This is a genomic window from Sphingobium sp. LMA1-1-1.1 (genome assembly GCF_040676365.1).
In the GTDB taxonomy this organism is placed as follows: Bacteria; Pseudomonadota; Alphaproteobacteria; order Sphingomonadales; family Sphingomonadaceae; genus Sphingobium.
Genome location: NZ_JBEGHS010000012.1, coordinates 115,061 through 230,403, shown reverse-complemented (window position 1 = coordinate 230,403; position 115,343 = coordinate 115,061). Strand labels below are relative to the sequence as shown.

Sequence of the window (115,343 nt, the reverse complement as noted above, 5' to 3'; positions counted from 1 at the left end):
CGGTATCAGATTCTGCCGTGGCAGATTCGCAAGGTTCGAAGCAAAACGAGGTTCAGCAGAACTCACCGGGTGCTCGTGATATTGCAGATGCTCACGACATTATTGTCACCGCGCGACGTCGCAGCGAGACATCGCTGCAGACACCAGTCGTGCTCAGCGCTTATTCGGGCGAGCAACTGGCGCGCTTCAACGTGACAAACCTTGTTGATGTCGCCAAGCTTACTCCTCAGCTTTCCATAGGTGCTGCCAATGGGTCCTATGGCGGCATTCTGGCACTTCGTGGTGTTTCCAGTCCGACATCCAATCCTGGTGCTGAGGGTGCCGTTACAATCAATATCGATGGCGTGCCGGTCAGTTACGGGTCGGTGTTGCGCATTTCGGCATTTGACATTGGTCAGGTGGAGATCCTCAAAGGTCCGCAAGCCTTGTTTTTCGGCAAAAATTCCAGTGGCGGCATCATATCCATCCGCAGCGCTGAGCCTACCGATGTATTCAAGGCGCAAATCAGCGGAGCTTATGAATTCAACGCCAGACAGGTGGATCTCGAAGGATATGTCTCCGGCCCCGTCACCGATACTCTCAACATGCGCCTTGCCGGGCGCTTCTCGCGGCAGCGGGGCTATTTCCGCAACACCGATCCTGACCCTTCGTCCAGATATGCACCTGGGACCGACGAGGAAGCGACCCGTCTAAGCCTGAACTGGCAGCCGGACGATCAATTGACGGTCAAGCTTCGCGGCACCTATCATCATGTGCACGAAAATGGTGGCTATGGAACAAACCAGAAGGTTGGGTGTCCCGCCGGGGTTCCTGCCGGCACAGCTTCACTGCCGGGCATCGGCGATTGCGAGGCCGACAACAGGATTTCATTAGCTCGCATTCCTTCTGCCCTTGCGCGAGCCGCAACCGGCAATCCCCGCTGGGATTCGGATAGTGCCTATTACAAGGCGACTCAATTTCTGCTTTCGGGCGACATCGAATATAAAATTAATGATTCCGTCACAATGAATTCGGTAACCGGATTCTACAGTATCCGGCAAAGCGCATTGGATTCAACATCGTCGGGCAGGCCGTTTTTCCTGGGTGATCAGGGACGATTTAAAAAGCATACATTCAGCGAGGAGCTTCGGCTTACCTACAATAGCCCCGATTCGCCGATCAATTTGATGCTCGGTGGGTTCTATCAGGATGACAGCCTCAATTTCGAGCAGCAGGTTGTAAGGAATGCCGGCACCCGCGCCGCTCCCGTCATCGTTCCACTTACGCCGGTCTGGTATTTCCCGATTGAGGGCAAAACATATTCCGTCTTCGGTCAGATGGGCTGGGATATCATCGATGCGATCAGCTTGTCGGCGGGCGTGAGATATTCTCAGGACAAGAAGAGTCAGGACATCACGCCTCCCAATGGCTTGCCGAACAAGTTCTCAAGGCCTTCCCGCACGTTCAGCAACTGGTCGCCAGAGCTGACGCTGGCCTACAAGCCGAGTCCGTTTTTCAACCTCTTTGGATCGTACAAGGAAGGGTTCAAGGCTGGATCCTACAACATCAGCGCGACAGCGTTCAATGCGCCGCTTGCCAATCCCGCAGTGACCTCGATCGACAACAGTTACGCGCCCGAAAAAGCGAAGGGTTTCGAGGTTGGGTTGAAAACCTTGCTGCTCGATCGGCAGCTTCGCGTGAATCTGGCGGCATATTCCTACCTTTATAAGGATCTTCAGCTTAGCCGTCTTGATCCGATCGCCGTGACAATCTCCATACTTAATGCGTCATCTGCGCGTATTAAGGGTCTGGAGGGCGACTTCACCTTTTCGCCCAATGCTCTACCCGGGCTTTCATTGACGGGGTCCGCCGCCTATAATTCGGCCCGTTACGCATCTAGCTTTTTCGGGCCATGCTATACCGGGCAGACCATCGCAGCGGGTTGCGTGGGCGCAGGCAACACGCAGCAGTTCCTGGGACGACCTCTGCCGCGTGCGCCGAAGTTCAGCGGCAGCGTGGGAATGAGCTACGAAACGCCGATCGCGGATGATTGGAATGCAACGTTCAACGCCAACGGCGTCTATACATCCAGTCAATATGTTTCCCAGGAACTGAGCCCGATTGGCATAACGCCGAAGCGTTTTCTCCTGGACTCGAGCCTGACCTTTGCTTCGAAATCGAAGAGCATGGAATTTGCGATCATTGGCCGCAATTTGACCAACAAGCAGTTCCTCAACGTCGGATTCCAGTCCCCGGGTACTGGCGGCGGCACCGGTACCACAGTGGGCACTTTGGCGGATTACGAAGGGTCGGTTTCCCGGGGGCGGGAAATCTGGCTTCGGATAACGCTGAGACCCTCAGAGTTTTGATGGCCATCTCATAAGGCTGTTTGACCCCGCATCGGCGATGCGGGGTCTTTTCATTGCGACTGGAAAGCGTTCGCGAACTGACGTTACGGGATTGGCAGTCGCACATGCCTGCTGCGGTTTTTCGCGTTGGACAAGGCGAAAACAATTGTTTGAAGCATCGAACCTGCGTTTGACTTAATGGCGCGCGCTCAAGGTCGCGTCAGGGCATATGGAAAGCCGGATGGATTCTGCGATCCGGTGCTGACCTGTCTGGGGAGATTTCCCAGACAGGTTTCTAACGCGCCATGTCCATCATGACGGGGCGGAGTTGACCTGATGATGGCCAGGGATATTCCTCACCACCAGCAAGCCGTCAGCGGAAAATTTCAATCTATCGCGCTTCGGTCAATATCGACCAATGACGACATGCGAAGGCAATGCGAAGGTTCAGGGATTGCTAGGATCCCACGCCCAATAGCGGGCAACGGCGCCGCCATCGACGCGCAGGTCGATGCCCGTGATCATCGAAGCGTCGTCTGATGCCAGAAAGACGGCTGCGGCACCGTAATCACTCGCGTTCGGCAATCGCTGCAGGGGGATGCGCTTAGCGTATTTCTGGCTCATGGGGCCGACGTGATCCATCGAACCGACATCGACGTTCCAACGCTTGGCTCGGGCAGGCTTTTCTTCAAAACTTGTTGCAGTCGGCGTCAGGCTGACGACCCGGATATTCTGGGCAGCGAATTCCATCGCTGCACTTTGCGTGAAATTCAGCATTCCGGCCTTGGCGGTGGCGTAGGCAATGTTGCCGGGAGCACCTTGGTGACCGGTGGTCGAGATCACGTTGATGACAACGCCGCCTCGGCCGCCCTCCAGCATCTTGGCTGCGGCATATTTCGTGAAGAGAAATGATCCGTCCAAAATGACAGAGATCACCCTGCGCCAGCCGGGCAATTCCATCTCAGCGACGGTTCGTTCGTGGAAATAGGCCGCATTGTTGACGAGGATATCGACGCGACCGTAGGTTTCCATTGCCTTGTCAACGGCTGCCTTGACGGCTGCATCGTCCGTGACGTCGCAAACGATCCCGATGGCCGATCCACCGGCTGCCCTGATCGCGTTGGCGCAACCGTCGGCATTCTGCTGCTGGGCGTCGACCGCGACGATAGACGCGCCGGCCGCCGCCAGCGCTTCTGCGATACCTCCGCCGATATTCGGGCTGGTTCCGGTAATGATGGCCACTCTTCCATCGAGCTTCATAAATCTCTCCTCGTCAAAAATTGAGAAAGCAAGTTAGAACGCTTGTGCTAGATTATAAATGCCTTATTGTCGATCTACGAAGATGGGAGGTGGCAATCGGCGAGACGTAGTCGCGCGGTGCTGCCCGACCATGAATTTGAGAGGATAAGGATGCGCAGATGGATCTGAGGCTGGCGGGCAAGAGGGCGCTGATTACCGGAGCCTCGAAGGGAATTGGCCTTGCTGCTGCCTTCTCCCTCGGTAGGGAAGGGTGCGAAGTTGTGATCGCGGCACGGGATGGTGACGTGCTTGATCGGGCCGTTCAGGAACTGAGGTTTGCTGGTATCACTGCCGACGGCATTGCTTGCGATCTCAGTCGTGAGGGCGATCAGGATGCATTGGTTGCACAGTGCGGTGCAGTGGACATCCTGGTTAACAATGCCGGCGCGATTCCTCCGGGATCCTTGCAAGAGATCGATATGCAGCGTTGGAGATCGGCCTGGGATCTGAAGGTCTTTGGCTACTTCGCGCTGACCCAGAAGTTTTACAAGCAACTTGCCGAGCGTCAGGGCGTCATCATCAACGTCATCGGTGCAGGAGGTGAACGTTTTCCTCCTGAATATATTGCCGGATCGGCAGGAAATGCGGCGCTCATGGGGTTTGTCAAAGCCATGGGTCGCGCATCTTTCCACGACGGTGTTCGGGTCGTTGGCATCAATCCCGGATTTGTTCAGACCGATCGCGTCAAGATGATGATGCAGGCAAGAGCGGAGCGAGAACTCGGCAGCGCCAATCGATGGGAGGAACTCTTTTCCCACCTGCCGTTCGGTCGGGCTGCGAAGGCGGAGGAAATCGGTGACGCTGTGGCCTTTTTGGCTTCACCTCTATCCGGTTACACTTCCGGAACGATACTGACGATTGACGGGGGCTATGTCTGATCAAGACTGCGCCCATGGAGGGCAGCGCTGAATAGATGACGGACCCCGTCATCAAGCCGCCATGGGATATATGCAGGTTGTGAATTAAATCTAGGATTTGGAGAGTGACTTGGCACGGACTGTATTTACCGCCGAGCACGAAATGTTTCGGGATGCAGTTCGCGCGTTTCTCGAACAACATGTTGTGCCGCATCATCTTGAATGGGAGAAGCAAGGCCTGGTACCGCGCGACGTGTGGCGCGAAGCCGGCAGGTGGGGATTGCTATGCCCCATGGCTCCCGAAGAATATGGCGGTGCTGGAGGTGACTTCGGGTTTGCCGCCGTGATAATAGAGGAACTTGCCCGGGAGAACGCGACTGGGCTCGGCTTCTCGATGCACAGCGATGTGGTTACTCCCTATATTACGAAGTTCGGCACAGAAGAACTGAAGCAGGAGTGGATGCCGCGGCTGATCGCGGGAGAGGCTATTGGAGCCCTGGGCATGACGGAGCCCGGAACCGGGAGCGACGTAAAGGCCATAAGGACGACGGCCAGTCGCGAGGGCGACGAATATGTCATCAACGGCTCAAAGACCTTCATTACCAATGGTATAAATTGTGGTCTGATCATTCTTGCTTGCAAGACTGATCCCTCCGCGGGTCGCAAGGGCGTATCGCTGATCGTGGTTCCGGAAGGTACGCCGGGCTTCACGAAGGGCAGGAAACTCGACAAGATCGGTCTCCTTGCGCAGGATACTGCCGAACTGTTCTTTGAAGATGTTCGCGTCCCGGCACATTATCTGCTCGGCCAGGAAAATCTGGGCTTCTCCTACATGATGTCCGAATTGCCGCAGGAAAGGATGATCGTGCCGATCCGCGCGGCTGCCTCGATCGAGGCCATGTTGGAGCGGACGGTCGAATATACGAAGGACCGAAGCGCATTTGGAGCTCCACTGTTTTCGTTTCAGAATACCAAATTCAAGCTGGCCGATGCGCGTGCCCAGCTGGAGATGCTGCGGGCTTTCGTGGATGACTGCCTTGCGGAGTTTTTGCGTGGCGAACTCAGCGCGGATCGCGCAGCCATGGCCAAGTTGATGGGCGCCGAGATGCAAAACCGGATCCTCGATGATCTGGTCCAGCTGCATGGCGGCTATGGCTTTATGAACGAGTTCGTCGTCAGTCGCGCCTGGCGTGACGCCCGTGTCATGCGCATTTACGCCGGAACGTCAGAAATCATGCGCGAGATCATAGCACGCACGCTTTGACATGCGGGCCTGTTCAAGGTGAAGCTATATGACGGGAATAGTGATAGTTGATGCCATTCGGACCCCGATCGGCCGTTTTCGGGGATCGTTCTCCGGCGTGCGCGCCGATCATCTGGGGGCGAATGTCCTGCGTGCGATCGTTGATCGAAATGGCCTTTCGACGGACCATGTCGACGATGTTGTGTTCGGCTGCGTTACCCAGATTGGGGAACAATGCGGGAATATTGCGCGGACGGCACTGCTCAGCGCCGGATGGCCAGAGCATATCCCAGGCATGACAGTCGATCGCAAATGTGGAGCGTCCGAGGCCGCGATTCACACTGCAGTAGGCGAAATCGCCAGCGGCCTGGCTGACATCGTCGTTGCCGGCGGCGCGGAGAATATGACGCGGGTTCCCATGGGCAGCAACCGTGCCCTGCATGGAGACGTGTTTGGCTGGAGATTGATAGAACGTTTTAATCTGACTTCGCAGGGTGAGGCCGCCGAGAAGATTGCCGACCGTTACGGATTCACGCGCGATCAGATCGATGATTTCGCCATTGAAAGCCACCGGCGCGCGGCCGTCGCAGCTGATCGTGGCGACTTCGATGGCGAAATCAATCCGGTTAATCTTGCCGAATATGTCGAACGGGACTTGGAAGCCACTGACACAGTCTTGGTCGACGAAACCATTCGCCGGGACACGAGTCGGGAAAAGCTGGCAACATTGAAAACCAGCTTCCGTGACGATGGACGGGTGACGGCTGGAAATTCTTCCCAGATTTGCGATGGCGCAGCGGCCGTCCTGCTGGCCTCGCAAGCCGCTGCCGATCGATGGGGATTGAGGGTCCGTGCCCGGATTCGGGCCATCACGGTGGTCGGTTCGGACCCCGAACTCATGTTGACCGGACCTGTCGCCGCGACGAGCAGGATTTTGGAACGCAGCGGGTTGAGCCTTTCAGATATCGATCTTTTCGAAGTCAATGAGGCGTTTGCGACCGTGCCGATGGCCTGGATGAAGGAACATGGCGTCGGTCACGATCGCCTGAACGTGAACGGAGGCGCAATCGCTCTTGGCCATCCTTTGGGAGCTTCGGGGGCACGGATTATGACAAGCTTGCTCAACGCGCTTGAACGTCGCGGCGGCAGGTTTGGCCTTCAGAGCATCTGTTGCGCCGGCGGGTTGGCGACGGCGACGATTATCGAGCGCTGTGAGGCTTAGCCAGGCCGGCAGTGCGACAAAACCGGAAGAGGGCCGGCCGGTTCCGGGCGCATCTGGCGTCGGATTGCTGGTCCGTTCGAGCGAGTAGGACAGCGCAATGAACGATCATAAAGCAGATGAAGCCGGCAGCTATAGCGATATTCTTTACAATGTTGCGGACAGTGTTGCCACGATCGTCATAAATCGACCGAAAAAGCTGAACGCATTCAACGGGCATACGATCGACGAGCTGCGCGATGCGGTCGCACGGGCCGGCGACGATCGCGCGGTCGGGGTCATCGTGTTGACGGGGGCAGGGGACAAGGCGTTCAGCGCTGGTGGGGACATCGAGTGGGAAGTTGAAGGTGGTTTGAAGGGACATGACTGGAGGCTGGGCGAAGATATCATTTCCTGCCTGAAGCCGGTCATCGCGCGGGTGAAGGGATATGCAGTCGGGGGTGGCCATCATCTCCACTATTTCTGCGATTTCACGATCGCTTCGGAAGACTCCATATTCGGGCAGAACGGCCCCCGCGTGGCGTCGCCCGCGGGAGGATATGTCGTCTCGCATCTCGCCAGCATCATAGGCCATAAGCGTGCAAGAGAGATGTGGATGCTGTGCCGGCGCTATACGGCCGCGCAAATGCTCGAATGGGGACTGGTCAACGCGGTTGTTCCAGCGGCACAACTCGACGCCGAAGTCAGGAAGTGGTGCGATGAATTGCTCGCTCTCAGCCCTACGGCGCTCAAGACGGTCAAGTCATCCTTCAAGGATCACATGCTGCCATATATGGGCAAAAATGTTTCTGACGTGGTGACAGAGGTGGCGCCCAACTTTTTTGAAACCGGAGAACAGGAAGAGGGGGGACGTGCCTTCATTGAAAAGCGCAGGCCAGACTTCTCTCCTTATCGCTAGGAGCCAGACAGATGACTATGGAACTTCCTCTCACGTCCCCGGAAAAGGCCAGGCAATATCGTGCCGCAGGGTTGTGGCAGGACGTCACTCTAAGCGAGCGGTTTCTTGCGCAGGCTGATCGGTTTGCGGACAAGCTGGCGATTATCGTAGATGGCCGGCGTGCGACTTACCGACAGCTTCAGCGAGACGTACTGAGCGTGGCCAATGGCTTGCTGGCCGAGGGCCTCGAACCCGGCGATGTAATCGCCGGTCAACTGCCCAATAGTTACGAGATTCCCGTTCTGCATCTCGCGTGCAATATGGTGGGTATGTTGTACATGCCGCTGCATGACAGCTGGCGTGCACTGGAAGTCGGGCACTTGCTGGCGCAGGCCAAGGTGAAGGTGGTTATCTCGCGGCATCTATATCGCGACTTCGATTATGTCCGGATGATCAGGGACCTGAGGCCCGATCTTCCTGACCTGAAGACGCATTTTGTTATCGGCGAAAGCGCGGGAGATGGGATCAAACCCTTCGAAATGCTTGTTGCGGCTGAACCGTTAGGCACAAAGCAGATTGCATCGCTCCGGTCTGATCCCGATTATCCCGCGGCGCTGATGCTGTCAGGGGGGACAACGGCAATCTCGAAGATCAGCCGCTATTCGAGCAACGATCTTCAGGCCATGCTGAATGCCGCCAGAGATGGCGCTCGTTTTGTGGAAACCGACGTGGCGGCCGCCCTTGCGCCCGCCGGAACCGGAGCGACCGGATATGTCTATCCTGTGCTCATGCCCCTGCTGAACGGCGGCACGTCAGTAATGCTGCCACATTGGAGCAATCCTGAAGATGCGGCGGATCTGATGGTCAAGGAAAACTGCACCTACGCGACCGCGATTCCAGCTCAGCTCATCAAGCTATTGCCCACATTCCGGTCCAGGCCAAGGGACGATTTTCATAGTCTGCGAGTGATCACAAACGCGGGTGCTCCGCTTCCCTATGACGCGGCGCGAGAGGTCGAGGAACTGACAGGCGCTGTGATCCAGAGCATTTATGGTGCGACAGATGCCGGGACGCCCACGCTGACGACTGCCGATGATCCGCGGGAAAAAAGGCTCGGCACTGTCGGCCGCATCGTCCCGGGTTGCGAATGCGAAATTCGCGATTCGGACGGTAACGCACTGCCAGCGGGCACCGTCGGTGAAGTGACCTGGCGTGGTGCTGACAAGTCATGGGGATATTTAGGGGCCGATGACCAGACCAGATCTGTATTTACGCAGGACCATTTCTACAAAAGCGGCGATCTTGGTCAATTTGACGAAGACGGTTACCTGAAGATTGTCGGGCGGATCAAGGACATGATCCTCCGGGGCGGTCGTAATGTTTCGCCCCTTGTGATCGAAGAGGCGTTGATCAAGCATGTTGACGTCCAGGACGTAGCGGTCGCGGCAATGCCGGATCCTGTGCTGGGCGAGCGGGCCTGTGCATTTGTCATAGCAAGGCCGGGAGCGGGACTGGAACTGGCGGGATTGCTGGAATTCCTGCGTGGCGAGGGCCTCGCGACATGGCAATTGCCTGAGCGGCTCGAAATCATGCAGGAGTTTCCGAGATCGGCGGGGGGCAAGACGCTGAAGCGAGAATTGACGGCGCTTGTGACTGAAAAGCTGAAAGCTGAACTGGAGCAGGGGGTATGAGGCAGTCTGCGTCGCCACAAAGGCGACACACTTGGTTCGCGGACGAAAAGGAGCCAGAGCAACGCTGAGGGGAGGCGGCGAGCGGAAGGAGACTTCACGGTCATGGACGGTGCGATGAACGAAAGGGAACAAGGCGATTTTGAAGCACTCGAACGGATTGCGCGGGGCCGCCGGTCGGTGCGCGGCTTCCTATCCGACCCGGTGCCGATGTCGATCCAACGGCGCGCTCTAGAGCTTGCACTTTCAGCGCCGTCAAACTGCAACGTGCAACCATGGTTGGTGCATGTCGTGAGCGGCAAGCCTCTGGCGCGTATCCGCCACGCGTTTGTGGAAGCGGTGTCGGCTGGAATCGCCGCTGAGCCGGATTTTCCGGGGCTGTTGACCTACCCCGGTATTTATCGTGACAGGCAGGTGGATAGCGCCCGCCAACTTTACGCTGCGATGGATATTGCCCGCGACGACCGGCCAGGACGCAATCATGCCGCGTTGCGTAATTTCGAATTTTTCGATGCGCCACACGCTGCCTTTCTCTTCGTGCCCGACTGGGCGCTGTCGCGTGAGATCGCTGACTGTGGGCTCTACGCCCAGACGCTGATGCTGGGGCTGACGGCGCTCGGCATTGCGTCCTGTCCTCAGGGAGCCTTGGGCTATTATCCTGATATCGTGCGATCGGAACTGGGAATTGGACCGGACCAGCGACTGCTCTATGGCATATCCTTCGGATTTGAAGACATGTCCGTCGCCGCCAACGCCGCACGGACAGGGCGCAGTCCCCTCGAGGAAACTACCAGCTTTCATGGCTGATCCAGTGGGATCATGACGATCCAGCTTTCGTAGCGGAGTGACGCCAAGCGGTCGCATTTCGATGGCCATGCCGAAGTCTGTAGAGCCTCGAAAATATTTATTGCAACTACATTTCCAAGGCTATGCTGGCGCGGCCAGCGCTGGATCACCCAATTCTGCACGGCTGATGCCCAGTGCTCTCATTTCGCGCTCCGCCACGAACAGGCGCCCCGTATATTCTTCCGGGTCAGCGCATGCGATGAAATAGATGATCATCCGTGACGGGATGACCGTATCGATTGGACGCGGCTCGCCTTCTTTCGGAGCAAACCCCCTGGACGCCAATCGTGCCGAAACCACTTCGGATGCTACCCAGCCGGGATGCAGACCGATGACAAACACATTTTGTGCCCGCAATTCGGGCGCAATGACATTGGAAAGTCGATCCAGCGCGCGTTTGCTGGCAAAGTAGCTGGGCGTGGTCCCACTGAATCCGAATGACCCGGCCGCCGGTACTTCTTCTTCTACCCGACGATGCGCTTCGGCGGAACCGGTGGTGATGTTGATGATTCGCCCGCCACCGCGAGCGGCCATGATCGGGGTTGCAAGTTGCATCAGGATGAACGGTGCGTGGAGATTGATGTCGAAATCCCGCGACCATTCTTCGAAGCTGATATCGAGAAATGGCTTCGACCAAACCGAGCCCACCGTGGATGCAGCGTTATTGACCAGGATATCAACCCCGCCAAATCGGGCTACAGTTTCATCGACGATTTGCTTCAGATCAGCCCGCTGAGCAAGATCGGCCTGCACAATCAGCGCGTCCCCGCCGGCTTTCTCGATCAATCGCGCCGTCGCGCCAAGGCTGCCCGGCAGGTCAGGATCGCGATCAACCGTGCGCGCAACCAGCGCCACCTTGACGCCGCGCCGTGCCAGATCAAGCGAGACCTGCCGGCCGACGCCCCGGCTCGCACCGGTCACGATTGCGATTTTTCCGGTCAGATCAAGTTCTTGCTGACGTTCCATGTTCCATCCTCTTGTCCTGGCGTTTAATCAGGGCCTGTCGACATGGCGTGACCGGCGCGATGATATTTTCCATTTGATTTGAACCGCCTCCTGGTCGAGCAACCGCCGTTCGGCAGGGACCGGAGCGGGAATACCGGCGAGCCCGAGGTCGAAGCCGCGGATCAGAGTGTTCGCGCGGAAGGGCAGTGAGAAGCCATTGGCTTTATCGTCATTGCCCATCGCCTTTTCTGTAGCATTTTATAGTGCAAATGTTCTAAATTTGACTGGATTATGAGTCCAAAAATATTTGGCGAGTCTCGAATGGCCTGAAAAATGGGGCAACAGCGATGCTACGCGCGCGGGTCAATGACCATTGCACGAGCGGGACGGAGGGCCGGTGGGCTGTCAACGCCGCGGCGGAGAAAAAACTGCCTGCCTGTTTCATTCGCTGTCGGGGGCTGGTTCGCCGGCAAATGCCGTATACCAGTCTGCCGTTGCACGATCGTGCTGCAGGGAGGCTCCGAAAAGTTGCGCATGAATCTGCCCTTCCAGCAAATGCCGGAGAGGCACTTCCATGCGCTTGCCGTTCGACGTATAGGGGATGGCAGGCGCATCAAAAATATCATCGGGCACGTGCCGCGGGCTCAACCTAGCACTGATCCGTGCCGCGATAGTGGCGAGCAAGTCTTCGTCCAGCGCCCGTCCATCCGTCAGGGTCACGAACAGCATCAGTCGGTCGCGATATCGTCCCGCCTGCGGGAAAACGGTAATCGCATCCGTGATGGCCGGATCATCTTCCAAAGCGCGGTAGAACTCGCTGGTCCCCATACGAACCCCATGCCGGTTTATCGTGGCATCGGATCGACCAAGGATTCTGCATCCTCCGTCGGAGTGGATGATTATCATGTCGCCCTGCTGCCAGCGGCCACCAAAATGCGACAGGTAACTGGCGGCCAGCCGGGTGCCGTCCGGATCTTTCCAGAGGCATCGAGGAGCGTTGGGGAAGGGGGTGCTGATCACAAGCTCGCCAGCCCTGCCGCGAAGCGATCTGCCCTCCGGATCCACGGAGTCCACGTCCATGCCCAGCATCCTTGCCGTTGATTCACCGGCATGGATTGGCAGCAGGCGTACGCCGCCGGCGTAGCCGCCGCAAACTTCGGTAGAGCCGGCCTGCGAGAGGATCCGGCAGTGCGGGGGCAAGACATCCGCAAGCCATTCGTAGAGCGGGGCTTCGGCTACTGCACCCGAGAGAATGAGCGCTTCGAGCCTTTGAAGGTCATGCTGCGCGGCAGGGTTATATCCCCGATCCTTCATTCGTCCGGCAAAGCCTGGGCTCACGCCCATTATGGTCGCGCCGGCGCGTTCGGCGATGGACCAGAGGCTGCCCAGGTCCGGATGGAACGGACTCCCGTCGTAAAGCACCACGTGCGTCCCAAGGGCAAGGCTGGTGAGCACCGTATTCCAGACGATCCAACTCGGCGTGGCATAAAATAGCAGGACGGAGCCTTCCCTTGCCTCGAGATGGAAGGTCAAGTCCTTCATCGCGCCAAGAAGTGCACCGACATGCGTGTGAACGATCGCCTTTGGCGCACCGGACGTGCCGGATGTATAGACAACCCACAAGGGGTGGTCGCTGGGTACCGGCTCAAAGGTGAAGTCGTCATATGTCGGTTCCGGCGTCGCGGCAAGAGATGACCAACTCCGCAGCAGGGGGCCGTGATCGATCAGATTCTGGGCATCATCCTGCAAAAGGACCAGATGCTCCAGCGTTGGCAGACCCTTGACGAGTTCACGCACGCTTTCGCTGCGATCGTGCAGCCTACCGGCATAATCATAGCGGGAGGTCGCGATGAGCAGCTTGGGCTCGATCTGCGCGAAGCGGTCCGTTGCGGCGCCGGCGCCGAATTCGGGGCTGCACGACGACCAGACCGCACCGACCGCCGCTGCGGCGATAAAACCGATCGCGGCTTCCACGACGTTGGGCAGATAGGCGGCAACGCGGTCACCGGGCCCGATCCCCATCGCGCGGAAGCCCGTCGCGACCCGTCGAACCGCTGTGCCCAGCTCTGACCATGTCCAGCGCGCGTGACTGCCATCTTCATGAAAGGCTGAGATCGCCACATGGTCAGCGAGACGCTTTTCGTGCCGCATCACCATGCGCGCGAAATTAAGCCTTGCCCCAGTAAACCATTGCGTATTCTGAAAGCCCGCGCCTTCCATCACGCTGTTGTAGGGGGCATCAGCTTCAACAGCGAAATAGTGCCAGATTGCCTCCCAGAATTCGGCCTGGTCTGTAGTCGACCAGCGCCAGAGCTCGTCATATCCCTCGAACGAGAGGTTGCGGCTTTGCTTGAGCCAGGTCATGAACATGGTGAGCGTCGACTGCTGGCGATCGGCCGCCGTCGGCGTCCAAATGACCCGCCCGCGACCAGCGCCGGCCAACGCAGCCTCTGCGGCGACCGACCCGAGTTCGCTATCAGTATCTGTCGTGACCACGCATACTCTCCCAAGCGAGGGGGCTCATTCATCCCCTTCGATCGATCACTCGCCAACTTGGTCCGCCGCCACATCAGGCTGGCTTGTGCAGCCTGCCGCCTCTTCGGTCGGCTTCAACGTCGCGCGCGGGTGGTCAATTGGACGCCAGCGTATGAAACGCCTTCTTCATATCCGCGGCGCGCGTGTCAATTCGATCCTCAAGATCCCGATTGGGAAACAGCCAGAAGCGTTCCGTTCCGATGGCATCGGCCACCAGGGTTGCGACCTCAGCGGGATCGATGCCGTTGCGCAGGACTTCCTCCATAGTCTCCATCCGGTCGCCTGTTGAAAGCTGAGCAGGCGCCCGAGCGGCGTTCGCCTCCAGCAGGGATGTCCTGACCGGCCCGGGCATCAGAACCGAAACTCCTATGCCGCTGCCGCTCAGTTCGTCGCGAAGGGCCTCGCACAATGCGACCACGCCGGCCTTCATCGCGGTATAAACGCCCGTCCGTGCCTTGACATTGAGCGTCGCCAGCGACGCGGTCGCCACCACATGGCCATTACGGCCCGACGCGACGATTCTGTGCAGGCCTTGCGTCAGGCCATGGAAGTTGCCGTCAAGATTAACTGAGCGCGACCATTCCCAGGCGGCCTGCGACGTTTGGCTTACGGGATCGGTGCTGCCCGCAACACCGGCATTGCTGAACAGAACGGCCAGGGGTCCGTGACGATCTTCCGCCTCATCCAGCGCGGTATTCCAGCTTTCCGCATCGCGGACGTCGAGCAGCACCGCAGATGCGCCTTCGATCTGGGCAGCCACCCTTTCTGCTCCGACAAGATCGATATCGGCGACGGCGACCTTCAGCCCCCGTCGCCCGAATTCCATGGCGGTGGCCCGGCCGATGCCACTTGCTGCCCCGGATATGAAGGCCATTCGGCCGCGGAAGTCCATATCACTCATGGCGGTCCCCTCCATATCCTTCCTTGCGCCGCCGGGCGTGCTTCATGCGCATGTTCGGCGTGGGCAGGGAAAATATGGTCGACTTGCTAAAACGTCTGTCGAATCCATAAGCCCCAGTGGTATGAACTGAGGGAACTTCCGACCCTGAACAGGTCGTGCCTTGCCAAACACTCTCCACTCACCGTTCTCCATAAATGAAAACTAGTGCCCTGCCGGATTCAAGCCCCCAGCCACATTCGGCCGGGAATTGCCCTTGAAAAGGTTCAAACGACTGGAGCTGTCACAGGATATCAGCTTCCTTTGAATAGCTCGACATATTCGGCAGTCAACCAGAGACTTGGTAGAAAACTGTGTGTCCAAGCCCTTAAATGTGCGGCACGAAGACTTTCAATGTTGAAGCAGCATGCTCTTGCATAAATTGCGGGACCATCACCGCCAAAGCTGCGTCACCAGCTGACTACTCTCGATCACTGCGAACTGTCAACATGACGGTGTCGGCCCGATTCTTGCTGTGACACTCTTGTCGTCACGCTGCATGAATTTTTATGATGAGTTCATCAGAAGGATGAATGAGACAGACTTTGGCTTTTCGTCTAGCCAGTGCGGACAATCGGTTTGATGGAAGGGAGCGCTGCCAAAGCCGCGGCGCTTGCACGCGCACCGGCTTAGGTGGGGCCAGGAACAATAATGGCAGATATTGCGAGAATTCAGCGAGTCCAGCGTTCCGAACTGGCGGTTCCGGCGACATCACCCCATTTTTTTCAAAAGGCAGCACAGGGACCCGCTGACTCCATCTTCCTTGATCTGGAGGACGCCGTCGCGCCGAACCGGCGGGAGGAAGGGCGCGCTAACGCGGTCGAGGCGCTGAACGCGGTCGATTGGGGCGCCAAGATGGTTTCCGTGCGGGTCAATGGCCTGGATACGCCCTGGGCGATCGCGGACATTATGGCGGTTGCGCGCTGCCCGCGGCTGGACATGATCCTGCTGCCCAAGGTGCAGACGAGCGAAGATGTCCGCTTCGTCGACCGGCTGCTCGGCTGCATGGAACTCGAAACGCCGCGGGAAAGGGGGGTAGGGATCGAAATTCTCATAGAAACGACGCGCGGGCTGGCAGAGGTGGAAGCGATCGCCGCATCGTCGCCGCGGCTGGAAGGCATCATCTTCGGCGTGGGAGATTATTCGATCGAACTTGAGAATTTCGACACGGTGTTCGGAGCGCCCAACCCGGAATATGCGGTCGGTGGCGCGGAAAACGACCAGTGGCACTTCGCGCTGGCGCGGATCGCCAATGCCTGTCGCGCCCATGGCCTGCGTCCGATCGATGGGCCCTTCGCAAATTATGGCGATCCCGATGCCTATCGCGCCAGCGCGATCCGAGCGCGGGCACTGGGGTTCGAGGGTAAATGGGCGATCCACCCCTCGCAGGTGGCGATAGCGAACGAGATTTTCTCTCCGACGCCCGCCCAGATCGCCTGGGCGCGTCGCATCGCCGATCGCATGGCGGCGGCGGCGTCGGATGGCCAGGGAGCGATTGGCATCGAAGGCGTTCTTATCGATCGCGCGCATGTCAAGCTGGCCGAAAAAATCCTTGCCCGGGCGACCCTGTTCCAGGGGGCCGTCGCTTGAGCGCCGGAGCGCTCAGTGACATTCGCGTGCTGGACGTTGCGACGTTCATCGCGGCGCCATTCTGCGGCACGCTGATGGCAGACTTCGGTGCAGAGGTGATCAAGATCGAGCAGCCAGGGGAAGGCGATTCCCTTCGTCGCTTCGGGACAGCCACCTCCTGCGGTGACACGCTCGTCTGGCTGAGCGAGGCGCGAAACCGCCAGTCCGTGACGCTTGACCTGCGGAAGAAGGAAGGGGCGGACATCTTCCGCCAACTCGTCGAGAAATCCGATGTGGTGCTGGAGAATTTCCGGCCGGGAACGATGGAGAAATGGGGGCTGGGCTACGAAGATCTGGCGGCCATCAATCCGAAGCTGGTGATGCTGCGCGTGAGCGCCTATGGCCAGACCGGGCCGATGCGTGACAAGCCCGGCTTCGCGCGTATCGCACACGCATTCAGCGGCCTGGCTTATCTTTCAGGAGAGCCTGGCCGCCCGCCCGTGGTTCCCGGCTCCACCTCGCTGGCGGATTACATGACCGGGCTGTTCGGGGCCTTCGGCGTGATGGTTGCCCTGCGCGTGGCGGAGCAGACCGGACGCGGCCAGGTCGTCGACATCGGCCTCTATGAGAGCATATTCCGCGTCTTGGATGAATTGGCGCCCGCGTTCGCATCGTCCGGCTACAAGCGCGAAAGGATGGGCCCCGATACGGTCAATATCGTGCCCCACAGCCACTATGAAACGGCGGATGGCGCGTGGGTTGCGCTGGCCTGCTCGAACGATCGGATGTGGGAGCGGCTGACCAGGGCAATGGACCGGCCCGAGCTGGCACAGGATCCGCGCTATGCCACGCTCGTCCAACGGAATCGCCATCGCGCAGAGGTCAACGCGATCGTGGCCGACTGGGTGAAGCGCCTGCCGACCACCGAAATCCTGGCGCGCTGCGAGGCGGCACAGGCGCCGGCGAGCAAGCTGCTCGACATCGCCGACATATTCGCCGATCCGCAATATGCCGCTCGCGAGAATCTGCTCAGGATTCAGGATCCGAGGGTCGGCGAGCTCGTTATCCCTGCGCCATTGCCCCGGTTGTCCGTGACGCCGCCCCGTTTCAGCCATGCCGGTCCTGCACTTGGCCAATCGACGGAGGCTGTGCTGGGTGAGCTGCTGGGTTTGAATCGGGACCGTATCGATCAACTGATGCAAGAACGCGTGGTGTGACGAGGGCGTGGGCGAGGACGACACTTCGCGATCGCGAAGTCTGACGATAGCGTACAGCCGGCATGGCGTCGGCTTTGGTATATGGCAATGATAAGGAGGATGCATCGTGGACAATGAGGCATCAAACGCGACTTCAAACCTCGTGGTGTCGAAGCTTGTGGTTGCGAAGCTGCATGGCGAGGAGGATTTCAAGTCTGACGGGTTGCGACCTTTTGCGAAATATCGCGATCTGGGATTTGCCGAGGTGACCGACGGCATGTTGCATGCTCATGTGATCAAACTCGTTCCTCCATGCACGGACGAGGTACGCAAACGTCACCGGCACATCACCCAAGTGCAGATGTTCTACATGCTCGAAGGCTGGATGAAACTGGAGTTCGAGGGCCATGGCGAGGTTTTGATGGAGCCGGGCGACTGTTGCCTGATGCCGTCGGGCATAGCGCATACCGTGCTTGATTACTCGCCCGACGCCCGCAACCTTGAGATCACCATTCCCAAGGAATACGACACGATCGATGCATGAGGCGATGACGGCGATGTCCAGGAAGGACCGCTGCCCAGGGCCGGTGTTGTATCAGACTTTTTCAGGAGGAGATTAGGCGTTGAGGATCTGCCGTTTTGACGACAACCGGCTCGGCCTTGTGCAGGGCGACAGCGTTTTGGATGTGACCGAGGCGCTGCAAATCCTTCCGGAATGCCGTTACCCGCTGCCGATGGCCGATCTGCTCTACAGCAATCTTGATGCTGTTCTTGCCCGCGTGACCGAACTTGCGCCCTCCGCGCAGCGCCGCGGGCTTAAGGAGATCAAGCTGCTGAGCCCTGTCGCTAATCCGTCCAAGATCATCGGTGCGCCGGTCAACTATAATGATCATCTCGCCGAGTCGCGCGCCGATCCCAACCTGTCGCAGGGCAACGTCATCAAGCCCATCGGTGATTGGGGTCTGTTCTTCAAAGCGAACAGCTCGCTGGTCGGTGCCGGAGACGGCGTGAAGTTACGCTTCCCGGATCGCCGCACCGACCATGAGGCGGAGCTGGTCGTCATCATCGGTAAGACCGGAACCAACATTCCAGCTGAAGAAGCGATGTCTTATGTCGCGGGATATTGCGTGGGCCTCGACATGACAGTGCGGGGCGTCCAGCAGAAGACATTCCGTGCCTCTGTCGACAGCTATGCGGTTCTGGGGCCGTGGTTTGTCACCGCCGATGAGATCGCTGAGCCGGGCAAGCTGGACTTCTGGCTCAAGATCAATGGCGAGACCCGGCAGGCTTCGAATACCAGCTATCTTATCTACGACGTCCCCAAGCTCATCGAGTTTGCCTCCAGCTATTACACGCTGTTGCCGGGGGACGTGATCTTCACAGGTACGCCGGCCGGCGTGGGGCCGGTGGCACCTGGAGATATCATCGACGTGCATATCGACCAGATAGGAGCTATGCGGGTCGCAGTTTCGGCTGCCTGATTGTGAGGCGGACTGGATCAGACGAAGCAACAAATGGGGAAGTGCGAGGTCCTTCCGAAGCTTGAGGCATTCGGCAGGCGCGCGCTCAGGCTGGTGGGACTGGGCGGGCCGACTGTGCGCTCAACATGCTTTTCGTGAAGTCCGCGAAAGCGCGCGCCGCTTCGCGCAAAACAGTGCCGCGGGCAGTAATGATGCAGATCGTGCGGCTCAGCCGCGGGTCCACGATGGGGAGGATCTGGAGATTTTCTCGGTTCCCGCGTGGAATGGCGCAGGCTGGCATGATGGCTACCCCAATACCTTCGACGGCCATCGCATATTGCGTCTGCACCTGGCTGACCTCGTAGCGTGTCCGCAGCTTGAGACCGCGCGCTGCCAATTCCGCATCCAATACTCCGCGCAGCGCCGTGGCACTGTCGAGCACGATGGCCGGAAGTTCTGCAAGTTCGGCCAGCGTGATGCTGGTCGCCGAACGGTTCTGGAAGGGCGGGGGGATGAACGCCATGATCTCTTCCTGCAGGAATGGCTCGAAGACGAAGTCGACTGCGCCTTCGACATTCAGGCCGATCCCCATTTCGATCTCCTTGCTGCGCAGTTTTTCGAGCAGGTCCTGCATCGAGCTTTCGCGGACGCTCATGGTGATGCCAGGGAATTCCTGCTCGAAGCTGTAGATAAGGTGCGGGAGCAATGAGGAGGATAGCGTCGGGATGCAGCCAAAAGAGACGAATCCCTTCCGCATCTTGAGTTCTTCTTTCAACGAGCGGAGCCCGAAGTTGAGGTCGGCGAGCGAACGACGCGCAAAGCGCAACAAACGCTCGCCCTCCATTGTCAACTCGACGCGCCGCGTGCTTCGATTGAACAGTCGAGCACCGATCTGCTCCTCCAGTTGACGGATCTGCATGCTGATCGCGGATTGTGTCCGCCCCATCTCTTCTGCCGCACGCCGAAAGCTCTCATGTTCGGCCACGCTGATGAAGGTCTGAAGAAAGTTGAGATTGATATGCATATGGGGTCTCGCGGCTGGCGGCCGAGCGGTTTCATCGTCCGCACTTATGCATTGATCTGATAGATAAGCGCTTTCAAGGTGTGTCTTCAAGGATTTCTTGAGAAAGTCGCAATGGTGGCGGAGCGCCGCGTGCGCGTCGCTCCAGCGAGACAAATTGCATCGGATCAGGATGATGCGTGCCGTTTCTGCCAATCCGACGAGAATTCAGCACAGCAGGCGATTGCCTCCCTGCCCAGTTAAGTACTTTGGGGCACTGTCATGTCCCGCGGACGGGACCATCCGCCGTCGCTCCCAAATACTTTCGCTCAGTCGGGTCGCGAGTCGAGGAAGGCCCGCGCCTTTGCCACGAAACCATCCGGGGAGGAGAGGGGAGGGAAATGGCCGGCTGCTTCGACGACGTCGAACGATGCGTTCGGAAGCGCGTGTGTCGCGGCCTCGACCACGGCGGGATCCCACATGAAATCCTGATCCCCCGCCAGACACAGGCAGGGGCATGCGATGCTGGCGAGGCGCGGACCGCCCTGCCAATCGAGCAGCGCTTCGGTCAGCGCTGCATAGGCATCGGGGTCATTTGCCAGGAAGTCGCCTTCATATTCCGATCGGGCAACCGCGAACGGCAGCGCTATTCCTTCGGGAAATGACAGTTCGGCGCTCGTGCGGGAGGCAACACGCATGCCACCCGCGCGAATGTCGCTTGCGCGCTGTCCGGCATAGAGGCGGGTCTTTTCAGGGATGTCGGGCGATACCGAGCAGAGCAACAGCGAGCGCACCAGCGCCGGCGCCTGAAGGGCGACCTCAAGCGCGACGATCGATCCCATCGCGCATCCCATGATATCGATGCTGTCGATCTCCTGCCGAGTGAGGAAGCGCTGCACGTCATCGGCTATGTTGGCCATGCTGTAGGGTTGGCACGGCTTTTCCGAACGTCCGGTTCCGCGGATGTCGAGGAGGAGGAGACGATGGTCCTGGGCCAGGGCGCCGACAACGTGCCGCCAGGTTCGTGTGCTGCCGCCCAGTTCCGCCAGGCACAATATGGGGCGGCCGACGCCATGCTCTTCATAATGCAGGCAGATATCGCCGAGATCTAAGTGAGGCATCCAGTCTCCATCAAGTCGTTCGATGGCCAAGGGCCGCCGAGAATGAACCGGCTGTACAGTTCGCGCGGCGTGCGGACGGTAAATGCCAACAGCCGTGACATGTCAGTTGCCGGACTTCAACATGTCCAGCGCGACGTCGACGATCATGTCCTCCTGCCCGCCGACCATCTTGCAGCGGCCGACCTCGGCCAGGATGGAACGGGTATCGAGGCCATAGTCGAGCGCGGCCTTTTCCGCATGACGAAGGAAGCTGGAATAGACGCCGGCATAGCCAAGGGTCAGCGTTTCGCGATCGACCCGCACAGGGCGGTCCTGCAGCGGCCTGACAAGATCTTCCGCTGCGTCCATCAGCGCATAAAGGTCGCACCCATGATTCCATCCGTAGCGATCGGCAGCGGCGATGAAAACCTCCAGCGGCGCGTTGCCGGCCCCAGCGCCCATGCCGGCGAGGCTCGCATCGACACGTATTGCGCCATTCTGCACGGCGACGATCGAGTTGGCGACGCCCAGCGAGAGATTGTGGTGCGCGTGGACGCCGCGCTGGGTCTCCGGCTTCAGGACATGATCATAGGCCTGCAGGCGAGCGGCATATTCGTCCATGTTCATCGCGCCGCCACTGTCGGTGACGTAGACGCAATGCGCGCCATAGGTTTCCATGAGCTTGGCCTGCGTCGCCAGCGCATCCGGCGTGGTCATGTGGCTCATCATCAGGAAGCCGGAGACGTCCATACCCAAAGCGCGGGCCGCCTCGATATGCTGCTTGGAAACGTCGGCTTCGGTGCAGTGCGTGGCGATGCGGACCGAGCGCACGCCCATCTCATAGGCATGTTTGAGGTCATGCACCGTTCCGATACCCGGCAGCAGCAGCGTGGTGAGCACTGAATGTTCCAGAACCTCGGCTACCGCGCCGATCCAGTCCCAATCGGTGAAGGCGCCGAAGCCATAGTTGAAGGAAGAGCCTTGCAGCCCATCGCCATGCGCCACCTCAATGGCGTCGACTTTTGCTGCATCCAGTGCCTTGGCGATGGCGCGAACATGATCAAGACCATATTGATGGCGGATCGCATGCATCCCGTCACGCAGCGTCACATCCTGGATGTACAATTTGGTCTGATGGGGATCAAAGGTCATAGCGCCATCCTTTTGGCCATCTTCTCGGCGGTCTTCAGAGCTGCGGACGTCATGATGTCGAGATTGCCGGCATAGGCGGGCAGGTAGTGCGCCGCGCCTTCGACCTCCAGGAAGACCGAGACCTTGAGCCCGGTGAAGTCCGAGGTTCCCGTAGAGGCCATTTCGGGAATGTGCAGCGGACGATTGGAACCGATATGCTCGAACTGTACCGACTGCTTCAACCGATAACCTGGAACATAGCTTTGCACTTCGGCTACCATGTCGTCGATGGAGCGACGGATCGCATCCTGGTCCGCCTCATCGCACAGGCAATAGACGGTATCACGCATGATGAGTGGCGGTTCGGCCGGGTTCAGAATGATGATCGCCTTGCCGCGGGTAGCTCCGCCTACGGCGACGATGGCCTGGCTGGTCGTTTCGGTGAATTCATCGATATTGGCACGGGTTCCGGGGCCCGCGCTTTTTGAACTGATGGAAGCGACGATCTCGCCATAATGCACCTTGGCCACTCGATTGACCGCGGCCACGATGGGAATTGTTGCCTGGCCACCACAAGTGACCATATTGACGTTCGCCGCGTCCAGGTTGGCATCGCCGTTTACCGGCGGGATCGTGTAGGGACCGATAGCGGCCGGTGTCAGATCGATCATCCGCTTGCCCGCAGCCAGTACCGCCTGGCTGTGGCGCTGGTGCGCACCGGCGCTGGTGGCGTCGAACACGATCTGGATGTCCTTGAACTGGGGCATGGCGAGCAGCCCGTCGAGGCCCTCATATGTGGTCGGAACACCCAGCCGGTGCGCCCGCGCGAGCCCGTCCGACGCCGGATCGATGCCGACCATCGCCCCCATCTCCAGCGTATCCGACAGGCGCATTACCTTGATCATCAGATCGGTACCGATATTGCCCGATCCGATGATGGCAACCTTCACCCTGGCCATGAATCAAGCCTCTCCATATCTAAAACTGCATGTCCCGATGCCGCCCACCACGGCACGCACCTGATCGCCCGGATGGATGGCTACCATGGGTCCGAGTGCGCCCGCCAACAGCACGTCGCCAGCCTTCAGCGGCTCGCCGCGCTCTGCCAGCGTCCGCGCAAGCCATGCCGCTGCATTCAAAGGATGTCCAAGCGCCGCCGCGCCCGCGCCCAGGGATGCGATCGTCCCATTAATCTCCATCACCATCCCGGCAGACCACAGATCAAGGCCGGGCAAGGAGTGCCCTTCTTCCGCCAGAACGAAAAAGGCGGAGGAGCCGTTGTCCGCCACGGTATCGGCGAAGGTGATTTTCCAGTCGGCGATCCGGCTGTCCACGATCTCGATGGCGGCATGTACCGTCGCCACTGCCGCCGCCGTCTCTTCAGCCGTCGTCTGTGTGGAAGGCAGATCCGTGCCCAGCACGAACGCGATCTCCGCTTCCGCCTTCGGCTGAAGGCAGGCACCGGGGTCGAGCCTGCCGCCGTCGGCGATCCGCATATCATCGAACAGCACGCCAAAGTCGGGTTGATCGACGCCTAGCTGTGTCTGAACGGCCTTGGCCGTCAACCCAGCCTTGCGCCCCACGATCCGGCGTCCCTGCGATTCCCAGTAGCGCGTGTTGATCGTCTGTACGGCATAGGCACCCGCCATATCGAGCGGGTCCAGGCCGTCGCGCAGCGGTGGCACAGCACCGGAACGATAAGCCTCGCGCAGGCGGCTGGCGAGTTCGTCGTGAGTAGTCGCAGTCATAGCATCTCCCGCAACTGATCGATGGTTTCGGCCCGAAACGCCACTTCCGTATGGATCGCACCAGACGCGACAGCGCCTGCCATCGGGGTCGGTCCTTCAGCCACCCTGATGAACGGGAATCCCGATTTCCAGACCATCCAGCTCAGGCTGAACGATGATCTGGCAACTCAGGCGCGAATTGGGCTGACGTTCTGCCGCGAAATCGAGCAGTGCGTCCTCCTCCTCGGATGGGGCTGGCACGAGCCCGACCCAAGCTTCGCCCAGATATACGTGGCAGGTGGCGCAGGAGAGCTGACCGCCGCAATCGGCGTCAATCCCTGCAATTCCTGCCGTTACCGCCCCTTCCATGACAGAGATGCCATCGTCGATCGCGACGTCCGTTTCCTGCCCCGCCGGATCGACAAATCGTACCAGAACCATTTTATCTTCCTTTGCGCCCGCTTCCTCTCAGGCCGCGTGCTTATGCTCGCTTTCCAATATCCGCATGATCTGCTCACGCTGTTCGCGAGGCGTGCCAAGCAACTCGGCGTTGGCGCGCGCCCGCTTGTAGTAGAGGTGGTTCCGCATTTCCCAGGTGAAGCCGATGGCCCCGAACACTTGAATATTGCAGGCGGTGGCAGCGCGATACTGCTCGCTGGCATAGCTTTGTGCAATGGCTGCGGCCTTGCTGGCGTCGGCGGTACCCTCGCTTAACGCCCATGCGGCATATTGCACCCCGGCAGTGGCGCATTCGTTACCGCCGGCGACTTCGGCCAGGTCATGCTTGATCGACTGGTAAGAGCCGATGGGGCGGCCGAAGGCGATACGCTCCTTCGCGTAGGCCACGGCGTCGTCAAGCACCTGTTCGGCACCTGCGGCGCTTTCCGCAGCGAGAATGAGGTAGAGCCGGTCGCGGATCCACGACCAGCTGTCGCCATCGGCCTGAGGCAGCCGCTCGGCCGGCACGTCCTTGAATGAAATGCGGCTCACATGGCGGGTGATATCGCGCCAGTCGAGGCGCTCCATCGCCAGGCCCTGGGCCTTGGCATCCACGATGAAGAAGCCGGGCGTGCCTTCGACGTCCGCCATGACCACGATCTTGTCTGCATCGGCTGCCTCGACGACGAACGACTTTTCCCCGCTGATCGTCCAGCCGTCCCCCGCCTTCGAAGCGTTGGCGCCATGTGACAGACCGTTTACGTCGCCATTCGGGTCCGCGACTGCCAGCGCGAGTGAAAGCTCGCCTGCGGCCACCTGCGGCAGCAGTGCCTGCTTCTGTTCTTCGCTGCCGCAGCGTTCGACGGCCCAGGCGCCCGCCAGCGTCCCGAAAAGAGCCGACGGCGCGAGGGTGCGGCCCGTTTCACCGACAATCATGACAAGGTCGATATAGGTCAGGCCCAATCCGCCATAAGCTTCCGGGATGACGATGCCGGTCCAGCCAAGCTTCCGGATTTCATCCCAGAGGCCATCGCGCGCGACAGGCTGCTCATTTGCCTCCGGTTTGAGATAAGGGTCGAGCCTGACTTCCTTCGAGAGGAAGGCGCGCGCATTATCCCTGAGAGCGATATGCTCTTCGCTGAGGGTGAAATTCATTGGATAAGTTCCCCGGTCGAGGGCCGATGTCCTGGCGTTTGCAGGGGCGTGGACATCGGCGCGATGGATGTTTCAGGCCGCCAGTTGCGGGCGCCCGATTTCACTGAACGGCAACTTTGCCGACGGATCGATGTCGCGCGGTAGGCCAAGGATACGCTCCGCGACCGTGTTCTTGAGGATTTCCGTCGTGCCGATACCGATCGTGCCAGCCGGTCCGAACCAGTAGCAATAGTCCCAGCTGTTGAACAAGCCATAGTCCTGCTTGGGCAGGGGCAGTTCATCCTCGTCGCGCAGCATCCCGGCTATACCCTCTGTCCGTTTGGCCAGATCCGAGAGGCGCTGGCCGTGAGGCGAGGCAATCATCTTGCCAAGGTTGGCCTCAAGGCCGGGCGGATTGCCGTTGATCCGGTTACTGAGGTTGCGATCGGCCAGCAGACGGAGCAGTTCGCCCTCGACATAGAGTTTCGCGGCTTCGTCACGAACGAGCGGATCATTGATCTTGCGCGTCTCGATCAGGCCGGAAACAAGCTCCCGCGCGGTTGGGCCAAAACCCCATACCGCGCCCGGTTTCACCATGCCCATCCGCTCGGTCTGCAACTGTTCGAGAACAATCCGCCAACCCTGGCCTTCCTCGCCGAGCCGGTTGCTGACGGGCACGCGGACATCGGTTAGAAACACCTCGTTGAATTCAGGTGCATGACCGGACATGTCGAGTATCGGGCGTACCTCAACGCCCGGGTCCTTCATGTCGATGAGGAAGACAGTCAGGCCGCGATGCTTCGGTACCGTGGGGTCGGTCCTTGCGATAACAACGCCTACCTGCGAAATATGAGCGTTCGAATTCCAGATTTTCTGGCCGTTGATGATGTAATGATCACCCTCCAGCCGCGCTGAAGTGCGCAGGCCGCCCAGGTCCGACCCACTGGACGGTTCTGAAAACAGCATGCACCAGGTGTCGCGACAGGCAAGCGCTGGCGGTAGGAACTTCTGCTGCATCTCTTCAGTGCCGTACACCAACAGCGACTGGCCACATTGGTTCACGCCGATCGGATTGAGGGTATGAGGATGCGTGATTCCGGCGCGCTTGATCTCCTGTTCGATGATCAGCTGCGTTTCAGGATCCGCCGAGAGGCCCCATGGCGCCGGCCAGTGCGGAACGGTGTAGCCCTTCTGCGCCAGTTCCTCATAGGTTACGTTAGGGTGCGCTTCGAGCCACTTGCGCACCTCCAAGCGGCGGGGATCATCGTCGGCGGGAAGATTGAAGTCCATACTCACTCTCCATAGCAATGGCCGGCGCGATGCCCGGTGCCTTGTAATTCCATAATCATGGCAGTTTGCCATTCGTTCGCCCTGAACCCGCTGGTTCGAGACTGAATGACAGAATATAAAGCATACGTTCTATCTGTTCGAAGCTCGCCCTGGCTGTCAAGCTGAAACTTCGCCGGCTTTGGGTCTCGTGGGTGTGGACCATGGCCGGGTGGCAAGGTGAGATCGGTTGATCGGATCGGTCGTTCGGGCGGTTTGGGAATGCGCTACACTCTGCTATATTCCCATGTCGAGCGTGATGCGAAGCGGGCTGACGCTTCTCTCCGGACGGCTCCAGGAATTCGGCTCCGTTCGTTCCCATGGCTGAGCTTGGAGAAAAGCAAGATCGTCTACAACATCAACATAGGTCATATGCTTTAACAAAGCCACTGCAACGAGGATGGTGAACGGTTCAGTCCAGCAGGCTGCCAAGGGATCGATTGCCTGGGAAATCTTGATGCGGGGGTGTTTGCCAGCGAACGGAAATCCGATCGCCATTCTTGAGGCCGCGGAGAGGCTGGAACCCCTAGGTATCCTAGGGCTGTGCTCGGCGTCATCGGAAAAACGCGGCACGATTTTCGCCGGCATCGCACAGGCGCGTGACCTTATGTGCAGGATTAAGATCCCGGCCCCGCTCGGCGACCACTGACGGCAGGCCTCAAGCCTAAAGCGGAGCCGTGCACTCGCCGTGGCTCCGGCGGGCGCACGGCCTGCAATCTGTACGGTTTAGGGCCTCGATACGAGGAAGGCCTTGGTCGAGTTGAAAATCCACGTTTCAACGAAGCCGATCTCGTCGGGTCGGCCGCGACCCAGTTCGTTCAAGGCGCCGACGAGGCAGAACCAGTTGAGGACTTCCTGCTGCCCGCTATCTTCGATTGCGGAGGCTGGATAGTCGCGCCAGGAGGCATAGTCACCGCTCGCCATCGGCTCGAAAAGGGAACGATCAGCTTCGATGTCCGGCCACAGATAGTGATTCTTCTTGGTCAGAAAGGCGTGCGACCAGCTCGACGATGCGATGATGGCAACCCGATATTTGGATTGCGACAGAATGCGCGCCGTCGCGGCTCCCATGTCGAACAGCCTGGCCGGGATGGGGGCCGGCGGATCGAGATCCGCTTCTGTAAGTTCCTTCGTGAAAGAGGGCAGGCCGCCCTTCTGGCAGATGACGTGTCGGCCATAGCAGTTGATGGAGACCGGCAGGATCGGGTAATTGAAGCCCTTGCGGTCATAGTCCAGATAGAAGATCGCATTCGTGAATGCGTGGCCGAGCGGATGATGCAGCGGCTTGTATGAATAGGCACTGTCGAACCCGGCTGAAATCAGTTCGCTGACCAGATGCTTGCCTGCCTCCGTCACGCCGGGCAACACGAATTCCTTGTCGACGGGCTCTCCCCAGATATTGTTCGGAAAGTTGTGAAAACGGAATTCGGGGTGCGCATTCACGCAATAGGGCGGGACGACATCTTCGCGGAAATTCTCATATTGATCGTCGCCCCACAAAAGGACGAAGTCGGGATGGAAGTCATCCAGAGCCTGTCGCGCTTTGCGGGTCCAGTCGACCATTTTCTCGCGATGGAGGGCTGCTGCCGCCTCGCCTTCGTCGTCGCCCCATTCCTCTTGCATGGCCGCTGGCCATCCGGCCGCGCTCTTGAGCGGCTCAGGCAGCTTTGGATTGGTCATCATTTGCTTGAGCAGTCCTGACATGTTCTTGTCGGGCCACAGCAGCATCGGATAGTGGCTGATGCCCAGCGCTAGAATTTCGGCCATGCGTCTTGTTCCTTCCATAGGTCTGTTCGGTTCAACTGGATAAGCGGATCACGCCTGAATCATGGGGTGCAGCCTTCCCGTCCTGGCCAAGGCCGATCTCTGCCGGCAAAGCTTCATCGCGCAGGATGATATGTTACATTTAGTCAAACGTTTTACATTATCTAATGAAGAGCGATTTGCTTGCCAACACGATTCTGTATCGGGCTTGTGGCGGTGCCCATCGAAGGAGCGGGCATAGGGATCCGTCCTCCGGTTCGCGGCCTTAAGTGCAGCGGCAACCGCTGCAATGCAGGTGTGGAGATGCTGTCTCAGGCCGCCGGCAGGGCCGCCATTGCGAGGGTACGCCGGGCGCCTTCCAGGTGCAACCGTTCGACCATTTGGCCGTCAACCTGTATCGCGCCCTTGGCCAGGTTTTCAGGGGCGTCGAATGCGGCGATAATATGTTGCGCCCGCGCAATCGCGGCATCATCGGGCGTGAACGCCCGGTGACAGACGGCGATCTGGCGAGGGTGCACCAGGGTCTTGCCGTCGAACCCGAACAGAACCGCCTGTCGCGCTTGAGCTTCAAGACCCGCTTCATCGTCGAGATGATTATATACGCCATCGAGGATCGACAGGCCATGCGCGCGTGCCGCCGCGACGGCGAGGCCAAGCGCGCCTGTGAATGCTGTGCGCATAGTGTCGAGCGTGGCGCCGGTTTCTCTCGCGAGGTCGTTGGTGCCCATGACGAAGGCGCGCAGGCGCGTGGATTCGGCGGTCGCCGCTATGCTTTCGAGTCTGAACAGCGCTAGTGGTGTCTCGATCATCGCCCATAGGTCGACATCGTGACCCTCGAGCAGTGTTGCATATCGAACAATGTCCTCGGCCGTGCTGACCTTGGGTATCAGGATAGCGTCAGCGCCGGCTGGTCCGATCGCGCGCAGATCCGCTGCGCCCCATTCGGTCTGAAGGCCGTTCACGCGCACGATGAGCTCACGCGGCCCGAAGCCGCCTTCTGCAAGTGCGGCGACAGCCTGTTCGCGGGCAAGATGTTTGACATCTGCGGCGACGGCATCCTCAAGATCCAGGATGACCACGTCGCAATCGAGCGTGCGCGCCTTTGCGATGGCCTTGGCATTGGACGCGGGCAGATAGAGGGCGCTTCGACGAGCCATTATGGTCATGCAGACCTCCGTTACTGGGCTGTTTGATTGCGTCGCGCTATTGCAGCGGGTCGGATTCCTACGGCGCGATTGCGGCCAGGCTCTTGATCAGGGCGGCGCGGGTATGCCGTGAGAAGCGCAGCGCTGAAGAGGGCAGCGCATGACCCTTTCGCGTAAGAATGCCCAGCGCACGGGTGAGTGGCGGAGAGCCGATCGGCAGGGCTTCAATGTCCCTGTCCAATCGATCCGGCAGTGCGAGCCGGGGGATTACCGCCGCCCCGACCTCGGCCCGCACCATGGCGACGGCCGTATGGATGTGGCGCACCTCCGTCCGCGATTGAAGCTGGAGTTGGTGCGACTGCATGGCCTGTTCCAGCTCCGATTGCAGCAGCACCGATCCTGACAATGTTATGAGCGGCAGTGTCGCCAGATGCATGAGGCTCATAGCCTCGCCAGTGGGCGCGCTCAGCTTGCGCGAGATGACAATGCACAGGGGCTCGGCGACGGCTGGGGCGAAGCTGATTCCTGAAGGCGTGGGCGATGGGCACGGCGCAATGCCGATATCCACGCGCTGCTCGGATAGGGCTGTAACGACCTCCGGCGAGGTAAGCTCCTCGACATCGATCCGTAGGGTGGGATCATATTGCCGGAACGAGGCGATGATCGCCGGCAGGCGGCTGCCGGATATCGAAGGCACGCAGCCGATCACCAAGCGTCCCTGCCGCATCGTGGAGATGCTGCGGACCGTCGACAAGCCGTCGGCAATCTCCGCGAAGCCGCTCTCCACGCGTTTCAACAAGGCTGCCCCAGCCTCCGTCAGGGCGACCTTTCGCGTTGTCCGTTCCAGAAGGCTGACCCCGAGCTGCCGTTCGAGTTCGCGCACCTGCATGCTGAGCGTCGCCTGGGATCGGCCGACTTCCGCCGTTGCGCGAACGAACGAACAATGCCGCCCCACGGCAAAAAAGGCACGCAAGAGATTAAGGTTCAAACGGGTCAGTTCCTGATCCATGCTTTGATCTTAGAGCCTCAACGGTTCGCTGGGAAGGCGATCAGCCGCCGGATATCGATGGCTTCCTGATTCCCAGATTGTCGCGAAGCGTGATGCCTTGATGATCCTTGCGGAACAGGCCACGGCGTTGCAACTCGGGTACGACGAGGCGGACGAAATCCTCATAGTTGCCGGGAGCATAGCCCGCCGCAAGCACGAAGCCATCACAGGCGGAACCGAACCACTCTTCCATCTGGTCGGCAACCTGCTTTGGCGATCCAACGAAGGTGGGAAACTCTGCGAGCGTGCCGCGCTGCGTAAAGCGCACGAAGTCGGCCGGCGTGGGATTGGTGCGCCCGCTCAAACGGACGACACGGTCGCGGAACGCCTGTATGCCGGATATTGCGTCCATCTCCTCGCTCGTGAACGGTTCATCATAGCCCTTCGTCGAGAAATCGAAATTGAGCACCTCGGACAACAGCACCAATCCGTCGATCGGCTTGGTGAGGCCGTCGATCAGCGCCTTCTTATCCTCCGCCTGCGCCTGCGTCTCGCCGACGATGGCGTAGACGGCGGGCGTGATCCTGACCGAATCCCTGCCGCGCCCGATCTGGTCCAGCAGGTCCTTGAATTCGCCATAGGACCGGCGTCCCACCTCCAGGTTCGGATAGATGACGAAAACGAGCTCGCCCCACTTCGCCGCGAAGGCGCGGCCGCGCCCACTCTGTCCCGCCTGGATCAGGACCGGCTCGCCCTGCGGCGAACGGGGGACCGTGAAGGGCCCGCGAGACTTGAACCATTCCCCGGCATGTTCCAGGCGGCGGACCTTGCCCGGATCAGCGAACAGGCCGCGCTCCTTGTCGATTACCAACGCATCGTCATCCCAACTGCGCCAGTGTCCCTGCACTACTTCCAGAAATTCCTCGGCGCGATCGTAGCGCAGATCGTGAGAGAGCGCTGCATCACGGCCGAAATTGGCTGCTTCTGAATCATTGAGGGACGTCACGACGTTCCAGGCCGCCCTTCCGCCCGTCAGCTGATCGAGCGTGGCAAAGGTCCGCGCCACATGGATGGGCTCGTAATATGTCGTGGAATAGGTAACTCCGATCCCAAGATGGCGCGTTACATGACCCAGCGCGCTGGCGCACAGCATCGGATCGAGCTTCACCGCACGGATACCCTGCTCCACGGTCATGCGATAGTCGTCGCCGAAGACGTCCGGGATCGCGAGCCGATCATCAAAGAAGGCGAGGTGGAATTTCCCTTCCTCCAAGGTGCGGCCGATGCGCTGATAATATTCCGGCTGCAGGAAGTCGGCGGCCGCCGCCGGATGCCTCCACGACGCGGGAAGATTCGAGCAGTTTTGCGCTTGAAGGAATGCGACAAGCGCCATCTGACGATCTTGGGTCATGAACACCTCTTCCCCTTGAAAATCTGCCGCATGCCCCAAGGCCTGTGCCTTCGCCCATGCTCATTGCCATGCACCGCTTGTCTCTGAACCGAGGGCGCCGCGACGCTTCTCAGATCGATCGCCGTCTGACGGCGGCCATCTGACTTTCTGCCGAAAGGCATGGCTACGAAACTACGAAAGACGGTTTGATTATTAGAGATATTCGATAAATCTACATCGGTGCGCGTTGTCACGAGAAGTAGGCTGCGGCGGCGCCATGGCGATCAGATAAAACAATTGATTATCAAGAAAATTGAATATTAGTTTTCCCGTGACCGATGATGGAACATCGTCTTATATGCAATATATGAGGTCGACGCGAGATCATGACATCTAAGATTAGATCGATCGTTCTAGGAGAATAGCTTCGTGTCATGGACTGAAGCCAGCCTGAAGCTGGAGAGCGATATGCCGGCCGCAGGCAGTGAGGAAACCCCCATGAAAGGAGCAGGGATCACTGTCGCCCTGCTGACGCTGCTTTATGCGGTTTCTTACGTCGATCGCAGCATCCTGGCGCTTTTGGCCTTGCCTGTATCCCAGTCGCTCGCCCTGGATGATCGGCAGTTGGCGCTCCTGCTGGGCGTTGGCTTTGCACTGTTCTACGCCGTGGGTGGCCTTGTTCTCGCGCATTTCGTTGATACGCGCAACCGACGCATCGTGGTGACCGCCGGAGTGGTCGTCTGGAGCCTCTCGACGATCCTGTCGGGCTTTGCGAACGGCTTTTGGATGATGTTGATCCTGCGCAGCGGCGTTGCCCTTGGCGAAGCGGTGCTGACACCCGCGGCGATCTCCCTCATCGCAGATCTCTATCCCCGGCACAGAAGGGGCATGCCCGTGGCGATCTTTGCCTCCGTCGCCGGTGTCATGGCGATCGGTTCATATGCCGTGGGCGCGGCGGCGATGGACCTGGCGGCCCGGGTGAGCGGCCATACCGGTCTTGACGCCTGGCGGATGACCTTCATCTTCGTGGGCCTGCCTGGGTTGCTGCTTGCGGCGATATTCGTACTGAGCGCCACAGTGCCGGCGCGGCGTGAGGCTCGGAACCCGTCGGTCGCCGATGCCGACATACGCGTTGTGTTCACCTATCTGCGCACGCGTTTCGGCTTCTTCGGACCGCTGCTGTCGCTCACTGGCCTGAACAGCCTGTACAGTCTCGCGATCATCGCCTGGCTTCCCGCACTGCTGGCGCGTGAGCAGGGGTTAAGCCCATCCAGCGCCGGCTATCTGATCGGCCTTGTCGGCGTGCCAGCCGGCCTCGTCGGCAATTTCTTCTGGCAATGGATTGCCACCCGAAAGCAGTTGGCGGACCCGACGGGCGGCATCGTACGTACCTTCAGGCTTCCTGCCTTGGTCGCGGCGCCCGCCTTTGCCGCGGGGCTGATGATGGATTCGCTTGTACCGCTGCTTTGTGGCTTCGGGGTCGGGATGTTCTTCAGTACCGCTTTCTCGGTGGTTTCGCCGCTGAGCATCCAGCTTTTCGGTCCCCCGCAGATGCGTGGCCGTGTGAGCAGCATATACCTGCTGATCGTGGCTGTGCTCGGCTATGGGCTGGCGCCGCTCGCTGCGGTGGAACTCGGCGCGGCCGTGGCAGGGGAGGGGCATGGGCTGCGGGAGGGATTGGTGATCCTGTCGCTCCTGGTCTGGCCAGTCCTGATCTGGATGTCCTTCCGCGTCGCCGGCAAGACCCACCTCGTCCAGATCCAATGATCCGCGGCGCCAGCCGTTGCGCCGCACCGACTCTCGAAATCGGGTTCAATATGGCTAGTTCAAGGGAGACAGGAATGGCCAAGGTCGTTCGTATCCATGAGTTCGGCGATCCCGCCGTGCTGCATATCGAAGACATGGAGGTCGCGGCGCCGGGAGAGGGCGAGGTGCGAATCGCGGTGGAGGCGATCGGCATCAATCGCCTGGAAGCGACGATCAGGAGCGGGCAATCACCAATGAAGCCGCCGCTCCCCGCGATCCTTGGCACCGAAGCCGTCGGCCGCATCGCCGCTGCCGGCAAGGGTGTGACGGGCTGGCCAGTGGGAACGCGAGTAGCGACGCTTTCGGCCGCTTCAGGAACCTATGGTACCTATGCGAGCGAAATTCTCTACTCAGCCGCCGGTCTTGTCAGGCTGCCCGATGTGCTGGATTCCGTCGACTGGGCGGCGAGCTGGGTTGCCTTCCTCACTGCGTGGGGCGGCCTTCGAGACAGCGGCGGGCTGAAGGCGGGGCAGACCGCCATAATCACTGCGGCATCGTCGGCGATCGGAGTTGCGGCAATGCAGATCGCGCGCAACCTGGGTGCCAATGTGATCGCAACGACGCGTACGCCGGCGAAGATCGACCAGCTAGCCAATTTTGGACCGCATCATATATTGATCACTGAGGACAACGACGTCGTCGGCGAGATCCGTCGGATCACGGGTGGTCGTGGCGCCGACCTGATCTTCGATCCGATCGCAGGCGCTTTCGCCGAACTGTTGATGGACAGCCTGGCGGAGGAGGGGACGCTGATATTGTACGGCGGCTTGTCGCGGGAGCCCACCACCTTTCCCCGGCCCCTCGCAATGCGTCGCTGCCTGACGATGCGCGGCTTCAACATGTTTTCACTGCTGAGCGATGAGGACCGCGGGCCTGCGGCGATCGAAGCCCTGCGGGCCGGGATCGTCAGCGGCGCCTATCGCATGCCGGTCGCTCATCGCTTCCCACTGGAGAACATTGCTGACGCGCACCGCGCAGTGGAAAGGGACGCGCATGTCGGCAAGGTGGTTGTTACGGTGCAAGACCCGGACGAATGGCCGAGTGGATAAGCGCAAGCACGATGCTGCGCCGCTCAGCTTCGCGTTCTTCATATGTGAATGCCGGGCAGCGCATGAGCAGCGGTCCACCGCCGCCACCGACCGAGGGAAAGATCATTAAGGTGAATGGGAATATTTCGTGCAACGAGGCAGTCGCAAAGGTCGCTGATCCTGAACGCGGACTACGGCCTGGCTCGGTGCGCCGCACCAGCTCACTGCAAAGTCTGTGGAGTCTGGGTAACGAGCAGATCGTGACAATTGTCGGCCGTGCGCGTGATGTCAAACAATCGCCGGGTCAGCAAGCCGCCATTGTTGCCGAAGATCACCTTGAGGCAAAGCTCGGCCTTGACGGCCGACTGGTTTCGCTCGACGGCAGTCGCTGCCAGCTTCAATTGGGTGGCTTCGCCGGCCTGAAGCCCGGCGGAGAGATGCGAAAGGCGATGTCCAACGTCCTGTCTGACGAGGCAATGAACGCGACCTGCCTCCACCGGCTCCTTGACGATCTTGCCGGGGCCGCGTTCATGGCTTTCGCCGCCTGGCATGGGTGGGAAGGTGGCCTGAATTCCTATGTCGAACGAACCGGCATGCCCTCTCCGGCCGACCGCGATGTAACGGACGTCTGCATCAGCTACGTTCCTGGATCACCTTCGATCAGGGCCGATGGTCGCGGCAGAGAGGAAATCGCCAGGCAGCCGGAAGGACCGCTGTCGGCTGCGTTCACCAACACGCAGGCCTTTCACGCGGTGGCGAAGCACGATGGTCCGGACGAATGGAGGCTACGGCGCACCGATGTCTGGCAGGACGGCAATGCGCTCTTCGTCGATGCCTGGTTCCAGGACAGCTGCGCCATCTTCGGGAATCCAGACAAGCGACGAATATTCCATGAATATGGTTTATTGGCCAAGGTTGATGCCGAAGCGCTCACGCTGGAGTCGGTTGATGTCACGCCGCACGTCTTGCCCTATCTGACATGTGAGGCGGCTCCTGCCACGGCTGCAATGCTGCTCGGCCACCATGTTGCGGAATTGCGCAAACAGGTGCCGGCGCAGCTGCGTGGCCCATCGGGCTGCACACATCTCAATGACATGCTGAGGTCGCTGCTCGATGTCGTGTCGCTGGCGAGGCAGGTCCGAGGGAGGATTTCATGAAAATGGACTATCAGGATCAGCTTGTCGTCGTCACGGGAGGCGCTTCCGGTATCGGATTTGCGACAGTTCAGGAGTTTTCATCGCGCGGTGCAAGATGCGCGCTGATCGATCGGAACGGTGAGGCCGCAAGAGAAGCAGCCGAACGAATCTCAGCGCAAGGTGGATGTGCCAAGGCTTATATGCTGGATGTGGCCGATCGCGACGCATCGCGTGATGTCGCCGCAGCCGTCCGCCGGGAAATGGGTGACGCATCGGCGCTTGTAAACAACGCTGGTGTGGCTGGTCTCGCGAGTTTTGGCAGTCCAGAGTCAGCGATCGAATGGGATCGATCAATTTCGGTCAACTTGACGGGATCTTACAACATGACCGTTGCATTCCTGGAAGCCCTGAAAAATACGAAGGGGGCGATCGTCAATATATCTTCGATCGCTGGCCTCGGCAGCGGTTTCAGCAATGCCGGCTACGGCAGTTCAAAAGGGGGCGTGAAAGCGTTCACCCAGGCCTTGTGCCGTGAGCTGTCATCCTTTGGGATACGCACAAATGCCGTCGCGCCTGGTTACACCGAGACACCTCTGGTCAAATCCGCGTCTGAGACACTTCAATCCTGGCTGGATACTCATTGCCCCATGAAGCGGCTGGGGCGACCGGAGGAAGTCGCAAAGGTTATTGCGTTTCTCTGCTCGAGCGATGCCAGCTTCGTCAATGGCGTCACTATTCCGGTCGATGGTGGCTACATGGTCGTGTAGGGTTTTTGTCGGTCAACCCGGTGCTTCGTGCGCATTGAAGTGGTTGGACCCGCCACGGGGCGCAACGGGAGATCGCGTCGCCGTCCTATTCGTCAAAGATTAGCTCAAGCATGTTGGTGACGAGCGCGGGTTTTTCTGCCCCCTCCAGTTCCACCACGCATTCCAGTGTAACGAAGAGACCAGCTTCCCGCCGTTCCGCCCCGCATATCCGGCCGCGCAGCCGGATCCTGCCACCTTCCGGCACGGGAACGAGAAACCGAAGGCGGTCATAGCCATAGGACAATGCCCGGCACACATGCTCGAACTTGATGAGTTCATAGAGCAGGCCGGGAATGAGTGAGAGGGTGAGAAGACCGTGCACGATGGTGCGTCCGCCCGGCAATTCACGCTGAGCGCGTTCGACGTCCACATGGAACCAGGCGTCATCGCCGGTCGTCTCCGCGAAGCGATCGATCAGCGGCTGGTCAAGAAGCATCCATCGACCGGGCCCGAACTCGGTTCCGACCAGATCGGCGTAATCATGTGGCGAACGGAGGATCAGCACGGGACAGTCCATCATGTTGTTTCCTTCACCTTGCTTCCTTGACAGCAATCCTGACCGGCAGAGGTCCGCCGCACCGTGGTCGCAGGGGAGGGGCGGTATAGGGCCTGTTCGACGCGTTCATGGATGTCCCGGGGGGGCTCCGGGCGACGGATCATGGCGGCAAACTCGGCGGGCTCTGCCCGGCCACTGGCTTACGTTGTCAGGATCGTCCAAACGGGTTGTGGATCAAGCGGCCTTTCCGGCGAGGAAGCCGCCGTCGACAGCAACGATCGATCCGGTGGTGAAGCTTGATCGAGGGGATGCCAGGAAGACAACTGTATTGGCAATTTCATGTGGCTCGGCCACGCGATTCAGCGGGTGTGCCGCGTTGGTGCGTGCGACAAGCTCTGGAACGCTCAGCAGATGAGCGGTCAGGTTAGTCGCCACCGTGCCTGGCGCGACGGCGTTTACCCGGATATTATGCGGCGCAAGTTCCAGTGCGAGCGTCTTGGTCAGCCCGACGACACCATGCTTGGAGGCGACGTATGAACTGCGGTTGACGACCCCCGTTTCCCCCGCAACTGACGCGATGTTGACGATGGAGCCGCTGACCCCTTGATCGATCATCCGACGCGCGGCTATCTGGCTGAAGAGGAACACTGATGTCAGATTCACGTCGATGACGTTCCGCCAATCGTCGACCGGGATATCGACAAGCGCGCGCCGCTCGCCGATGCCTACATTGTTCCCGAGCACGCGGATCACGCCGAATGCAGCTTCCGCTTCTGCCATCGCGCGGCTTACGTCTGTCTCCTGGCTGGCATCGGCAATGATCGTGATTGCGCGTCCTCCGGCTGCATTGATCTGATCGGCAACGGCCCTGGCGGCGTCGGCATTCTTGTCTATGATTGCCACAAAGGCGCCGTTCTCGGCGAGCAGCAGCGCGGTTGCCCGGCCGATTCCGGATGCCGCGCCGGTCACCAGCGCGGGAACCCCAGCAAGCCCAAGATCGAAGCCCGCGGTCATGCGAGCGAAGCTTTCGCACAGATCGACGTCAAGAAGCTACATATTGTAAAGTGGGCGCCGGTCATAGGTCACTCATCCTCTCAATCCTATTATCTAGTTCATATGTTCTAAGTTCGCCTATATTATGAGTCCACAGATTTTTGGAGCGTGTTCGTAGAACAGAGCGGCGGCCGGCCTCGGCGGCTCTTTCGGAATGATCGGGCGGCCCGGCGCTGGCATGGCACTAAGCAGGCAATTTAGGCCGCTTCTACATGCTATAATTTAACATAAGATATATTATCGTACTTTAATAGTGTAAGTGCGGGATAGAAGTGACACTCTCGGGCGTCCTTAACAGAGCTTGGTAGCATGATCCTCCTGGCAGTTCCGGAGGACGCGCTTATGACGGTAGCGGCGATGAGCCATGGCGAGTTTTCGCGCTTTGATACGTTGTGGCGCGTGGATCGCGGCGAACTTCGGGTCGAGGATGCGGCGCTGTTCCAAAAGGAACAGGGCTGCTGTCTTGTCCTGAAATCCAATCCGTTCTCAAGCCGCGAAGTTGCTTGGCCGTTTCGTGTAATTCCGAACGGTCCTTATTTCTCACCATTGTCCTTCACGCCCACGGTGGGGACGTCAATGGTTTCCTTCTTGGTACCTACAACCACCACTTTGGAATCGACGTCAACCTTGGGAAGTTCCCCACCCTTCACGCTGACCTCGGGCACATCGCCGCCCGACACATCTGCCTTCCAGAAGCCGGTTGCGAACAATATTCCCACCACGACCAGAACCAGGATCAAGGCGATTGCGACGGTCCGTCCGCCCCGATGTTTATGAATGACAACCCGCTCGCCGGTGTAACGATCAGTATGAACATCAACCATCGCCATCCTCCACCTATGAGAACGGAGAAACAATCAGCTGTTAACTCTAGTTCCGCTCTGTTGACGCCGCGTCGAAGACGGACTTCCACGAAGCAGCCATAGTGGAGCGCCAGGCATTGCCAGGCTTGATGCCCCACCACCCGATTGTCGCGATGGGCTCCCCGGCCCCCTTACAGCGCTATGGAGTCCCTCCATCTATCGCAAATCGATTGCCTTCCGCTTTGCGCCGGGCATAGAAAGCCGACGAGAAAATGGGGGCGCATTGATGAAGATCGGATCCTGTGCATTGGTGCTTGCGATTGGAGCAGTTCTACTGCCGATGACAGCGCACGCAGATGATCCCAATGATCCGACCATGCGCAGCACTGCGGCCCGCGCGCGCGATCGGGCAATCATCAAACGGATGAACCAGCAGCAGTTGGCCTATGTCCGGGAGCGCGACGCGAAGATCATGCAGAATTATCGCCGAGCCCAAGGGCAAGGTGATGGCTATGCGGATGCTCGCGGTGAATATGCGCGCAAGATGACGGAGTGGCGGCGCGCCGTTGCCGCTTGCAATGCCGGGCGTTGGGAATATTGCGACTAGAGGGACGCATAAGGGACGCATAAGGAATGTCAGGTCGCGTTACCTGACGGTAACTGCCACATATCCAGCTATCACCTTCAACAGGCGACATCTGGGGAATTGCTCCTTACATCCCCTCGATGACCATCGCTATCCCCTGACCGCCACCGATGCACATCGTGATCAAGGCGTAGCGTGTCTTCGTGCGGCCAAGTTCGTAGATGGCCTTCACCGTCAAGATGGTCCCTGTCGCGCCGACCGGATGACCCAGCGAAATTCCCGACCCATTGGGGTTCACCTTCACCGGATCGAATCCAAGCATCGTCGAAACGGCACAAGCCTGGGCCGCAAATGCTTCATTGGATTCGATGACGTCGATCTCATCAAGCGTCAATCCCGCCCGCGCGAGCGCGATGGGCACCGCCTCCACCGGACCTAGTCCCATGTGGGAGGGTGCAACCCCGGCATGCCCCCAACCGAGAATTCGTGCCATCGGCCGTAGGTCGTGCTGCGCGACCGCATCGGCCGAAGCCAGGATGACGGCTGCTGCGCCGTCATTGATGCCTGAGGCGTTTCCTGCAGTGACCGTGCCATCCTTTTGAAATACCGGCCGCAATGCCGCCAACGCGGCGAGGTCGTTTTCGGCCCGGACATGCTCGTCAACCGCAAATTCACGAGTTGCGCGCCCGACCTTGACCATCACCGGCAGGATCTGGTCGTTGAAACGTCCTTCGGCTTGAGCGAGCGCAGCGCGGCGATGACTTTCCGCCGCCAGCACATCCTGCTGTTCACGTGTTATGTGATGATCACGCGCAACATTCTCCGCCGTGACGCCCATGTGATAGCCGTCTATGGGATCGCTCAGCACAGCGACCAGCGCATCAATCATCGCGACATCGCCCATCTTTCGACCGAAACGCACATCCGTCACATGATGCGGAGCGCGGCTCATCACTTCGGCGCCTCCGGCGGCTGCTATATTAATCTCCCCCTGGGCGATTGCCCGCGCCGCGGCGATGATCGCTTCCACGCCCGATCCGCACAAGCGGTTCAATGTCAGCGCTGGCGTACGTTCCGGAATGCCGGCACGCAATGCAGCAACACGCGCGAGATAAGCGTCCTGGGGCCGAGTCTGGATAACCTGCCCCATGATGACATGTTCTACATCACCCGGCTGGATAGCCGCTCGTCGCACAGCTTCGGCGATCGTCAGCGCGCCCAGTTGCGCAGGTTCGAAATCCTTGAGGCTGCCGCCAAAATCCCCAATGGCGGTCCGGACGGCCGATACGATATAGGCTTCCTTCATTATCAAGTCCTTGTTTTTACAGCCACCAAGCGGACCGAAGCCGATAGTCATACGGCTTCTGGAACAGATGATCTAACTTATCCATACGCATCAGGAGCGACCATGAGCCGCGCGGGCGGTTGGCGATCGCCTCCTAAATGCATTGTTCTGTCTTGCCTGCGCCACTTTGAAGGGCAACGGCCCCTGCACCTTCCAGGATGCAGGAGCCGTCTCCCCCATTTAACAGCCTATGATGTTTCAGAGTTCGCCTGGTCGAAGCGTTATCTTCAGCCAGATTTCGCGACCGCGCGAGATTGGGCCTTCAAAGTCCGGCAACACTCCGACGGTGGTGCCTGTACCTCTCCCGGTGCCCGGCGACTGAAAGCCGGAATAGGCGTAATAACGATTGGTCAGGTTGCGGCCTATGAGCGCGACTTCTACGCCGCCGGACTGCGAACCGACCGATATCGACCCGTCGAGCAGAAAGCGTTGCGGATTGAAGCCGATCGGGTTGAGTTCCTGAGACAGAAAATATCGCGACGTGTAGACGCCGTTCAGGTTGAACTTGGCCTTCAGATTGTCGCCGACCGCTGTTTCATAGGAGGCGCCGACGCTCCCGCTGAACTTGGGTGCACGGGGCAGCGGACGTCCCAGCATCTGCTGTTGATCCGGCACGGTGCCCGCGTCTGGACCGTCCGTGGTGCAACCGCCCGCGATCGTCTGCCCGACATAGCAGGCCGACAGGAAGGGTGAATCATATTTCGCCGAGTTCAAGGCCGCCGAAGTCGTAAGCGTCAGACCCGGTATGGCGTGGGGCGAAAATGTAAGATCCCCTTCCAGACCTTTGACGCGTGCCGAAGAGGCATTGAGGATCAACAGCACGATCGTGGCGGGGTCAAGTCGGCTGAGTTGCAGATCCTTGTAACGATAGGTGTAGGCGGCAAGGTTCAGGCGTAGCTGGCGGTCGAACATCAATGCCTTGAAGCCTGCCTCGAAACCTTTCACTGTTTCAGGACGATAGAAGGCTGGGATGTCAGTAATCGCCGGGTTCGCCAGGGCGGCGCTGTAGGTATTGAAGCCGATCTGATAGGCGCCGGACTTGTATCCCTGCTTGTAGGAAACAAACAGGTTGGTATTTTCCGACGGCTTATAGGACAGGGTCGTTTCAGGTGACCAGTTTGAAAATTGGACCTCGGGCGTGGTGAACTTGTTGGGCAGTCCAGCCGGCGGAACGATGTCCTGATACTTGCGATCGCGGGAATAGCGAACGCCCGCGGAAAGGCTCCATTGATCGGTCATGTTCCAGTCCATCTGACCAAAAGCGGAGATGGACTGCGAGCGGAGAGGGAAATTCCAGTAAGGAGAAAGCGGCGCTATGGCGGTCGTGTTGATCACCCCCTGCTCCAGAACGCGCAAATTGTCCTTCTGGTAGAAAGCGCCCATCATCAGGTCGATCGGCGAATCTGGGCTCGCGTATGAGAGCCTGACCTCCTGGCTGAAGGCATTCTTCCTGACCGACGACAGCCCCCCGATAAAGAAGCGGGCGCCTGATGTCTGCGCGTCGATGACCCTCTGGCGGATGCCATACCACCCTGTGACCGAGTTCAGCGTGATATCATCCGTCAATTTGTAGGAGATATCGGAACTTATCAGATACTGGCGGACCTTCAGAAAATTACTGTCTGAATTCCATGCCGGATTGCCCGTGACCGCTTGAATGGCTGCGGATGGAATGGCGGCGAAGACGACCGTGTCGTTGGGTTTGCAATCATCGGTGCCAGCAATGGCGCCGGGCCCCTGCGCCGCACCTAGCGGGCAAGCGATCTTCTGACTGGTCGTGTAACTGCCATTTTCGCGGACGTGATCATAGGTTGCGCGCAGCTTTACGGTAAGCCGATCTGTCGGCATCCAGTTGGCACTGAGGCGAACGCCCTCCTCGTCCGTGCCAGGAGCATAATCGATCGACCGTGCGGGGGCGACGTTGCGGAAGAAGCCCCGCTGGCGGGAGAAGCGCCCAGCCAGGCGCATGTCCAACGTGTCCGTTACCGGACCCGACACATAGCCGTCCAGATCGACCTGGTGAGCGTTGAATTCATAACCGGCGCTGAGCTGCGAGTGGAAAGTGCTCGTCGGTTCGGCCGATCTCATGGAGACGATGCCGCCGGTCGAATTCTTGCCGAAGAAGAGCGCCTGCGGCCCTTTCAGCACTTCGACCTGACCGATGTCGATGTTCCCCATGCGCACGACGCCGCCATAGCTGAGGGGAACGCCATCGATATTGATGGTCACCGCGGGCTCGGACGATGCATTGGAGGTCGGGCTGGCGACGCCGCGCAGCGTCAGGTTGCCGCCATAGGGGCCTGTCGCTGGCGAAATGATGAGCATCGGCGTCAGCTTGGCGACGTCGGTGATGTTCGTAACGTTGAGGTCCGCCAGCTTTTCCGCGGAAAATGCCGTGAGCACGACCGGTGTCTGCAGCGTCGTCTCGTTACGCCGACGGGCGGTAACGATGATATCCATGTTCTGACGCGCCTCTGCGGAGACGGCCGCGTCATTCTGCGCCGGCACCTCCTGCGCGGACACGACGGGAACCGCCATGCTGGCCATCGCCAGCACGGCAAGGCTCGCCATGCGATAACTGCTTTTCATGATGCTCCCTCCCTTGTTTTATACCCCGAACGGGGCACAGCCGCATTTCGTCCGCGCGTCTTTCGGCGTGGTGCGATTTGAAATGCGTCGGACAGACCGTTGAACAGCTGCATCTTCTATGTCATGCAGATAGCGGATTTGAGCAAGTGTTCTAACCCCTGCACCATCCGAACGAATGTATTAACGCATGCTCGTTAATGGCCGTTATCCTTGGTTTACAGTGCCATCAACGTCTCTTCTGCCTGGACTGTCTTGTTATTGTTCCAGAACCCGTTGGTGACGAGGGGCATCCACTTCCTGGCGTCATGTGAGCAGGACAGGATGACGTGGCGATGCGGTGCAACTTGGCGTTCGTCGCGTACCTTCATCCTCAATAGCTTGCTTTCACGTCCGGGACATCAGTTCCGCGCTGAAACGATCCTCGTGGTAGATCGCGTCGCCCCATGTCTTTTCGATTTCCAGCATCCGGCGCAGGTAACGGCTGAGCTCATATTCGTCGGTGATGCCGATGGCGCCATGCAGTTGGATAGCGGCCTCCAGCACCGCGCGGCCATGGCGGCACACGAGCGATTTCGCCGCCGAGACATCCTGCTTGCGCGTCGGCGCGTCCTCTTCAGCCAGTGCCGCCGCCGCCATGTACGTTGCCGAGCGCGACTGTTCGGCCGCCACGACCATGTCGGCAAAACGATGCTGAAGGGCCTGGAAGCTGCCTATTGGCTTGCCAAACTGGTGGCGGGTCTTGAGGTAGCCGGCTGTAAGCGCCAGCATGCGGTTCATGAGGCCCAGCGCCTCGGCGCAGAACGCGACTATGCCATGATCGATCGCCCGGTCGACCTTGACCGGGGCATCGTTGCCCTCGAACAGGGCCATTGCTTCAACGGCATCGAACGATAGGCGCGCAATCAAGCCTCCACCCAATCCGCGCAGCGGCCTAATGGAAAGGCCAGGCTGACCTGCAGCGACGAGAAACGCATTTGGCCCCGTCTCTGCCAATTGCGCCGTCACGATGAAATGCGTCGCGGTGACGCCATCGATCACGAGTTCCTTGGTGCCCGACAATCGCAAGGTTCCGCCATCGTCTTCAACCCGCGAATTCAATTGTGACTGGTCGAAATTCAGGATGGACTCATCCCTTGCCATTGCGATGCGGATGCTGCCCCCGGCAATCCCCTGCAAACAGGCGGTGCGAACATCTGTTGAACTGGACGTTTCGATCAGCTTGGGCGCGATCACCGCATAGGATATGAAAGGTGGCTGCACGAGCGACTGTCCCAATGCCTCACAGATCAGGAGCGTTTCGGCCATCGTCAAGCCGAGACCGCCGTCGTCCTCTGCGATCATGAGACCCGCAAGACCCAGTTCCGCCATTTCCTGCCATCGATCGATCGTGCCCGTGGCCATTGCTTCAGTGGAGCTGGGGTCGGTTCGCCTGGCGATGACGCTGGCGGCAAATTTCTCGACAGTATCGACCAGCGCACGCTGATCTTCGGTAAGGTCGAAGTTCATCCTACCCCCCACAGTGCACGGTTTCCCGATAGATCAGATTTTTCTGAATTTCGGTGGTCCCGCCGACCAGGCCGGATTTGCGGAACTCCAGATATGTCGCCGCCGTGCCGTTCAGGACATGGCCATAGGGCGGAGCCGCATCGGACTCCCCTCCCCTGGCCAGCGGATCGTAGGCAAGACCCGCTGGTCCGCCCATGTCCATGAGCAGCGCCGAAAGCCGTTCCAGAAGATCGGTGCCGCACAGTTTGAGAATGGAGGCGGACGGCGCGCGCGGATCGCCAGGCTGGGCCGCAATCACGCGCATCAAGGTCCATTCATGCGCCTTGAGATCGATACGGATGCGGTCCAGCCGCACGCGCAAAGCGCGAAGCCGGTCAGGCGAAACAGCTTGTTCAGTCATGCGGTCGAGCATTCGGACGGCAAATTGCAACAACCGTTTTGACTGGCCCAGTCCAGCGATTTCCGTTCGTTCCGCGTTCAGCAGAAACTTGGCGACCGTCCAGCCCTGATTTTCCCCTAACACGATATTTTCGCAGGGTACTTCGACATCCTCAAGGAAGACCTCGTTCACGTCATGCGCGCCGTCCAGCGACCTAATGGGTCTGACGGTGATCCCCGGCAAGTCCATTTCCATGAGAAGGAAAGTGATCCCTTCCTGTGGCCGGCCGTGATCCGACGTCCGCACAAGACAGAACATGTAATTCGCCCAATGCGCCCATGTCGTCCAGATTTTTTGCCCATTGACGATATAGCGATCGCCCTTGCGCACGGCCTTGGTCCGGAGTGAGGCCAGGTCCGAACCTGAAGAAGGCTCGGAATATCCCTGACACCACCAGTCACGCAGCGTCGGGATGCCGGGAAGATAGCGCTGCTTCTGCTCGGCCGTGCCAAAATGCTGGAGGACTGGGCCGATCATGTTGATGTGGGGAATTTGCCGGGGCGCGCCGGCCAGAAAACATGCTTCCTCAAAATGAACGCGCTGCATTGGCGACCAGCCGGGGCCACCATATTCGGCGGGCCATGCAGGCGTTGCCCATCCACGTTGATCGAGAATGGCCTGCCAGCGCAGATAGTCGTCCTTCGTGAGATGCTGAAGATTGTTGACGCGCGTCCTGATATCTTCGGGCACCAGGGCGGCGATCTCGTCGCGTATCATGTCGCGAAAGTCGCGGTCGGCGGCGTCGAATGTCAGATCCATTGTCAACGACTCCTGTCGATCGAAACACGGCCTTGGGTGAAGACGACCTTGTCGCGGGCGGACACCCGTGCCTCCAGCCGCGCGCCGGCTTCATCCCGCCAAAGCGCGAGCGCCAGCGTCTCGCCAGGAAAGACTGGCGCGCTGAACCTGCCCGAGAACGAGCCAAGGCGTCCGCTGGCCACGGCGCCATCTTCATTGCACAGCGCCTTCTCGACAAAAGCGGCGCACAGTCCATAAGTCGCCACGCCCTGCAGAATGGGACGCGGGAAGCCGGCCTTGGCGGCCACGTCGGGGATCAGGTGAAGCGGATTCTGGTCTCCCGTGAGCGCGAAGAGCTGCGCCGCCTGCGTGGATGTGGGTACTTCCCAGACCCGGTCCGGGGCGCGGTCGTTCATCACATCCGAAGGGGCGACTTCGAAGGGAGGCGCTCCGGCTACCTGGTCGGAGCGACACAGGAAAGACATGAACAATGAGGTATAATGTATACCGGACTGGCTATCCCGAAGATCTCGCACCATATTGATCACGCAGCCACGCCCCTCACCGCGATCGAAGACTCCATCCATGCGGGTTTCGCTGGTCACCTGTCCTTCAACGGGCAATTCCGCGTGTGAAATCATAGCTTGGCTACCATGCAGGACTGCCGACATTGTGAGCCCCAGCCCCATCGTATGAAGGCGTGGTGCAGCAAGTACGGTAGCCATTGCCGGCAATGCGCGAGACGGAGGCACCGGCCCCAGATGTTGACGCGCCCAATCGTCGCTGGGATCGACTCCGCAACCGACGCTCAGCGCGTAAATACAGCTATCCTTGCCGGAATAGCTTTGCTCCATGACCACGGGCGTCATATCCATCAAAGCGTCATAGGCCTGGATCATGCTTCTACGAGCTCCTCAAGGAAGGCGCGCGCTTTTTGGAACATGGCCGCCGATGCGAGAGGCTGGTTGTCGCGCTCATATCACACCCTTGGCCGACAACTCGGCCATCGCTCGTTCGTCGAGGCCCAGCATTTCTCGCAGCACCTCTGCAGTGTGTTCGCCGATGACGGGCGGTCCCAGGCGGTATTCGGGTGCCGATACCGAACATCGGATCGGGCTCGCGGCGACCGTGATTTCACCTGACAGAGCGTGAGGAAGTTTGACTTTCATGTCGCGCGCACAAAAATGAGGATCGGATTCAAGGTCGGACATGCGGTTGATCGGACCGCATGACACGCCCGCGGCATTGAGAAGCTTGATCCAATGTTCGCGAGGATGCTGAACAAGGATCTTGGTCAGGGCGGCGGCGACATCGTGACGGTTCGCGACCCGCGCACCCATCGAATTGAACGCAGGGTCATCGACCCATTCCGGACAGCCGACCGCCACCGCCAATCTGGCGAACTCCCGATTATTGAACGTCGCAACGAGCAGATAGCCGTCGGAGGTTCGATAGACGCCATAGGGGGACGCGCTCGGATGATCATTGCCCGTGCGTGGCATCTCAAATCCACCATTGAACCATGCTGTGAAGGTATTCGCCATAGCGGACACCTGAGAATCGAACAGTGAAATGTCGATCGACTGCCCCTGCCCTGTCTTGTCGCGCTCCCGGAGCGCCAACAATATGCCAATGACGGCGTCCTTCCCGGCAAGGATATCTGCAATCGGCACTCCCACCCGCATTGGAGGACCGTCAGGATCGCCGGTTACACTCATCAAACCGGACATGGCCTGCATCAGGAAATCATAACCGCTGCGATACGCATATGGTCCAGTCTGTCCGAAACCGCTGACCGAGCAATAGATCAGGCCAGGATTATGTCGCTTGAGAGATTCATAGTCGAGACCATATTTCTCAAGCGTCCTCGGCCTGAAGTTCTCGATGAAAATATCAACCCTGGAAGCCAGGGTACGGAGCAGTTGTGCGCCTTCATCACTCTGGAAGTTGACCGAAATAGAGCGTTTGTTGCGATTGGCGGCCTGAAAATACGTGGATTCTCTGGTTTCATTTCCATCAGTATCGATCAGCCATGGGGGACCGACATGACGCACATCGTCGCCTTCACCAGGCCGCTCGACCTTGATGATGTCGGCGCCAAAATCTCCCAGGCACTGCGTTGCTGTTGGTCCTGCAACAACCCTTGTCATGTCGAGAACTTTGACACCGGACATTACAGACATCGGAAAACTCCCCGGCCCTTTCCTCGCGAAAGAAACCCCATTTCCTTGGTTTAGGAGCGGCGGGCGGCGCATGAAACGTCAATTGCATGTCGGCAACCAGTTACTGGAAATCCGTTAATGCCCCGCGATCACAGCGTGGCCGCGCTGCCGAGCACGGCAGTCACTTGACTGGACAGAAAACCTCCATTTGCATGTGCAACAGCCAAATCCGCGGCAACCTGCCTGTCTCCGGCAGTGCCGGTCAGCTGCCGATAGGCTTCGACGATGGTGAAGAGACCGTACATGCCGGGGTGAACGCAGGCCAGGCCGCCGCCATTCGTATTGACCGGCAATTGGCCGCCCGGTCCGATAGCGCCCGAAGCGACGAAATCGCCGCCTTCCCCTTTCTTGCAGAAGCCGAGATCTTCGAGGAACAAGATCGTGTTGATCGTGAAGGCATCATATAACTGCACGACATCGATGTCAGAGACCGTAATGCGGGCCTGCGCATAGGCGCGCGCGCTGCTCGCCTTTGCCGCTGAAGTGGTGAGGTCAGGCATCTGCGCGATCTGATAATGGTCGGTCGCCTCGCCCACTCCAAGCAGATAGGCTGCCGTGCGTCCGTCCGCCCAATCCTTGCGCACCATGACCGCCGCCGCCGCACCATCCGTCACCAGGCAACAATCCAGTACCGAAAGCGGATCGGAAACCATCCGCGCATTATCATACTCCTCGCGGCTCAAAGGCTTTCGCAAAAAGGCTTCGGGATTGAGCATGGCCCATTCACGCGCGGTCTTGGCGACCGCATAGAAATGATCGCGGGTGGTGCCGAACTCATACATGTGACGGCTCGCCGCCAAGGCATAGCCACTGACCGGTAGCCGGGGACTATATGGCTTTTCGTAGAGATTCGGCCCCGCAGCACTGACCAGGCCACCGACGCCGGTACGCTGGTTGCTGCCATAGGCCACAAGAGCAACATCGATTTCCCCGGCGGCCAGCGCATGGGCCGCCACGTTCATCTGGGTGAGAAACGCAGATCCGCCGGTGCGATTGTTGTTGGTGAGCTTTGGCTGAATGCCAAGATATTCGGCAAAAGACAGTCCGCTTAGAAAATCGTTCGGAAGCGCGATGAACAGGCCGTCGACCTGCGAGAGCGAGAGACCGGACTCTTCCAGCGCCGCAAGGGCGGCACGACTGGCCAGATCCATCGATGTGAACCCTGGCGCCTCGCCAATCCCGAATGTAGCCGCACCGATGAGCGCAGTCGGCGTGCGACGATCCCCGATCATGGCTGCAACTCCTCTGTAGGCGTTTCGCCATCAAGAGGCACGAATATGACTGCGTGGTGGTCTTCGAACGGCACGATGCGCGTGTGTACCCGCATACCGATGCGGACATCCGCGGCGGCCACCCCTTCAATTCGGCTCATCATGCGTGGGCCCTCGTCCAGTTCCACGATCGCCACATTATAGTCTGCCTGCGGCGGCCGCACCCGGACGACCGTCGTCGCATGGACGGTGCCAAATCCTGATGCCTCGATCCATTCCAGATCGGTGCTGCCGGTGCCCGGTTCGGCCACCCGCGGATAGAAAAAGGGCGTCGCATCAGGTCGTCGGCGTTGCAGCATGAACCTGCCCTGGGCCAGAAACTCAAGATACTCCTTGTCCGGCCGCGTTGCCTGCATCGTCGTCACCTGCACGAATTCACCTGTCTTCACGAACTGATGTGGTAGCCGCCATTCACCGAAATGACCTGGCCCGTGATGTAGGAGGCCGCCTGCGACAGCAGGAAGCAGACGGGCGTTGCGACTTCCTCGGGAGTACCCCAGCGACCCATGGGTATCTGGGCCAGATAGGTGTCCCGAAACTTTTCGCCACGTACGGTTTCCGTCATCGGCGTTTCCACGACCCCGAATGCGACGGCGTTGACGCGGATGCCCTTGGCCGCCCATTCACGTGCCGCCGACATGGTGAGGCCATTGATCCCGGCCTTGGCCGCGCCATAGTTGATCTGGCCGACCGTGCCACGACGGCCGGCATCGGACGAGATGTTGACGATCGCCCCGGGGGCCTTGTCACCGGCGGCCGCCCGCTCCAGCATCTTTCGGCCAACCGCCTGCATCAGGCGGAAGGGCGCCGTCAAATTGACGTCAATGACCGCGTCCCAGGTTTCGATATCCATCCTGTGGATCATGGCTGCACGAGAGATTCCGGCATTGTTCACCAACCCGTCAATTCCTCCGGCCCATTTGTCGGCCTCCTCCACGGTTGCCATCACAAAGGCGCCGTCGGTGACATCGCCGTCGGCGATCATCAGTCGATCGGTGTCCACCTCATTTTGAAACTCCCGCAATGCGTTGGCATTTCGATCCATCGCCACCACCCTGCCCCCGAGTGCCAGGATTCCATTCGCGATCGCGCGACCTATTCCCTGGCCCGCGCCGGTCACGATCACGGACCTGTTCTCCAGCGACATGGGATTGATCATTTATTGGCTCCATGATTGAAAGCGGCGGGCACATCTATCTTCTGATCGCGGCAATCCACACCGCCGGCGATCATCACTAGAAATTTCATTCGGCGCCTGGCCCTGACAGAGGGGGCTGGTGGATAGCAACGTCCCCCATTGCATCTGCTGCGTCGGTCAGACTAGCGGGTGTGATGCCGGCAGACAGCCCCCAAGCCGAACGACCTTCCGATTACCACATATGTGTCAGAGCGCCGCGCTGCCTGGCTTTCAGGCTGCCTGCGATCCGCTGTCCCGACACAGAAGATGAGTTTCGACGAGTTCGCGCAGGCGCTGCACGAGCAGTTCCTTCTGGGGTGCGATCACTTCGGCGGCTCCCCCAATGCCTATCACTGTCGGGACCGGGAATACATTTTCAGGCAAACTCATCGCAATTACGGCGGCTCCAGGGCTGATCTCGCTTCTTTCGATATACAGATAACCGTTTTCGCGAATGAAATTGACGTCCGCCAGCAGTGCGTCGAGGCAGATGATGCTCTCTTCCGGAAGTCTTTCCGCGTTGATGCGGCGGACAAGCTTGCTGATCTCGGCATCCGACAGGTTTTTCAGAAGAGCTCGTCCGCTTGCCGAGCGGAGCAATGGCCGCTTCTGTCCAGGCGTCAGGTGAAGGCGTAAGGACGTCGTGGATTGCGCAACCTGTATATATTGGGACGCCAGCTTGTTGCGGATGGCCAGATAGGCAGTCTGGCCCGATATCTGGTTCGCCTTGCGCAACAAGGATGAAAGGCGGTCTTCCCCATGCAATTGATCGAGTGCCCAAGACCCCAGCAGACGCACTCGGCTGGTAGGCATGAAGGTGCGATCGCCATTATTATAGGCAAGATATCCAAGGACATTCAGACTGCGCATTATCTCCGAGGTGCTGGACTGGGGATAGTCGAGCGCGCGCGCCACTTGTGCGATATTGGCCGGTCCTTGATGATGATCGAAATACTCCAGGATCTGCATGGTTCTCCCGGTGGATTTCACGACATTGAGGGGCAGCGCTTCCCATTTGGCCGGTCTGCCAGGGCTTTCCTGCATGTTGTCCTGAGGCTGATTAAGCCCGTCATCCGAAGAAGTCGCTCCTTCCCTATCACGCTCGATTTCGGCCATGAGTTCCATGTCAACTCCTCTCCTCGCTACCGCGCCTGTACCATCCGTTCCTCGCCGCTTTGGTGCGTCATTAGGACGTATGTTCTAAATCGGTAACATATATGTGATGGCCGGTCAAAATGGATTTGCATCGGGCTTCATTGACCGTTCCCGAGAAGTAGCCTTGTGAATGGGCGCGCCTAGAGTAATGGCCAGCCAGAGGGTATCGCCTGACGGCTGAGAAATCGGGACAAACAAAGGTATAAAGCGGTCGATCTGATAAGATCAACCGCTTCACGCGCTGCCTGCATTCACCCTGTCCTGATCCCGGGGCACGGCGATGCTCGACTCCGGCTTCAACCCGGATCGAGCATCCTTGAGGTCGATCTACAGAACGATCAATTCACCATCGACATGCCGCCGCTGACGCTGAGCGTCTGGCCAGTGATATAGTCGGATTCCGCGCTGGCGAAAAACAGAACGGCGTGAGCGATTTCCTCCGGCTCCGCGACGCGGCGAAACGGAATGACGCTTTTCAGCCCTTCCTTGAGCTTGTCGGACTGGACATGATAAAGAGGTGTGTTGGTGGGCCCGGGCGCGACGCAATTGACGTTCACCTTGCCGCGCGCGGCCTCTCGGGCAAGCGTTTTGGTGAAGGAGATAATGCCTCCCTTCGCGCCCGAATAGACCGCTTCGCCGGGGCTGCCGATCCGGCCTGCGTCGCTGGAAATGTTGACGACCTTGCCGCCACCCTGCTCCATCATGCCGGGGACGAAATGATGGCAAAGATGGACTGGCCCCAGATAGTTGATGGCTACGATCAAGTCCCAGGTTTCCGGCTTGCTTTTGAGGAACGGTTCAACAAGGTCCCAACCCGCCGCATTGACGAGGATATCGAGCGTTCCGACTTTGCCGAGCACCGCCGCTGCAAAGGCATCAATGCTTGGCCGGTTGGTCAGGTCTAGCTTCTCGAACTCGGCCTGGCCGCCAGCGGCGCGGATTTCCTCGGCGGCTGCCTTCCCCCCTTCCTCATTGACATCGGCGACAAAGACCCGCGCGCCTTGCTCCGCCGCCATGCGGGCAATCGTCTTGCCTATGCCAGAGGCGGCGCCGGTCACCACCATGGATTTGCCTTTGAATCTGTCCGTCATGTTGGACACCCTCTCGTGAAAATGATTGCTGCCGATCAGATCTTGCAGGTCGGATCGAATTTCGGTGCCCGCTTCTCGCGATGCGAAGCGACGCCCTCGCGCACTTCCGGCCCGGTCAGGCCCAGCATCTCATATGCGACGGATGCATCGAACGACGGACCTGCCATGCGGAACCAGTTGTTGAGCGAGGTCTTGGTCCAGCGGATCGCGCTTTGCGCGCCGTTCGACAGCCGCACAGCGATTTCGAGAGCCTTGTCGTCAAGTTCCTCATCCTCGCAGGTGAGCGAAATGAGCCCCATGCGCTCCGCCTCTTCGCCGGAAACCGAGTCACATGTCAGCAGATAATATTTGGCCTTCGCCATGCCGCACAGCAGTGGCCAGATGATGACCGAATGGTCGCCCGCGGCGACGCCGAGGCGGGTATGGCCGTCGATCAGGCGCGCATTCTTGGACGCTATCGATATATCCGCCAGCAACCCGCAGACCAGACCAGCACCGACCGCCGGACCCCGCATGGCGCTGATGATGGGCTTGTTGCAGTTGATGATGTTGTAGACGAGATTCCGCGTCTCCTTCCAGATCTGGTTCCGGAAATGATAGTCGGTCATCGAGCGCTCCACGATTGCGAAATCACCGCCAGCGGAGAACGCCTTTTTGCCGCCCGTCAGAATGACCGAGGAAATGCTTTCGTCGTCGTCTATGTCCCGCCAAATCGTAACGAGCTCCGCGTGCATCTGACCACAAACGGGAGTCAGCTTCTCGGGATCGCCCATGGTGATGCGCAGTACGCGATCGGCAGGAAAATCGAACAGCAACTTCTCATAATTCTTCAAATAGGCAGACATGAGACCTCCAGAGAAGATAAATATGGTTGTTTTAAATCGAACGGATGCGGATCGTTGCCGCATCATCATCCACCGTCCGGACCAGATAGCAACCAAGCGCTGGCCATCTCCATGCAGAATCTTTGTTCGCAACCATATACCGTGTACGTGGAAGATGACGTCCTCTCGTAAAGCGGCATTGAAGTGCCCATGCGATCCCCGCAAAAGGTTCCGGATGCTAGTTCCCCTTCTGAGGGCGGCAGGCGCCGTCAGCACCGGGGATCCGGCTCCAATCCGCCTGCCGGGATCGGCTGTCACCCACCCAAAGGCCATCAATCTGAAAGGAAATAGTCGAAATGTCAGACGGCACCGTCAAGAGCATGCGCGCGAGCGCGCGCCCTATGGCAGCCAATGACAGCGCCTCTTTGTGGGACTTTGGTGGAGGCATCGCCTGTTTCGAAGTCCATAGGAAGATGAATACGCTCGATGTTCAGGCCCTTGAAGTGCTGGAGTTCGCGATATCGACAGCGGGCAACGCGTTTGGCGGGCTGGTCATCGGCAACGACGATCCGCGCGCCTTTTCGGCGGGGGCGGACCTTGCATATAACCACGGCATGGTATCGGCAGGGGATTGGCCAGCCCTGGCCACCTACTTCAAGAAAGGCCAAGGTCTGTGTCAGACGCTGTCTGCCATATCCGTGCCGGTCGTGGCAGCAGTCCACGGCTTCGCGCTTGGAGGTGGATGCGAGATCATGCTCCATTCCCACGCAGTGGTCGCGCATGCGGGCTTGCGGGCAGGCCTTCCGGAGATCAAGGTGGGCCTCATTCCGGCTTGGGGAGGCTGCACCCAGCTGCTTTTGCGATGCGTCGAGCGACATGGGCCGGAAAAGGGGCTTGCGCATGCCCTGGCCGCGCTGCAGGCAGGGGTGATCGCGACGTCAGCCCAGGAGTCCGAAGAGATGGGGTTGTTGCGGCCCGGCACGCAGATAGTCGCTGAGCGGGCAGATCTCCTGCCTGCCGCCGTCGCGAAGGTGGCAGCGATGATGGCGGAAGGCTTTACGCCGCCGGCCCAGCCACAACTGACCTATTGCGGCGAGGCAGCCTATTCGGAGCATATTCAACGAGTGGACGCCGCGGAAGCCGAAGGTGCACTCGATACCGGCAGCGCCGTCGTCATGCGGGAGATTGTGAGCGTGCTGACCGGCTATCCCGCCGTGGTTGAAAAGGCGGCGCTGCCTATCACGGTTTCGCTGGAGGGTGAATTGGCAAGCGCCAACCGACTGATCAGGACAGAGGCCGCGCTGACCGCGATCGCCAGGTTGATTGGCGGATGAAATCGCATGGCCAACGCTGAACCCAGGAAAATCCTATGCGCGACAAGGTTCGAGGGTAGATTTGCTCATTATCGGGAGTTTGTCCGATGAAAGTCGAACCAGATCTGGGAGCGATCGCCGCCAGACCGGATGCCGCCATCATGGCCACACGCCAGATCGCGCTGAACGAAATCCTGTTTCGTGACAAGGTGGTGCTGGTGTCGGGCGGTGCGACCGGCATCGGACGGGCACTGGTGTGGATGTTGGCGCGCATGGGCGCGAAAGTGGTGACGTGCGGACGTTCGGTGGAAAAGCTGGATATTCTGCGCGATGAACTGGCCAGCCAAGGTTATGAAATTTTGGCCGTCCCGACCGATATCCGTAAGTCTGAGGACGTCGCTTCGCTCTTTGCCCAGATACGGGAACACCACGGCCGGCTCGACCTGCTCATCAACAATGCTGGTGGCCAATTTCCGCAATCCGCAATCGACATGAGTGCCAACGGCTTTCGCGCAGTCATCGACAATAATCTTCTGGGCACCTGGTCGATGATGCAATCTGCTGCGCGCTATTGGCGCGACACGAATATGCCCGGTTCGATCGTCAACGTGGTCGCGGTGGTAGATCGCGGTATATTGGGCGCGGCGCATACGGCGGCGGCTCGCGCCGGGGTGATCTATCTTTCCAAAACCGTCGCGGTGGAGTGGATTCCGTTGAAGATCCGCGTCAACTGCGTAGCCCCCGGCACCATCTTCACCGAAGGCATGGCCGGGTACCCTGAAGAGGCCAAGAAGACGTTCGCGCGCAGCAATCCGATGCTGAGGCTTGGCGATCCATGGGAAGTTGCGGAGGCTTGCCTCTTCATTGGTTCCGACGCGAGTTCCTTCACCACGGGTGAACTCCTTCGTGTCGATGGCGGCGGCCAGCTTTGGGGTGAGCAATGGACGCAGGGCAAGCCCGAATATTTCCGCGAGTAACGAATTGCCTCGCCATCACCGGTTCTCGTCAACTCGCTGGAACCATGAGATTATGTATAACCAATGCTAAAGCAAGTCGATAAAATGAGGAGAGAGGTCGATGACGAACCGCAGGCTTGAGGGCAAGGTCGCTATCGTCACAGGTGCCGCGGGAGGCATGGGGCGCGGCTACGCACTTCATCTCGCAAAGCTTGGGGCAGATGTCGCCATATTCGACAAGGATCTCGATGCTGGCAAGCATGCCGGGGAGTATGAAGCCGAGAGTGTCGCGCAGGAAATTCGTGACCTCGGCCAACGCGTCGTAGCGGTGCAGGCCGACCTTTCGCGGCGAGAGGAAGCCCAGGCCGCCGTCGAACAGGCCGCGCGTGAGCTTGGATCGATCGACATCCTCGTGAACAACGCCGGCGGGGCCATCACTCCTGCCGAGCGGAGCTATGCGACCACCTCGCCCGACGACGACATGGCTTTGCTGATCAACGTCAATTTCCTGAGCGCGGTCTATTGCTGCCAGGCCGCCGTCCCGTTGATGAACAGGCCCGGCGGTGCCATCATAAACATCGTCACCTTCGGCGCGTTCGCGGGCGACAGCAAGGGAAAATATGCCGTATATTCCGGCGCAAAAGCCGCCCTGCTGACCTATACAAGGCATCTCGCGGTCGAGTTGGGGCCGATCGGCATTCGGGCCAACTGCGTTGCTCCGGGACTCATTCACACCCCGCGGGTCGCGGCCGCAGCCGCAGCGCGCGGCATGGGCACGAGCGATCAGGCGGGGGCGATCCCGCTGCGCCGCTTCGGCAAGGTCGAGGATATGGTCGGTGCCATCGAGTTTCTCGGCAGCGACATGTCGAATTACATCACCGGCGAATGCATCAGGGTCACTGGAGGGCTTGGTCTCATCTCCCTCTGATTGTCGCAGATGTGGCGTGCAAAAGCGCTGCGCTGCGACGAAAATCTCTCCACACGCCATTCATTGGAAAGAATTATGGAAGAAAATGACAGGCTGATCGAGGTTGAACGGGACAATGGCTTTGCCACGATCTGGTTGAACCGACCGGACCGCTTGAACGCGCTTGTTCCCGAAATGCTCGCGGCCTTTGACCGCATCATGCAGGATCTCAACGATGATCCTGACATCTCAGCCGTCATCCTGACGGGCAAGGGCAAGGCCTTTTGTGTTGGTCTTGACGTCGCGGTTTTGCAGGAATCCGGTCCGGAGCCTTTTCTGCCCTTCAATCCGGCGCGGACGATCAGCCAATGGAAAGGTCCGGTGATCGCGGCGATCAACGGACTCTCGGTCACGGGCGGGCTGGAGATTACGGTAGCCTGCGATATCATACTCGCTTCGGAGGATGCTGTTTTCGTTGACACCCATTCACGGGTCGGGCTGTTGCCCGGCTGGGGGCTGTCAGTTCGCCTGCACAGGGCCGTCGGCATCTATCGCGCAAAGGAACTGGAACTGACCGGCAGGCGGCTTCCTGCCCGCGAAGCCGCTGACTGGGGTTTGGTCAATCGCGTGGTGCCTGCGTCGGATCTTCTGGATACAGCCCGCGAAATGGCGCGTGCCATTGTCGGCGGTGCGCCCGGCATACCAGCGGAAACCAAGGCCCTCATCGACAAGGTGAGCCTGGTATCGATGGAACAGGGTATAGAGCTCGAAGCGCAAATCGGTTTCGAACGCCAGGCAAGGAGCGGTAGATCGCTGTCTTTCGCCCATGTCGGACAATCGAAATGACAAGGGCGGCGCCGACAAGGATCCATGTAGCCGCACCGCGATCAGTATAGTTGTCGCAGCATGTCCTTGCTGAACGGCTTCAGGGCTTGCAGATCGCCGTCACGTACACGCTCCGCCCAGTCCGGGTTTGCGATGATGGCGCGCCCCACCGCCACGAGATCGAATTCGTGCGCCGTCAACCGCTCCAGCAGATTGTCGAGTGAACCGGTCTGTGCGTTCTGGAACGTGACGCGGCTGTCCTTCCCCGACACGAAATCGCTGTCCAGGCCGACATTCCCCACGGTTATGGTCGGCTTGCCGGAAATTTTCTTCACCCATCCAGCGAGATTGAGGTCACTGCCGGGAAATTCCGGCTGGTAATAGCGTCTTGTGCTGCAATCGAACATGTCCACGCCAGCATCCACCAGCGGGTCCAGAAATGCTTCGAGCGATGCCGGATCTGTGACCAGGCGCGCGTCATAGTCCTGCTGCTTCCATTGGGACCATCGAAGGATGATCGGAAAGTGCGGTCCCACCCGCCCTCTTATGGCTGCTGTGATCTCCGCAGCGAACCGGACGCGATTGGCTATATTGCCGCCATATCGATCCGTACGCCGATTGCTTTTCTCCCAGAAGAATTCGTCGATCAGATATCCGTGCGCGCCGTGGATTTCCACGCCGTCAAACCCCAGTAGCTTCGCGTCGGAGGCAGCCGCTGCGAAAGCCTCGATTACCGCCTCTATGTCCTCCTGGCTCATTTCGTGACACAAGGGCTCGAGCGATTGAGTCAGCCCCGAGGGAGTAAAGGCGGGTATTGACGGGTCGGGAGAAGCTCCCGGATGTCGTGCCGAACCTGTGTGCCAGAGCTGCGGGACGATGCTTCCACCCTGGTCATGTACGGCATCGACCACGCGCTTCCAACCCACCAGTGCATCGGCGCCATGGAAAAACGGTATCTTTTCATAGGCGTTGGCGGCAGGATGATTGATGCAGGTTCCTTCGGTGACGATCAGGCCGACGGACTTTGCGCGGCGGGCATAATAGTCGCGCACATCGTCACCGGGAACATTGCCTGGTGAACGATGCCTTGTCATCGCCGGCATGACGATCCGGTTGCGCAGTTTGAGATCACCCAACTGAAAGGGCTGAAACAGTGCGTCGACCCCGTTCACCTGATGGCTCCGGATCGTTCGGCAGGCGTGCTGCAGCCATCGGGCAACCCCATGGCCGATGGAGCAGCCGAAGGCATCAAGCGGCCGAACTTTGCTCTAGCACATGGCGGGCAACCACCAGTTGCTGGATCTCGGCAGTGCCTTCCTCGAACCAGAATCCCCGCGCATCACGATAAATGCGTTCGATCGCGGCAGCCTTTGTATAGCCCCAACCGCCATGCACGCGCAGCGACAGGTCGGTCACCCGGCCCACCATGTTGAGGTTGAAGAGCTTCGCCGTCGCAGCTTGCGCCGTGAAATCCTTGCCATCTTCGCACAGCCTGGCGGCGTACCGAACAAGATGTCGGGCCGCTTCGATGTCCGCATGCATCATCGCGATGTGGGTTTGGATCTGCGCTCGTGTGGCGATCGGTTTGCCGAAGGTCACGCGTCGTTTCGCGAAGGCCACGGCCTCATCCAACGCCCTCTGCGCCAGGCCGACCATCGTCGTCGAAAGCGACACACGGCTGTAATCGAGGAAAAACAGGGCGACCTCCAGCCCTTGGCCCACCGCGCCCAGGCGATATTTGTCGGCAACCGCCATATCCTTGTAGCGCAGGAAGGCATGCCCCGTGCCATGCAGCCCCATTGTATGCTGCGTAGCGTCAATCTCGAAACCATCGGTGTCCCGCGGGATAAGAAACGCAGTCAACGAGTCCTTCTGACCGCCTTCATCCGTCGCTGCCACGAGGAGGAACCAGTCGGCGCGATCCGCCCAGGTGATGAGATGCTTTTCGCCGCTGACATACCAGAAGTCGCCGTCGCGCCGTGCGACCGATTTCAGATCCCGTCCGGTCCCGCCCGTCATTTCCGTGAGGGCGAAAGCCACGACAGCATCGCCCGCAGCCATCTTGGGAAGGATGGCGCGCTGCTCCTCGCTCCCGAAATTATGGATCGGGCGCCATATCCCGTTCGTTGTGTGCACCAGCATGCGCCCCACCCCCGGTCCTTCAGCCGCTGCTTCGAGATAAGGCAGATATTCGGTCACGCTCATGCCATAGCCGCCATATTCGACGGGAAGCGTCAGTCGATAGCAGCCGATTTCGGCGGCACGTCGATGGACATGATCGGGCAGCGAATCGGTGCGTTCCACTTCTGCATATGCCTCCTCGACCTCCGTCAGGAAAAATTCCCGGAATTTGCCGAGGGCGATTATCTGGCTCATTCTCATCCTGCTCCGTGATCGCATGTCTTGATTTTTCAGTGGCCTTGTCCAGAGCGGAGCTCTGAAGGCCGGACAACATGCGTGGCTATGTCGAGAAAACGCTAGTTTTAGTTCCTGCGTGGAGTCAACGCGGCCATCGCCAAACCGAGCCTTTGTAGCATTATTACCGCCACCTCGTTATCTTCCTGGATGACGGAGAGGTGTGATGGCCAATCGTTCGCTTTGGGATAGGTTGCGGTGATGGACGCAGCTCCCGCCAATCTTCGCCTCGTTGTTTCACCAGGTCAGTTGTTGCTGGAAAATGCACCGAAGGAGGCGCGCCCGGCCGGCTGGGCGCGCCTGAAGGTGCTGGCATGCGGCATCTGCGGCACCGACCTGCATTTGTTGCATGGCATGAAGCTGCCGATGGGCGCCGCCTATCCCATATTTCCAGGGCATGAAGTTGCGGCCGAAGTGATTGAGGCTGATCCTGGATGTGGCCCGCAGCCCGGCTCCAGGGTCGTTCTTCATCCGCTGCTGACGTGCGGGCGATGCCAGGAATGCATCTCTGGTCGGGAAAATCACTGCGCATCCGGCGAAATGCTGGGGGTTCATCGTGCGGGTGGCCTTGCTCAGGAGATGATCTGGCGATCAGACCGGCTTGTGCCTGCGGACGACCTGGACCCCCAGCAGGCGGCTCTGTTGCCCGATGCGGTCGCCACCGCCTTCCATGCACTGCGCCGGTCGAACCTTCCGCAAGGCGGCAAGCTCGCGGTGATCGGGTCCGGAGGCGTGGGCACCAACATATTGCAGATAAGCCGCGCTCTTGATCCGGCCGTCAATCTGGTCGCGGTCGTCAACAGCGAGGGAACAGCCAGGCGGATCAGCGAGTTGGGCATTCCCGTGATCCACGGCCTGGAGGGCGCAGGCCGGGCGTGCAAGGCGGATTTTGGCGAAATGGACGCGGTCATTGATTTCAGCGGTGCGGAAGCAGCGCCGAACGAGGCGATCCGCATGCTGCGCAAGGGTGGGCGGCTGGTGCTTGGTTCGGTGCGTGACGAAAGGGTTTCGCTGGCCACTAGCTACACTGGCCTCATGACCAGGGAAATCGAGATCGTTGGCAGCTATTCGTCGACGTTGAGCGATTTACGGGCCGTCACGGAACTGGTGCGGAGCGGCCAATTGTCTTTGGCCGGCCTTGTCACCCACAGCTTCGCTTTGGAAGACGCGGAACAGGCGTTCGCTGTTTTGGAACAGCGTCCGGCCGGAATGGTGCGGGTCGTCGTCGCGGCCTGAACAGCCCCTGCCGTGGCGTCAGGAATCCTGACTCTCAAACGGCGAGAAAGCGTGCTTTGCGATCAGAAGTTGCTGAATCTGGTTGGTCCCCTCCCAGATCTGAGTGACCTTGGCGTCGCGCATCATTCGTTCCACCGGATAATCCACGATATACCCGTAACCGCCGTGAAGCTGCACGGCATTGGTCGTGATGGACATCGCCGCGTTGGTGCATAGCAGCTTCGCCATGCTGGCGAACGCGCGGGCACGCTCGTCATTCTTTCCGGCAATGGCGACGCAGCGATAGAGCAGGCTGCGCGCCGCCTCCACCTCCGCCATCATGTCCGCAACCATGCCGCGGATCATCTGGAAACGGGACAAGGGCTGCCCAAACTGCATCCTCTGGCTGGTATAGGCAATCGTCTCGTCCAACGCTCCCTGAGCGATGCCCAGCCCATGCGCCGCAATCAGCGGCCGGCTATATGTCAATATGTCCATCATGGTTGCATATCCTGCGGTCGGATCACCCACCACGCGGCCCTCCGGCACGAAGCAATCATCAAAGAGCACATCGGCAAGCGGCGATCCCCGCATACCCATTTTTCGTTCCGCTCGGCCAAAGGAGATGCCGGGATCGTCGCGATGGACCATGAAGATGCCGAAGCCACAGGTCGCATTCCGTGCGAGCACCGCGTACCAGTCGGCAACTCCGGCGTTGGAGATGAACCTTTTCGCGCCATTCAGCCGCCAGCCTCCGGCGGTTGGTTCGCCCACCGTCCGGATACCCGCCACGTCGGAACCGCCGCCGGGTTCCGTCAGGCAGAAGCTGGCTTGCGCGCGCCCCGCCGCCACTTGCGGTACAATATGCTCCTTCAACTCAGCGCTGCCTGCGACGACCAACGGCATGATCGCCACCCAACTGGTGAGCATCAGATGAGCGGTGCAGGCGCAAACCCGTGCGATTTCCTCGACCGCGAGCACCTGGGCCATCAGGTCACCGTCGCCGCCGCCAAACGCGGCGGGAAAGGCCAGCCCAGGCAGATCAAGCTTCCGGATTGCTGCGATAGACTCTGTTGGAAATCGTGCCTCTTCATCGACGATGGCGGAAAATGGCTTGATTTCAGCCTCGGCAAAGCGCCGCAGATAAGCGCGGTGCGCTTCGTAGATGTCCTGGGCCTCCATCCTGCCTCTCCATCAAAGCTGTGAAATCTGGGTGTCCGTGCTGATCCCGAACGGCATCGGGATGATAGTCCATCGTCGCTGATGTAAAAGACGGGCAGCGCGCTCAGCCCTGCTTTGCGGCTGCTTTTCGCATCCTCGTTAATTGGAGCGTGCGACTGGTCTTGCCTGGCATGTCCGCGTACCAGCCGAATCTGGAGCGTAACCCGATGACGCAAATGCAGACAGAAGATCCAGCCTATCCCCGGTTGTTCGCCGCATGGCGGCGCAGCGGCGTTTCACTGTCCAATCGCCTTGTCATGGGTGCGATGCATACCGGGCTTGAGCGGCTGGATCGCGCTGATGAGCGAATTGGCGCATTTTATCGCGAGCGCGCCGAAGGCGGTGTTGGATTGATCATTACTGGCGGCGTGTCCCCCAATGCCGTTGGCCGACTGGATGAGGAAGCGCCCTGGCTGGAATGCGGGCGCGATGAAGCATGGCATAGCGCCATCGTCGGATCTGTGCGCGGCACGGAGACGAAGATATGCATGCAACTGCTTCATGCAGGGCGCTACGCAAAACTTCCTGAATGCGTTGGTGCATCCGCTCTAAAAGCCCGGATCAGCAGATACGCGCCGACGGCCTTGCCAACCGACGCAGTCTGGCAGACGATCGACGATTTCGCCCAGGCGGCGCGTTTGGCCCATGAACTGGGCTATCACGGTGTCGAGATCATGGGATCGGAAGGCTATCTGATCAATCAGTTCACGGCCAAAGCGACCAACGACCGAATCGACGCATTTGGCGGTTCCTTCGAAAACCGGGTGCGGCTGCCGCAGGAAATCGTCCGGGCCGTGCGGCGGCAGGTGCCTGATGATTTCCTTGTCATCTACCGCATTTCCGCGGTCGATCTCGTTCCGGATGGGATGACGCTGGAAGAGACGCAGGCTCTGGCCATGCTTGTCGAGAAGGCTGGGGCATCGATGTTGAATAGCGGCATCGGCTGGCATGAATCCTTCATACCCACGATTGCGGCAATGGTCCCCCGTGCGGCCTGGTCCTATGCCGTAAGGCAGGTGAAGGAGGTCGTATCCATCCCCGTCATAGCGTCCAACCGCATCAACGATCCACAAGTGGCGGAAGACCTGCTGTCTACAGGTGTCGCAGATTTCGTTTCATTGGCGCGCCCCCTCCTCGCGGACCCTTTGTTCGCGGCCAAGGCCAAGGCCAATCGGCCGGAAAGCATCGCAACCTGTATTGCGTGCAATCAGGCCTGCCTCGACCGCGCGCTGCGGAGCCTGCGTGTTTCGTGCATGGTCAATCCCAGGGCAGGGCATGAGATTGATCTGGTCGTCACGCCTGCTCCCCTGTCCAAAAGGATCGCGGTCGCAGGCGGCGGCGCGGCAGGCATGAATTTCGCATTCAACGCAGCCGCGCGAGGGCATGATGTGACCTTGTTCGAAGCGGGCGCGCGGCTGGGCGGCCAACTTCTCATGGCGCGCGAAGTGCCTGAGAAATTCGAGTTCAACGAGGCGCTGCGCTATTTCGAACAGCGTCTGGCCGAAGAGAATGTCTCCATCCGCCTGAATCATCCATGTTCCGCGGACGAACTGGTGCAGGGCGGCTATGATGAGGTGGTCATCGCGACCGGCGTCGTCCCGCGCAAACTCGACATTCCCGGTGTCGACGACCTGCGCGTTCTAAGCTACGTCGATATACTCCGCAACCACAAGCCAGTCGGCACGAACGTCGCCATCATAGGCGCTGGCGGCATCGGCTTTGATGTTGCAGAATTCCTGCTCGGCGATCCGGATGATGTTCCAACGCTGAGCGAATTCGCCGAGGAATATGGACTGGACATGAGCCTGCGGGCCCCTGGCGGGATCGTACAGCGCGGGGAGTCCCGTCCTCGCCGGCATATCACGCTGATGCAGCGCAAGAATGCGCGGCCCGCCGGCATTGCGCAATCGGTGTCCACCAGTTGGATTCACAGGGACAAGCTTCAAAGAGCCGGGGTCGAGATGCTCGGCGGGGTGGAATATCGCCGTGTCGAGCCGGCCGGATTGGTGGTTGCGGTCGATGGAGAAGAGCGCCGGATCGCGGCGGACACCATCATCGTCTGTGCCGGCCAGGTATCGCAACGTTCCCTTTATGAGGAACTGCTTGCACGGATGCCGGTCGAAAGGGTGCATATCATCGGCGGCGCCGATGTCGCAGGCGAACTCGATGCCGTACGCGCGATCGACCAGGCCACCAGACTGGCCTTGAGCATCTGAGGCATCGTTCTGGCGCCGGACATAGTCGTTGCGCCGCTGAACGCATCAACCGGGCCGCTGTCCTCTCGTAATCCTGGGTGACAATACTTCGCGCACCTTCATCCTCTCTCTGATGAAAGAGTACGGTCAGCTATCCGTATAGCTTGGGTCTCGCTTTTCCTTGAAGGCGGCGATCGCCTCACGATGATCTGCTGTTTCCATCAGCATGATCTGCTGCCTGTCTTCAAGCGCGAGAGCGGCTTCAATGCTGCCGAGTTGCGCTTGCGCATTGATCGACTCCTTGGTCATGCGCAGCCCCATCGGGGACGCCTTCAGCATGTCCCGCGCAAGCTCCAGCCCGCAGTCAAGCAATTCTTCCGCTTCGACAACCGCGCTCACCAGACCGGTCGCCAGCGCCCTGTCCGGAAAGATGAAACGCCCGGACAGCAGGAATTCGGACGCGACAGAGAGGCCGACGAGCTTCGGAAGGAAATATCCCGATCCCATGTCCGTGCCGCCGACGCCTATCCTGACATAGGCTGCGTGAAACTTCGCCTGGGGGGTGCAATATCGCACGTCGCAGGCCAGGGTGAGGGAAAATCCGGCACCTGCCGCCGGACCCTGGACCAGGCAGATAATGGGTTGCGGACAGGACCGCATGGCACGAATTACGTTCGAATAGCGGATCTGGATGTCGTACTGGCGCTGCACCCGTCCTGGACCGGGCGCGGCAAAGGCCGGGGAATTCAGGTCTCCACCCGCGCAAAAGACGCGTCCTTCCGCGCGCAACAGCACCACGCGCACGTCGCGGCGCGCATGCAGATCCTGAAAATAGGCGGCTAGTTCGTCCGCCAGTTCAGGGCTCATTGCATTCAGGGCTTCCGGGCGGTTGAGCGTGAGGATCTCGATCGGCCCGCGCCTTTCGACGATGGTAAGCGACGTTTTGGCGCTGGTCATATTCGTCTCTCCATTCTTCCTGTGCTCTGCCGGTCAGACAAGCCCTGCGCGCCGCCGGATTCTCGTGCCCGCGATTGGACAGCCCTGACATTCCGCACTTCAATTTCAGGTAGTTGGATAGCAGCACTTCCAGCGACGAACGAGGTGAAGCGGAAACTGCCATATATCTGGTAGTTACAGGATACGAATTGACAGCGGGCATGCAGTCATCAGAACATCGATCATCAGGGTTTCTTTGAAAAGCCTGGCTGGCAAGGCTATTCAGCCAGCCGGACACTGTGGATCGACAAGGCCGATAGACGTCAGGATAAATAGTCGCGACGGGTCATTCGGATCAAGCCGCCAGGGAGAGTGATGGTGTCGAACGAGGTTGCCGATCAGCCCAACGGATCAGGCTTGCAACACTCAAATGCCGTTGGAGACTCCTCCTTCGATGCCAAGTCTTCCGACATGACATTGGGAGGCCTGATCCGGCGAGCTGCTGAGGAAGCAGGAGACCGTATTGCAATGGTCGATGGCGTTGCCGACGCCGCGCGGAGGCGGCGCTGGACCTACGCCCAGTTGTTGCAGCAAGCCGAGCAGACCGCGCGCGCGCTTCTTGCCCGTTTCCAGCCAGGCGACCGCATCGCCGTGTGCTCGCCCAATTGCCCGGAGTGGGTGATCCTCGAATTCGGCACCGCGCTGGCGGGCATGGTGCTGGTCCCCGCCAATCCGATGTATCGCGAAGCGGAATTGGCGGGCATTCTGCAGGATTGCGAGGCGACTGCGCTGTTCCATGCAGATTCCTGGCGGGCGAACGATATTGCCGATGTCGCGGCGGGAGTCCGCGACAATACGCTCCCTGAACTTGCCCTCATTTCCTTTTCCGATTGGGATGCATTCCTGACGAACGGAGACGCTGCGCGCGAACTGCCGCACGTAAATCCGCGTGATCCGGTGATCATTCAGTTTACATCGGGGACGACCGGACGGCCAAAGGGCGCGATCCTGCATCATGGCCTGATCAACCCGCCCCGCAATGTCGCCAATTGTTGCGGCTTGCCCGAATATGGTGTCTGGCTCAACGTCATGCCCATGTACCATATCGGGGGAGCGGTCGTTTCATTGCTGGCGACGATCTCCAAACATGGCACCTTCGTACAGATGCGTGAATGGGACCCTGATCTGGCCCTTGAACTGATCGAAACCGAGCGTTGCAACGGGATGCTGTTAGTCCCCACCATGGTGGTCACGATGCTGGATCGGCCGGATTTCGCGAAATATGATCTTTCCAGCATCGATTTTATCGTGGCTGGCGCGGCGCCCGTGCCGCCCGCCTTGCTGGAACGGGTGACCGATCGCATCGGTTGCCGCATGATGATCTGTTTCGGCCAGACCGAGGCTGGCGGGCCGGTCACCAACACCGCAATCGGCGACGGCGCGCACGAATTGTCAAATACCCTGGGCCGCGCCTTGCCCGGCATGCAGATCGAAATTCGTGATCCGCAGACGGGTGCCACTCTTCCACCCGGAGAGAAGGGGGAAATGTGCTTCAAGAGCGCACAGGTCATGCTGGGCTATTATGGGCGGGAGGAAGAAACCCGCGCGGCGTTCACGCCCGACGGGTGGTTGCGGTCGGGAGACCTCGGCATGCTCGACGAGCGCGGCTACATGTCGATCACCGGCCGGTTGAAGGACATGATTATCCGCGGCGGCATCAATATCTATCCCCGCGAAGTGGAAGATGTCCTGTTCGAACATTCGAACGTCGCGCAAGCCGCAGTGATCGGCGTTCCTGACGATAAATGGGGTGAGATCGTCGTCGCCATCGTGCAGGCTGCCGATGGGCACCAGCTCGATTTCGAGGAACTGCATCAGCACTGCCGCGATCGGCTGGCGTCGTTCAAAGTTCCTGCCCTGTGGGTCCCGACAGACAGCTTTCCGCTCAATCCAACTGGCAAGGTCCAGAAGTTCGTCCTGATCGACCAGGTGAGAAATGGTGAGCTAACGACAATTTCGGTTCGGTGACGAGCCTGCAAGCGATATCAGGAACGTCCCATCCAGCAATGTTATCGCAACCTTTCAGCCGATGGAAGGCCGGTGTCCTAATCCAGGCCGGCGCGGCACGCTGGCGGCGTGCCGGAACCCATCGTCTTCGGATCAATCGGCAGGTCGCGGCGCACATATCCCTGAACCAGCGCATCAAGCTGCCCCTCGGCATCGCGCGTGACTTGCAACAGCCATGTCCGGAACGCCGTCAGCGCAGGCCCATCGGGCCGGCCCCGTCGGGTTACGATATAGTGCGGCAGATGGGCGTCAAAAATCTGATTGACGGGCATCATCAGGCGACGGGCGCGCAAGTCATCTGCAATCAGAAAGAGATTGCCAAGCGCGATGCCCGCGCCCTGCCGGGCAGCCTGGTACGTCATGCTGAGGGAATCGAATCCGATACGATGCTGCATAGGGAACTGGCGCACATCCAATGCCGACAAAAGCGGCAACCACAGCTCCGACTCCCGGGGTGAGGTGAGAAAGGTTTCCCGCTCCAAATCCAGAGGCTCGATCCATTGCCGTCCCTTCAGCAAGGCAGGAGAGCATATGAGTGCGAGGTACGTGTCAAACAGCCTATCGCAGCGGAAATCATCGCCCTGCGGCGGCCTGCCGGTCAATGCCATATCGAAATCGTCGTCCCGCCACTCGGCGTCCTTGATCGAAAGGCTGAGATCGAGGTGAATATCGGGGTGCAGCGCCCTGAAATCCGAAAGCCGGCCTGCCAACCATTCGGTCGTGAAGGTCGAGTAGAAGCGGAGCCTCAATCTATTGTCGCGCTGCCGATCGGTCGCGAGGCGGTGGCTCGCACTGTCGATCTCGCCGAACGCGCGCGCAAGTGACGCAAGATAGGCGACACAGTCGGGTGTCGGCTCCACGCCGGAGGTCTGACGGCGCAGGAGGGTGCGGCCGAAAAAGCCCTCGAGCAAGCTTATGTGCCGGCTGACAGCACCCACAGAGACGCCAAGTTCCTTGGCCGCTGCGGAGAGGCTGCCACGCCTTCCGGCTGCCTCCAGCGCACGTAGAGCGTTAAGGGACGGGAGACGATAGCGCACATTGGCTCCCCATGGCATCACTCCTTATCATATCGTTTTAAATCGATGGAGAAAGCCTACGCCTTGACGTGCTTGGCGGTCAAGGAAGCGGTCTTCAGATCGCATACCCGGTTTGATAAAATTGTCACTGCCGCCCCCGACATGCAAACGGCATCAATCCGGCAAGAACAATCCGTCGGAGAGGAGACATCGCGGTGAGCGAAGAGGCATTCGATTTCGATGTAATCATCGCCGGCGCCGGGCCGGTCGGTTTGACGATGACCATCGACCTGGGCCGCCGGGGCATCCGTACCATGATCATGGAACGCGATCCAAGCACCGCTCCCTGGCCTAAAATGGACCGGTCGAACGCCCGTACCATGGAAATCTACCGCCGGATGGGCATAGTCGATCGGATTCGCGCGCTGGGCTATCCGGGCGATAATCCGATGGATGTGTTGCTGGTCCGGACGATGAACGAGCCGCCCCTGGCTCAGATCGCCTTCCCTTGCGTCGATGAAAAGCGCGCTCTGGTGGCCGCCACGAACGACGGCACGATCCCGCTCGAGCCCTATCAACTTGTCTCCCAGAATGCGATCGAACCGCTGTTGCGGGAAGTCGCAGAAAGCGAGACGCCAAACACGACCGTTCGCTACGGTCTGGAATTGTCGAGCATCGAGCAGGACGAAACGGGCGTCACGGTTAAGGCGCAACGCACCGACGGCAGCGGAGAGGTGGAGACATTCCGCGCCCGTTACCTGGTGGGCTGCGACGGCGGACGCAGCACGGTGCGCAAGCAGTTGGGCATCAGGCTTACGGGTGTTTCCGCGCCCGTCGATATGCGCCAGGTCATCTTCAAATCGAAGGATCTTTACGATCGGATGGCTGTGCCGAAGGGCCGCCACTACAGCTTCCTCTCCGGCGGATCGCTGGTGGCCCAAGGGTCTCGCCAGGAATTCACCTTTCACACGCCGCTGCCCGAAGACACGGACTTCAGGAAGGTCCTGCGCGAGCATATCGGTTTCGACTGCGAAATCGACATCGAACATGTGCTGACCTGGCGGCCGCATCTCCGCCTCGCGGAGCGCTACCGCGAAGGCCGTGTGCTGCTGGCCGGCGATTCTGTCCATCTTGTGATCCCTACGGGCGGCCTTGGCATGAATACCGGCATCGGCGATGCGATCGATCTTTCGTGGAAACTCGCCGGAACGATCCATGGATGGGGCGGACCGGAACTGCTCAACTCCTACGAGTTAGAAAGACGCCCGGTCGCGCAGCGAAACATCGAGGCGTCGGGCTGGGCCGCCGACGGTGCGGCCTACTGGCCCGCCACCATCACGCGGGAGGTATATGAATTCGGTCCCGTGGGCGAAGCCGCGCGCGAGCGGCTGGGCGCCACCTTCGTGCGCCAGCACGGGCGCATGCACGGCATGGTCGGTGCCGAAACCTGCTATTCCTACGCAGGCTCCACGCTCGTGGCGCATGAACCCGGCAATATGCCCCATTGGGAATTCAGCCGCATCGTTCCCCACGGTCGGCCCGGCATTCGTATTCCGCATATGTGGTTGAAGGACGGACGCGCTTTGCAGGATGTGCTTGGCGACGATTACACTCTGCTCGATCTGACCGGCACATATGACAGCGCCGAGATGGAGTCCGCCTTTGCCGAAATCGGCGCGCCACTTGATGTCGTAAGGCTGGACGAGCCCCATGTTCGTGATACGTTGAAGGGCTCGGTTTTCCTGTTGCGCCCCGATCTTCACATCGCCTGGCGCGGCAGGGGCTATCCCGAAAAGGCATGGGACATCGTCCGCCTCGCGACGGGACACGGCGCCGGCTATGATGCCTGATCGGGAGAAGAACCCATGATACGCGAAACGGGTCAAATTCCTCATTCTGCCGATGTGGTCGTGCTTGGCGGCGGCATTGCCGGACATTGCGCCGCGCTGGAGGCTGCCGAACTCGGCGCTCAGGTCCTTTTCCTCGAAAAAGCGTCTCAGGCGGGCGGCAGTTCAGCCATGGCCGGGGGGGGCTTCATCTTTGCGGGCACTGACCTGATGCAGGAAGCAGGCTTCGATGACGGTCCAGAAGTGCTGCGCCAGCGTCTTTTTTCGTCCGGAAAGAACCGGAACAGCCCGGTGCTGGTCGACGCATTCGTCAAGCATCAATTGGAAGCCTATCGCTTCCTCAAGGATCATGGCGCAAAGTTCAAACTCAATTCGATGGACCGATGCCTCCACGAAACCGGTACGGGTCGGGTGGTCACCAACATGCACATGGCGGCCCTTGCCCATCCCAACATCGTCTACGCATCGAAATGCGCGGGTATGAAGCTGATGCGCGACGGGGAAACCGGTCGCGTACGCGAAATCATGGTCGCTTATGGCGACGAAGTCATGTCGATCGAGGCGAAACGCGGCATCGTCCTTGCCACCGGCGGATTTTCGCGTTCGCGCGAACTGATCGGTGTGTTCGCGCCGGAACTGCTGAGTGCCGTCAAGCATGGAGGAGTCGCGAACACCGGCGATGGTCTCATGCTGGCATGCGATCTCGGGGCGGGGCTTGCGGATCTGGGCTACGTCTCCGGCTCCTTTGGTGGCGCCATTCGCAACTATCCCCATGGCGTGCAGGGTGCGGATGAGGTTCCACCATTGCTCTTCAGCTTCCTGTCGGGTGGCATCATGGTCAATGCCGAGGGTCAGCGCTTTGTCAACGAAGGGCAGCCTTACAAGGCGCTGGGCGGCGCGGGCATGGCGCAAACGGGGGGCATCGCCTTCCAGGTGTTCGACAGCAAGCTGCTTGAAACTGCGTTCGACGACAGCTCGGTCAACAATTATCCCGAAGGCATCGCTGCCGGCTATATCCGGACGGCCGATACGATCGCCGATCTGGCGCGGGCGATGGCGATCGATCCGGATGCTCTGGAAGCGACGGTAAAACGCTACAACGCCAATGTCCGCGATGGTAGCGATCCGGATTTCGGACGGACCAGCAACCTCATGACGGTCGATGCGCCGCCCTATTGCATTGCCGCCACCGCCAATGCGCTGACCTCCACTTATGGTGGGATCACCACAAATGGGGACATGGCGGTCACCGATTGGATGGGCGAGCCGATCCAGGGATTGTACGCGGCGGGCGAAGTCGTTGGTGGCTTCCATGGAGCCGGCTATCTCAGTGGCACGTCGCTTTCCTCATCGTCGACGTTCGGAATGCTGGCGGGACGCGCCGCGGCGGGTCAGCCGGGCGCCTGAATCAATTTCCGGAGGCATGATGAGTGGCATGCGGGACCGATCGACACATCTCGACGCCTTGATTGAAGGCTATGACAGTCCGCCGGACGACGCTGAAGAACGGGTGCGCTCCTTGTCGGTGTTGCGGGCCTGGCAGCTCGCGCTTGAAACCAAGGATCTTGCAGGCCTTGAGGCGCTGATGCACGAGGATATCGTCATCGACCTGCCGTTCAGCGAAAGCGGACGAACTGAATCCGGCTTTTTTCGCGTCTATCAGGGAATTCCGGAATGCCTCGACTTCTGGCGTGTCGCTTTCCAGTTCGAAAAGCAGTTGCACCCCTTCACGGAGATGGAGCTTTTCGTCAGTCCGGATGGATCCCGCATCTTCTTCGAAGGACAAGGGCATGTCACGATGACGACGGGCGCCGAATATCGCAATCGCTATGTCCTGCGCATCGATCTGGATGATGGCAGGGTCCGGCATTATCGCGAATATTATAATCCGATCATCTCCGCCTTCGCCTTCGGACGACCGATCGCCGGACAATTGAAGCTCGACAGATTATAGCGCTTGGCTCTGGCGTGTTGGCCCTGCCCTCACATTCTTCGGGTATTTCGATATATTCCCCGACGGTCAGCAGATGACGCCGGATGCCCGCATTGCATTGATCTGCTCTTCGTGGATCCCGATTTCGCGCAAGATTTGATCGCTATGCTGCCCGATCCTGGGCGCTACACCGCCCACCGTAGCCGGCGAATGGGAATAGTCGACAGGGTGAGCGGCTACACGCACAGGCCCATAGTCTTCTGTGTCATACTCCCTGACACATTTCAGGTGACGCGCCTGCGGATCGGCAAGAAACTCCTCGACCGTATTGACCTTGCCTACCGGAAGGCCTTCGCGCACAGCGATCTCCTCCAGTTCCATCGATGTGAATTTCAGCGCACCCTTTTCCAGTTCGTGCCACAAGGCTTCGTAATTCTGGACACGTCTGATCGGGTTGGAAAATCGATCATCCTCCAGAAGATGTTCTGCATCCAGAACCCTGCTGATCGCCGCGAATTGTTCGTCCGTCTGAATATGTCCCATGAACATTCCGTCGGCTGTTCGAAACGGGCGGGTGATATTGATAACCGGCGTGCGTTCGTCCCCTTCGATAAAACAAAGGTTGTGCAGATTGTCGACCAGCGAGAAGAAGGCGAAGGATTTCATCAGCGGAACAGAGATCAACTGCCCCTCGCCGCCGTTACGCTCCCTATGGAAGAGCGCCGCGTTGACCGCGCTGACTGCGGTGCTGGCTGCGTATTTGTCCACGAACATGGACCGCAGCGGCATCGGCGGGCCCTCAGGTCCCTGCAGCGCCATGGCTCCGGTGAGGGGCTGAATCACCTGGTCGAAAGCCGGCCTGTCGGCATAAGGCCCATCGGGTCCGAAGCCGGTTATCATCACATAGATGAGGCCAGGATTCCTGAGCTTGAGTTGTTCATAATTGAGCGCCAACCGCTGCAGTGCCGCCGGCCGCGCGTTCACCAGCATGACGTCGCATTCCGCCGCGAGAGATTGCGCGACGGCGCGCCCTTCTTCGCTCTTCAGGTCCAGCGCTATGCTGCGCTTATGCCGATTGACCGCAAAGAAATGTGAGCACATGCCCTTATGCTGCGGCTTGACGTTCCGGAAGGGATCTCCCTTCAGCCCCTCAACCTTGACCACCGATGCCCCAAGGTCCGCCAGCATCGTCCCGGCCAGCGGGCCAGCCACCATTTGGGTGATCTCCAGCACCTTGATGCCGGCCAGCGGACCTCTGCTCGCTTCATTCGCCATGAATTCCATCTCCGTCCAGCATGTGCATGGCACTGCTGCATCAGTTTATACAGATGTTTTATCTATGCTGAATTGCATCTGCAACCAAGACCCACCATCAAGATCGAGACGTCCCCATAATATCATGGGCCGTTCGGACCGGGGCGTCAGCGCGCAGTTGTCATCGCCATCAAAGGGGTTTCGGCGAGGAATCGGGCGGCTGCCCCCGAACAGATGCTGTGCTCTACGTCGGCGGGTAAGCCGATTGAGCGTATCCAGCGAGCGGGGTCTGTCTGCATGATCATATAGGGATAATCCGTCCCGGCGAACACCTGCCCAGGTGCCATTTGCGTTGCCAGATAGGTGAGATAGTCCGGATCATAGACATTTGTATCGTAAAAGAATTGGCGCGCCTGATCGATTGGACCAATAGTGCATTTCCCTTCAAATCCATTGGTGCCTAGCCAGCCGAGCTGCAACCGCCCCAACATCGCGCCGAGCGTGCCTCCTCCATGGCTGAAGGCTACACGCAGGCGAGGAAAACGGCTCAACACGCCCGCCATGATGATTGCGGCCGCTGTCATGCCGGTGTCCACTGGGAAAAGGGCAAATCCTGTGAAGCCAACATCAGCCGGGAGCGTCTTTGCCGCAATCGGATGAAGCGCATGAATGAAAACCGCCATGCCTTCCGCTTCGGCGGCTTCCCAGAAGGGATCAAATTCGGAGCCGCCGAGCAGCTTTCCGTTGATATTGCTGCCGATTTCAATTCCCACCAGGCCGAATTCCGCCTTCAGTCGTGAAACCATGCGAGCCGCGACATGCGGGTCCTGCAAGGGAACCGACCCCAGCCCTCTAAAACGCGATGGAGCAGCAGAGACCATGCTGGCGATCAGGTGATTGGTTGCGTCGCACACTATATGCGCGTCATCGACGTCGAGCCAATAGGACAGCAGCTCCGGCATGGGCGAAAGGACCTGCACGTCCACGCCATCGCGGTCCATGTCCTCGATCCGGCGTGCCACGTCCCAGGAACGCGCATCCAGCTTCCTGAAAGGCGTCTCGCCAATCATCAACGTGCCTTCAATCGAAGACTGGCACTGCATGCACGGCCAACGCGATGCGACCTTGTCATTTGGGGCCGCCGGGAAAGAGAGCGGCGAGACATGCGAATGGACATCAATGAAGCTGGACAACCCATTATTCCTTTCGATTTCCCCGGTTGGTCGTAGCCCAGATTACAACGCCTAACGAATTTTCCGGCTGATCACTTCCTTCATGATTTCCGAAGTTCCGCCATGGATGCGGTGAATGCGCGCGTCACGCCAAAGCCGGGCTATCGGATATTCGTTCATGTACCCGGCGCCGCCATGAAGTTGCAACGCCGCGTCAACGATGTGCCAAAGATTCTCCGAATGCCACAATTTGGCCGCGGCTGCCTCTTCCGAGCGAAGCAGACCCTGCAAATGCCGCATTCGCGCCCAGTCGAGATGCGCCCATCCCACCTGCAACCGCGTCGCCATGTCGGCCAGGGTAAACCGCGTGTTCTGGAATTCGAATATCGGCTGACCGAACGCCGTTCGTTCCTTGACGAAGCGGACGGCTTCGTCGAAGGCCCGCTGCGCCTGGGCTTGCGCGCTGGTCGAGATGGCGAGTCTTTCCTGCCCCAACTCCGACATCATGTAGCGGAAGCCCTGCCCTTCCTCGCCCAGAAGGTTGGAAACAGGTACCCGCATGTCGTTGAAGAACAATTCCGACGTATCGGCGCCATGTAGGCCGATCTTGTCCAGATTGCGTCCCCGCTCAAAGCCGGGTGTATTGGCCTCCACCAGGATCAGCGAAACGCCCTTGGCGCCCTCTTCTCCCGTCCGCACCGCCAGAAATACGAGATCAGACAGAAGGCCGTTGGAAATGTACAGCTTGCTGCCGTTGATGACATAATGATCACCATCACGACGTGCGGTAGTGCGCAAATTCTTGACGTCTGAGCCACCGCCTGGCTCCGTCATTCCCAAAGCCGTGACGATTTCGCCGCTGATCATGCCCGGCAAATAACGGGCTTTGAGTTCTTCCGAACCATAGTTCAAAAGATAGGGTGCGGTAATCAGGGATTGGAGACTGACACCCACAGGCGCGTTGATATAAAAAAGCTCTTCGAGAAATACGAGATCATAGGAGATATCGAGGCCAACGCCGCCATAGGCCTCCGGCATGCTCGAACAGAGCAATCCCGCCTCGCCTGCTGCCCTCCAAAAGGCTCTGCTGGTGATGCCCTCAGCCTCCCACTGATCGAGGTAGGGCTCGGCTTCCCTGGCGAGAAATCTACGCACGGAATCTCGGAATTGCGCGTGACTATCCTCAAATCCCACGCGCCCGCTGACGTCGAGCATCTCAGTCTCTCCTATGCAACCGGGCGGATACTGAAGCCCGCACCGGGCGCCGCATCATCCTCATTGGTTCAATGAAGATAAAGCATCGTTTTATATTCTATGCAACCAACGGAAATGCAGAATTGTCATATTTTGTTGGGGATATGGCAATTTTATCGCCATATATAGGTCAATTGCACTATTTATGATACGAAATGGTCGAACAGCGCGGGGAGCACAGGATGAGCGAGAGCGAAAAAGCCGTAGAGGCGAATTGCGGTACCGCCGCGGCAACATTGATCTTGTTCTCCGACCGCCCGGACCGACCTGCGGAACATCTCATGATCCAGCGCAGCGCTAAACTTCGGTTCGCACCCAACGCGCTGGTATTTCCGGGCGGGCAGGTGGACGAGGACGATGGCTTGATCGCGGCCGATGTCAGGTTCGTCGATGTTCAGGTTGAGGACCGGGTCGAACGCTCTCATCGCGTGGCCGCCATTCGCGAGACGCTGGAAGAAACCGGCCTGGCCGTGGGGTTCGCGCAGCGAGGCGCGGTCGATGTGCCGGCCATGCAACGCGCGCTGAAAGAGGGGGCATTGTTCAGCAACCTGCTCGCGACAGCCGGGATCAGCCTCGATATGTTGGCGCTGCGCCCTTGGGCGCAGTGGCATCCTCGCCTGTCGCATCGTCGTTTCGACACGCGCTTCTATATCGCGCGCCACGACGGTGATCGCACTGTTCGGGTCGACCCGGACGAGGTGGGCCGGGCGCTCTGGATCACCGCAACTGATGCGATCGCCGAAGCGGAAGCAGGCCTTGCAAAAGTCATTTTCCCGACTTTGTGCAATCTGGAACGCCTGGCGGAGCATCCCAACTTCACGGCGGCCGATGCACATCTGGCGACAATCGAATGTCGGCCGATTTCGCCGCAATTGCATGATGATGACAGCGGGAAGAGTTGGATCTCCATACCGGATGACAGCGGCTATCCCCTCACTCGTCGCCTGCTGTCCACACTGCAAGTGCCTTGACCGAAACCGGCTCCGATCTCGCGCTTTATTACGCGCCTACGCCGAACGGATGGAAGATCACCATCTGCCTGGAGGAAATGAGACTGCCTTATCGAATCTGCCCCGTGACATCGGCCGGGACATTGCCGGAGGGATTCCTTGCCGCCAGCCCGAATGGCAAGATCCCTGCGCTGGTCGACCGCCATGGGATGAATGGGCAGCCACAGGCCATCTTCGAGAGTGCAGCGATCCTGCTCTATCTGGCGGAAAAGACGGGAAGGTTTCTCGATCCCGCGCCGTATGATCGCTACGCCGTGATCCAATGGCTTGTCTGGCAGGCCGCCGGCCTGGGTCCGGCAGCGGGACAGAACGGGCATTTCCTATTCTATGCACCGGAAAAGCTGCCCTACGCCATCACCCGATTTGGCAGCGAAGTCCGGCGGCTATATGCCGTGCTGGATGCCCAACTCGCGCGAACCGGGGCCTTTGTGGCTGGCGACAACTACTCCATTGCGGACATGGCATGCTTTCCCTGGATCATGACGCACAAGGCGCAGGGCTTGAGCCTGAACGACTATCCAGCGCTCCAGGCCTGGTTCGCGCTCTTGCGCGCGCGGCCGGCCGTACAGCGCGGCATTGCCGCGGGCGGCGGCATCGATGTCATGCGCTCCCGCGCCTTCCAGCGACCCCAAGGTCTTGAGGAGCAGAAAAATGAAGCTTGAAATGTTTTTTGATTGTTCCAGCCCGTGGAGCTATCTCGCCTTCGAGCGTGTCATTCCGTTGGCAGAAAGCTTTGGCGTCAGCGTGGATTGGCGCCCTGTGCTGGCTGGCGGCATCTTCAATGCGGTGAACCCTGGCATCGAATATTTCAAGTCAAAGGACAAAATGCCGAGGCGCAAGGTCGATTATCACCTGAAAGTCATGCAGGATTGGGCGGACGTGACCGACGTGAAGATCGCCTTTCCGCCGGCCGGGCACCCTGTGAACAGCGTCCGGGCGATGCGCGCATGCCTCGTCCTTCGGCCGGTGGGCAAGCTTGTTCCTTTCGCGCGCGCCTGCTTCCAGGCGATCTTTCGCGACGAGCAGCCGCTTGGCGAAGATGCGGTCCTGCTCCATATATGCGATCAGGTCGGGGTAGATGGACCATGGCTGCTGGACCGCATAGCCATGCAGGAGGTCAAGGACGCCCTGCGCGCTGAAGTCGACGAGGCCATTGCGCGCGGCGCTTTTGGCGTGCCTACATTCTTCCTCGATGACACCGACATGTATTTCGGCGTGGATTCGCTACCGCTTGTGAATGCCCGGCTGAGCCGGGCGCGCGTCGTTGGCTGAGGGGCGTACGCCGCCGTCGTCCTGCATTTTGCGACCCTCTGTCGACCTTCTGGACGGCTGATACATCCTCGATCTCGATCGGATCGAGTCCTTCGCGCAGTGGTTCGACCGTATAGCAGGTCACGCGAAAGACCGTCCGATCTGCGGCCAGCGGTTTACCTGGTCCCATGCCGTTGCTAGACCGCCCGGATGATTGATTTGTCGCTGAGGCACTATCGCAATTCGGATGGGCTGACACTTGTTGGCGATGTTGGTGGGTCGCTCGAAGCGCCCGCCGTGGTTCTGCTGCATGGTGGCGGGCAAACCCGCCATTCCTGGTCCGGCGCAATGACGAAGCTGATCGAGCAAGGGTATCTGGTGATCAATTATGACGCCCGCGGCCATGGCGATAGCGACTGGTCGCCGACTGGCGATTATTCCCTTCCCGCCTTGGCGTCGGATTTGCGCGTGATCCTTTCAACCCTCAGTGGACCCGTCGCGCTTGTCGGTGCTTCCATGGGCGGTATAACGAGCTTTTTCGCAATCGGCAGTGGCGCCGCCCCATCGGTCAGCGCACTGGTGATGGTGGACATCGCTCTGCGCCCGGCGGCGGCGGGCGTTGATAAAATACATCGTTTCATGACAAGCCATCCAAATGGCTTTGCCACGCTGGAGGAGGCTGCGGCCGCAATTGCCGCCTATAATCCCGATCGCCCCCGGCCCCGCAATCTGTCAGGTTTGATGAAGAATTTGCGTCTGCGAGACGATGGACGTCTTCACTGGCATTGGGATCCGCGTCTCATGGCGCAGCGGCCGACATCGGAGCCGCCCTCAAGATTGCGCCAGCTGGAAGAGGTGAGCAGCGCGGTGACGGTGCCCACTCTTTTGGTGAGGGGCGGGAACAGCGATATCGTCGATGACGAAAGCGTCTCCGACATGTTGCAGCGGGTTCCGCAGACGGAGGTTTTCAATGTGCCCGGAGCCGGACACATGGTCGCGGGCGATCGCAACGACGCGTTCAACGAGGGCGTTTTTGCCTTCCTGGCTAAACATCACCCGCTCGCTGCGAAGGGTCATTGATCCTGAATAGTGCGCTGGTCGACGGCCCTCGCACGGATAGTGCCGAACTTGTGTCGGCAGTTCCAGCATCTGTTCAGCCCAGTGCCGAACAGATGCTGGAAAAGCATGGTGGGGTAGACTGCCGTCCACCCCACGCATCTTAAAGGCCGTCGAGCCCCTTGCTGACCAGAATGTTCACCGCCACACGGCGATTCTGCGCCTTGCCTTCCAGGGTGTCATTGCTCGCCAGGGGATCAGCCTCGGCCATGCCGGTGGGCGTCAACATGCGATAAGGTTTCCAGCCGCAGGCCTGCTGCAGATAATTCACCACACGGCCGGCGCGCTTCTCGCTCAGCACCTGGTTGAATTCATCGCCTCCGGTCGAATCGGTATAGCCGACTACCAGCAGGAGAGCATTGCTCATCCCCTCGGCCGTTGCCGCAGTCGCGCAAAGGTCGTTCTTGGCCTGTGCCGACAGCACGGCCTTGCCCGTGTCGAAATTGACGTTCGTCGTGCTTTTCACATTATACTGGTCGATCTCGCCCATCCGGCCGCGCAGTGCCGCAGTGGCAGCCGTCTGTTCCTCAAAACCCTGGGCGGTGCCGTTCTGGATCATCGACGCTGTCTTCAGATCCTTGTTCTGCAGATTGATCTGGCTCGCCACCAGGCCGCCGCCTGATTGCAATGTCTTGACCGTGACCGGCAGGCCGTTCAGCAGGGAGGTTGCGGCCAGCCTACTGCGGTTGAGGCCAAAAAAGCCCTTGCTGGCGCTGATCTTCGTGGCGTCGTCGATGACGATGACCGACTTGGTGCCGTCGGCCGCGGTCACCTGCATCTTGTCGCCGCTACGCGCAGAAATAATGCCCTTGATTTCCGGCCCTTCGGTCTTCTCGGCCGGGAGATAAGCGGTCGCCGACACATCGGCTGACGGCGGATCCTGCGTCTGTGCTGCCAGGCTGCCCGACGAAGCGCCGGCCAGCAGGGCAAGAACGAACAGATATTTCGGGCTGTTGGATATGACACTCATCACGCTGCTCCTCCAAATTCGATCAGTCGGGCCTGCGTTACCGCAGCTTTTCGTCCGACTGCCGTTCGCATGATGGCGTATTCGGCTGTCAGAAACCCCTCCATTGTCTTCCCACAAATCCTTCATGACGCCACGAGCGAGCGCCATGGGTGCTCTGCCTGTTAACCTTGACCTTTCTGCTGCATGAACAGTCTGGCGCAGTCCAGTAGTTGTTTAGGCAGTTGGAGCGCATCTTGCGACGAACCGAAGGAAGCGCCTTGGGCGATCTGCCCGTCATATTCGTCCCTACGGGCCAATAGATGCCCGCTATATTCAACCGATATGGCGATTTTTGCCTGGGCGGGAGAAGTGCTGAAATAACAACGGAATTTGAACAGTCTGCTATTTGTCCTTTTGAAACATCCTCTTGGCATTGACCGAACGACTATTCCCGTTCACCTGACCGCCGCGGGATCGGTATATCTGTAATGCATATCCGACACGACTCAGCCGCCCCTGTTCCAAAGATGCGCCCTATTTGATTGATCTGCGTAAAGAAGGACAATTTTGAGGAACATTGGGCAGGGCTGGGAGTATTGGTCCTGAGTGGGACCCCTACGACGCCCGTTTCAAGAAAAGCAGGCCGGATAATGGACAGCGATTTTCTTCCCTGGGTGGCGGCCAACAGCGAAAATATCCAGTTGCGTTTCAATGCGCATCTTGAAAGCCACACAACGGTTGCTCGTCATCTTCTCCACAGGGAACGGATCGGGGAAACGTTGCACTTCTCCGGTCAGAATGCCCGCTCCGCCTGTATCGACGGCGAAACTCTTTGGGAATTGAGCATTCGGCATTGGGATGGACATGACACGCATCTGGCGGGGCCGTCACTGGACGAATGCCTCGCTCTGGCAGAAAAGCTCTTGTTCCCTTCGACGCAGGGGGCCCTTGCAGCCTGACTGGCGCCTGATTAGTTCAGGCGGTTCGTGCCGCTCATCGTCTTTCGCCAGAGGTCAGGGCCGCTCATCCATCAACGTGCGAACCAGCGACTGCATGCCCGCGTCGAATTTCGCCAGCATCACATGATCGTCCGCCGTCTCGAAATGCGTGATCAATCCGTTTCCGGTCCACCGATGAATCGCGAAGGCCGGCGGGTCCGCAACGATCATCGGACGGTTGTCGGGAGCCTCCGGGTCCATCGGCCGCATGTCGAGGGCAAGCTGCGGCGCGGTTGATGAGCAGATCGCGATCGTCGTGCCCTTCCAGGGCGCGACGACGGAACGATGGATGTGACCGCAGAGGATCGCCTGCAGATTGGCGCGGCCAGCGATCGTCGCGGCAAAGCGCAGCACCCACGCTTCGTCGGGATGGGTGTTCATCCAGTCAATGCCCACTTCGACGGGGGGATGGTGCATGACGATCAATGTCGGGGTGGCGTCATCTTCGTCCAGTCGGGCGGCAAGCCATTGCGCGCGCCGTTCGCAGAAAGCGCCGCCATGACGCCCCGGTTCCAGGGTGTCGAGCATGATGATCCGCCGTCCGTCCTGATGGATCACATATTGGACAAAGCCGTCCTCGACGGGAATGTGCGGGAAATGCATGGCGAAATGCGCCCGGTCGTCATGATTTCCCATGCAGGGCCAGACCGGAAAATCGCACTGGCTGAAAGCGTTCGCCAGACGGCGGTAGCTGTCCGCATCGCCCCGGTCGGTAAGGTCACCGGTCGCCAACAGCAGATCGGGGCGGTTGGGGCCGTCATTCAACGCCCTCAATACCTGATCCAGCCGCTTGCGGTTGAATTCGGCGGGGTTGTCCGGGTCGAAGCCCAGATGGATGTCCGTGACCTGCGCGATCAGCATTGGTCTGCTTCCCCTCTTATTGCCCTTGTCTGACCTTATGTGCGTTGGTTGCTGCAGAGGCAGTTGTTCGATCCTGCGGTTCAGCCCGGTTCCGGCATGCGCGGAAGCGCGGGGTTGGCCGAGTTGGTCAATTTTTCCCGATCGTGCATATCCTTGTCCAGCGACGGGGTGGCGGGCGCCCATGGGGCACCGTCGCCGATATGATAGCTGTGGCACATGGCGCAGCCCGAAGGCACGTCCGCCTTCGACTTTTCCCCTCCATGACAGTTACGGCAACTGTCGATTTTCGGAAGCAGCAATTGCCTGGCGTCATGCGATCTTGGCGCTGCATGGCAGCTTTCGCATTTTTCGGTCCTGTGGGCGGCATGATCGAACCAGCCGTTCATCATGTAGCGCATCGGCTGGTGCACCGGCAGCACCTGCCAATTCGCATTGCCATTGGTGCCAGGTGGCGTGACGGTGTGGCAATCATAGCAGGCACCGCCCTTTGAGAATACCGCACGTATCGCGTCGTCGGCGCGGGAGGGGCGAGTGGCCGCCGCACCGAAATAGGCGTGGTAGATCCGTCCCTGCGCGTAATCGCCGGGCCGACGGCGCGCCACGCCGCCCAAGGCCGGAGGCTCGACCGGCCCGGTCGACCGGAAATAAGCGCGCAGGTCTGCGATCACCTGATCGGGCTGGCCGTGGCGGAGCGTGCGGACTGTGCCGCCGATCGTCTCAAAGGCAAGGCTGTGGCACATCTGGCAGTCGCGCTCCATGTCCACCGGCAGGAAGCGCACGCCATCGGCGGTTGGCTTGTGGCAATCCTTGCAGGCAAGTGCATCGCCAAATCCATATTGCGCTTTCATCGTCCGCGCCATTTTCGCGACACCGCCGGTCGCGGACAAATGAATGTCATGTGGGAATTTGAGACCGCTGTCGTCTGTCGGCCGGCTATCGAGGGATCTGCGCGAGAAGCTGGGGTGTTTGCCCGGCCGCGTTTGAACCAGCGCGGAGAATTGCGGATGGCTGGTACCGAAATCGGCGGCATTGCCGATCTTGCTGTCCTTGAGCCGGTCCTTCAAGGTGCCGTGGCAATCGACACAGAAGGCTTGCGGCGCAGGCTGCATCGGACTTGCACCTTCATGTTCGCGGTGGCAATCGACGCAGGCACCCTCAGGCGGCTTGCCAAAGGCGGCAGCTACTCCTGCCAGCAACTTGCCCCCCAGCCCCGCTTCTGCCCGCGCCATGGCGATGCGGGCGGCGGGTGCATGGTCGTGCACGTCCTTGTGACAGGTCTGGCAGGTGCTGTCGCGGACGGAAACGAACGCCTTTTGATGGCAGGTTTCGCAGCGCCCTTCGAGCGCGTGGTGCGCCTGGCTGAGCGGGCCCGAGGACCAGCTCCTGTCCCCTGCGACCGTGTAGATATTCCGCGTGTCGTTTGCCGGCCGGCTGGCATAGCTCCAGATGGGGACAGCCAGGAAGCCGATCAGGATCGCCAGCGCCAGTCCCCACGCCGTCAGCCGCTTGCCCGGCAACAGGCCGCGCAGCGAGAAGACCCTCGCTTCCTCCTTTTCCTCCGAAGCTTCGGACACGGCGTCGATGCGGCGGATGGAAAGGATGGTTGCTCCATCCTCACCCCGCGACAGGGTGATGCGGTGCCCCCCGAAGCGCAGTTCCGCACCCTGGGCGGGATCGATCTCGGCACGCAGGACCGTGCGGCCCTCCAGCTCGAAACCCAGCGTGCCGGTGGCGCGCAGGCGGACGGTGCGCTCGTCGACCTGCTCGATCCGGGCATGGTCAGGCTCCAGCGCCAGGTCAGGCAAGTGGATGTCGTTTTCCGCCGCTCGACCCAGCGAAAGTTGCGATTTGGCGATTGACGTGGCGCGAACGATCTCGCGGCCATCGGCGGTGAGGCTGATCTGACGGACTAGGAAGCTCATCTCACGCTCACCAGTAGAAGAAGACGCTGACGATATGCGCGGTCAGCGCGGCCAGCAGGGCAAAGGTGGCGGGCACATGGATGTAAAGCCAGATTTCCAGCAGCGCCTTCAACTTCAGGTGTCGGCGCAGGCGGGCCAGCATAGCCTGCTTGCGTTCCAGCAGCGCATCGACCCTTTCCAGCGGATCATTGCCGGTATCCGGCGTGTCGCCCGTCCAGCGGCGCAACGCCGCCTGCGCCCGGGCCGTGGCGCAACGGGGATAGCGGCCGGACAGGCGCGCCACCAGGCCGCCGCCAAAGGGATCATCTTCCAGCGACTGGCGCACCAGCGCGGCCTGCTCATGAGTCAGGGGCTGCGCGGCATCATGCAGTTGCCGGTCGATGGCGCGCACCGCGTCGAGCATCTGCACCTGCGTCATTTCGGCGCGGTTGTTGCTGAGGGCTGTAGGCAAGGACGCATAGACGGTGATGCCGAACAGGCCCGAAAGGATCACCAGCATCATCAGCGCATAGGCGAGCGTATGGACGTTCCAGCCAAGCTGGAAGCCGGTGTGCAGCGTGGCGATGACGATCAGGCTGAGGCCAAGATAGACATGGGCGGATGTCCATGCCTTGAGCGACCAGCGTCCCCGCGTCATCGCCCGCTTGCGCAGGCCAAGCAAGGTCAACCACAGGATCAGCAGCGCGCCGATCGTGCCCATGGTATAGCCGTACCAGCTACCGCCATTATGGTGCGGCGTGACGTCGACCAGCATATAGCTGGCAATCGACAGGACGCAGGTTATCGTCGCGATCTTCAGCCAGCGAAAACCGGCGTGGCGAAGGAAGCCGTCATGCAGCACCTCACCCCTGGCGCGGCGAATGGGGCTGGCAGCAGGCGTCGCCATCAGCGCGCCTCCCCGCCAAGCCGAGCTACCGTCAGGAAATCCTCCGGTGCTACGCGTATGGCCGCTCCAGTGGGACAGGCGCGCACGCAGGCCGGGCCACCCTCAATGCCCGAGCACATGTCGCATTTGATGGCTTTTTTCGGCTTTTCAACGCCGGATTCCGCATTCTTGTAGCGCCATTTCTTCGACGGTTCGCCCGGGCCGGGACCAGCACCGAAGAACATCCAGCTGAGCAGGCCCGGCTTTTTGGGGGGCACGCTGTCCATGCGGATCACCCCATAGGGGCAGTTGCGCTGGCAATTGCCGCAACCAATGCAACTGTCGTCGATGAAGACCTCTCCATCCGGCCCGCGATGGATGGCGTTGGGCGGGCAGTCGGCCATGCAGTGCGGATGCTCGCAATGGCGGCAACTCGTCGGCACATGCAGGTGGGCGTAGGTGCGGCCCGCTTCCCGGTCGAGGCGGGAGAGACCATCATGGCTGTCGGCGCAGGCCTTTTCGCAATTATCGCAGCCGACGCAGAGATGTTCGTCGATGAGGAGAACGTCGGTCGCTTCGCCTATGCCGTTGTCGACCAGGAATTTCGCCGTTTCCGAATACATGTCGACGACGGTCGAAAAGCTGTCCTTGCGGCTTTCGACAAAGGCGTTGACGTCCTGCCGAGCCGCCATGTCGCGCCGGGCGCGTTCCAGCAGGGCAGGCTTGGCGGCCATCAACCGGGCGAAGGCATCGCCGTTCAGCCTGATGACCTCGGACTTGACCGTCGCCTTGACCGTGGCGGTGCGCGGGCCGCCTGCGATCAACGCCATTTCGCCCACATAGCTGCCGGCGGGAAGATAGGACAGGAAGACGTTTTTCCCGCCGATCTTCTTTTCCACGATCATCGACCCGACCCGGATCACATAGATGTCATTGCCGATATCGCCTTCGGTGAGGATCGCCTCCCCCGCCTTCACCGTTCGGATTTCCGCCGTGTCGAGAATGTCGGCAAGATCCGCCGGGGTCAGGCCGGCGCCGAACATCTGGAGCAATTGCCGCTCGGTCGAGATGCGGGTGATGGCGCGCTTGGCGGGCGGGTTGGAGGACATGAGCTTGAGCGCCGCTGTGCGCGACACCTCCACCATGATCGAGTCAGCGCCCGCCCGTACGGTCGCACCGCGGCGGCGGCCGGAAATGAGGCCCACCTCCCCGAAGATGGAGCCCTGGTCGATGGGTATCTCGACGCCGGAGGCGACCTCCACCAGCGCCCGCCCCCGCGCTATGCCGAAAAGCGAGGAGCCCGGGTCGAATTTCTCGAAGATCAGGTCGCCGCTGCGATAGGCGCGCACTTCGCTGTCCAGCATGAATTCCCGCATCTGGAGCGGAGACAGTCCCTCCAGGATCGAAACGTTGGCGCGCAGATACTCCAGCCATTCCGCGACGCTCTTCTTCTCCGGCAATCCCGCGAACTTGGCGGCCAGGATCGGTTCGTCCGCAGGCTTCAGGTCGCGATTGCCGTTGATATATTCGACGACGTCATAGCCCTGGTTCATGCAATGCTTGATCAGCGGATAACCCGCCAGCGCGCCGATCACGAAAATGCCGGGCGCGGTGCTTTCGAACACCGGCGACAATTTCGGGAAGGCCAGCCGGTCCCCACTGGTGAATTCGATGCCGCAGCTCTCCACAAAGGCGCGCGGCGGAGCGGAACCCATGCGCGCGATGATGCGATCGCATTTCAGCTTCACCTCGCCGTCGCGGCTGTCGAGCGTGATGAAACCGGGCTCCACCTTTGCCGTGGTGCTTTCGGTCATGATGGCAAGGCGCCCCGCTTCAGCGGCGGCCATCAGCGCCTTGACGTTCGCAGCCTTGGCGCTGGCGAACTCGGTCGACCGGTTGAGGATGGTGACGACATTGCCCTGCGCCTCATCGGCAGCGAGGCCGAGGGCATTTTCTATGCCTGCATCGCCCGTCCCGACGACAAAGATGTGCTCGTCATTATATTCCGCTGGATCGTCCAGCTGATATTGCACATGGGGCAGGTCGGCGCCCGGCACGCGCATCAGATTGGGATTGCCCTGCGTGCCGATGGCCATGACGACGGCATCGGCAATCACCTCCCTCCCGTCGTTCAGCGTCAGCCGATAAGGTGGCGCGAAGCGCTGGATTTCCTTCGTTTCGCTCGTGCCGTCACGCTTGCGCTCAACGATCTTCTGGATGCTGCCCGCGATCGGATCGCCGGTGCCGACGATCGCCTTCACTTCCGCATTATAGGCTATATTGATGGCCTGCGCGTCTGCCTGTCCGTTCCAGCGGTCGAGAATCGATTCGCGCTTGCCCGCCTCGAAATCGCAGTCCGACCGCAGCACGAGCTGGCTGGGCGTCGCCATCACATGCTTGCCCTTCTGATATTTGAAGATGGTGTCGGACAGATGGTCCGTCTTTTCTATCAGCAGGTGCGAAAGCCCCAGCGCAGCGGCGCGCGCGGCCGCACTCAGCCCCGCCGGCCCCGATCCGACGATCGCGATACGCACGCGGTCATTCAATGATTGTCCCCCGATATGCCCCTGTGTTCCGGCTGTTACCGGACGCTGTCCCGGGCGGCACTCTATCATTTCCGCAGCGTCACGCTAGAGAAGATCGCGGGGAACAACCGGGGAGTGCAAGAATAATGGGTTGGAACTGGAGGCGCGTGTTGCTGATGGGCGCGGTTGGCATCGCCGCTCTATCCATCGGCTATAATCTGACGCACGCGCCCGAGGAAACGAAGGTGCCAGCGCTATCCTCCCCATTGGCGGCTGGCCAGGAGCCTGCCGATCCGGAGGCGGCGATACGCGCGCTTCAGGACCGGGTCGGGGCCAATCCCAACGATGCGGAGGGCTGGCAAAGGCTGGGCTGGGCTTATTTCGAAAGCGGCCGCCATGCCGATGCGGTGCGCGCCTATCGTCACGCGACAAAGCTGGCGCCCGGCAATGCGACCTTCTGGTCGTCGCTGGGCGAGGCCGCGGTGATGGAGAGCGAGCGTGATCCCATGCCGAAGGAAGCCGCGGACGCCTTTGACCGGGCCATCGCACTCGATCCGAAGGATCCCAGGGCGCGCTACTTCCTGGCGGTGCGCAAGGATCTTGCGAAGGATCATAAGGGCGCGATCCGCGACTGGCTCGCCCTGCTGGGCGACACGCCACCGGGCGCGCCATGGGAAGCCGATCTGCGTCGGACGATAGAGCAGGTGGGAAAGATCAACGGTATTGATGTCGCGGAGCGGCTGGCGGCGGTGAAGCCGACCGCGCCGCACCCGCCATTGGGTGCCGGCATGTCCGTGGCGACAGCGGCGATCCCTGGCCCCAGCCGCGAGCAGATGCAGGCCGCGGCACAGCTTCCCCAGGGACAGCAGGACGCGATGGTCGGGGGAATGGTGGCCAGTCTGGAGTCCCGACTGAAGGCCAATCCGGGCAATGTCGACGGCTGGATCATGCTGATGCGCAGCCGCATGACGCTGGGCGAGACGGGCAAGGCGGCGGCGGCCTATGCGCAGGCGCGGTCGGCCAATCCGGCGCAGGCAGGGCGGATCAGGGATGAGGCGCGGATATTGGGCGTGCCGGGCGCCTGAGCCACGCCCCAGCGCTCTTGCCGGGCCAGTCCAACCCGGCGTCTTACCGAAGCAAAGGCGGTCGCCAGCCCTTCATATCCACTTCGTCGCTGACCTTATAGGGTATTCCCCGGGAGGTCAGGAACAGCCGCTCCATTTCCGGGCGGGTAAAGGGGCGCGAGCCGAGGCGACCGAACACCGCGATCTGCCCGCCCGTTTCATCCACCGCGCGGTCGCGGTCCAGCCCTTTGGACAGCGTCAAGGCCGGCGAAGGCGTCCGTGCCCAGGCGATCAGCTCCGGCTTGGGCGCGGGCGAAAAGCCGTAGAAATTGGGCTGGCTGGCCGGACTGGTGAGCTGCACCACCTTCAGGCCATTTCGGCCATCCGCGACATAGGCGAACAACGATGCGTTGGTCGTGCCGACGATCACATCCTCCACATCGGTCATCTGGCCGCCAAACGTCTCCTTGGCGTAGACGACGGGACGCAGCGGATTGGTGATGTTGATGATTGCAAGCCCTTCGGACTTGGCCGCCACATAGGCATAGGTCCGGGCAAGATAGATCCGGCGCGCATCGGCCAGCGGCACGGTGGCGGACGCCACCGCCACCGGATCCGTGAGCTTCGTCACGTCGAACAGCTTCAGCCCTTCTGAATCAGTGACCCACAGATAGCGGAACTGGATCGCGCTGGCCCGCGCGTCCTTCATCGGGCGGACGGCGGCAAGACGGGGGTGAAGCGGGTCGCTGAGGTCCACCACGACCAGTCCGACATCGGCAGTGATATAAGCGATCTGCCCCGCAAGCTGAATATGCCGCGCCCCGTCGAGCACGCCGTCGGGATTCCACGTGACTGCCCGCTTCAGGAAATTGTTGCGGAAATCGCCATCGGCCATGGTCTCGATATTGACCATGATCAGCCCTTCGACGCTGTCCGTCACCGCCGCATAGCTGTAAATCGGCAGGAAAGGCTGCTCCTGGTTGATCCGGCGCAGTTCCGGCGTGTTGCGCAGCGGGTTGACCGGCTGGTTGGTGGCAAGCGCCATGCAGGTCGCGTTCCTGGATGGAACGCCGCTGTTGTGGCCCAGCTTCGAGAAGGGCGCGCTCAGGATCGGTTCGGAAATACCCTTGTTCGCGATGGATGCCACGTCATAGACGCGGAAACCGCCCTTCCCTTCGGCCACATACATATATTCGCCGCGCAATTGCAGGCATCCGACGCGATCGGCCGTCCCCTTCACTACATTGCGGAACTCTTCCACGGCATGGGTCTCGCCGGAAGCCCTGCCGTCGAAATATTTGCCGCGCACCCAGTTCTTCAGTTCGCGCCTGTTCTGCTCGACGTGCAGCTTCCAGTAATCGGGATAGGCATATTTCTGCAGATAGCTGCCGATCACGGCCTGCGGCTCGTCCCATTCGGTGACGCGGATCGCCTCGAATCCGCTCTCCAGCCCGGTCCAGGCGTTCAGGCCGACAAAATTCACGAAATTGGTGCCGAGCAGCAGCAACTGCGACATGATGGCATTATTGTCGTCCTTGGCCGACAAATGACAATCCGTGCAGGTTTTTGTCTCCGTCCGGCGCACGGTATGCGGGAAATGGGGCGCAAAGGCCTGCGACGAAAAGCCGATGCCCGATATCGGCGGTTGCTGGATGTAGATGCGTTCGCGGTTGATGTTGGTGGACGACAGGACCAGTGCCGAAGTCGAGCGAACCGGGGCCGTTTCATTGCCCTTGGTCGTCATGTGCTTGCCGAGCTGGAACATCTCGTCGCGCGCCACCTGCGGGTTATAGGTCGCGAAGTTGCGCGTTTCCTCTCCATCAAAATGGTGAAGCGAGGTCTTCCAGTTCGCTTCGATTGGCAGGTGGCAGCCACCGCAACTGGTCGTCCAGCTCAGATGGCAGGTAAAGCACGCCATGCTGTCGTCACCATGCGCCCGATCTTCCTTGGCGATGCCCGGCCCGAAGGCAAAACTGCCGTCCTCCGCGCCCGAACGGCTCATCAGCTTGGCGCGGGCAGCCTTGGCGTTGAAATGCGGATTGGCCGGATCGACCGAATCCTTAACCAGACTCACTTCCCATTCCAGCTTCGGGTCGACGATCGATCGCTGGATCAGTCTCTGCCTTCCGCTGGCGTCGAAATACCATTCGAACCGCCTTTTGCCGTCAGGATTGCGCAGCAGGGCGAGGTTCGTCCCCTTGGGCGGGGCGGCCGGCCCGGATGTCAACAATGTGGGATAGGCGTCGGCCGTGCCATGACAATCCTTGCACCCGATTTCGATGGCATTGGCCACCTCGCCATAGATGAAGCCGTTTCCATGGCTGTCCTGCGCGAAATGGCAGTCGGCGCATTGCAGACCCTTTTCGGCGTGGATGTCCATCAAATGCACGGACTTGCCCGGATTGGTGCCGACAGGGACGAACTTGCCCTCCCCTTTCTTGCGCCATTTTTCCGGATCGTCGGGCGACACGGTCTTGCCATCCGCGTCGAGCAGATTGCCTTCGCGGTCGCGCTTGAACACGCCGCGGAAGTTCCAGCCATGGCCATGGTAGTCAGCGAACTGCGTGTCCTTCGCCTTGTCGTTCAGGTCATAGACGTTGCGCAGAAATTCCAGGTCCGACCATTTGCCGCGGGGACTGGCTCCCTCGGGATTGCGTTCCAGCGTCTGGTGCACCTCGGCCGCGGTCGGATATTTCTGCTTTTCCGGCCACATCAGGGGCGCATCGGACTCATAGTCCCACATGGTGTAGCCCAGATAGCTGTTCAGGAAGATATTGGGCTGGTGCATGTGACAGTTCATGCACTGCGCGGTCGGGATCGCGCGGGTGAAGGCGTGGCGGATCGGATGACCGCTTTCCTTGACCGCGCCAACAGGATGATCGGGAGTGATCGTCTCGCCATGCGGCCCCTTCAGCCCACCATGGCTGATCTTGGCCGCAATGGTCGGATCGATGGTGGCGGTCTGCCCGTCGCGGCCATATTGCGCATAGATCAGGCTGTGGCGCGGCTCGCGGTCATTGGCATAGACGACATGGCACCCCGAACAACCCGAATGGCGATAATCGCCGGGCTGGTCGTTCGTGCCCATGAACCACATATAGGGATCGTTGAGGCGGGTCTTGTGAATGTTGAGTGCCGGGATCGCCACGCGCAGCCCCGTGCCGGGCCCGCGATTGGACTGCTTGAGGTCGGGCCGCCCGGGCTCTTCCAGCCGCTGGATCGAGCCAGTGGGATTGGGTAGGCCTATTTCCGCGAATTGCGTGTTGATGTTGCGCCCGCCGCGCTCGAACACGCGGAAGACGTCGCCCGGCGGAATCACCTGCCACGTCGGCAGCGGATAGAGTTCGGCCAGCGCGCCGCGCGCCTTCTCCCCGGCGGTCAGGGTGCCGGGGGGGCTGCCGGGCGAGACGATCTTCGCCGGCTTGCCGTCCTTGGTGTAGGCTTCCCCGAAGATATAGTTCTTGAAGGGCACGATGCCGTTATTATACGCCGCCCCGCCCCACAGCATCGCGCCCGATGCCATCAGGGATCGCTCCGCCGCCTCGATGACCTGCATGTGGCACGAGCCGCACGCTTCCCGCGTCACGCGATAGTCGCTGGGGTTGACGAAGCGGACGAATTCCGGCGCCTCCCGGTTCAGCAGCGTGTAGGTGCGCTGCGGATTGGCGGAGGAGGGATAATGCCAGCTCTTGGGATAGCGCGGCAGGACATGCGCCTTCTCCCGCGCGGCGACATAGGCAGGATCCTCAAAGCCCAGAGCCGGATCGCCACGCACTGCCGCATTGCCGCCATGACAGTCGGTGCAACCCAGCATGACCGCCGGGGTGGCATGCATCGATGGCTCGTCCGTCTTGCTATGGCAGCTATAGCAACCATCGGATTTCGCGGCGACCTGCCCGGCGGTCTGGCTCATCGGTGCGGGCGGCGCGAGGGCGTAATGGCGCTCCACCGGCTTTTCGGCGTCGGAGGCGTGGAGGATGGCGACGGGGATGAGGAGGGCCGCGAGCAGCAGGAGGAGCAGCGCCATTCCCGCAAGGGCAGAAATCCTGTTCCGGGGTCCGACCGCGGCGCGTGCCTTCGCGGGAGCACGATAATTCGATAGGGAGGCAGCAAGCCGGTGCATCAGTAACTCAGGATCAGATTTGCGAGCACCGAATAATAGTTTCGGTTGCGCTCGCTGTTGGTGAAAAGGTCGCGAAATCCCGCGCCGGGCAACAGGGTTGCACCCGACAGGCGGAAGACGACGTTCTGCGTCGCCTTGGGTCGCCAGATCGCGGCGGTCGACAGATCCCAGCCGATGGACCTGGGAATGCTGCCCTCATTGCGCAGCGCCTGGAGCGTTGCCGTATTCTGGAACCATAGATGGTTGGCGTTGGCCGACAGGCGAAGTTCCGGCATCAGGTCGAAGTCGCCGCCGGCGCCGAGCAGGATGGTGCCGGGATTGTTGAAGTTCGACTGGCCCTGTTCCTTCGAGGAGCGCAGGGAGTTCAAGATTCCGTTCCGTCCGTTGATTCCAATGACGCGCCCGCCGCCGGCGAAGGGAATGGACTGCCTGATCCAGTAGCTGGTGTCGGCTCCCGCAAAGACTGGGTTTTCGAAAATCGCATCGAACCCGTTTTCGCGATTGTCATGAGGGTCACCATCGCCGCTGGCGTACAGGCCCGAGATGCGGAACCGCATCCAGTCCTTGTCGATGCTCGCTTCGGCCGCCGCGAAGAACGCCCTGATCTGCGCGGGACGCGAGGTGAAGAAGCTGTTGCGATCCTCTCCCAGTGCGCCATAGAGCGACCCCGTCAGGTTCACCCGCCCGATCCGTCCGTCCGCATTATACCCCAGATAGACGACATCATATTCCCGCCCGCGCAGGTCGCCGAGCAGCGCCGGACGGACCGGAAAGCCGTTATCGTCGATCTCGATGTCCCGCTTCTCGCGGTTCATGTTGTAGACGGCGGTGATCTGGCTGGTCAGGCCAGGGATCAGGAAGTCCTGGCGATAGAGATTGGCCAGGAATATCCAGTCCCGGCGCGGTGACTGCACAACCGAATTGAGGCCGCTGTTGGTGTCCTTCTCCAATCGCCAAAAGGCGGCCAGATTGAACTGGAAGCGGTTATTGTCGCGATTGCCGAACAGACGGATTCCCAGTTGCTGGTCATTGAACAGGAAACCGCGAAAATCCGACTGAAAGGGCTGGATGCCGACGCGCAACGACCGAAAGTCGTAGCGATCGGACGTGTTGGCAAGGTGATAGTCGACAAAAGCTTCCTGCACGCCCAGAAAATGATCGGTCCGATGGGACGGCCTGGATGGCTGCACGAACAGCACGCGACGCTCAGGCACGTTGGCATGATTGACGTTGAGCGCCAGTGTCAGGCGATATTCGATCTCCGGCGGCTTGAAGGCGGTCGCCCCCTTGATGAGGGCCACGCCGCCGATGAAGGTCTGGCTGAAAATGTAGCTCGCATCCTTGCCGAAGACATTGATGCTGCCCGGCCGCTCCGTCGTCTGCACCCCGACCGGGATTGGAAAGGACCGCGGCTCCAGCACCGTATCGCTCACCGCATTGGCGACGAAGAACCAGTCGTCGCCCTTGATCGGCAACCACTTCACCTTTTCGCGGTCGATGGGACGATCGCCCTTGAGTGTGTTCTGGTTATAGGGGTCGAACCAGCGTTCCTTCACCAAGCCCAGGCTCTCTATCAGGCGCCAGCGGTCCGGGATTGGAATCTGATCGGTCGGAAAGGCCTCTGGCGGAGGCGCGCGGACCGCGCCTTTGTTGTCCTGCGTCACCGCGTCGGGCAACGGCGGCTCATATCCGGGGCGACGGCGACCCTCTATGGACTGGCCGTCGGCGTCCAGTATCTCCTGCCAATTATCCGGCGGAGGCGGTGGCACCGGCTCGCCCGGCTGCGCCAGCGCGAACAGGGGCAGGAGGGAGACGAGACCCATGCCCTACAGCCCCGCGCAGACATTTTGCGATGCGCTGCCAAGGAACGGCGCAAAGGGACAGCTTACATAGCGCAGCCGCACCGTCGCATTGCCCAGATCGACGACGATCTGATCAGCGCGGATCGCGGCGGGCGCGTTGCCGATCCCGCCGACGCGCGCACCGCCATTGTGCAGGCCAAGAAAGCTGATCATGTCGTCCTGATCGATGCCGTCGCCCGATACGCCGATGCCGCCGACCAGAACATTGCCGCGATAAATGGGTACGGAACCAGGAAAGATCTGAATGCCGTTCTGCACCCGGTTCCGGTTGGACACGGTCGGGACAGCCGAGCAGCGCTGGGGCGTGTCGGTTGCGCTCGCGCCCGTCACATAAGCGAGATGTGCGGCAAGGTCGCCCACCACCAGCGCAGATTGCAGGCCGGTGGAGAAGGGATTGAACTGCGCGATGGGACGCGAGAAGGGTCCGTTCGGCCGCCCGACCTCCCCATCGGGGAAATAGGGTCGGGAAAGATTGCCATTGGCGCGATCGGTAAAGGCATGCTGCCCGGTCAGCGCGGAGGGATCGTTGAGGAACGTCCGCGCCTTGCCGACGAAGGCGGCGACATCGGCGCTGCTGCTCGCCGACAGGTCTGCCGCCGCATGGGCACCGGAGAAGAAAGCCGCCGTGCGCGCCTTTTGCAGGCTGACGTCGGTGCCGAAGATTGGCGCATCGGGCGATCGGACGATCCCCAGCGCCTGCCCGCGCGTATCGACCAGGCTGATCGTCACCTGCGCCCGACTGTCCAGCGGTTGGCGGATCTGCGCCCTGGCCCGGCTCATGACGGCGAAGGCTTCTTCAAGGATCGCCGTCACTTCCGCCGTAGTGAGCGGCTGCGCCACATCGCCACCGTCGGTCCCGGCGCGTATCGGGAAGCGGTCATTGCCCGATCCGTCCGTCAGCACGAAGGCGTCCATATTGGAAAATTCGGCTGATCGCGCCGGCCGGATGCCAGACGCCTCCGTGCCATAGGCGACGCCGGGCAGGATCGCAGGCGCCGGATCGCCATAATAGCCGCGCACCGTGACCAGCGAACCCTCACTTCCGTTGATCGCGGCAAAACTCACGGCACCCGTCGCGATCAGGCCGGAATAGGCTGCATCGGAATAGCGCAGCGAAGTGCCGTCCACCGTGATGCGATCGGCGCGGATAGCCTCAGGCGCCTCAAACCCCAGGGTTCCCGCCAGCGCGACATATTCCTCAGGATCATTATCATCATCAAGGACATTGCTGTCGGAGCCATAGACCCCGTCCGCCATGACGCCGATGCCGCCAACCACCGCGCCATTCTTGTAGAGCGGAAAGCCCCCTGGATCGGCTGCCAGCCCCAATGGAGAGCGCTTCGGCCCGATCATCGCCTGTGAGCCGGACGAGACAAAGCGCGCCGACAGGTCGGAACAGGGCAACTGGCTGAACTGCACCCCGAACAGCGGCCCGCTTTCCAGCCCGGCGGTGGTCGGTGCCGGCGGGAAATGCTGCTGGACGATCATGCTCGCCGTGCGGGTGGAAAAGGCGTTGCCGCCGCTCGACAGATAGGCGCCGGTGATCGCCTTGGCGATGGCGCCGGCCTCGGCGGGAACGGTCAGGTTCTGCGCGTCGATATTATCACCATTGGGCGCCGCGCTGGTGATGGCACTGGCGCGTGCCCCCGCCATGCGGAATATCGCGAGCACATTGCCCACCCGGTCGGTCACGGCGACCACGGCGGGCAGATTGCGCGCCTTCGCCTCCGCAACGGCATGCGCCACCACGGTTTCGACATCCGCTATCGTAAGCGACTCCTGCGCAGGCGCTGCGTAGAAGCTGGACGGTGTCGGCGTTGGCGCAGGCGTCGACGTACCGCCGCCGCTGCCACCCCCTCCTCCACCGCCGCCGCAGGAGGCAAGAACCAGTACCGCGCTAGCGGCCAGTGCGCTCAACCGGTGGAGCCTGCCCCTCATTGCAGCGCCCCGATACCGCGCGCCGCGCTGCCAAGAGATGCACGGAAATCTCCGGGGCGATAGCTGTTCGGTTCCTTGACCGCGGTATAGGCGCGGTTGACGTCCGCCCTGATCCCCGCCGCCGCGCCCACGGTGACGCGTCCGGATTTCACCAGGCTGTTGAGCAATGTATCGATCGCCATGACGGCCTGCACGGATCCTTCATAATCGGTGAAGCGCGGCGATATGGCGCTGCCCGCAATCTCGCGCACGATGGCGAAGGCCATGTCGCCCCGCATTCCCCCAGCGGCAAAGGCATCGGCCAGGGCCCGCGCGCTGCCTGCCAGTTTGCCAGCGGCAGCTATCGCCGCAGGGCGATCCCGCGCGATTGCCGCGTGGAACGATCGGCTGTCGGCGTCGAAACGCCCCGCAAGTCCCGGCGCTGCCACGCGCGCCGCCGCGGACAGCAGGATCATGTTCTCATCATTGAAGGGGGGCATGCCTGCCGGGATCGGGCGGCCCGGATTGGCTTCCCAGGTCTTGCTGCGTTCCGCCTGGTCATAGATGCGGCGGTGACAGCTCTGGCAATCGAAAAAGTAGAATTCGGGGAAAGTCCCCTCCGTGCCCCGTGAACCGGCATAGAGGGCCAGGGCGCGTTCCACCGCCATCGCCTGCCCCACGGCCCAGAGCTTCAGGCTGTCAGTCCGCCCCTTGCGTCGTGCGTAATCGGCATCTTCATCATGATGCGCCTGCATCGATGAGAAGAGGTCGAGCTCAAAGGAGATGCGTGGATGGCCTGCCGCCATGATCCGATGCGTCACGAACTGACCGTCCCGTGCACTGCCGAAATGACAGTCGAGGCAGACCGATGCCCTCGTCTCCGGCTGGTCGAGTGGGGTCATGCCGGCTGCGACATTGGCGGCATGGCTTGCGCCCACCGCATAATGGGACGCGATCCAGCCGCCTGCCGCGCCATGGCACGCCTCGCAGCCGACGCCGTCCTGCGCCAGAAAACGCGTGCCGCGCGCTGCGGCCGGCGTGGAGTGGCAGCCAAGGCACGCGGGCGCAGAGGATGGGTCGCCCAGTCCCAGCGTCACTGCGATCTGTCGCCCCCGCGTGCCGTTCAGCACCGCGAAGGCGCGGCTATGGGCGCCGCCCGGCGTCGAAGGCTCCTGCCAGCGCATAAGTTCATCCTGGCGTACGACCTTGCCGTCGCCTTCCATCCGGCCGTGGCAGGTGGAACCGGCGCAGGAAGCGACGCCAGTATAGGTGCGAACAGCCGACGCGGCATCCGCCACACCCGAACCTGCACCCGGCAGAGCGGACAGCAGCAGCCATCCCAGCAGCATGGCGCCCAGCGCCATCCCGCCCAAGGACCTGCCTATCACCCCGACCTTGCCCCTCATTTGTCACGCCCCCGTGCAGGCTGATTCGGGCAGTTTCCCCTGCGTCAGCCGCGCATTTCTCTCTACGGGATCAACCCGTTGTTTCAATCACGTTTTGCCCGCGCCGCCCGATCAGTGCGCACCACCGTCCCCGCAGCCCGCTTCGTCAGGTCCACCGCAGGAGCGTTCCCAAAGATCCTCATTGCCCGCGCCTGTCACAGGTTCGTCAATCAGGGGCGGATAGCCCTGTGTGACGATGTCGCGCAGTTCGATCAGGGACAGGGTGAAGATGCGGCTGACCGATACCGAAGGGTCCAGCACGCCGTTCCATGTGTCGCGGCTGTCGAAGCTGACGCTGGTGCAGGCAGCGGGGCTGCCGATGAGGCAACCGTTGATCCTCGATCCCAAGGCATAGCCGCCGTTGACGGCGACCAGCGGGATCGTTTCCAGGCCCTGCGCGAACACCCCCGTCGAGAGGGCCAGCCGCCCATTGATGGCGATCTGCAAAGCCGGACCCTGGGAACCGATCACCAGATTATTGGCCGTGAAGCCACGCCGGTCCGGGATCGCTACGGAGAGGCCACTATTCTGGATGAAGAAGGCCTGGGACGCATTGGCCCGGATTGTTCCTGCACGCAGGATGCCGGCATCGTCGACCGGTCCGTCATTCTGCGCCAGGCGCAAATCCCTGGCGGTGATCGATCCTGTGGAACCGATGTCCGCTATGGCCGAAAGAGATGCCGCCATGATGATTGGGCTGTCGAGCGTCAGCACGCCGCCCAGTGCGCCATTGCCGTCGCTGATGTCGATCAGGCCGGCGCCGGCTATGATTTCCAGCCGTCGGCCTGCCGTGAGGGCCAGCCCTCCTTGCCCTGATCGCCCGGTCAGCCGCACCGCGCCCTGGACGCGCAGATGCCCGCTGGTGCCGATCGTCAGCATCCCGCCGCTCGCCAGATTGGCCGCGGCCAGTGTCAGGTCCTGCACGATGATGTCCGGCGATCCCGCAACGCCGCGCGCCGGGGCATTGAAGGCGATCTGCGTCGCCGTTACCCGCGCCAGTTCCGCCGCTGACAGGCTGTAGGTTCCGGCGACGTCATTCCCGCCAATATAGGCCGGCTGCTGCAGGTTGATGGCATTGAAGATGACTTGGCTCGTTCCGTTCACGCTGCCGAGCTGGGCCGAACCGCCCAGGACAATGTCGCGCGATCCGATCGTAATCGTCCGGGCAGATGCGGAACCGGTCAGCGTCAGCAGGCCCCCGCCATTCAACAGGATGTCGCCCGCCAGCGATATCACATCGCCGAAAATTGCCGAACTAGCAGCCGTGGCCGTCAGCGAATCTCCGGCCGAAAGTCTGGTCGCATTGATCGATCCGCCGGAGAGGGTCATGCCGGTTGCAGCACTGGCATCGGCGATGGACAGAGCGCCGCCCGCATTCAGCAGCAGCGCTCCTGTCGATGCCGTCGCCTGCGCTATCGTCATGCCGCCCGTCGCGCCCAGGCTGACCGCGCCGCCACTCGCCGTGATCGCACCCGCCGATGCGATATCGTCCACCACCAGGCTGCCGGCGCCCGCATCCAACAGGCTCTGACCGCCAGCAACCAGGCTGGCGGCGTTGATCCCCTGCGCGGACAGCGTCAGATTTCCGCCAGCGGTCAGCACGCTGCCGGCGGCGAGATTGATATTGCCCGCCGCGCTGAGGATCGTCAGATTGTTGACCGCGCGCAGACTGCCCGCCGAGGACATGGTGATGTTGCCCGGCGCGGTGAAAAGGATGCTGTCCGCAAAAATGCTGTCGCTGCCCTGCGGCCGCCCGACATGGCTGAAATCGATGCCTGTTCCCGACACGCCCGTCAGCGCACCGGTCACCATGATATCGCCAGCCCCAGCGAAAGCGAAGGAGAGTGGCCCGTCGCTCACGAGGTCGGCATTGCCACCGATCCGCACAACGTTGGTTGCGCCCACGGAAACGCCCGAAAAGCCGGCGGTCGGGATGCCGAGACTGGAAAGCCGGACCGATCCAGTGACCCTCAGTCCACCATTGGTGGCCGTGCTGCCGTCGGTCAGGCTGACGAGACCGCTCGCGTCTCCACTCGCGCTCATCAACAATGCGTCGATCAACCGCTGCGCGCCCGGTGACAGCAAGCCGCCGTCACGATTGGCGAAGCTGGCGGTGCCGCCGCTGCCCAGACCGGTGACGCCACCGGCAGAAGCGCCGCCCGGCGCTTTGCCGCCGATTCCGCCCAGTCCCCCCTGTCCGTCCGCGCGCAAGGTCATGCCGCCGAGCACATAATCGCCATTGCTGGAATCGAACGCCGCAAGGCCGCCCGTGCCGTTTCCACCGTTGCCGCCCAGACCGCCGGACAGGCCCGCATTGCTACCCACGCTGCCATCGGCGCCGAGCCCGCCCTGGCCATTTGAAGTGATGCTGTAAGCGGGCATTTGAGGCAAGGCGCTGCCCAGCACAATGCGCGCATCCGCAATCCGTAATGTCGCCGAGCCAGCCAGGCCATTGCCGCCCGCTCCGCCATTGCCGCCGATCGGCCCGGCGGTGCCAAGAGCGCCATCGCCGCCTGTCGCATCGCCGCTGATGCGCAGCGCCAGTCCAGTCGTCGCCGTCGCGCCGGAGCCAAGCGCGAACAAGGCCGCGCCGCCGGTCGCATTGCCGCCGTCCGCACCCAAAAGACCCGCGCCGCTGCGCACGCCGCTTTGGCCGCCTGCCCCGCCGATCGCTTCCGCCAGCACGCCGATGTCGCCGGCATCCAGCAGGGTCGAGGGTCCGGTCAGGCCCAGCGACGCGCTTCCACCGAATGCATCGCCGCCGCGCCCGCCGCTGCCATCATAGCCCGTGCCGCCTGTACCGCCCAGACCGGCAGCGGTGACGCGCAGCGTCCCGCTCACTGTCGTCGCGCCGAATGAGAGGCCGAGTGTCGCGGCGCCGCCCATTCCGACGCCACCCGCGCCGCCGGTCCCGCCACCGCCGCCCATGCTGCCGATGCCGTCGGCACTGACGGTCAGGTTCGCGAAAAGGGGATCGACGTCGACGAGCATCGCGGCGCTGCCGCCCGTTCCCCGGCCACCCGCACCGCCGCCCGTAGTGCCGTAGAAGAAAATCGAGTTGCCATTATTGTCGAAGCTGCTGAAGCCGCTATTACCCGCCTGACCGCCAATCCCGTCGGCATCGACGGTGACAGTGCCAATGGCATGGCCTTCGTTCAGATAGGAAAAAGCTGCTGTACCGCCCAGCCCGTCGCCGGCCGCCGCGCCGGGTCCGTCGCTGCCATTATTGCCGCCAGCGCCGCCCATGCCCTCCGCCGAGATCAGCAGCGACGGCGCGGTCAGCACGCCACCCGCCAGCGTCACGTCCGCCGTCCCGCCCGTGCCAAGACCGCCTGCGCCGGCGCGATAAAATCCGGCGCCGTCGGCGCCTGTTTCCGCGCCATCGCCACCCTTGCCCGTTGCGCGGACGATAGTCGCGCCCGTGATCGTGACGGCCCCACTGCTTCCCGCAGCCAACAGCAACCCGGCAGTACCGCCCGTGCCGGTTCCGCCATCCGCGCCGTCGGCCTGAAAGACCGGATAGCCCATGCCGCCGGTGCCGCCCGCATCGATGCCAAGCGTCGTCAGTCCCAGCGTCCCGCCGCGCGATTGCAGCGCAGCGTTGCCGCCAAGGCCCGCCCCCGCGATCGCCGCGGCTGATGATGGACTATTCGCACCGTCCGCCTCCCCGCCGGTGCCCTGCGCGCTCAGCAGCAGCGTGCCGAGAGTGGCACCGCCGCCCGCGATAAGGAAATCTGCCGTACCGCCCTGCCCGTTGCCTGCACGGAAGGACGTTGTGCCGCCGCCTTCGCATATAAGGCAGTTTTCGCCGGCGGCGCCGCCAGAGCCGTTCGCTCTCGCATCCACCAGATCGGCCGTCAGGCTGCCCGCCAATATGTTGACGTTGATCGTGCCGCCAGTGCCATTGCCGGCATCGCCACCGTTGAACGTTATGCCATCGATCGGGGGCGCCGAAGCACCCTCCGCCGACAGATAGAGGTTGCCGAAGCGCAAAGCGCCGTCACCTGCCGAGCCTACCCGGTTTTCCACAAGAATGCTGCCGCCCAGCCCGTCGCCGCCGCGACCCGCGACACCATCCGAAGCTGCGCTGCTGCCGACGCCATTGGCTTGCAGCGTCATGTCGCCCAGCGCCGAAAAGTCGCCATCGCTGGCGTAGAGCAGGACCGATCCGCCCGTGCCGTTCGATCCATCCGCGCCCGATGCGCCCCCGCCATTGGCGGAGATGCGGCACGAGTAGCTGGGGCAGTCGCTGAGCGAGAAACTGCCTCGCTGCCCGCCCGATGCACTGGCGAACAGGGTCACGTCCCCGCCCGTCCCGCTGCCCGCCAGGCCGGGCGCATCGCCGGCAAAGCCACCCGCGCTGGCATAGAGCCCTGCCGCGCTGAAACTGCCGCCCGCAGCGCCGATGGTGATGCTTCCGCCCAGGGCGTCGGCAGTGCGCGGCGTCAGGAAGGTCGATCCCGCAAAGGCGGCAAAGCCGAAGGCGTCAGCAGTGGCGAACAGGTCCTGCGCGATCGCGAGGCCGCCGCCATCATGCGCCGAAATGTTGATCCGCCCGCCCCGCAGCGTGCCGCCCGACGCCCCTCCGCCATAGGCCGTCGCATCGGCGTAGAGCGAAACGGATGTGAGGATATTCAGGCTGCCCGTGCCGCCCACATCGATGTCGATGCCGGTTGCGCCGGGGATCGCCGCGCCATAGCTGCCGCCGTCCGTCGCATAGCCCGGCGCGGTGCTGACGTCAGCGAAGAAGCTTGTCCAATCGTGCCTGCCCGCGGAGATGGCGACCCGGATATCGCCGCCCGTCGCGCTGCCCGCCGCGCCCGTGCTCGCGATGCCGCCTGTCGCCTGCGCTGTGGCCCGAACGGTGCCCAGATCCAGGCCACCCTGTATGAAGGCGCCGGACGTGCCGTTGATCGCGATGCTGCCGCCAACGGCATTGCCGCCGTCCACCGGCGGCACCGACACCTGGAACGCCGTTCCCGCCGAGGCGTCGAGCGTGGTGCTGCCGAAGCCCAGGCTCCCTCCTTCCGTGCCGGAGGGCCCGGCAGCGGTCAGTGCTGAGAGGGTGATCGATCCGCCTGTCGCGTTGCCGGACCTGTCGCTGCCATAACCCGCATAGCCCACCGCATTTGCCGTCAGGCTGGCGGCGGTGATCGATCCGCCGGTGGCGATCAGATTGATGACGCCGCCATTGGCGTCGCCGCCGACCAGGGGTACCGAACTGACGCCCGCTTCGCCATCCGCGCTGGCATCCAGATACAGCGTGCCGGTAACGCCGATCTGTCCGTTGGTGGAGGGCGCGCCGCTGCCGCCGAAGGCCAGCAGGTCGATGCGCCCGCCTGTGCCCCCGTTGCCGGCTTTCAGGTTCATGTCGCGGTCGACGGTGATCGTGCCGGACTGGTCGGCCTGCAGGGTGATGCTGCGTTCGGCGGAAAGCGCGACATTGCCCAGGAAATGAGTGGCCGTGGCAGGGCGGATGACGATGTCGCCGGTCGCCGCGCCGGTCACGTCGTTTTGCCAGTCGCCTGACCCGATGCTGAAACCTGCGGCGGCCGTCGCGGTGGCATTGCGCGTCACGATCAGGTTGCCGCCGGCGTCATGGACGATGTCCGACCCGGCCGAAAGGACGATGGCGCTGCCGTCCGGTGTCACCGACGTTGCGGGAGTATAGCCGACATTGCCCGACAGCAGCATGGTCAGCGCATTGTTCTTCGGCACCGCGACCATGAAGACGCGCTGCAAATCCGTACCGCCGGTCGAGGCCGGGCCGGTTGTCGTGCCGCTGTGGACGACGCCGTTGGCATCGGTGGTGCCGGCCGTGATCGCGATGTCGAACAGGCCGTTGTTGATCCTGATATCGGCGGCTTCCGCGGCGACATAGGCGGCTGAACCATTGACGTTGACGGTTCCGCCCTGCACCACGCGCGGCGCGACCAGCGCCACATAGCTGCCGGATGAAAGCGCGTTGACCTGAGCGCCCTGAAGCAGTTCGACCGAGGATGTGCTGCCCGCCGGACCCACGAAACGGATATTGTTCCTGTCAAGTCCGTTGCTTGTGTCGATCGCGTTGGTGGTCAGGACCAGCGACCCGACGTTGAAGACACTATTGGCGCCCGCGATGATGCCGCCCGGCGCATAGAACCAGACTGATCCGCCGGTGGTGGTCGGGCTGCCGATGATCTGGCTCTGCACCGTGCCGTTGAGCGCGATCACGCGCGATACGGGCAGGCCATTGCCATCCAGAGGCAGGATGCGGTTCAGAACCGTGAAGTCGCTGAAAGAACTGAATGTGACCGTCCTGCCCTGAGGCAGGAAGTCGATCGTGCCGGCGCTGGCCGCCCCCCTATCATCGGGCGTCCAGTCAATGACCGCTTGTGTCGAGTTCAGCGAGATCGCATCGTTTCCAGGGGAACTGCCCTGCGAGATATAGACGTCGGGATTTGGCGTATAGCTGCCTTGAAACGCTTTCTGGCCCACTGCGGCGCCGGCCCCCAGACCGACCGCGAGTGCAACCGCGCTGGTGCGGCCCAGCAATGTCCAGAGCGAGAAAGCGCCATGCTTCGTCCTCATCAACGCCTCCATGGCAGGATTTGCGTGGTCAGGGAAAGGAGCAGCCGCGTAGCGCCCCTGTCGGTCTGGAAACCCGCCTTGCGCAGTGGCGTCGCCACCGTCAGGTCGAGCCGCGCATGATTGTCCCATGTCGCGCGCAGACCGCCGCCCGCCGAATAGAGTTTCTGCGGATCAAGTCCGGCGAAATTGGCGCTGTGATGCCACATCCAGGCCGCATCGAAGAAAAGAAAGGGCTGGAGCGCGATCGCGCCTGGCTCCCGTGGCGTGATTCGCCCGTAGCGCAGTTCCGCTCCGATCCCCAGGCCACTGTCGCCGGTGATGACGCCGGGATCATAACCGCGGCCAACGGTATAATTGCCAGCGCTCATCTGCTCATAGGAAAGCAACACGTCAGGGCTATATTGCGCCCTGGGCGACAATGCGAAGGTCAGGTCCGGGCGCGGCCGATACTCCGCCTGGACACTCGCTCGCAGCACGAAGGCTGAAGGATCGCCGTCCAACTGGCTGATCGGCGTTCTGGGGAAGGCGCAGTTGACGAATGCCGCGCCGCACGTTTCGCTCGCGCCCAGCCCCTCGATCCCCTGGCGCAGCTCGGCCATCCCGCCCAGCCGCCAGCGAGGCTCCACGCCGGAATAGCCGATCGTGCTGACGATGCTCTCGGGATCGATCAATTCCCCCTCCAGCCGCAGGAACAGCACGCGCAGCCGGTCGCGGGACAGCGGTATCTTGGGGGTGGCGGTGCCGAAACGCAGATCCTGGTTGACGACCTCCAGGCCGCCCGTCGCAAGCAGGGTGCGCGCCTGACGCCGCACCAGCGGATAGGCGAGCCCCGCCGTGGCTATCATGGTTTCCGATGACAGCGGGACGCCGCGGATTCCCGGCTTGCTCCAAGCGTAAGTGAGGTCGCCCGACAGGCGCAGCCCATCGCTGCCAAGTGCCATGCTGTGCCCGACCTGCAGCACCGTCTGTTCGCTCGGTTGAGCGGTGTTGAAGATGCTGAACAATGTGCTGTCGCCCAGCCCGGTCATGTCGTTGAAGCGCACCCGCGCCAGCCCGCCGAAGCGGCCGACAGCGTTGCTGCCGTAATTCTGGACATTGACGTCCAGTTGAACGCGCTGGCGCACCACCTGCACCTCGCCCACCACTTCCCCCGGCGCCGTACCGGCGGGGCGCAGGGCGAGGCGAACATCATAGCCTGGCAGGTCGCGGGCCAGCAGCAGATGCCGTTCCGCGTCGCGCACGTTGAAGACCGGCTGACCCTTCAACACTTCCATATGGGCGGCGATCAGCCTTTCGCTGTTGCCCGCGTCGCCGCGCACCTCCACCGCCACCAGACGGGCCATGAAAATGTCGAAGCGGACGGTCCCACCCTTCTCTATGCGCTGGGGCGGAACCTGCACGGCCGCCAGATAGCCCATCTGCCGCAGCATGGTTGCGGCCCGGTCGCGCACTTCGCACAAGGTCGCTATGGGCACTTCGCGCCCGGCAAATTCGCGCCAGCTATCCTCCAGCGCGGCCGGATCGACTATGCGCAGTCCCTCGAAACGGACATCGGCGAAATTGACCTGAACGCTCGCATAGCGGGGATCGGCCAAGGGGCATGGCGCGCGTTCGACGCCGCCGACCACGGTGAGGCGGCTGCCCCGAGTCGCCGCTTCGTCCGTCAACTGCCCGCGTGTCAGTTCCTCGCGCGTCGGAGCGCGTGGCGCGACCTGTGCCGCCGCCGCCACAGGCAAGACGATCGGCAGCACCAGCGCCAGCGCCGCCGCCGATCCGCTCAAGGCGGAAGCCCGCATGTGCCCCTTGTTCCCCATATCTGTCCCCAAACGGTCCAAGGCAGCCTTTCCCTTAGGGCTGCCTCACTCCCTGTCTTCAGGCGCGGGCTTTTGCCCATCACCCTTTCCCCGCGACTGACCGCCGGTTAACAGCGCCGGCGCGTCCCGACAATCAATTCCGCGCGGCCCCGTTGGACAGCGCCGCCGTGTCCACCAGCAGGTCGAGCTGCGCCGTGCATTGGCGCGCGATCAGGCTGGATGCGATGCCGTCCAGCCCCGCCGTTTCCGGGCTGACCAGTGCGAAGCGAACATCGGCTGCACGCGATCCGTCGCTCAGGCGATAGGCGGCACCGTCACGGACTGGCACGGCGACCGGCCAGCCAGTCACTGATTCGCCGGCGGCGAAGCTTGCCGTCGCCTGCACGCCATCGCCGATGACGCGTACCGTTCCCGATTTGGCCGGATCCGCACGCCACAGGCGCACCGCGGCGGGATCGGCAACGCAAAGCGTTCCGGATTGCGCGACATCGACCATCCAGAGATTGGGTCGGCGTGGTGGAGCGGCCGGCGTTTCGCCAATGGTGCCGCGTACTGCCCCGGTTCTGGCGCGCCGCACCCGCTTGGTATCCAGCAGGGCGGAGAGCATCACATTATTGGCGGGTGCCGCACTGGCGGCGGCGGCGACGTTGAAGCTGCCGGGCCCACGCAGCGTCCGCGTGCCCTTCGCATCCAGCAGCGTCACCACATCGCCCGCTTTCAGCGTGAGCGATCCGCCATCGCCCAGTTTGCTGCCCGGCTTGTAGGTCGCGGCCGAGGGTCCGGTGGCGCGCACCACCATGGTCTCCGCTGCGGCCTGCCCGCCCAGCCCCGCAACGACATATCCGGCCAATGCGCCGCGCGCGGCAAGCTTACCCCAGACCATAGCTACTTCCTTCCCCGATATGCTCATAACGATATAGCAGATTGGCGATGGCCGCATCGTCCGGATGATGGTTAACCATCATTTTGAGACGTTGCCGCGCAGCGTTCTGCGCGTCGGCATCCTCGCCATCGAATACCGCCAATATCTGCGCCAGTGCCGCGCGTTCTCCGGCGGGAAAGTCCGGCGCCGGCTCGAACAGGTCGACCGGGGTCGATCGGCCGCGCAGTCGCACCCGCCCCATCGGACGCCACCAGTCCAGCCCCGACAGCAACATCGCTTCCCGGCTTGCCAGGACGTTCGTTTCCAGCGCCTTGTTTGCCGCCTCCAGCCGTGATGCCGTATTCATGCTGTCGCCGAGCGCGGTATATTGGATGCGCCCTTCGCCGCCGAAATTGCCGACGATCGCTTCGCCATGATGCAATCCGACGCGGGTCCGCCCGATCGGTGGCACGCCGGGGGGCAGGTCACGACGGAACGCTTCCCCCGCCCGCCACATGGCGTAGGCAGCAAGCGCGGCGTTGCGTCCGTCGTCCGGCCGGGCAATGGGCGCCCCCCAGAAGGCGACCACCGCATCGCCAACGAACTTGTCGATGGTTCCGCCATGGGCCAGCACCACATCGCTCAACATGTCGAGATAGCGATTGAGCAACTGGGCGACCATTTCTGGCGCAATGGCGTGGCTGAGCTTGGTGAAGCCCTCCAGGTCGGTGAACAGGGTGAAGATCAACCGCTTTTCGCCGTGCAGCGCCAGCTTCTCCGGCTCCGCCAATATCTGCGCGGCGATGTCGCGGGGCAGATATTTGCCCAGCGCCGCCTGCGCGAAGCGCCGCTGCTGAGAGGTCACGGCCCGCGCCGCCACGCCGATGGCCGTGAAGGCCAGCACCCAGCCCAGCACCCATCCGACCGCCGGCAGTCCCTTGGTGTCCCATCCCCGTGCCTGAAGCCAGAGGGGTACGCCCGCAATCGCCCCGGCCTGTACGACCAGCGCCGGCACCAGCGCGAACCATCGCAATTCCGCCAGGCTGGTCAAGCCCGCCGCGCAGACGACCAGCAGCGCCGCGAACCAGCGCCACCCCTCCGGCACTGCGGCCAGGCGTGCGCCGTCGAGCAATTGCGCCAGCATCGTCGCGTGCACTTCAAGCCCGATCATGGTCGAACGTGCCTGCCGCCCCGATAATGGCGTTTCGAACTGGTCGATATCGACGATATCACCGCCGATCAGCACGTGCCGCCCGCGCACCATGGCGGCGAGCGCCGGGGCCATGGCGGGATCGGCCAGGGTATCGATCTGGAGACTGGGAATCACCGGCTCCTCCGACCCGTCGGCCTGCCTGATCGGCAGGCGGAAGCGGATCGCGCCGCGATAGTCGCGAAAGGATGCGGAAGGCTGCATCGCCAGCGTCAGCAAGGGGGGCTGTCCTGGCGTCGGAACGGGCCAGCTTCGTACCACATTGTCCGCATCGGTTTCCAGCCGGATACTGGCGGGACGGACCCTGGCCGTCCGCGCCTCGCCGATGAAGCGATCAAGATATTGCTGCTGCTCGAAGATGATCTGTTCCTGATTGTCGCCCAGATTGGCGTAGCCGAGCCAGACCGGCGTGCGCATGGCGTGGAGGGTGGAGAGCAGTTCGCCATCCTCGTCCTGCGGCTGGTCGAACAGGATGTCGATCCCGATCGACTTTGCCCCCATGGCATCGATGTTCCGAAGCGCCCGCGCCAGCAGGCCCCGGTCGAGCGGCGACCGCTTGCGCGTGGCGATCAGGGTCTGGTCGTCATAGACCAGCATCAGGATGCGCTGGTCCTGCGCCACGCGGGGCGCGAAAGTCGCGGCTCGCCAGTCGTACAGGCCTCTCTCCGCATCGGCGGTCAGGACTTCTCGCGCCCTTCCGCCGCCCAGGGGACGGTTCCAGTCCCACCCGGCCAGGAACAGCGCCAGCAGCAAAAGCGCCCCCGTCGCTGCCAGGCGCCAGCGTCCCGTCTCCCGCACCAGTCGCGCGCCGCGGCGCAGCAGGCCCCGCATCGGCATGATGATCAGCGGCGCGCGATCAGTGGACGCGCGCCGTCGCCGATGATGGCGAAACCGGACCAGTAGAAGGGATGGGAGGTTTCCGCATCATCCATCAGCCTGATCTGTGCGGCCTGCAACGCCTCGGCCATGGGCTGGTCCGCCCCGGCGGCAAACAGGCCGGCCATGAGCCGCTCGGTCGCATGATAATCCTCTGGCGCGGGCCAGTGGCTGGCGATGACGGCGCGGCTTCCCGCACCGATGAAGGCGCGCACCAGCCCGTCCAGTGCGCCGCCGCCGCCCGAAAGTCCCGCCGCCCGCGTTGTCTCCACACCGGCCGCGCCCGCCGTGTCGCAGGCGGACAAAACGACCAGGTCAGCATTCAGCCGCAGGTCGAAAATCTCGCTGAACTGCAACAGGCCGTCCGATTTCCGGTCCGGCGCGAAGCTGGTGAGCAGGGCCGGGCGCGCCGGGCATCCCGGATGCGGCGGCGTCACGAGCCCATGGGTGGCGAAATGCAGGATGCGAAAGCGATCGAGGTCACTCCGCGCCATCACCGCTTCGTCCGTGAAGGCAGTGCCCGTAATCAGTTCGCTGCCCTGCCCGCCAATGGCCCGCGCCGCTTCCCGCAACTCCGTGGCGGGGATGGGACGGTTCCATTGCAAGGGCGACCAGCCGCAATCGGCCGTGGACCCGCTGGACAATGCGCCCCGGCTGGAGGCCGCCAGCACCGGCCCGGCAAGCGGCGCATTGTCGCCAAAGCCGATATAGCTCTGCGTCGCGCTGGAGGGCGCCGCCGCCCGGGCGTCGCGAAAGGCTCTCGCCGACAGGGCCGTGCTGACCGCATGGTCGCGGCCCAGCCAGTCAATGCCGCGAAAATCGAACTCGTCGCCCCCTTGGGCGATACGCGCCTCATAGGCGTCCACGCCCGCCTGACCGGCGATCAGCAGATTGACCGGCAGTTGCAGCATCGCGCCATCGGGCTCGAAGATCAGGTGCCGTAGCGGCTTCAACCGCTGCTCCACCGGTCCGAACAGGTCGAGATAGAGGCTGCGCGCCACCGGAACGTCCAGCGCGTAGGTGGTCTGCGCGCCATTGAGATCGATGGAGATCGTCTCGCGCAGCGCCGTCACCTTGCGCGCCACATCGGTCGCGCTGGCCACCAGCCGATATCCGGTCGCGCCGTCGGCATCGATCCAGAGGGCGTAAAGCGCGTCGCCCAGTTGCGCCAGCTTGTAATAGCCCTCGCCCGGTTTCAGCGTCGCCTGCATTTCGGCCAGCGTCAGCCCCTGCGGACTCAGCGCACGATATTGGGGATAGGCCGCCAATGCTGCCAGCGTACTGGCCTGATCGGCGGCAAGCTGGTCAATGTCGGCCTGCGCCTGCGCGACGTCGGGCAACAAGGCGCCCTGCCCCTCGGCCGCCTGCCGCAATTGCGCCAGGGCGATCCGCCCGCGCTCTATGTCGCGCGACAGGGACACCGACTGGCGGAAAAGCCGCGCTGCCTCTCCGTCACCGGCGGACAGCTCGCGGCTCAGTTGCTCCAGCGTATCGGCCGCGCCGGGGCGCATCAGCATCTGCGACGCCGCGAACAGATCGGCGGTCAGTTCAGGTCGCGTGGGAATTTCCTGCGCCAACAGACTGAAATAGGGCTGAAGCTGGTTCGCCATGCCGGTCAGCGCAGCGCGGTTCTCCATGGCGGAGGCGACGATGCCGCGATAAATCTTCAGCGCGTCCTCATTGCGACCCCGCCGGATCAGGAATGCGCCCAGCCGCGCTCGTGCGCCGTTCAATGCTATGGTTTCAGGATATTGCGCGCCCAGCAATGCCAGCGCCTCGTTCAGTTGACGCTCCGCCTGCCCATAATCCCCCTGCGCTTCATAGGTCAGGGCGATCTCTCCCAGAAGCTGGGCGCGCAGGCGGGTGATCGACGTGACGCGCCCGTCACGGATCGCGACGGCGCTGGCCAGCGCTCTTGTCAGCACATCCCGCGCCGGCCCCGGCTGGCCCGACAGGCGCAGGATCGTGCCCCGCAATTGCTGCGCCTGCGCGTCCAGGATCGCCGCCCGCTCGGCCGGGGTCAGCCTGTTGTCCTGCCGCACTCCCAGAGCCCGTGCCTGCGACGCCCCGCTGCTCATTTCCGCAGCCAGCTCCGGCGGCAGGGAAACCGCGTCATCGCCGTCAGTCGAGGCAGTCGCGCCGGCGGTCATGGGGCGATCGAGTATCGCGAGCGCGCCCGCTATGTCCTGCCGGTTGATGTGATGCATCGCCTCGAAATTGCGGCGCAGCCGGATCTGCACGGCATCGGCGGTGGCAATGCCGCGCGCATCCGCGAAGGCCGTGTCCGCCTGATCGAACAGACCCAGGTTGGACAATTGAAGGCCCCGGTTGACCAGATATTCATGCGCCCGGTTCGCCCGCTCGGTCGGAGTCAGCTTCGCCGTATCGGGATCGCGCGCGAGCCGGTCCGTCAGGCTGTCGAAGAACTCCGCCGCTTCGGCATAATTGCCCGACGCATTGCGCCTGTAGCCTTCAGCAAGCACCGTTTGCGGGTCCAGCGTCGCTGCCTGCAAACGGGCATAGCCGGCGCCGTTCGCACCCACGGTCGCGATATCGAGCTTACCCGGCACGATCCGCCCTGAAATGACCGAGCGGAGCCCAAGGTCAAGAGCGCTTGCATAGGCTGCATAGCCCTGCGCGACATAGACCGTCTTGCCGCGCTCGACGGTCAATATGCGATAGGGGCCGACTGCGCCGGTACAATTGCGCATGAGCGCCGCGCCAATTCCGGGCAGGTTGACACCGCCGGGCGCACCGCATTCGACCGCCCCCTTGCGGGAGGCTGCAAGCCGATCCAGCAATGCCTCACCAGCATCGTCCGAACCGCTTCGCAGCGCGAAAATCTGACCTACTGGACTAGCTGCATCCCGGCACACCAGCGTCCACGCGCGATCGAACATCGTCCGCGCGGAGGGATCGCCCGACGCGCTCTGCGCCTGGCACAGGGCGCCGCCCTCGCTGCCGATGCGAAAGCTGTCGCTCAGCAATAGCCGGTCGCCCGTCGCCTGCGCATGCGCCGTCACGGACAGACTCAATGCAGCCCATCCGGCAGCACCGCCAACCAGCTTCCCCAATATGCCCAAGACCTGTCCCCCAAACCTTGCCGGATATGTCCGTGCAGGGCCCCCTAGAGCGATTTCCAAGCGATCGGAATGATCGCCGGTCAGGAAATCGCGGTAAAAAGCTCAAACGGCGATCTAATGGCCGTTGCTGCTTGATCGGGTCGTCATAACGCCGCCCGATGCCGCGCCGCAAGGTGAAAGGCACTTGGAAGCGGCCCGTTCCAGCTCCTCCTACTGGAAGGTGAGGCAGGGAGGTAACAGTCGCGTAAGAATCGATCTCTCTTGCGCAATTTTTATTGCATCCTGTGATGGGGCTGATCTAGATTAGGTTTTGAATAGTATTCCTGAAATGGACGCAGGCCCATATCAGTCAATAAACATAATTATAATAGTCAGTTTGTTAAAAGGGAGGATGAGATGACGGGATTTCCGCGCCACGAAAACATATTGCGTTTATCGGCCTCATGCCTTGTTCTGGCACTGTCGAGCATTTCTACCGCCGCTTTTTCGCAAGAAACGGACAATTCCTCCGATTGGTCGGGTAACGAGATTATCGTTACTGCCACGAAACGCAACGAATCTATCCAGAATGTGCCCTTCTCCATCAATGCGCAGACCGCCGAAGCCATGCAGCGCATGGGCGCCACCTCCATCGAAGACGTATCGCGCAGCGTTGCCGGCCTGACGGTCCAGAATCTAGGGCCGGGGCAGAGCCAGGTCTCCGTGCGCGGCGTATCCGCCGGCCAGGTCGTTCGCGACCAGCCGGGCGTCAAGGAACAGGTTGGCGTCTATCTGGACGAGTCCGTGATCTCCATGTCGCTGTTCACGCCCGATTTCGATCTGTTCGACCTCGACCGGGTGGAAACGCTGCGCGGACCGCAGGGCACGCTGTTCGGATCCGGTTCGGAAGGCGGCACCGTCCGCTACATCACCAAGCAGCCGAAACTCGGCCAGACCGAGGGCACGGTCGAAGGCGGCGCCAATGTCCTGAAGGGTGGCGATGTCGGTTATTCGGGCAAGGGCGCGATCAACCTGCCCCTGGGCGAGACGGCGGCAATCCGGGCCGTGGGCTATGCCGAACATTATGCGGGCTTCATCGACGCCATCGGCCCGGCCGCGGGCAAGAATATCAATGACGGCCGCCGCTATGGCGGACGTCTCAGCCTGCTGTGGGAACCCGCGCCGGGCATCAAGGTGACGCCGCGCATCATCTATCAGGATATCAGGACAAACGGCTTCAACCGGGAGGACAGCTATCACCTCTATTATAACCCGCTGATCAGCCCGTCGGACGTCTTCCCGGAACGCACTCAATATCTGAAGCTGCGCGAGGAATTCCGCGACAAGACCACGCTCGCTGACCTGACGGCCAATATCGACATGGGGTCGGACATCGCGCTGACCTCGATCACCACCTATATTCACCGCGACATTCTGGTCAGCCGTGATGCGTCCGCGTTGACCGGGTCGGTGTCGGTCACGCCTTTCGTGATGTCCCTGGGCGTGGCGCCTGCTCTCGCCAATCTCCCATCCAATCTGAGGGACACGACCAGGCTCAAGCAATGGACGCAGGAACTGCGCCTTGCCTCGACCGGCGGAGGGCCGTTCCAATGGGTGCTGGGCGGCTTCTACAGCCATGTCGACCGCACCTATGAACAGCGCTTGCCGACGCCGGGCTATGACGCCATTGTCGACGCGACACTGGGTGCGGGCACTTCGGCCGGGGCAGCCAATGGCTTCCCGCTCGATTCGCCCTATAACGCCGACATTCCTTACATCATCAAGCAATATGCCGCATTTGGCGAGGCAAGCTACAAGCTTGGCCAGTTCAAGCTGACGGCGGGCGGTCGCTATTATGATTTCAAGGAGACGCGCGATTTCAAGACAGGTGGTCTCTTTTCCAACGGCGACAACCGCGTGGGCGACAAGACCGGTTCGACCGGCTTCTCCCCCCGTCTCATCGCCAGCTATGAAGCCAATCGCGACCTGACCTTCAACGTGCAGGCGTCCAAGGGTTTCCGCCTGGGCGGGGTCAACGATCCGCTGAACCTGCCGCTCTGCAGCGGCGGCGCCACCGGGCCGGATGCGGCGACCTATGGCAACCGTCCGACTTTCGAGGACGAGACGCTTTGGAACTATGAGGCCGGGGTCAAGGCGTCAGGCCGAGGCATCACGTTCAACGCCGCCCTCTTCTACAACGACATCAAGAACCTGCAGGTCACGGCGGATGCGGGAAGCTGTTCCTCGCGCGTCCTCTTCAACGTGCCGAAGGCTCATACGGCGGGCCTGGAAGCGGAACTGAG

The 115,343-nt window shown here is 61.2% G+C and carries 88 protein-coding genes (2 of these 88 running past the window's edge); 33 read left to right on the top strand and 55 right to left on the bottom strand.

The annotated features are described in order from the left end of the window. Positions 1 to 2,348, top strand: the 3' portion of a protein-coding gene (locus MRBLMA1_RS08525) for a TonB-dependent receptor (protein ID WP_363736096.1). The gene continues 79 nt to the left of window position 1, outside the view; only the last 2,348 of its 2,427 coding nucleotides appear in the window; its start codon lies beyond the left edge, outside the window; its stop codon occupies positions 2,346 to 2,348. A 426-nt stretch (positions 2,349 to 2,774) separates the two neighbouring features. Here MRBLMA1_RS08525 and MRBLMA1_RS08520 read toward each other — a convergent pair whose 3' ends face one another. Continuing rightward, entirely contained in the window at positions 2,775 to 3,587 is an 813-nt protein-coding gene (locus MRBLMA1_RS08520) for an SDR family NAD(P)-dependent oxidoreductase (RefSeq protein WP_363736095.1), read from the bottom strand. A 158-nt stretch (positions 3,588 to 3,745) separates the two neighbouring features. Here MRBLMA1_RS08520 and MRBLMA1_RS08515 point away from each other — a divergent pair, with 158 nt between their 5' ends. The 6 genes from MRBLMA1_RS08515 to MRBLMA1_RS08490 all read left to right on the top strand — a co-directional run bounded on the left by MRBLMA1_RS08515 (position 3,746) and on the right by MRBLMA1_RS08490 (position 10,317). Next, a complete protein-coding gene (locus MRBLMA1_RS08515; RefSeq protein WP_363736093.1) occupies positions 3,746 to 4,504 on the top strand; it encodes a short-chain dehydrogenase/reductase in 759 nt (252 codons plus the stop codon). Positions 4,505 to 4,613: 109 nt separating this feature from the next. Further along, complete coding sequence (locus MRBLMA1_RS08510; RefSeq protein ID WP_363736091.1) at positions 4,614 to 5,747, top strand: acyl-CoA dehydrogenase family protein; 1,134 nt, start codon at positions 4,614 to 4,616, stop codon at positions 5,745 to 5,747. A gap of 28 nt (positions 5,748 to 5,775) precedes the next feature. After that, positions 5,776 to 6,948 (top strand): thiolase family protein, encoded by a 1,173-nt coding sequence (locus MRBLMA1_RS08505; protein ID WP_363736089.1) that lies wholly within the window; start codon positions 5,776 to 5,778, stop codon positions 6,946 to 6,948. Between the two features lie 97 nt (positions 6,949 to 7,045). Beyond that, positions 7,046 to 7,843 (top strand): enoyl-CoA hydratase-related protein, encoded by a 798-nt coding sequence (locus tag MRBLMA1_RS08500; protein ID WP_363736087.1) that lies wholly within the window; start codon positions 7,046 to 7,048, stop codon positions 7,841 to 7,843. An 11-nt stretch (positions 7,844 to 7,854) separates the two neighbouring features. After that, on the top strand, positions 7,855 to 9,513 hold the full coding sequence (locus MRBLMA1_RS08495; RefSeq protein WP_363736085.1) for an AMP-binding protein: 1,659 nt from the start codon (positions 7,855 to 7,857) through the stop codon (positions 9,511 to 9,513). A 102-nt stretch (positions 9,514 to 9,615) separates the two neighbouring features. After that, on the top strand, positions 9,616 to 10,317 hold the full coding sequence (locus MRBLMA1_RS08490; RefSeq protein ID WP_363736084.1) for a nitroreductase: 702 nt from the start codon (positions 9,616 to 9,618) through the stop codon (positions 10,315 to 10,317). Positions 10,318 to 10,437: 120 nt separating this feature from the next. On the opposite strand, the gene MRBLMA1_RS08485 is transcribed toward MRBLMA1_RS08490, so the two are convergent. The 4 genes from MRBLMA1_RS08485 to MRBLMA1_RS08470 all read right to left on the bottom strand — a co-directional run bounded on the left by MRBLMA1_RS08485 (position 10,438) and on the right by MRBLMA1_RS08470 (position 14,737). Continuing rightward, a complete protein-coding gene (locus tag MRBLMA1_RS08485; protein ID WP_363736083.1) occupies positions 10,438 to 11,322 on the bottom strand; it encodes an SDR family NAD(P)-dependent oxidoreductase in 885 nt (294 codons plus the stop codon). Between the two features lie 27 nt (positions 11,323 to 11,349). Continuing rightward, positions 11,350 to 11,541, bottom strand: coding sequence for a hypothetical protein (locus MRBLMA1_RS08480; protein WP_363736082.1), 192 nt, complete (start codon positions 11,539 to 11,541; stop codon positions 11,350 to 11,352). A gap of 201 nt (positions 11,542 to 11,742) precedes the next feature. Then, positions 11,743 to 13,797: an acetoacetate--CoA ligase gene (locus MRBLMA1_RS08475; protein ID WP_363736081.1), complete on the bottom strand. Its 2,055-nt coding sequence runs from the start codon at positions 13,795 to 13,797 to the stop codon at positions 11,743 to 11,745. A gap of 133 nt (positions 13,798 to 13,930) precedes the next feature. Next, positions 13,931 to 14,737 (bottom strand): SDR family oxidoreductase, encoded by an 807-nt coding sequence (locus MRBLMA1_RS08470; RefSeq protein ID WP_363736080.1) that lies wholly within the window; start codon positions 14,735 to 14,737, stop codon positions 13,931 to 13,933. 687 nt (positions 14,738 to 15,424) lie between these two features. Between MRBLMA1_RS08470 and MRBLMA1_RS08465 the strand changes: the two genes are divergently transcribed. The 4 genes from MRBLMA1_RS08465 (at position 15,425) to MRBLMA1_RS08450 (ending at position 19,019) form a co-directional block, all read left to right on the top strand. Further along, on the top strand, positions 15,425 to 16,363 hold the full coding sequence (locus MRBLMA1_RS08465; protein ID WP_363736079.1) for an HpcH/HpaI aldolase/citrate lyase family protein: 939 nt from the start codon (positions 15,425 to 15,427) through the stop codon (positions 16,361 to 16,363). Next, the gene (locus MRBLMA1_RS08460) at positions 16,360 to 17,559 is read left to right on the top strand and encodes a CaiB/BaiF CoA transferase family protein (protein WP_363736078.1); all 1,200 of its coding nucleotides are present in this window, start codon (positions 16,360 to 16,362) and stop codon (positions 17,557 to 17,559) included. Before MRBLMA1_RS08465 ends, MRBLMA1_RS08460 begins: the two co-directional genes overlap by 4 nt. 106 nt (positions 17,560 to 17,665) lie before the next feature. Beyond that, positions 17,666 to 18,082 carry a cupin domain-containing protein gene (locus MRBLMA1_RS08455; RefSeq protein WP_363736077.1) on the top strand — a complete coding sequence of 139 codons (417 nt, stop codon included), beginning with the start codon at positions 17,666 to 17,668 and terminating at the stop codon, positions 18,080 to 18,082. Positions 18,083 to 18,161: 79 nt separating this feature from the next. Further along, positions 18,162 to 19,019, top strand: a complete 858-nt coding sequence (locus MRBLMA1_RS08450) for a fumarylacetoacetate hydrolase family protein (protein WP_363736076.1) — start codon at positions 18,162 to 18,164, stop codon at positions 19,017 to 19,019. An 85-nt stretch (positions 19,020 to 19,104) separates the two neighbouring features. On the opposite strand, the gene MRBLMA1_RS08445 is transcribed toward MRBLMA1_RS08450, so the two are convergent. The 13 genes from MRBLMA1_RS08445 to MRBLMA1_RS08385 all read right to left on the bottom strand — a co-directional run bounded on the left by MRBLMA1_RS08445 (position 19,105) and on the right by MRBLMA1_RS08385 (position 32,162). Further along, positions 19,105 to 20,022, bottom strand: coding sequence for a LysR family transcriptional regulator (locus MRBLMA1_RS08445; RefSeq protein ID WP_363736075.1), 918 nt, complete (start codon positions 20,020 to 20,022; stop codon positions 19,105 to 19,107). A gap of 305 nt (positions 20,023 to 20,327) precedes the next feature. Further along, positions 20,328 to 21,119 (bottom strand): alpha/beta fold hydrolase, encoded by a 792-nt coding sequence (locus MRBLMA1_RS08440; protein WP_363736074.1) that lies wholly within the window; start codon positions 21,117 to 21,119, stop codon positions 20,328 to 20,330. 102 nt (positions 21,120 to 21,221) lie between these two features. After that, complete coding sequence (gene dmpG, locus MRBLMA1_RS08435) at positions 21,222 to 22,250, bottom strand: 4-hydroxy-2-oxovalerate aldolase (RefSeq protein ID WP_363736073.1); 1,029 nt, start codon at positions 22,248 to 22,250, stop codon at positions 21,222 to 21,224. Next, positions 22,247 to 23,188: an acetaldehyde dehydrogenase (acetylating) gene (locus MRBLMA1_RS08430; RefSeq protein WP_363736072.1), complete on the bottom strand. Its 942-nt coding sequence runs from the start codon at positions 23,186 to 23,188 to the stop codon at positions 22,247 to 22,249. Before MRBLMA1_RS08430 ends, dmpG begins: the two co-directional genes overlap by 4 nt. Positions 23,189 to 23,191: 3 nt before the next feature. Further along, on the bottom strand, positions 23,192 to 23,977 hold the full coding sequence (locus MRBLMA1_RS08425) for a 2-keto-4-pentenoate hydratase (protein ID WP_363736071.1): 786 nt from the start codon (positions 23,975 to 23,977) through the stop codon (positions 23,192 to 23,194). Between the two features lie 96 nt (positions 23,978 to 24,073). Next, positions 24,074 to 24,397, bottom strand: a complete 324-nt coding sequence (locus MRBLMA1_RS08420) for a 2Fe-2S iron-sulfur cluster-binding protein (protein WP_363736070.1) — start codon at positions 24,395 to 24,397, stop codon at positions 24,074 to 24,076. A gap of 27 nt (positions 24,398 to 24,424) precedes the next feature. Next, complete coding sequence (locus MRBLMA1_RS08415) at positions 24,425 to 25,549, bottom strand: acyl-CoA dehydrogenase family protein (protein WP_363736069.1); 1,125 nt, start codon at positions 25,547 to 25,549, stop codon at positions 24,425 to 24,427. 72 nt (positions 25,550 to 25,621) lie between these two features. After that, positions 25,622 to 26,818: an acyl-CoA dehydrogenase family protein gene (locus tag MRBLMA1_RS08410; protein ID WP_363736068.1), complete on the bottom strand. Its 1,197-nt coding sequence runs from the start codon at positions 26,816 to 26,818 to the stop codon at positions 25,622 to 25,624. A 273-nt stretch (positions 26,819 to 27,091) separates the two neighbouring features. After that, a complete protein-coding gene (locus tag MRBLMA1_RS08405) occupies positions 27,092 to 27,352 on the bottom strand; it encodes a hypothetical protein (RefSeq protein WP_363736067.1) in 261 nt (86 codons plus the stop codon). Between the two features lie 228 nt (positions 27,353 to 27,580). Next, entirely contained in the window at positions 27,581 to 28,621 is a 1,041-nt protein-coding gene (locus MRBLMA1_RS08400) for a hypothetical protein (RefSeq protein WP_363736066.1), read from the bottom strand. 308 nt (positions 28,622 to 28,929) lie between these two features. Continuing rightward, positions 28,930 to 29,784: an HpcH/HpaI aldolase/citrate lyase family protein gene (locus MRBLMA1_RS08395; protein WP_363736065.1), complete on the bottom strand. Its 855-nt coding sequence runs from the start codon at positions 29,782 to 29,784 to the stop codon at positions 28,930 to 28,932. A 58-nt stretch (positions 29,785 to 29,842) separates the two neighbouring features. Beyond that, positions 29,843 to 30,772 carry a LysR family transcriptional regulator gene (locus tag MRBLMA1_RS08390; RefSeq protein ID WP_363736064.1) on the bottom strand — a complete coding sequence of 310 codons (930 nt, stop codon included), beginning with the start codon at positions 30,770 to 30,772 and terminating at the stop codon, positions 29,843 to 29,845. 40 nt (positions 30,773 to 30,812) lie between these two features. Further along, positions 30,813 to 32,162: an LLM class flavin-dependent oxidoreductase gene (locus MRBLMA1_RS08385; protein ID WP_363736063.1), complete on the bottom strand. Its 1,350-nt coding sequence runs from the start codon at positions 32,160 to 32,162 to the stop codon at positions 30,813 to 30,815. Positions 32,163 to 32,570: 408 nt separating this feature from the next. On the opposite strand from MRBLMA1_RS08385, the gene MRBLMA1_RS08380 reads away from it, so the two are divergent. The 4 genes from MRBLMA1_RS08380 (at position 32,571) to MRBLMA1_RS08365 (ending at position 36,878) form a co-directional block, all read left to right on the top strand. Then, on the top strand, positions 32,571 to 33,908 hold the full coding sequence (locus MRBLMA1_RS08380) for an MFS transporter (protein WP_363736062.1): 1,338 nt from the start codon (positions 32,571 to 32,573) through the stop codon (positions 33,906 to 33,908). Positions 33,909 to 33,982: 74 nt separating this feature from the next. Continuing rightward, positions 33,983 to 34,996 (top strand): zinc-dependent alcohol dehydrogenase family protein, encoded by a 1,014-nt coding sequence (locus MRBLMA1_RS08375; protein ID WP_363736061.1) that lies wholly within the window; start codon positions 33,983 to 33,985, stop codon positions 34,994 to 34,996. After that, the gene (locus tag MRBLMA1_RS08370; protein ID WP_363736060.1) at positions 34,981 to 36,132 is read left to right on the top strand and encodes a DUF2889 domain-containing protein; all 1,152 of its coding nucleotides are present in this window, start codon (positions 34,981 to 34,983) and stop codon (positions 36,130 to 36,132) included. Before MRBLMA1_RS08375 ends, MRBLMA1_RS08370 begins: the two co-directional genes overlap by 16 nt. Next, positions 36,129 to 36,878 carry an SDR family NAD(P)-dependent oxidoreductase gene (locus tag MRBLMA1_RS08365; protein WP_363736059.1) on the top strand — a complete coding sequence of 250 codons (750 nt, stop codon included), beginning with the start codon at positions 36,129 to 36,131 and terminating at the stop codon, positions 36,876 to 36,878. Before MRBLMA1_RS08370 ends, MRBLMA1_RS08365 begins: the two co-directional genes overlap by 4 nt. Positions 36,879 to 36,963: 85 nt before the next feature. On the opposite strand, the gene MRBLMA1_RS08360 is transcribed toward MRBLMA1_RS08365, so the two are convergent. The 3 genes from MRBLMA1_RS08360 to MRBLMA1_RS08350 form a co-directional block, all read right to left on the bottom strand. Then, complete coding sequence (locus MRBLMA1_RS08360; protein WP_363736058.1) at positions 36,964 to 37,437, bottom strand: MaoC family dehydratase; 474 nt, start codon at positions 37,435 to 37,437, stop codon at positions 36,964 to 36,966. Between the two features lie 210 nt (positions 37,438 to 37,647). Next, positions 37,648 to 38,427 (bottom strand): SDR family NAD(P)-dependent oxidoreductase, encoded by a 780-nt coding sequence (locus tag MRBLMA1_RS08355; protein WP_363736057.1) that lies wholly within the window; start codon positions 38,425 to 38,427, stop codon positions 37,648 to 37,650. A gap of 572 nt (positions 38,428 to 38,999) precedes the next feature. Beyond that, positions 39,000 to 39,290, bottom strand: a complete 291-nt coding sequence (locus MRBLMA1_RS08350; RefSeq protein ID WP_363736056.1) for a hypothetical protein — start codon at positions 39,288 to 39,290, stop codon at positions 39,000 to 39,002. A gap of 319 nt (positions 39,291 to 39,609) precedes the next feature. On the opposite strand from MRBLMA1_RS08350, the gene MRBLMA1_RS08345 reads away from it, so the two are divergent. Next, on the top strand, positions 39,610 to 39,876 hold the full coding sequence (locus tag MRBLMA1_RS08345) for a hypothetical protein (protein ID WP_363736055.1): 267 nt from the start codon (positions 39,610 to 39,612) through the stop codon (positions 39,874 to 39,876). 106 nt (positions 39,877 to 39,982) lie between these two features. Here MRBLMA1_RS08345 and bktB read toward each other — a convergent pair whose 3' ends face one another. From bktB to MRBLMA1_RS08285, 12 genes are all read right to left on the bottom strand, one after another. Further along, a complete protein-coding gene (bktB, locus tag MRBLMA1_RS08340) occupies positions 39,983 to 41,161 on the bottom strand; it encodes a beta-ketothiolase BktB (RefSeq protein ID WP_363736054.1) in 1,179 nt (392 codons plus the stop codon). A 237-nt stretch (positions 41,162 to 41,398) separates the two neighbouring features. Continuing rightward, a complete protein-coding gene (locus tag MRBLMA1_RS08335; RefSeq protein ID WP_363736053.1) occupies positions 41,399 to 43,789 on the bottom strand; it encodes a TonB-dependent receptor in 2,391 nt (796 codons plus the stop codon). 384 nt (positions 43,790 to 44,173) lie between these two features. Further along, positions 44,174 to 45,295, bottom strand: coding sequence for an acyl-CoA dehydrogenase family protein (locus tag MRBLMA1_RS08330; protein WP_363736051.1), 1,122 nt, complete (start codon positions 45,293 to 45,295; stop codon positions 44,174 to 44,176). A gap of 1 nt (position 45,296) precedes the next feature. Continuing rightward, complete coding sequence (locus MRBLMA1_RS08325; RefSeq protein ID WP_363736050.1) at positions 45,297 to 46,493, bottom strand: acyl-CoA dehydrogenase family protein; 1,197 nt, start codon at positions 46,491 to 46,493, stop codon at positions 45,297 to 45,299. Between the two features lie 2 nt (positions 46,494 to 46,495). Then, positions 46,496 to 47,371, bottom strand: a complete 876-nt coding sequence (locus MRBLMA1_RS08320; RefSeq protein ID WP_363736049.1) for a MaoC/PaaZ C-terminal domain-containing protein — start codon at positions 47,369 to 47,371, stop codon at positions 46,496 to 46,498. 75 nt (positions 47,372 to 47,446) lie between these two features. Then, on the bottom strand, positions 47,447 to 48,655 hold the full coding sequence (locus MRBLMA1_RS08315; protein ID WP_363736048.1) for a CaiB/BaiF CoA transferase family protein: 1,209 nt from the start codon (positions 48,653 to 48,655) through the stop codon (positions 47,447 to 47,449). 128 nt (positions 48,656 to 48,783) lie between these two features. Further along, positions 48,784 to 49,926: an acetyl-CoA acetyltransferase gene (locus MRBLMA1_RS08310; RefSeq protein WP_363736047.1), complete on the bottom strand. Its 1,143-nt coding sequence runs from the start codon at positions 49,924 to 49,926 to the stop codon at positions 48,784 to 48,786. Next, the gene (locus tag MRBLMA1_RS08305; protein ID WP_363736046.1) at positions 49,923 to 50,336 is read right to left on the bottom strand and encodes a Zn-ribbon domain-containing OB-fold protein; all 414 of its coding nucleotides are present in this window, start codon (positions 50,334 to 50,336) and stop codon (positions 49,923 to 49,925) included. The genes MRBLMA1_RS08310 and MRBLMA1_RS08305 overlap by 4 nt, the downstream gene beginning before the upstream one ends. A 14-nt stretch (positions 50,337 to 50,350) precedes the next feature. Then, on the bottom strand, positions 50,351 to 51,124 hold the full coding sequence (locus MRBLMA1_RS08300; RefSeq protein WP_363736045.1) for an SDR family NAD(P)-dependent oxidoreductase: 774 nt from the start codon (positions 51,122 to 51,124) through the stop codon (positions 50,351 to 50,353). A 249-nt stretch (positions 51,125 to 51,373) separates the two neighbouring features. Continuing rightward, entirely contained in the window at positions 51,374 to 52,267 is an 894-nt protein-coding gene (locus tag MRBLMA1_RS08295) for an IclR family transcriptional regulator (RefSeq protein WP_363736044.1), read from the bottom strand. Positions 52,268 to 52,635: 368 nt separating this feature from the next. Then, positions 52,636 to 53,388, bottom strand: a complete 753-nt coding sequence (locus MRBLMA1_RS08290; protein WP_133654392.1) for an SDR family NAD(P)-dependent oxidoreductase — start codon at positions 53,386 to 53,388, stop codon at positions 52,636 to 52,638. Positions 53,389 to 53,423: 35 nt separating this feature from the next. Next, on the bottom strand, positions 53,424 to 54,233 hold the full coding sequence (locus MRBLMA1_RS08285) for an enoyl-CoA hydratase/isomerase family protein (protein ID WP_363736043.1): 810 nt from the start codon (positions 54,231 to 54,233) through the stop codon (positions 53,424 to 53,426). 359 nt (positions 54,234 to 54,592) lie between these two features. Between MRBLMA1_RS08285 and MRBLMA1_RS08280 the strand changes: the two genes are divergently transcribed. From MRBLMA1_RS08280 to MRBLMA1_RS08265, 4 genes are all read left to right on the top strand, one after another. Further along, the gene (locus MRBLMA1_RS08280) at positions 54,593 to 55,546 is read left to right on the top strand and encodes an enoyl-CoA hydratase/isomerase family protein (protein ID WP_363736042.1); all 954 of its coding nucleotides are present in this window, start codon (positions 54,593 to 54,595) and stop codon (positions 55,544 to 55,546) included. A gap of 86 nt (positions 55,547 to 55,632) precedes the next feature. Beyond that, complete coding sequence (locus MRBLMA1_RS08275; protein ID WP_363736041.1) at positions 55,633 to 56,502, top strand: SDR family NAD(P)-dependent oxidoreductase; 870 nt, start codon at positions 55,633 to 55,635, stop codon at positions 56,500 to 56,502. 100 nt (positions 56,503 to 56,602) lie between these two features. Continuing rightward, positions 56,603 to 57,409 (top strand): SDR family NAD(P)-dependent oxidoreductase, encoded by an 807-nt coding sequence (locus tag MRBLMA1_RS08270; protein ID WP_363736040.1) that lies wholly within the window; start codon positions 56,603 to 56,605, stop codon positions 57,407 to 57,409. Between the two features lie 75 nt (positions 57,410 to 57,484). Beyond that, positions 57,485 to 58,234, top strand: coding sequence for an enoyl-CoA hydratase-related protein (locus MRBLMA1_RS08265; RefSeq protein ID WP_363736039.1), 750 nt, complete (start codon positions 57,485 to 57,487; stop codon positions 58,232 to 58,234). Positions 58,235 to 58,275: 41 nt separating this feature from the next. Here MRBLMA1_RS08265 and MRBLMA1_RS08260 read toward each other — a convergent pair whose 3' ends face one another. Together MRBLMA1_RS08260 and MRBLMA1_RS08255 are read right to left on the bottom strand one after the other, a co-directional pair. Further along, positions 58,276 to 59,385 carry an NADH:flavin oxidoreductase gene (locus MRBLMA1_RS08260; RefSeq protein ID WP_363736038.1) on the bottom strand — a complete coding sequence of 370 codons (1,110 nt, stop codon included), beginning with the start codon at positions 59,383 to 59,385 and terminating at the stop codon, positions 58,276 to 58,278. Between the two features lie 76 nt (positions 59,386 to 59,461). Next, positions 59,462 to 60,589, bottom strand: a complete 1,128-nt coding sequence (locus tag MRBLMA1_RS08255; RefSeq protein ID WP_363736037.1) for an acyl-CoA dehydrogenase family protein — start codon at positions 60,587 to 60,589, stop codon at positions 59,462 to 59,464. A gap of 240 nt (positions 60,590 to 60,829) precedes the next feature. Here MRBLMA1_RS08255 and MRBLMA1_RS08250 point away from each other — a divergent pair, with 240 nt between their 5' ends. Next, a complete protein-coding gene (locus MRBLMA1_RS08250; RefSeq protein ID WP_363736036.1) occupies positions 60,830 to 61,864 on the top strand; it encodes a zinc-dependent alcohol dehydrogenase in 1,035 nt (344 codons plus the stop codon). 18 nt (positions 61,865 to 61,882) lie between these two features. Here MRBLMA1_RS08250 and MRBLMA1_RS08245 read toward each other — a convergent pair whose 3' ends face one another. Beyond that, a complete protein-coding gene (locus MRBLMA1_RS08245) occupies positions 61,883 to 63,025 on the bottom strand; it encodes an acyl-CoA dehydrogenase family protein (protein WP_363736035.1) in 1,143 nt (380 codons plus the stop codon). Positions 63,026 to 63,231: 206 nt separating this feature from the next. Here MRBLMA1_RS08245 and MRBLMA1_RS08240 point away from each other — a divergent pair, with 206 nt between their 5' ends. Next, positions 63,232 to 65,280, top strand: a complete 2,049-nt coding sequence (locus tag MRBLMA1_RS08240; protein ID WP_363736034.1) for an NADPH-dependent 2,4-dienoyl-CoA reductase — start codon at positions 63,232 to 63,234, stop codon at positions 65,278 to 65,280. A gap of 126 nt (positions 65,281 to 65,406) precedes the next feature. Here the strand turns inward: MRBLMA1_RS08240 and MRBLMA1_RS08235 are convergent, their stop codons facing one another. Beyond that, complete coding sequence (locus tag MRBLMA1_RS08235; RefSeq protein WP_363736033.1) at positions 65,407 to 66,216, bottom strand: enoyl-CoA hydratase/isomerase family protein; 810 nt, start codon at positions 66,214 to 66,216, stop codon at positions 65,407 to 65,409. A gap of 354 nt (positions 66,217 to 66,570) precedes the next feature. Here MRBLMA1_RS08235 and MRBLMA1_RS08230 point away from each other — a divergent pair, with 354 nt between their 5' ends. Next, entirely contained in the window at positions 66,571 to 68,223 is a 1,653-nt protein-coding gene (locus tag MRBLMA1_RS08230; RefSeq protein WP_363736032.1) for a class I adenylate-forming enzyme family protein, read from the top strand. 77 nt (positions 68,224 to 68,300) lie between these two features. On the opposite strand, the gene MRBLMA1_RS08225 is transcribed toward MRBLMA1_RS08230, so the two are convergent. Then, positions 68,301 to 69,317: a LysR substrate-binding domain-containing protein gene (locus MRBLMA1_RS08225; protein WP_363736031.1), complete on the bottom strand. Its 1,017-nt coding sequence runs from the start codon at positions 69,315 to 69,317 to the stop codon at positions 68,301 to 68,303. A gap of 176 nt (positions 69,318 to 69,493) precedes the next feature. On the opposite strand from MRBLMA1_RS08225, the gene MRBLMA1_RS08220 reads away from it, so the two are divergent. Genes MRBLMA1_RS08220 through MRBLMA1_RS08210 form a run of 3 tightly spaced genes read left to right on the top strand, consistent with a single transcriptional unit; the run spans position 69,494 to position 73,079 of the window. Beyond that, complete coding sequence (locus tag MRBLMA1_RS08220; RefSeq protein ID WP_363736030.1) at positions 69,494 to 71,128, top strand: FAD-dependent monooxygenase; 1,635 nt, start codon at positions 69,494 to 69,496, stop codon at positions 71,126 to 71,128. A gap of 15 nt (positions 71,129 to 71,143) precedes the next feature. Next, a complete protein-coding gene (locus MRBLMA1_RS08215) occupies positions 71,144 to 72,532 on the top strand; it encodes an FAD-dependent oxidoreductase (protein ID WP_363736029.1) in 1,389 nt (462 codons plus the stop codon). 28 nt (positions 72,533 to 72,560) lie between these two features. After that, complete coding sequence (locus MRBLMA1_RS08210; RefSeq protein ID WP_363736028.1) at positions 72,561 to 73,079, top strand: nuclear transport factor 2 family protein; 519 nt, start codon at positions 72,561 to 72,563, stop codon at positions 73,077 to 73,079. Between the two features lie 66 nt (positions 73,080 to 73,145). On the opposite strand, the gene MRBLMA1_RS08205 is transcribed toward MRBLMA1_RS08210, so the two are convergent. The 3 genes from MRBLMA1_RS08205 to MRBLMA1_RS08195 all read right to left on the bottom strand — a co-directional run bounded on the left by MRBLMA1_RS08205 (position 73,146) and on the right by MRBLMA1_RS08195 (position 76,699). Then, positions 73,146 to 74,333, bottom strand: coding sequence for a CaiB/BaiF CoA transferase family protein (locus tag MRBLMA1_RS08205; protein WP_363736027.1), 1,188 nt, complete (start codon positions 74,331 to 74,333; stop codon positions 73,146 to 73,148). A gap of 146 nt (positions 74,334 to 74,479) precedes the next feature. Then, a complete protein-coding gene (locus MRBLMA1_RS08200) occupies positions 74,480 to 75,505 on the bottom strand; it encodes an amidohydrolase family protein (RefSeq protein WP_363736026.1) in 1,026 nt (341 codons plus the stop codon). 51 nt (positions 75,506 to 75,556) lie between these two features. Then, entirely contained in the window at positions 75,557 to 76,699 is a 1,143-nt protein-coding gene (locus tag MRBLMA1_RS08195; protein WP_363736025.1) for an acyl-CoA dehydrogenase family protein, read from the bottom strand. A gap of 221 nt (positions 76,700 to 76,920) precedes the next feature. Between MRBLMA1_RS08195 and MRBLMA1_RS08190 the strand changes: the two genes are divergently transcribed. From MRBLMA1_RS08190 to MRBLMA1_RS08175, 4 genes are all read left to right on the top strand, one after another. Continuing rightward, positions 76,921 to 77,709: an NUDIX hydrolase gene (locus MRBLMA1_RS08190; protein ID WP_363736024.1), complete on the top strand. Its 789-nt coding sequence runs from the start codon at positions 76,921 to 76,923 to the stop codon at positions 77,707 to 77,709. Next, on the top strand, positions 77,706 to 78,410 hold the full coding sequence (locus MRBLMA1_RS08185) for a glutathione S-transferase N-terminal domain-containing protein (RefSeq protein ID WP_363736023.1): 705 nt from the start codon (positions 77,706 to 77,708) through the stop codon (positions 78,408 to 78,410). The genes MRBLMA1_RS08190 and MRBLMA1_RS08185 overlap by 4 nt, the downstream gene beginning before the upstream one ends. Beyond that, a complete protein-coding gene (locus MRBLMA1_RS08180; RefSeq protein WP_363736022.1) occupies positions 78,400 to 79,020 on the top strand; it encodes a 2-hydroxychromene-2-carboxylate isomerase in 621 nt (206 codons plus the stop codon). Before MRBLMA1_RS08185 ends, MRBLMA1_RS08180 begins: the two co-directional genes overlap by 11 nt. Positions 79,021 to 79,209: 189 nt before the next feature. Beyond that, positions 79,210 to 80,079, top strand: coding sequence for an alpha/beta fold hydrolase (locus tag MRBLMA1_RS08175; protein WP_363736021.1), 870 nt, complete (start codon positions 79,210 to 79,212; stop codon positions 80,077 to 80,079). Positions 80,080 to 80,218: 139 nt separating this feature from the next. On the opposite strand, the gene MRBLMA1_RS08170 is transcribed toward MRBLMA1_RS08175, so the two are convergent. Then, positions 80,219 to 81,085 carry an OmpA family protein gene (locus MRBLMA1_RS08170; protein WP_363736020.1) on the bottom strand — a complete coding sequence of 289 codons (867 nt, stop codon included), beginning with the start codon at positions 81,083 to 81,085 and terminating at the stop codon, positions 80,219 to 80,221. Positions 81,086 to 81,714: 629 nt separating this feature from the next. Here MRBLMA1_RS08170 and MRBLMA1_RS08165 point away from each other — a divergent pair. Then, complete coding sequence (locus MRBLMA1_RS08165) at positions 81,715 to 82,023, top strand: hypothetical protein (RefSeq protein WP_363736019.1); 309 nt, start codon at positions 81,715 to 81,717, stop codon at positions 82,021 to 82,023. A 54-nt stretch (positions 82,024 to 82,077) separates the two neighbouring features. Here the strand turns inward: MRBLMA1_RS08165 and MRBLMA1_RS08160 are convergent, their stop codons facing one another. The 4 genes from MRBLMA1_RS08160 to MRBLMA1_RS08145 all read right to left on the bottom strand — a co-directional run bounded on the left by MRBLMA1_RS08160 (position 82,078) and on the right by MRBLMA1_RS08145 (position 88,244). Beyond that, on the bottom strand, positions 82,078 to 82,923 hold the full coding sequence (locus MRBLMA1_RS08160) for a metallophosphoesterase (protein WP_363736018.1): 846 nt from the start codon (positions 82,921 to 82,923) through the stop codon (positions 82,078 to 82,080). 80 nt (positions 82,924 to 83,003) lie between these two features. Continuing rightward, the gene (locus MRBLMA1_RS08155; protein ID WP_363736017.1) at positions 83,004 to 84,845 is read right to left on the bottom strand and encodes a cytochrome c3 family protein; all 1,842 of its coding nucleotides are present in this window, start codon (positions 84,843 to 84,845) and stop codon (positions 83,004 to 83,006) included. 7 nt (positions 84,846 to 84,852) lie between these two features. Beyond that, positions 84,853 to 85,731, bottom strand: coding sequence for a hypothetical protein (locus MRBLMA1_RS08150; RefSeq protein WP_363736016.1), 879 nt, complete (start codon positions 85,729 to 85,731; stop codon positions 84,853 to 84,855). After that, positions 85,731 to 88,244 carry a cyclic nucleotide-binding domain-containing protein gene (locus MRBLMA1_RS08145; protein WP_363736015.1) on the bottom strand — a complete coding sequence of 838 codons (2,514 nt, stop codon included), beginning with the start codon at positions 88,242 to 88,244 and terminating at the stop codon, positions 85,731 to 85,733. Before MRBLMA1_RS08145 ends, MRBLMA1_RS08150 begins: the two co-directional genes overlap by 1 nt. A gap of 167 nt (positions 88,245 to 88,411) precedes the next feature. Here MRBLMA1_RS08145 and MRBLMA1_RS08140 point away from each other — a divergent pair, with 167 nt between their 5' ends. Continuing rightward, positions 88,412 to 89,320: a tetratricopeptide repeat protein gene (locus MRBLMA1_RS08140; RefSeq protein WP_363736877.1), complete on the top strand. Its 909-nt coding sequence runs from the start codon at positions 88,412 to 88,414 to the stop codon at positions 89,318 to 89,320. A gap of 43 nt (positions 89,321 to 89,363) precedes the next feature. Here the strand turns inward: MRBLMA1_RS08140 and MRBLMA1_RS08135 are convergent, their stop codons facing one another. From MRBLMA1_RS08135 to MRBLMA1_RS08095, 9 genes are all read right to left on the bottom strand, one after another. Then, positions 89,364 to 93,326: an LVIVD repeat-containing protein gene (locus tag MRBLMA1_RS08135; protein ID WP_363736014.1), complete on the bottom strand. Its 3,963-nt coding sequence runs from the start codon at positions 93,324 to 93,326 to the stop codon at positions 89,364 to 89,366. Positions 93,327 to 93,421: 95 nt separating this feature from the next. Continuing rightward, positions 93,422 to 95,245, bottom strand: coding sequence for a hypothetical protein (locus MRBLMA1_RS08130; protein ID WP_363736013.1), 1,824 nt, complete (start codon positions 95,243 to 95,245; stop codon positions 93,422 to 93,424). A gap of 3 nt (positions 95,246 to 95,248) precedes the next feature. After that, a complete protein-coding gene (locus MRBLMA1_RS08125) occupies positions 95,249 to 97,222 on the bottom strand; it encodes a heme-binding protein (RefSeq protein WP_363736012.1) in 1,974 nt (657 codons plus the stop codon). Next, entirely contained in the window at positions 97,219 to 98,607 is a 1,389-nt protein-coding gene (locus MRBLMA1_RS08120) for a multiheme c-type cytochrome (RefSeq protein ID WP_363736011.1), read from the bottom strand. Before MRBLMA1_RS08120 ends, MRBLMA1_RS08125 begins: the two co-directional genes overlap by 4 nt. A 111-nt stretch (positions 98,608 to 98,718) precedes the next feature. Continuing rightward, positions 98,719 to 105,216: a beta strand repeat-containing protein gene (locus MRBLMA1_RS08115; RefSeq protein ID WP_363736010.1), complete on the bottom strand. Its 6,498-nt coding sequence runs from the start codon at positions 105,214 to 105,216 to the stop codon at positions 98,719 to 98,721. Then, entirely contained in the window at positions 105,216 to 107,012 is a 1,797-nt protein-coding gene (locus MRBLMA1_RS08110) for a ShlB/FhaC/HecB family hemolysin secretion/activation protein (RefSeq protein WP_363736009.1), read from the bottom strand. The genes MRBLMA1_RS08115 and MRBLMA1_RS08110 overlap by 1 nt, the downstream gene beginning before the upstream one ends. A gap of 151 nt (positions 107,013 to 107,163) precedes the next feature. Next, on the bottom strand, positions 107,164 to 107,913 hold the full coding sequence (locus MRBLMA1_RS08105; RefSeq protein ID WP_363736008.1) for a hypothetical protein: 750 nt from the start codon (positions 107,911 to 107,913) through the stop codon (positions 107,164 to 107,166). Beyond that, on the bottom strand, positions 107,900 to 109,939 hold the full coding sequence (locus MRBLMA1_RS08100) for an adenylate/guanylate cyclase domain-containing protein (RefSeq protein WP_363736007.1): 2,040 nt from the start codon (positions 109,937 to 109,939) through the stop codon (positions 107,900 to 107,902). Before MRBLMA1_RS08100 ends, MRBLMA1_RS08105 begins: the two co-directional genes overlap by 14 nt. A gap of 5 nt (positions 109,940 to 109,944) precedes the next feature. Then, positions 109,945 to 113,013 carry a CHAT domain-containing protein gene (locus MRBLMA1_RS08095; protein ID WP_414714762.1) on the bottom strand — a complete coding sequence of 1,023 codons (3,069 nt, stop codon included), beginning with the start codon at positions 113,011 to 113,013 and terminating at the stop codon, positions 109,945 to 109,947. Between the two features lie 444 nt (positions 113,014 to 113,457). Here MRBLMA1_RS08095 and MRBLMA1_RS08090 point away from each other — a divergent pair, with 444 nt between their 5' ends. Further along, a protein-coding gene (locus tag MRBLMA1_RS08090) for a TonB-dependent receptor (RefSeq protein WP_363736005.1) crosses the window boundary here: on the top strand, positions 113,458 to 115,343 show its 5' portion. 544 nt of this gene lie beyond the right edge of the window; only the first 1,886 of its 2,430 coding nucleotides appear in the window; its start codon is at positions 113,458 to 113,460; the stop codon falls past the right edge of the window.

Excerpts from the sequence above, each read along its gene's own strand:
- MRBLMA1_RS08345 (WP_363736055.1), top strand. The coding sequence starts at position 39,610 with ATGACAGCGCACGCAGATGATCCCAATGATCCGACCATGCGCAGCACT.
- dmpG (WP_363736073.1), bottom strand. The coding sequence starts at position 22,250 with ATGACCTTTGATCCCCATCAGACCAAATTGTACATCCAGGATGTGACG.
- MRBLMA1_RS08495 (WP_363736085.1), top strand. The coding sequence starts at position 7,855 with ATGACTATGGAACTTCCTCTCACGTCCCCGGAAAAGGCCAGGCAATAT.
- MRBLMA1_RS08280 (WP_363736042.1), top strand. The coding sequence starts at position 54,593 with ATGCGCGCGAGCGCGCGCCCTATGGCAGCCAATGACAGCGCCTCTTTG.
- MRBLMA1_RS08330 (WP_363736051.1), bottom strand. The coding sequence starts at position 45,295 with ATGAACTTCGACCTTACCGAAGATCAGCGTGCGCTGGTCGATACTGTC.
- MRBLMA1_RS08130 (WP_363736013.1), bottom strand. The coding sequence starts at position 95,245 with ATGGGTCTCGTCTCCCTCCTGCCCCTGTTCGCGCTGGCGCAGCCGGGC.
- MRBLMA1_RS08420 (WP_363736070.1), bottom strand. The coding sequence starts at position 24,397 with ATGGTTCTGGTACGATTTGTCGATCCGGCGGGGCAGGAAACGGACGTC.
- MRBLMA1_RS08390 (WP_363736064.1), bottom strand. The coding sequence starts at position 30,772 with ATGGATCAGGAACTGACCCGTTTGAACCTTAATCTCTTGCGTGCCTTT.
- MRBLMA1_RS08230 (WP_363736032.1), top strand. The coding sequence starts at position 66,571 with ATGGTGTCGAACGAGGTTGCCGATCAGCCCAACGGATCAGGCTTGCAA.
- MRBLMA1_RS08335 (WP_363736053.1), bottom strand. The coding sequence starts at position 43,789 with ATGAAAAGCAGTTATCGCATGGCGAGCCTTGCCGTGCTGGCGATGGCC.
- MRBLMA1_RS08265 (WP_363736039.1), top strand. The coding sequence starts at position 57,485 with ATGGAAGAAAATGACAGGCTGATCGAGGTTGAACGGGACAATGGCTTT.
- MRBLMA1_RS08315 (WP_363736048.1), bottom strand. The coding sequence starts at position 48,655 with ATGTCTGTAATGTCCGGTGTCAAAGTTCTCGACATGACAAGGGTTGTT.
- MRBLMA1_RS08190 (WP_363736024.1), top strand. The coding sequence starts at position 76,921 with ATGAGCGAGAGCGAAAAAGCCGTAGAGGCGAATTGCGGTACCGCCGCG.
- MRBLMA1_RS08155 (WP_363736017.1), bottom strand. The coding sequence starts at position 84,845 with ATGAGCTTCCTAGTCCGTCAGATCAGCCTCACCGCCGATGGCCGCGAG.
- MRBLMA1_RS08235 (WP_363736033.1), bottom strand. The coding sequence starts at position 66,216 with ATGACCAGCGCCAAAACGTCGCTTACCATCGTCGAAAGGCGCGGGCCG.
- MRBLMA1_RS08170 (WP_363736020.1), bottom strand. The coding sequence starts at position 81,085 with ATGAGTGTCATATCCAACAGCCCGAAATATCTGTTCGTTCTTGCCCTG.
- MRBLMA1_RS08505 (WP_363736089.1), top strand. The coding sequence starts at position 5,776 with ATGACGGGAATAGTGATAGTTGATGCCATTCGGACCCCGATCGGCCGT.
- MRBLMA1_RS08405 (WP_363736067.1), bottom strand. The coding sequence starts at position 27,352 with ATGGCGATCGGATTTCCGTTCGCTGGCAAACACCCCCGCATCAAGATT.
- MRBLMA1_RS08300 (WP_363736045.1), bottom strand. The coding sequence starts at position 51,124 with ATGATCAATCCCATGTCGCTGGAGAACAGGTCCGTGATCGTGACCGGC.
- MRBLMA1_RS08125 (WP_363736012.1), bottom strand. The coding sequence starts at position 97,222 with ATGAGGGGCAGGCTCCACCGGTTGAGCGCACTGGCCGCTAGCGCGGTA.
- MRBLMA1_RS08395 (WP_363736065.1), bottom strand. The coding sequence starts at position 29,784 with ATGACCATAATGGCTCGTCGAAGCGCCCTCTATCTGCCCGCGTCCAAT.
- MRBLMA1_RS08470 (WP_363736080.1), bottom strand. The coding sequence starts at position 14,737 with ATGAGTGATATGGACTTCCGCGGCCGAATGGCCTTCATATCCGGGGCA.
- MRBLMA1_RS08430 (WP_363736072.1), bottom strand. The coding sequence starts at position 23,188 with ATGGCCAGGGTGAAGGTTGCCATCATCGGATCGGGCAATATCGGTACC.
- MRBLMA1_RS08210 (WP_363736028.1), top strand. The coding sequence starts at position 72,561 with ATGCGGGACCGATCGACACATCTCGACGCCTTGATTGAAGGCTATGAC.
- MRBLMA1_RS08290 (WP_133654392.1), bottom strand. The coding sequence starts at position 53,388 with ATGACGGACAGATTCAAAGGCAAATCCATGGTGGTGACCGGCGCCGCC.
- MRBLMA1_RS08295 (WP_363736044.1), bottom strand. The coding sequence starts at position 52,267 with ATGGAACTCATGGCCGAAATCGAGCGTGATAGGGAAGGAGCGACTTCT.
- MRBLMA1_RS08325 (WP_363736050.1), bottom strand. The coding sequence starts at position 46,493 with ATGGATCTGACATTCGACGCCGCCGACCGCGACTTTCGCGACATGATA.
- bktB (WP_363736054.1), bottom strand. The coding sequence starts at position 41,161 with ATGAAGGAAGCCTATATCGTATCGGCCGTCCGGACCGCCATTGGGGAT.
- MRBLMA1_RS08240 (WP_363736034.1), top strand. The coding sequence starts at position 63,232 with ATGACGCAAATGCAGACAGAAGATCCAGCCTATCCCCGGTTGTTCGCC.
- MRBLMA1_RS08445 (WP_363736075.1), bottom strand. The coding sequence starts at position 20,022 with ATGCATATCAATCTCAACTTTCTTCAGACCTTCATCAGCGTGGCCGAA.
- MRBLMA1_RS08140 (WP_363736877.1), top strand. The coding sequence starts at position 88,412 with ATGGGCGCGGTTGGCATCGCCGCTCTATCCATCGGCTATAATCTGACG.
- MRBLMA1_RS08195 (WP_363736025.1), bottom strand. The coding sequence starts at position 76,699 with ATGCTCGACGTCAGCGGGCGCGTGGGATTTGAGGATAGTCACGCGCAA.
- MRBLMA1_RS08150 (WP_363736016.1), bottom strand. The coding sequence starts at position 85,731 with ATGGCGACGCCTGCTGCCAGCCCCATTCGCCGCGCCAGGGGTGAGGTG.
- MRBLMA1_RS08275 (WP_363736041.1), top strand. The coding sequence starts at position 55,633 with ATGAAAGTCGAACCAGATCTGGGAGCGATCGCCGCCAGACCGGATGCC.
- MRBLMA1_RS08120 (WP_363736011.1), bottom strand. The coding sequence starts at position 98,607 with ATGAGGGGCAAGGTCGGGGTGATAGGCAGGTCCTTGGGCGGGATGGCG.
- MRBLMA1_RS08500 (WP_363736087.1), top strand. The coding sequence starts at position 7,046 with ATGAACGATCATAAAGCAGATGAAGCCGGCAGCTATAGCGATATTCTT.
- MRBLMA1_RS08355 (WP_363736057.1), bottom strand. The coding sequence starts at position 38,427 with ATGACCGCGGGCTTCGATCTTGGGCTTGCTGGGGTTCCCGCGCTGGTG.
- MRBLMA1_RS08485 (WP_363736083.1), bottom strand. The coding sequence starts at position 11,322 with ATGGAACGTCAGCAAGAACTTGATCTGACCGGAAAAATCGCAATCGTG.
- MRBLMA1_RS08255 (WP_363736037.1), bottom strand. The coding sequence starts at position 60,589 with ATGAGCCAGATAATCGCCCTCGGCAAATTCCGGGAATTTTTCCTGACG.
- MRBLMA1_RS08515 (WP_363736093.1), top strand. The coding sequence starts at position 3,746 with ATGGATCTGAGGCTGGCGGGCAAGAGGGCGCTGATTACCGGAGCCTCG.
- MRBLMA1_RS08415 (WP_363736069.1), bottom strand. The coding sequence starts at position 25,549 with ATGAATTTCACCCTCAGCGAAGAGCATATCGCTCTCAGGGATAATGCG.
- MRBLMA1_RS08175 (WP_363736021.1), top strand. The coding sequence starts at position 79,210 with ATGATTGATTTGTCGCTGAGGCACTATCGCAATTCGGATGGGCTGACA.
- MRBLMA1_RS08215 (WP_363736029.1), top strand. The coding sequence starts at position 71,144 with ATGATACGCGAAACGGGTCAAATTCCTCATTCTGCCGATGTGGTCGTG.
- MRBLMA1_RS08285 (WP_363736043.1), bottom strand. The coding sequence starts at position 54,233 with ATGTCTGCCTATTTGAAGAATTATGAGAAGTTGCTGTTCGATTTTCCT.
- MRBLMA1_RS08115 (WP_363736010.1), bottom strand. The coding sequence starts at position 105,216 with ATGAGGACGAAGCATGGCGCTTTCTCGCTCTGGACATTGCTGGGCCGC.
- MRBLMA1_RS08465 (WP_363736079.1), top strand. The coding sequence starts at position 15,425 with ATGGCAGATATTGCGAGAATTCAGCGAGTCCAGCGTTCCGAACTGGCG.
- MRBLMA1_RS08310 (WP_363736047.1), bottom strand. The coding sequence starts at position 49,926 with ATGATCGGGGATCGTCGCACGCCGACTGCGCTCATCGGTGCGGCTACA.
- MRBLMA1_RS08425 (WP_363736071.1), bottom strand. The coding sequence starts at position 23,977 with ATGACTGCGACTACTCACGACGAACTCGCCAGCCGCCTGCGCGAGGCT.
- MRBLMA1_RS08250 (WP_363736036.1), top strand. The coding sequence starts at position 60,830 with ATGGACGCAGCTCCCGCCAATCTTCGCCTCGTTGTTTCACCAGGTCAG.
- MRBLMA1_RS08490 (WP_363736084.1), top strand. The coding sequence starts at position 9,616 with ATGGACGGTGCGATGAACGAAAGGGAACAAGGCGATTTTGAAGCACTC.
- MRBLMA1_RS08365 (WP_363736059.1), top strand. The coding sequence starts at position 36,129 with ATGAAAATGGACTATCAGGATCAGCTTGTCGTCGTCACGGGAGGCGCT.
- MRBLMA1_RS08105 (WP_363736008.1), bottom strand. The coding sequence starts at position 107,913 with ATGGTCTGGGGTAAGCTTGCCGCGCGCGGCGCATTGGCCGGATATGTC.
- MRBLMA1_RS08400 (WP_363736066.1), bottom strand. The coding sequence starts at position 28,621 with ATGGCCGAAATTCTAGCGCTGGGCATCAGCCACTATCCGATGCTGCTG.
- MRBLMA1_RS08180 (WP_363736022.1), top strand. The coding sequence starts at position 78,400 with ATGAAGCTTGAAATGTTTTTTGATTGTTCCAGCCCGTGGAGCTATCTC.
- MRBLMA1_RS08110 (WP_363736009.1), bottom strand. The coding sequence starts at position 107,012 with ATGCGGGCTTCCGCCTTGAGCGGATCGGCGGCGGCGCTGGCGCTGGTG.
- MRBLMA1_RS08385 (WP_363736063.1), bottom strand. The coding sequence starts at position 32,162 with ATGACCCAAGATCGTCAGATGGCGCTTGTCGCATTCCTTCAAGCGCAA.
- MRBLMA1_RS08350 (WP_363736056.1), bottom strand. The coding sequence starts at position 39,290 with ATGGTTGATGTTCATACTGATCGTTACACCGGCGAGCGGGTTGTCATT.
- MRBLMA1_RS08160 (WP_363736018.1), bottom strand. The coding sequence starts at position 82,923 with ATGCTGATCGCGCAGGTCACGGACATCCATCTGGGCTTCGACCCGGAC.
- MRBLMA1_RS08135 (WP_363736014.1), bottom strand. The coding sequence starts at position 93,326 with ATGGCGCTGCTCCTCCTGCTGCTCGCGGCCCTCCTCATCCCCGTCGCC.
- MRBLMA1_RS08270 (WP_363736040.1), top strand. The coding sequence starts at position 56,603 with ATGACGAACCGCAGGCTTGAGGGCAAGGTCGCTATCGTCACAGGTGCC.
- MRBLMA1_RS08205 (WP_363736027.1), bottom strand. The coding sequence starts at position 74,333 with ATGGCGAATGAAGCGAGCAGAGGTCCGCTGGCCGGCATCAAGGTGCTG.
- MRBLMA1_RS08520 (WP_363736095.1), bottom strand. The coding sequence starts at position 3,587 with ATGAAGCTCGATGGAAGAGTGGCCATCATTACCGGAACCAGCCCGAAT.
- MRBLMA1_RS08375 (WP_363736061.1), top strand. The coding sequence starts at position 33,983 with ATGGCCAAGGTCGTTCGTATCCATGAGTTCGGCGATCCCGCCGTGCTG.
- MRBLMA1_RS08100 (WP_363736007.1), bottom strand. The coding sequence starts at position 109,939 with ATGCCGATGCGGGGCCTGCTGCGCCGCGGCGCGCGACTGGTGCGGGAG.
- MRBLMA1_RS08480 (WP_363736082.1), bottom strand. The coding sequence starts at position 11,541 with ATGGGCAATGACGATAAAGCCAATGGCTTCTCACTGCCCTTCCGCGCG.
- MRBLMA1_RS08165 (WP_363736019.1), top strand. The coding sequence starts at position 81,715 with ATGGACAGCGATTTTCTTCCCTGGGTGGCGGCCAACAGCGAAAATATC.
- MRBLMA1_RS08225 (WP_363736031.1), bottom strand. The coding sequence starts at position 69,317 with ATGCCATGGGGAGCCAATGTGCGCTATCGTCTCCCGTCCCTTAACGCT.
- MRBLMA1_RS08320 (WP_363736049.1), bottom strand. The coding sequence starts at position 47,371 with ATGATCCAGGCCTATGACGCTTTGATGGATATGACGCCCGTGGTCATG.
- MRBLMA1_RS08370 (WP_363736060.1), top strand. The coding sequence starts at position 34,981 with ATGGCCGAGTGGATAAGCGCAAGCACGATGCTGCGCCGCTCAGCTTCG.
- MRBLMA1_RS08360 (WP_363736058.1), bottom strand. The coding sequence starts at position 37,437 with ATGATGGACTGTCCCGTGCTGATCCTCCGTTCGCCACATGATTACGCC.
- MRBLMA1_RS08410 (WP_363736068.1), bottom strand. The coding sequence starts at position 26,818 with ATGGACTTCAATCTTCCCGCCGACGATGATCCCCGCCGCTTGGAGGTG.
- MRBLMA1_RS08440 (WP_363736074.1), bottom strand. The coding sequence starts at position 21,119 with ATGCCTCACTTAGATCTCGGCGATATCTGCCTGCATTATGAAGAGCAT.
- MRBLMA1_RS08245 (WP_363736035.1), bottom strand. The coding sequence starts at position 63,025 with ATGGAGGCCCAGGACATCTACGAAGCGCACCGCGCTTATCTGCGGCGC.